108 protein-coding genes and 1 pseudogene (2 of these 109 only partly in view) are annotated in these 111,604 nt (G+C 70.5%); 58 read left to right on the top strand and 51 right to left on the bottom strand.

Annotation, left to right across the window (positions count from 1 at the left end):
- The 4 genes from WCE37_RS07715 to WCE37_RS07700 all read right to left on the bottom strand — a co-directional run.
- Positions 1-575, bottom strand: the 5' portion of a protein-coding gene (locus tag WCE37_RS07715; RefSeq protein WP_343278832.1) for an ankyrin repeat domain-containing protein. It extends 2,695 nt beyond the left edge of the window; only the first 575 of its 3,270 coding nucleotides appear in the window; its start codon is at positions 573-575; its stop codon lies beyond the left edge, outside the window.
- Positions 568-840 (bottom strand): YcgL domain-containing protein, encoded by a 273-nt coding sequence (locus WCE37_RS07710; protein ID WP_343278831.1) that lies wholly within the window; start codon positions 838-840, stop codon positions 568-570. The genes WCE37_RS07715 and WCE37_RS07710 overlap by 8 nt, the downstream gene beginning before the upstream one ends.
- A 99-nt stretch (positions 841-939) precedes the next feature.
- Positions 940-1,953: a cytochrome d ubiquinol oxidase subunit II gene (gene cydB / locus WCE37_RS07705; RefSeq protein WP_343278830.1), complete on the bottom strand. Its 1,014-nt coding sequence runs from the start codon at positions 1,951-1,953 to the stop codon at positions 940-942.
- Positions 1,953-3,362, bottom strand: a complete 1,410-nt coding sequence (locus WCE37_RS07700; protein WP_343278829.1) for a cytochrome ubiquinol oxidase subunit I — start codon at positions 3,360-3,362, stop codon at positions 1,953-1,955. Before WCE37_RS07700 ends, cydB begins: the two co-directional genes overlap by 1 nt.
- Positions 3,363-3,591: 229 nt before the next feature.
- Between WCE37_RS07700 and WCE37_RS07695 the strand changes: the two genes are divergently transcribed.
- Both WCE37_RS07695 and hemF read left to right on the top strand, forming a co-directional pair.
- The gene (locus WCE37_RS07695; protein WP_343278828.1) at positions 3,592-5,985 is read left to right on the top strand and encodes a S9 family peptidase; all 2,394 of its coding nucleotides are present in this window, start codon (positions 3,592-3,594) and stop codon (positions 5,983-5,985) included.
- Between the two features lie 108 nt (positions 5,986-6,093).
- Entirely contained in the window at positions 6,094-7,026 is a 933-nt protein-coding gene (gene hemF, locus WCE37_RS07690) for an oxygen-dependent coproporphyrinogen oxidase (protein ID WP_343278827.1), read from the top strand.
- 4 nt (positions 7,027-7,030) lie between these two features.
- On the opposite strand, the gene WCE37_RS07685 is transcribed toward hemF, so the two are convergent.
- The 4 genes from WCE37_RS07685 to polA form a co-directional block, all read right to left on the bottom strand.
- Positions 7,031-7,516 (bottom strand): YetF domain-containing protein, encoded by a 486-nt coding sequence (locus tag WCE37_RS07685; protein WP_343278826.1) that lies wholly within the window; start codon positions 7,514-7,516, stop codon positions 7,031-7,033.
- 78 nt (positions 7,517-7,594) lie between these two features.
- The gene (locus WCE37_RS07680) at positions 7,595-8,548 is read right to left on the bottom strand and encodes a cation diffusion facilitator family transporter (protein ID WP_343278825.1); all 954 of its coding nucleotides are present in this window, start codon (positions 8,546-8,548) and stop codon (positions 7,595-7,597) included.
- A 63-nt stretch (positions 8,549-8,611) separates the two neighbouring features.
- A complete protein-coding gene (gene glk, locus WCE37_RS07675) occupies positions 8,612-9,613 on the bottom strand; it encodes a glucokinase (protein WP_343278824.1) in 1,002 nt (333 codons plus the stop codon).
- Positions 9,614-9,982: 369 nt separating this feature from the next.
- Positions 9,983-12,748: a DNA polymerase I gene (gene polA / locus WCE37_RS07670; RefSeq protein ID WP_343278823.1), complete on the bottom strand. Its 2,766-nt coding sequence runs from the start codon at positions 12,746-12,748 to the stop codon at positions 9,983-9,985.
- 74 nt (positions 12,749-12,822) lie between these two features.
- On the opposite strand from polA, the gene WCE37_RS07665 reads away from it, so the two are divergent.
- The 3 genes from WCE37_RS07665 to WCE37_RS07655 all read left to right on the top strand — a co-directional run bounded on the left by WCE37_RS07665 (position 12,823) and on the right by WCE37_RS07655 (position 14,217).
- Positions 12,823-13,122: a DUF2782 domain-containing protein gene (locus WCE37_RS07665; RefSeq protein ID WP_343278822.1), complete on the top strand. Its 300-nt coding sequence runs from the start codon at positions 12,823-12,825 to the stop codon at positions 13,120-13,122.
- Positions 13,113-13,823: a DUF502 domain-containing protein gene (locus WCE37_RS07660; RefSeq protein ID WP_343278821.1), complete on the top strand. Its 711-nt coding sequence runs from the start codon at positions 13,113-13,115 to the stop codon at positions 13,821-13,823. Before WCE37_RS07665 ends, WCE37_RS07660 begins: the two co-directional genes overlap by 10 nt.
- Before the next feature lie 148 nt (positions 13,824-13,971).
- Entirely contained in the window at positions 13,972-14,217 is a 246-nt protein-coding gene (locus tag WCE37_RS07655; RefSeq protein ID WP_343278820.1) for a hypothetical protein, read from the top strand.
- 26 nt (positions 14,218-14,243) lie between these two features.
- On the opposite strand, the gene uvrD is transcribed toward WCE37_RS07655, so the two are convergent.
- Both uvrD and WCE37_RS07645 read right to left on the bottom strand, forming a co-directional pair.
- Positions 14,244-16,424, bottom strand: a complete 2,181-nt coding sequence (gene uvrD, locus WCE37_RS07650) for a DNA helicase II (protein WP_343278819.1) — start codon at positions 16,422-16,424, stop codon at positions 14,244-14,246.
- A gap of 39 nt (positions 16,425-16,463) precedes the next feature.
- Positions 16,464-19,124, bottom strand: a complete 2,661-nt coding sequence (locus tag WCE37_RS07645; RefSeq protein WP_343278818.1) for an EAL domain-containing protein — start codon at positions 19,122-19,124, stop codon at positions 16,464-16,466.
- A 173-nt stretch (positions 19,125-19,297) separates the two neighbouring features.
- Between WCE37_RS07645 and WCE37_RS07640 the strand changes: the two genes are divergently transcribed.
- The 7 genes from WCE37_RS07640 to WCE37_RS07610 all read left to right on the top strand — a co-directional run bounded on the left by WCE37_RS07640 (position 19,298) and on the right by WCE37_RS07610 (position 28,186).
- A complete protein-coding gene (locus WCE37_RS07640; protein WP_343278817.1) occupies positions 19,298-19,999 on the top strand; it encodes a glutathione S-transferase N-terminal domain-containing protein in 702 nt (233 codons plus the stop codon).
- A 53-nt stretch (positions 20,000-20,052) separates the two neighbouring features.
- Positions 20,053-22,308 carry a S9 family peptidase gene (locus WCE37_RS07635; protein ID WP_343278816.1) on the top strand — a complete coding sequence of 752 codons (2,256 nt, stop codon included), beginning with the start codon at positions 20,053-20,055 and terminating at the stop codon, positions 22,306-22,308.
- Between the two features lie 101 nt (positions 22,309-22,409).
- A complete protein-coding gene (locus WCE37_RS07630; RefSeq protein WP_343279172.1) occupies positions 22,410-23,606 on the top strand; it encodes a beta-ketoacyl-[acyl-carrier-protein] synthase family protein in 1,197 nt (398 codons plus the stop codon).
- A complete protein-coding gene (locus tag WCE37_RS07625) occupies positions 23,603-24,412 on the top strand; it encodes a beta-ketoacyl synthase chain length factor (RefSeq protein WP_343278815.1) in 810 nt (269 codons plus the stop codon). The genes WCE37_RS07630 and WCE37_RS07625 overlap by 4 nt, the downstream gene beginning before the upstream one ends.
- A complete protein-coding gene (locus tag WCE37_RS07620; protein WP_343278814.1) occupies positions 24,405-25,244 on the top strand; it encodes a glycosyltransferase family 2 protein in 840 nt (279 codons plus the stop codon). Before WCE37_RS07625 ends, WCE37_RS07620 begins: the two co-directional genes overlap by 8 nt.
- Positions 25,244-26,863 carry a tryptophan 7-halogenase gene (locus tag WCE37_RS07615; RefSeq protein WP_343278813.1) on the top strand — a complete coding sequence of 540 codons (1,620 nt, stop codon included), beginning with the start codon at positions 25,244-25,246 and terminating at the stop codon, positions 26,861-26,863. Before WCE37_RS07620 ends, WCE37_RS07615 begins: the two co-directional genes overlap by 1 nt.
- 18 nt (positions 26,864-26,881) lie before the next feature.
- Positions 26,882-28,186 carry a cation:proton antiporter gene (locus tag WCE37_RS07610; protein WP_343278812.1) on the top strand — a complete coding sequence of 435 codons (1,305 nt, stop codon included), beginning with the start codon at positions 26,882-26,884 and terminating at the stop codon, positions 28,184-28,186.
- Between the two features lie 9 nt (positions 28,187-28,195).
- Here WCE37_RS07610 and WCE37_RS07605 read toward each other — a convergent pair whose 3' ends face one another.
- The 10 genes and pseudogenes from WCE37_RS07605 to WCE37_RS07560 all read right to left on the bottom strand — a co-directional run bounded on the left by WCE37_RS07605 (position 28,196) and on the right by WCE37_RS07560 (position 36,108).
- Entirely contained in the window at positions 28,196-28,681 is a 486-nt protein-coding gene (locus tag WCE37_RS07605) for a hypothetical protein (protein WP_343278811.1), read from the bottom strand.
- Positions 28,682-28,769: 88 nt separating this feature from the next.
- Positions 28,770-29,540: a 3-oxoacyl-ACP reductase FabG gene (gene fabG, locus WCE37_RS07600; RefSeq protein ID WP_343278810.1), complete on the bottom strand. Its 771-nt coding sequence runs from the start codon at positions 29,538-29,540 to the stop codon at positions 28,770-28,772.
- Positions 29,541-29,547: 7 nt separating this feature from the next.
- On the bottom strand, positions 29,548-29,994 hold the full coding sequence (locus tag WCE37_RS07595; RefSeq protein ID WP_343278809.1) for a phosphotransferase: 447 nt from the start codon (positions 29,992-29,994) through the stop codon (positions 29,548-29,550).
- Positions 29,991-32,351 (bottom strand): MMPL family transporter, encoded by a 2,361-nt coding sequence (locus WCE37_RS07590; protein WP_343278808.1) that lies wholly within the window; start codon positions 32,349-32,351, stop codon positions 29,991-29,993. The genes WCE37_RS07595 and WCE37_RS07590 overlap by 4 nt, the downstream gene beginning before the upstream one ends.
- Positions 32,352-32,394: 43 nt before the next feature.
- Positions 32,395-33,015, bottom strand: a complete 621-nt coding sequence (locus tag WCE37_RS07585; protein ID WP_343279171.1) for a LolA-related protein — start codon at positions 33,013-33,015, stop codon at positions 32,395-32,397.
- Between the two features lie 127 nt (positions 33,016-33,142).
- Positions 33,143-34,027: pseudogene (locus tag WCE37_RS07580) on the bottom strand (acyltransferase); the annotation flags it as partial.
- Positions 34,024-34,302 carry a hypothetical protein gene (locus tag WCE37_RS07575; RefSeq protein ID WP_343278807.1) on the bottom strand — a complete coding sequence of 93 codons (279 nt, stop codon included), beginning with the start codon at positions 34,300-34,302 and terminating at the stop codon, positions 34,024-34,026. The gene WCE37_RS07575 and the pseudogene WCE37_RS07580, both read right to left, overlap by 4 nt.
- Before the next feature lie 17 nt (positions 34,303-34,319).
- Entirely contained in the window at positions 34,320-35,096 is a 777-nt protein-coding gene (locus WCE37_RS07570) for a lysophospholipid acyltransferase family protein (protein ID WP_343278806.1), read from the bottom strand.
- Between the two features lie 38 nt (positions 35,097-35,134).
- Positions 35,135-35,818 (bottom strand): ketosynthase, encoded by a 684-nt coding sequence (locus WCE37_RS07565; RefSeq protein ID WP_343278805.1) that lies wholly within the window; start codon positions 35,816-35,818, stop codon positions 35,135-35,137.
- Positions 35,819-35,841: 23 nt separating this feature from the next.
- Complete coding sequence (locus WCE37_RS07560) at positions 35,842-36,108, bottom strand: phosphopantetheine-binding protein (protein ID WP_343255523.1); 267 nt, start codon at positions 36,106-36,108, stop codon at positions 35,842-35,844.
- A 44-nt stretch (positions 36,109-36,152) separates the two neighbouring features.
- Between WCE37_RS07560 and WCE37_RS07555 the strand changes: the two genes are divergently transcribed.
- The 6 genes from WCE37_RS07555 (at position 36,153) to WCE37_RS07530 (ending at position 42,534) form a co-directional block, all read left to right on the top strand.
- Positions 36,153-37,229 (top strand): pteridine-dependent deoxygenase, encoded by a 1,077-nt coding sequence (locus tag WCE37_RS07555; protein WP_343278804.1) that lies wholly within the window; start codon positions 36,153-36,155, stop codon positions 37,227-37,229.
- 194 nt (positions 37,230-37,423) lie between these two features.
- On the top strand, positions 37,424-37,858 hold the full coding sequence (locus WCE37_RS07550; protein WP_343278803.1) for a hypothetical protein: 435 nt from the start codon (positions 37,424-37,426) through the stop codon (positions 37,856-37,858).
- Positions 37,851-39,455 carry a PA domain-containing protein gene (locus WCE37_RS07545; RefSeq protein ID WP_343278802.1) on the top strand — a complete coding sequence of 535 codons (1,605 nt, stop codon included), beginning with the start codon at positions 37,851-37,853 and terminating at the stop codon, positions 39,453-39,455. The genes WCE37_RS07550 and WCE37_RS07545 overlap by 8 nt, the downstream gene beginning before the upstream one ends.
- Positions 39,456-39,603: 148 nt before the next feature.
- Positions 39,604-40,593 (top strand): porphobilinogen synthase, encoded by a 990-nt coding sequence (gene hemB, locus WCE37_RS07540; protein ID WP_343278801.1) that lies wholly within the window; start codon positions 39,604-39,606, stop codon positions 40,591-40,593.
- A 67-nt stretch (positions 40,594-40,660) separates the two neighbouring features.
- The gene (aroE, locus tag WCE37_RS07535; RefSeq protein ID WP_343278800.1) at positions 40,661-41,500 is read left to right on the top strand and encodes a shikimate dehydrogenase; all 840 of its coding nucleotides are present in this window, start codon (positions 40,661-40,663) and stop codon (positions 41,498-41,500) included.
- 83 nt (positions 41,501-41,583) lie between these two features.
- On the top strand, positions 41,584-42,534 hold the full coding sequence (locus tag WCE37_RS07530; protein ID WP_343278799.1) for an IS481 family transposase: 951 nt from the start codon (positions 41,584-41,586) through the stop codon (positions 42,532-42,534).
- On the opposite strand, the gene WCE37_RS07525 is transcribed toward WCE37_RS07530, so the two are convergent.
- Positions 42,531-43,073 carry a gamma carbonic anhydrase family protein gene (locus tag WCE37_RS07525; protein WP_343278798.1) on the bottom strand — a complete coding sequence of 181 codons (543 nt, stop codon included), beginning with the start codon at positions 43,071-43,073 and terminating at the stop codon, positions 42,531-42,533. The genes WCE37_RS07530 and WCE37_RS07525 overlap by 4 nt on opposite strands.
- Before the next feature lie 84 nt (positions 43,074-43,157).
- Between WCE37_RS07525 and xth the strand changes: the two genes are divergently transcribed.
- Positions 43,158-43,937 (top strand): exodeoxyribonuclease III, encoded by a 780-nt coding sequence (gene xth / locus WCE37_RS07520; protein ID WP_343278797.1) that lies wholly within the window; start codon positions 43,158-43,160, stop codon positions 43,935-43,937.
- A gap of 82 nt (positions 43,938-44,019) precedes the next feature.
- On the opposite strand, the gene WCE37_RS07515 is transcribed toward xth, so the two are convergent.
- Positions 44,020-44,277 carry a GlsB/YeaQ/YmgE family stress response membrane protein gene (locus WCE37_RS07515; protein ID WP_343278796.1) on the bottom strand — a complete coding sequence of 86 codons (258 nt, stop codon included), beginning with the start codon at positions 44,275-44,277 and terminating at the stop codon, positions 44,020-44,022.
- A gap of 88 nt (positions 44,278-44,365) precedes the next feature.
- Positions 44,366-45,745: an AMP-binding protein gene (locus WCE37_RS07510; protein WP_343278795.1), complete on the bottom strand. Its 1,380-nt coding sequence runs from the start codon at positions 45,743-45,745 to the stop codon at positions 44,366-44,368.
- Positions 45,746-45,860: 115 nt separating this feature from the next.
- On the opposite strand from WCE37_RS07510, the gene WCE37_RS07505 reads away from it, so the two are divergent.
- The 7 genes from WCE37_RS07505 (at position 45,861) to WCE37_RS07475 (ending at position 53,294) form a co-directional block, all read left to right on the top strand.
- The gene (locus WCE37_RS07505) at positions 45,861-46,454 is read left to right on the top strand and encodes a 4'-phosphopantetheinyl transferase superfamily protein (RefSeq protein ID WP_343278794.1); all 594 of its coding nucleotides are present in this window, start codon (positions 45,861-45,863) and stop codon (positions 46,452-46,454) included.
- 25 nt (positions 46,455-46,479) lie between these two features.
- A complete protein-coding gene (rsmG, locus tag WCE37_RS07500; RefSeq protein ID WP_343278793.1) occupies positions 46,480-47,121 on the top strand; it encodes a 16S rRNA (guanine(527)-N(7))-methyltransferase RsmG in 642 nt (213 codons plus the stop codon).
- Between the two features lie 67 nt (positions 47,122-47,188).
- Positions 47,189-47,977: an AAA family ATPase gene (locus tag WCE37_RS07495; RefSeq protein WP_343255535.1), complete on the top strand. Its 789-nt coding sequence runs from the start codon at positions 47,189-47,191 to the stop codon at positions 47,975-47,977.
- Entirely contained in the window at positions 47,974-48,906 is a 933-nt protein-coding gene (locus WCE37_RS07490) for a ParB/RepB/Spo0J family partition protein (RefSeq protein WP_343255536.1), read from the top strand. The genes WCE37_RS07495 and WCE37_RS07490 overlap by 4 nt, the downstream gene beginning before the upstream one ends.
- 226 nt (positions 48,907-49,132) lie before the next feature.
- Positions 49,133-49,369 carry a 50S ribosomal protein L28 gene (gene rpmB, locus WCE37_RS07485; protein ID WP_343255537.1) on the top strand — a complete coding sequence of 79 codons (237 nt, stop codon included), beginning with the start codon at positions 49,133-49,135 and terminating at the stop codon, positions 49,367-49,369.
- A 10-nt stretch (positions 49,370-49,379) separates the two neighbouring features.
- A complete protein-coding gene (rpmG, locus tag WCE37_RS07480) occupies positions 49,380-49,544 on the top strand; it encodes a 50S ribosomal protein L33 (RefSeq protein ID WP_199362505.1) in 165 nt (54 codons plus the stop codon).
- A gap of 291 nt (positions 49,545-49,835) precedes the next feature.
- Entirely contained in the window at positions 49,836-53,294 is a 3,459-nt protein-coding gene (locus WCE37_RS07475) for a PAS domain-containing hybrid sensor histidine kinase/response regulator (protein ID WP_343278792.1), read from the top strand.
- A 58-nt stretch (positions 53,295-53,352) separates the two neighbouring features.
- On the opposite strand, the gene WCE37_RS07470 is transcribed toward WCE37_RS07475, so the two are convergent.
- Together WCE37_RS07470 and acs are read right to left on the bottom strand one after the other, a co-directional pair.
- A complete protein-coding gene (locus WCE37_RS07470; RefSeq protein WP_343255539.1) occupies positions 53,353-54,021 on the bottom strand; it encodes a response regulator transcription factor in 669 nt (222 codons plus the stop codon).
- 7 nt (positions 54,022-54,028) lie between these two features.
- Positions 54,029-55,975, bottom strand: coding sequence for an acetate--CoA ligase (gene acs / locus WCE37_RS07465; protein ID WP_343278791.1), 1,947 nt, complete (start codon positions 55,973-55,975; stop codon positions 54,029-54,031).
- Between the two features lie 111 nt (positions 55,976-56,086).
- Between acs and WCE37_RS07460 the strand changes: the two genes are divergently transcribed.
- From WCE37_RS07460 to WCE37_RS07435, 6 genes are all read left to right on the top strand, one after another.
- Positions 56,087-57,904 carry a DUF294 nucleotidyltransferase-like domain-containing protein gene (locus WCE37_RS07460; RefSeq protein WP_343278790.1) on the top strand — a complete coding sequence of 606 codons (1,818 nt, stop codon included), beginning with the start codon at positions 56,087-56,089 and terminating at the stop codon, positions 57,902-57,904.
- Positions 57,905-57,929: 25 nt separating this feature from the next.
- Positions 57,930-58,538, top strand: coding sequence for an exonuclease domain-containing protein (locus WCE37_RS07455; protein WP_343278789.1), 609 nt, complete (start codon positions 57,930-57,932; stop codon positions 58,536-58,538).
- 110 nt (positions 58,539-58,648) lie between these two features.
- A complete protein-coding gene (locus tag WCE37_RS07450; RefSeq protein WP_343255543.1) occupies positions 58,649-60,043 on the top strand; it encodes a DcaP family trimeric outer membrane transporter in 1,395 nt (464 codons plus the stop codon).
- A 29-nt stretch (positions 60,044-60,072) separates the two neighbouring features.
- Positions 60,073-60,330: a DUF4212 domain-containing protein gene (locus WCE37_RS07445; RefSeq protein WP_132985879.1), complete on the top strand. Its 258-nt coding sequence runs from the start codon at positions 60,073-60,075 to the stop codon at positions 60,328-60,330.
- 10 nt (positions 60,331-60,340) lie between these two features.
- Positions 60,341-62,119 carry a sodium:solute symporter family protein gene (locus WCE37_RS07440; protein ID WP_343276397.1) on the top strand — a complete coding sequence of 593 codons (1,779 nt, stop codon included), beginning with the start codon at positions 60,341-60,343 and terminating at the stop codon, positions 62,117-62,119.
- 137 nt (positions 62,120-62,256) lie between these two features.
- Entirely contained in the window at positions 62,257-62,775 is a 519-nt protein-coding gene (locus WCE37_RS07435; RefSeq protein WP_343278788.1) for a hypothetical protein, read from the top strand.
- Between the two features lie 21 nt (positions 62,776-62,796).
- Here WCE37_RS07435 and WCE37_RS07430 read toward each other — a convergent pair whose 3' ends face one another.
- The 3 genes from WCE37_RS07430 to WCE37_RS07420 form a co-directional block, all read right to left on the bottom strand.
- Positions 62,797-64,053: a putative Na+/H+ antiporter gene (locus WCE37_RS07430; protein WP_343278787.1), complete on the bottom strand. Its 1,257-nt coding sequence runs from the start codon at positions 64,051-64,053 to the stop codon at positions 62,797-62,799.
- 75 nt (positions 64,054-64,128) lie between these two features.
- Positions 64,129-64,428, bottom strand: a complete 300-nt coding sequence (locus WCE37_RS07425) for a hypothetical protein (protein WP_343279170.1) — start codon at positions 64,426-64,428, stop codon at positions 64,129-64,131.
- 116 nt (positions 64,429-64,544) lie between these two features.
- On the bottom strand, positions 64,545-65,753 hold the full coding sequence (locus WCE37_RS07420; protein WP_343276394.1) for a fatty acid desaturase: 1,209 nt from the start codon (positions 65,751-65,753) through the stop codon (positions 64,545-64,547).
- Between the two features lie 154 nt (positions 65,754-65,907).
- On the opposite strand from WCE37_RS07420, the gene mutM reads away from it, so the two are divergent.
- Genes mutM through WCE37_RS07405 form a run of 3 tightly spaced genes read left to right on the top strand, consistent with a single transcriptional unit; the run spans position 65,908 to position 70,201 of the window.
- A complete protein-coding gene (gene mutM / locus WCE37_RS07415) occupies positions 65,908-66,732 on the top strand; it encodes a bifunctional DNA-formamidopyrimidine glycosylase/DNA-(apurinic or apyrimidinic site) lyase (RefSeq protein ID WP_343278786.1) in 825 nt (274 codons plus the stop codon).
- 37 nt (positions 66,733-66,769) lie between these two features.
- Positions 66,770-67,333, top strand: coding sequence for an ECF-type sigma factor (locus WCE37_RS07410; RefSeq protein ID WP_343255549.1), 564 nt, complete (start codon positions 66,770-66,772; stop codon positions 67,331-67,333).
- A 30-nt stretch (positions 67,334-67,363) separates the two neighbouring features.
- On the top strand, positions 67,364-70,201 hold the full coding sequence (locus WCE37_RS07405; RefSeq protein WP_343278785.1) for a protein kinase: 2,838 nt from the start codon (positions 67,364-67,366) through the stop codon (positions 70,199-70,201).
- Position 70,202: 1 nt separating this feature from the next.
- Here WCE37_RS07405 and WCE37_RS07400 read toward each other — a convergent pair whose 3' ends face one another.
- The gene (locus tag WCE37_RS07400; RefSeq protein ID WP_343278784.1) at positions 70,203-70,826 is read right to left on the bottom strand and encodes a thymidine kinase; all 624 of its coding nucleotides are present in this window, start codon (positions 70,824-70,826) and stop codon (positions 70,203-70,205) included.
- 110 nt (positions 70,827-70,936) lie between these two features.
- Between WCE37_RS07400 and WCE37_RS07395 the strand changes: the two genes are divergently transcribed.
- The 4 genes from WCE37_RS07395 to WCE37_RS07380 all read left to right on the top strand — a co-directional run bounded on the left by WCE37_RS07395 (position 70,937) and on the right by WCE37_RS07380 (position 76,868).
- Entirely contained in the window at positions 70,937-72,916 is a 1,980-nt protein-coding gene (locus WCE37_RS07395) for a UvrD-helicase domain-containing protein (RefSeq protein ID WP_343278783.1), read from the top strand.
- Positions 72,917-73,550: 634 nt separating this feature from the next.
- Positions 73,551-74,495, top strand: a complete 945-nt coding sequence (locus WCE37_RS07390; RefSeq protein ID WP_343278782.1) for an HAD family acid phosphatase — start codon at positions 73,551-73,553, stop codon at positions 74,493-74,495.
- Between the two features lie 275 nt (positions 74,496-74,770).
- Positions 74,771-76,159, top strand: coding sequence for a hypothetical protein (locus tag WCE37_RS07385; protein WP_343278781.1), 1,389 nt, complete (start codon positions 74,771-74,773; stop codon positions 76,157-76,159).
- Between the two features lie 61 nt (positions 76,160-76,220).
- Complete coding sequence (locus WCE37_RS07380; RefSeq protein WP_343278780.1) at positions 76,221-76,868, top strand: hypothetical protein; 648 nt, start codon at positions 76,221-76,223, stop codon at positions 76,866-76,868.
- Positions 76,869-77,538: 670 nt separating this feature from the next.
- On the opposite strand, the gene WCE37_RS07375 is transcribed toward WCE37_RS07380, so the two are convergent.
- From WCE37_RS07375 to WCE37_RS07360, 4 genes are read right to left on the bottom strand one after another with little or no spacing between them, the layout of a single operon-like run.
- Positions 77,539-77,859 carry a hypothetical protein gene (locus tag WCE37_RS07375; protein ID WP_343276383.1) on the bottom strand — a complete coding sequence of 107 codons (321 nt, stop codon included), beginning with the start codon at positions 77,857-77,859 and terminating at the stop codon, positions 77,539-77,541.
- 49 nt (positions 77,860-77,908) lie between these two features.
- Positions 77,909-78,625 carry a hypothetical protein gene (locus tag WCE37_RS07370; RefSeq protein WP_343278779.1) on the bottom strand — a complete coding sequence of 239 codons (717 nt, stop codon included), beginning with the start codon at positions 78,623-78,625 and terminating at the stop codon, positions 77,909-77,911.
- A gap of 49 nt (positions 78,626-78,674) precedes the next feature.
- Positions 78,675-78,977, bottom strand: a complete 303-nt coding sequence (locus tag WCE37_RS07365) for a hypothetical protein (protein WP_343278778.1) — start codon at positions 78,975-78,977, stop codon at positions 78,675-78,677.
- Positions 78,978-78,980: 3 nt separating this feature from the next.
- Positions 78,981-79,187, bottom strand: a complete 207-nt coding sequence (locus WCE37_RS07360) for a glycine zipper domain-containing protein (protein WP_343278776.1) — start codon at positions 79,185-79,187, stop codon at positions 78,981-78,983.
- A 153-nt stretch (positions 79,188-79,340) separates the two neighbouring features.
- Here WCE37_RS07360 and WCE37_RS07355 point away from each other — a divergent pair, with 153 nt between their 5' ends.
- Entirely contained in the window at positions 79,341-79,922 is a 582-nt protein-coding gene (locus tag WCE37_RS07355; RefSeq protein WP_343278774.1) for a GNAT family N-acetyltransferase, read from the top strand.
- Here the strand turns inward: WCE37_RS07355 and WCE37_RS07350 are convergent.
- From WCE37_RS07350 to WCE37_RS07290, 13 genes are all read right to left on the bottom strand, one after another.
- The gene (locus tag WCE37_RS07350; protein ID WP_343278773.1) at positions 79,886-80,392 is read right to left on the bottom strand and encodes a hypothetical protein; all 507 of its coding nucleotides are present in this window, start codon (positions 80,390-80,392) and stop codon (positions 79,886-79,888) included. The two genes, WCE37_RS07355 and WCE37_RS07350, sit on opposite strands and share 37 nt — an antisense overlap.
- 17 nt (positions 80,393-80,409) lie before the next feature.
- On the bottom strand, positions 80,410-82,059 hold the full coding sequence (locus WCE37_RS07345; protein WP_343278772.1) for a LysM peptidoglycan-binding domain-containing protein: 1,650 nt from the start codon (positions 82,057-82,059) through the stop codon (positions 80,410-80,412).
- 132 nt (positions 82,060-82,191) lie between these two features.
- Positions 82,192-82,881 (bottom strand): hypothetical protein, encoded by a 690-nt coding sequence (locus WCE37_RS07340; protein WP_343278771.1) that lies wholly within the window; start codon positions 82,879-82,881, stop codon positions 82,192-82,194.
- Between the two features lie 17 nt (positions 82,882-82,898).
- Positions 82,899-83,381, bottom strand: a complete 483-nt coding sequence (locus WCE37_RS07335; protein ID WP_343278770.1) for a hypothetical protein — start codon at positions 83,379-83,381, stop codon at positions 82,899-82,901.
- Positions 83,378-84,733, bottom strand: coding sequence for a FliI/YscN family ATPase (locus tag WCE37_RS07330; RefSeq protein WP_343278769.1), 1,356 nt, complete (start codon positions 84,731-84,733; stop codon positions 83,378-83,380). Before WCE37_RS07330 ends, WCE37_RS07335 begins: the two co-directional genes overlap by 4 nt.
- Positions 84,730-85,428, bottom strand: coding sequence for a FliH/SctL family protein (locus WCE37_RS07325; protein WP_343278768.1), 699 nt, complete (start codon positions 85,426-85,428; stop codon positions 84,730-84,732). Before WCE37_RS07325 ends, WCE37_RS07330 begins: the two co-directional genes overlap by 4 nt.
- Positions 85,429-85,446: 18 nt before the next feature.
- Positions 85,447-86,073: a hypothetical protein gene (locus WCE37_RS07320; RefSeq protein ID WP_343278767.1), complete on the bottom strand. Its 627-nt coding sequence runs from the start codon at positions 86,071-86,073 to the stop codon at positions 85,447-85,449.
- A gap of 3 nt (positions 86,074-86,076) precedes the next feature.
- The gene (locus WCE37_RS07315; protein WP_343254464.1) at positions 86,077-86,847 is read right to left on the bottom strand and encodes a hypothetical protein; all 771 of its coding nucleotides are present in this window, start codon (positions 86,845-86,847) and stop codon (positions 86,077-86,079) included.
- Positions 86,848-86,863: 16 nt separating this feature from the next.
- A complete protein-coding gene (locus tag WCE37_RS07310) occupies positions 86,864-87,289 on the bottom strand; it encodes a hypothetical protein (protein WP_343254465.1) in 426 nt (141 codons plus the stop codon).
- 23 nt (positions 87,290-87,312) lie between these two features.
- Positions 87,313-87,642, bottom strand: a complete 330-nt coding sequence (locus tag WCE37_RS07305) for a hypothetical protein (RefSeq protein ID WP_343254466.1) — start codon at positions 87,640-87,642, stop codon at positions 87,313-87,315.
- Positions 87,643-87,708: 66 nt separating this feature from the next.
- A complete protein-coding gene (locus tag WCE37_RS07300) occupies positions 87,709-88,893 on the bottom strand; it encodes an FHA domain-containing protein (RefSeq protein ID WP_343278766.1) in 1,185 nt (394 codons plus the stop codon).
- Positions 88,894-88,957: 64 nt separating this feature from the next.
- On the bottom strand, positions 88,958-90,997 hold the full coding sequence (sctV, locus tag WCE37_RS07295) for a type III secretion system export apparatus subunit SctV (protein ID WP_343278765.1): 2,040 nt from the start codon (positions 90,995-90,997) through the stop codon (positions 88,958-88,960).
- Between the two features lie 269 nt (positions 90,998-91,266).
- On the bottom strand, positions 91,267-91,656 hold the full coding sequence (locus WCE37_RS07290; protein WP_343278764.1) for a flagellar biosynthetic protein FliO: 390 nt from the start codon (positions 91,654-91,656) through the stop codon (positions 91,267-91,269).
- Positions 91,657-91,746: 90 nt separating this feature from the next.
- Here WCE37_RS07290 and WCE37_RS07285 point away from each other — a divergent pair, with 90 nt between their 5' ends.
- Genes WCE37_RS07285 through sctT form a run of 6 tightly spaced genes read left to right on the top strand, consistent with a single transcriptional unit; the run spans position 91,747 to position 96,749 of the window.
- A complete protein-coding gene (locus tag WCE37_RS07285; RefSeq protein WP_343278763.1) occupies positions 91,747-92,850 on the top strand; it encodes an ATP-binding protein in 1,104 nt (367 codons plus the stop codon).
- Between the two features lie 3 nt (positions 92,851-92,853).
- Entirely contained in the window at positions 92,854-93,459 is a 606-nt protein-coding gene (locus WCE37_RS07280; RefSeq protein ID WP_343278762.1) for a response regulator, read from the top strand.
- On the top strand, positions 93,446-94,648 hold the full coding sequence (gene sctQ, locus WCE37_RS07275) for a type III secretion system cytoplasmic ring protein SctQ (RefSeq protein WP_343278761.1): 1,203 nt from the start codon (positions 93,446-93,448) through the stop codon (positions 94,646-94,648). The genes WCE37_RS07280 and sctQ overlap by 14 nt, the downstream gene beginning before the upstream one ends.
- A 3-nt stretch (positions 94,649-94,651) precedes the next feature.
- Positions 94,652-95,698 (top strand): EscR/YscR/HrcR family type III secretion system export apparatus protein, encoded by a 1,047-nt coding sequence (locus WCE37_RS07270; protein ID WP_343278760.1) that lies wholly within the window; start codon positions 94,652-94,654, stop codon positions 95,696-95,698.
- A 1-nt stretch (position 95,699) separates the two neighbouring features.
- Positions 95,700-95,966, top strand: coding sequence for a type III secretion system export apparatus subunit SctS (sctS, locus tag WCE37_RS07265; protein ID WP_343254474.1), 267 nt, complete (start codon positions 95,700-95,702; stop codon positions 95,964-95,966).
- A 3-nt stretch (positions 95,967-95,969) separates the two neighbouring features.
- The gene (gene sctT, locus WCE37_RS07260; RefSeq protein ID WP_343254475.1) at positions 95,970-96,749 is read left to right on the top strand and encodes a type III secretion system export apparatus subunit SctT; all 780 of its coding nucleotides are present in this window, start codon (positions 95,970-95,972) and stop codon (positions 96,747-96,749) included.
- Between the two features lie 3 nt (positions 96,750-96,752).
- Here sctT and sctU read toward each other — a convergent pair whose 3' ends face one another.
- A complete protein-coding gene (sctU, locus tag WCE37_RS07255; protein ID WP_343278759.1) occupies positions 96,753-97,811 on the bottom strand; it encodes a type III secretion system export apparatus subunit SctU in 1,059 nt (352 codons plus the stop codon).
- 222 nt (positions 97,812-98,033) lie between these two features.
- Here sctU and WCE37_RS07250 point away from each other — a divergent pair, with 222 nt between their 5' ends.
- The 4 genes from WCE37_RS07250 (at position 98,034) to plsB (ending at position 102,663) form a co-directional block, all read left to right on the top strand.
- Positions 98,034-98,351 carry a hypothetical protein gene (locus WCE37_RS07250; protein ID WP_343278758.1) on the top strand — a complete coding sequence of 106 codons (318 nt, stop codon included), beginning with the start codon at positions 98,034-98,036 and terminating at the stop codon, positions 98,349-98,351.
- 45 nt (positions 98,352-98,396) lie between these two features.
- Positions 98,397-99,074, top strand: coding sequence for a hypothetical protein (locus WCE37_RS07245; RefSeq protein ID WP_343278757.1), 678 nt, complete (start codon positions 98,397-98,399; stop codon positions 99,072-99,074).
- Positions 99,075-99,143: 69 nt separating this feature from the next.
- Positions 99,144-100,085, top strand: a complete 942-nt coding sequence (locus WCE37_RS07240; protein WP_343278756.1) for a hypothetical protein — start codon at positions 99,144-99,146, stop codon at positions 100,083-100,085.
- A complete protein-coding gene (plsB, locus tag WCE37_RS07235) occupies positions 100,060-102,663 on the top strand; it encodes a glycerol-3-phosphate 1-O-acyltransferase PlsB (RefSeq protein ID WP_343279169.1) in 2,604 nt (867 codons plus the stop codon). The genes WCE37_RS07240 and plsB overlap by 26 nt, the downstream gene beginning before the upstream one ends.
- Before the next feature lie 79 nt (positions 102,664-102,742).
- Here the strand turns inward: plsB and WCE37_RS07230 are convergent, their stop codons facing one another.
- Positions 102,743-102,958, bottom strand: a complete 216-nt coding sequence (locus WCE37_RS07230; RefSeq protein WP_343254481.1) for a YdcH family protein — start codon at positions 102,956-102,958, stop codon at positions 102,743-102,745.
- Between the two features lie 262 nt (positions 102,959-103,220).
- Between WCE37_RS07230 and WCE37_RS07225 the strand changes: the two genes are divergently transcribed.
- The 3 genes from WCE37_RS07225 (at position 103,221) to WCE37_RS07215 (ending at position 105,558) form a co-directional block, all read left to right on the top strand.
- Positions 103,221-104,126: a recombination-associated protein RdgC gene (locus tag WCE37_RS07225; RefSeq protein WP_343254482.1), complete on the top strand. Its 906-nt coding sequence runs from the start codon at positions 103,221-103,223 to the stop codon at positions 104,124-104,126.
- Between the two features lie 71 nt (positions 104,127-104,197).
- Positions 104,198-105,001, top strand: a complete 804-nt coding sequence (locus WCE37_RS07220) for a SprT family zinc-dependent metalloprotease (RefSeq protein WP_343278755.1) — start codon at positions 104,198-104,200, stop codon at positions 104,999-105,001.
- A gap of 50 nt (positions 105,002-105,051) precedes the next feature.
- Positions 105,052-105,558 (top strand): hypothetical protein, encoded by a 507-nt coding sequence (locus WCE37_RS07215; protein ID WP_343278754.1) that lies wholly within the window; start codon positions 105,052-105,054, stop codon positions 105,556-105,558.
- Between the two features lie 7 nt (positions 105,559-105,565).
- Here the strand turns inward: WCE37_RS07215 and WCE37_RS07210 are convergent, their stop codons facing one another.
- Complete coding sequence (locus WCE37_RS07210; RefSeq protein WP_343279168.1) at positions 105,566-106,408, bottom strand: alpha/beta hydrolase; 843 nt, start codon at positions 106,406-106,408, stop codon at positions 105,566-105,568.
- Positions 106,408-107,373, bottom strand: a complete 966-nt coding sequence (hemH, locus tag WCE37_RS07205) for a ferrochelatase (RefSeq protein ID WP_343278753.1) — start codon at positions 107,371-107,373, stop codon at positions 106,408-106,410. The genes WCE37_RS07210 and hemH overlap by 1 nt, the downstream gene beginning before the upstream one ends.
- Positions 107,374-107,569: 196 nt before the next feature.
- Here hemH and WCE37_RS07200 point away from each other — a divergent pair, with 196 nt between their 5' ends.
- The 5 genes from WCE37_RS07200 to WCE37_RS07180 all read left to right on the top strand — a co-directional run bounded on the left by WCE37_RS07200 (position 107,570) and on the right by WCE37_RS07180 (position 110,698).
- Complete coding sequence (locus tag WCE37_RS07200) at positions 107,570-108,493, top strand: lipid-binding SYLF domain-containing protein (protein WP_343278752.1); 924 nt, start codon at positions 107,570-107,572, stop codon at positions 108,491-108,493.
- Between the two features lie 78 nt (positions 108,494-108,571).
- Positions 108,572-108,796 (top strand): Sec-independent protein translocase subunit TatA, encoded by a 225-nt coding sequence (gene tatA, locus WCE37_RS07195; RefSeq protein WP_343254487.1) that lies wholly within the window; start codon positions 108,572-108,574, stop codon positions 108,794-108,796.
- A gap of 24 nt (positions 108,797-108,820) precedes the next feature.
- Positions 108,821-109,237, top strand: a complete 417-nt coding sequence (gene tatB, locus WCE37_RS07190; protein WP_343254488.1) for a Sec-independent protein translocase protein TatB — start codon at positions 108,821-108,823, stop codon at positions 109,235-109,237.
- Complete coding sequence (gene tatC / locus WCE37_RS07185; RefSeq protein WP_343254489.1) at positions 109,224-109,976, top strand: twin-arginine translocase subunit TatC; 753 nt, start codon at positions 109,224-109,226, stop codon at positions 109,974-109,976. The genes tatB and tatC overlap by 14 nt, the downstream gene beginning before the upstream one ends.
- Entirely contained in the window at positions 109,976-110,698 is a 723-nt protein-coding gene (locus tag WCE37_RS07180; protein ID WP_343278751.1) for an RDD family protein, read from the top strand. Before tatC ends, WCE37_RS07180 begins: the two co-directional genes overlap by 1 nt.
- 6 nt (positions 110,699-110,704) lie before the next feature.
- On the opposite strand, the gene WCE37_RS07175 is transcribed toward WCE37_RS07180, so the two are convergent.
- Positions 110,705-111,604, bottom strand: the 3' portion of a protein-coding gene (locus WCE37_RS07175; protein WP_343254491.1) for a hypothetical protein. 9 nt of this gene lie beyond the right edge of the window; 900 of the gene's 909 nt are visible here — the last part of the coding sequence; its start codon lies beyond the right edge, outside the window — the gene reads right to left on this strand; the stop codon is at positions 110,705-110,707.

Here is a 111,604-nt window from a genome sequence, read left to right as displayed (position 1 = left end):
TGCAGCAGCGGCCAGGCCAATGCGGCCAGGCCAGCCAGCGCCCAGCGCAGGCCACCGGCCACCAGCCCCGGCCAGGCGAGGGCCAGCGCCAGCGCCAGCACCGCCGCGATCGCCAGCGCGGCGCCGAGCCCGCGCCAGCTGGAACCATCGTGTCCATCCAGGGCATGCCAGTGGCCCGCAAGCCCGCGGCCCCCTTCGCACTCGGCCAGGTGCCACAGCGGCCACAGCCGCCACAGCGCGATCACGCCCAGGCCCGCGGTCGCGCTGAGGGCAACCGCGGCTCCCAGCGATGCGCCGCCGCTTGCAAGCAGGGCCGAGAGCGGCCAGCCCACGAGCAGCGCCGTGCTTGCCATGGCCAGCGCCCAAAGCAGGGCCAGCGCCAGCAGGTCGCGGCGAAGCCCGGCACCGGCCGGCAGGCCGCCACCACGAAAGCCGCGCAGGCCCAGCGCCAGAACGGGCTGCGCCAGCCACGCGGCGGCGGCGGCAACGGAGGCTTCCGGCACGCCGGCGAGCAGCGCGAACCCCGCTCCGGCGGCCAGCAGCAGCCCGTGCTTCAGGGGCGCAGGCTCAGGCATCGGTGCCCCAGTCGTCGGTCAGCGGATCGACGTCGGCGCGCGGCGGCATCTGCAGGTGGAAGCCGCGGGCCACCAGGTTGGCGCGCACCACGTCGGCATCTTCCCGCGCCAGCCGGCGGCCGGGATCGAGCGCGACTTCGAGCACGAAACGCAGCTCGCCGAGCTCGCTGCGGAGCGGAGCGGCGATGCGGCCGAAGTCGTCGCGGCCGGCGACGTAAACGTAGGTATCGGCCTTTTTCAGGCTCTTGTAGACGAAGGCTTGCATCTGCTGGTCCGGCGTGTGGGCGCACGCGTGCACAGGGAAGCATAAAGCAAGCGCGCCACGCCGCCCTGCACCGGCGTGCGCGGGGCGGCGCGGGAAGCTTCAGTGGTAGCCCGCGTCCGCCTGGACCTTGCCGCGAAACACCGAATACGACCACGCCGTGTAGCCGAGGATGATCGGCAGCAGCACGACCAGCCCGACCAGGGTGAAGGTCTGCGAAGACGGCGGCGAGGACGCCTCCCAGATGCTCAGCGAAGGCGGGATGATGTTCGGCCAGATGCCGATCACCAGGCCGATGAAGCCGAGCACGAAGAACGTCAGCGTAAGCAGGAACGGCGCCACGTCGCGTCCCTCCCGCATCACCGCGCGCCACAGCAGGAACGCGTTCACCAGCGCCAGCAGCGGCACCGGCGCAAGCCACCAGAAGTTCCCGCCCTCGAACCAGCGCGCCATGATCTGCGAATCCAGGAAGGGCAGCCAGGCGCTGACCAGACCCATGAACACCACCACCACCAGCACCAGCGGCCGGGTGAGGCTGCGCGCCACCCGCTGCAGCGGGCCTCCGGTCTTCAGGATCAGCCAGCAGGCGCCAAGCAGCGCGTAGCCGAACAGCACCGCTGCGCCGGTCAGCATCGAGAACGGGCTGAACCAGTCGAATGCGCCGCCGAGGTACTTGCCCTCTTCCAGCGGCATGCCCTCGACCAGCGCGCCGAGGATCAGCCCCTGCGCGAACGCCGCCACCATCGAACCCATCGCGAACGCACCGCCCCAGAAGCGCCTGGCGCGCCGCGCCTTGAAGCGGAATTCAAAGGCCACGCCGCGGAAGATCAGCGCGATCAGCATCATCAGCACCGGCAGGTAGAGCGCCGACAGCAGGATCGCGTAGGCCTTCGGGAACGCGGCCAGCAGCCCCGTGCCGCCGAGCACCAGCCAGGTCTCGTTGCCGTCCCAGATCGGCGCGGCGGTGTTCATCATGTTGTCGAGCTGGTCGCCGTCCTCGGCGAATGGCGCGAGGATGCCCAGGCCCAGCACGAAGCCGTCCAGCAGCACGTACATCAGCACGCCGAAGCCGATCACGAAGTACCAGGCCACCGGCAGCCAGGTCGCGGTGTCCATCACATGCCCTCCGTGCGTGCGTCGTCGCGGTCGCCCACCGACAGCGGGCGTGCGGGGGTCCTGTCGCCGCCCTCGGTGTCGGGCGCGTCCTCGAACGGCTGCGGGCCCTTGCGCACCAGGCCCAGCAGGTACCAGATGCCGGCCCCGAAAATCACCGCGTAGGCCACGGCATAGGTGATCAGCGATGACAACACCGCGGCCGCGGTGATGTTGGGGCTCAGCGCCTCGCTGGTGCGCAGCAGGCCGTAGACCACCCAGGGCTGGCGCCCGATCTCGACCACATACCAGCCCGCCAGCAGGGCAATGAAGCCCGCCGGACTCAGCAGCCGCCAGCCGTTGAGCAGCCAGCGCGATTCGAACAGCCATCCGCGCCACCAGGCCCAGGCCGACGAGAGCGCCAGCAGCAGCATCGCGACCCCCAGTCCGACCATGATCCGGAAGCCCCAGAACACCGGCGCCACCGGCGGGCGCTCGCTGGCCGGGACCGCGGCCAGGGGCTCGATCTCGCCGTCCCAGCTGTGGGTCAGGAGCAGGCTGCCCAGGCGCGGGACCGCGACTTCGTAGCGATTGCGCTCGGCGGCGGCGTCCGGCCACGCGAACAGCACCAGCGGCACGCCGGCCCCGGGTTCGCCATGTTCCCAGTGGCCTTCCAGCGCCGCCAGCTTCACCGGCTGGTGTTCGCCGACGTTGAGCCCGTGCAGGTCACCGACCAGCACCTGCAGCGGCAGCGCGATCGCGGCGAATGCGACCGCGAGCTTCAGCGACCTGCGCCCGGCTTCGACATGGACGCCGCGGCGCAGGTGCCAGGCGCTCACCCCGCCGATCACCATGCAGGTGGTAATGAACGCGGCCAGCACCATGTGCGCCAGCCGGTAGGGGAACGAGGGATTGAAAATGATCGCCCACCAGTCCACCGGGTGGAACATGCCGTCGACGATCTCGTGCCCCTGCGGCGTCTGCATCCAGCTGTTGGCGGCGAGGATCCAGAACGTCGAGAACAGCGTGCCCAGCGCAACCATGCAGGTCGAGAAGAAGTGCAGCTTCGGCGACACCCGCTTCCAGCCGAACAACATCACGCCGAGGAAGCTGGCCTCGAGGAAGAACGCGGTCAGCACTTCGTAGGCGAGCAGCGGGCCGAGGATGGCGCCGGCGCGCTCGCTCAGCATTGCCCAGTTGGTGCCGAACTGGAAGCTCATCACGATCCCCGACACCACGCCCATGCCGAAGGAAATCGCGAAGATCCTGAGCCAGAAGAAATAGAGGTCGCGCCACATCGCGTCGCGGGTGCGCAGCCAGCGCCACTCCAGGAACGCAAGCCAGTGCGCCAGGCCGATGGTGAAGGCCGGAAACAGGATGTGGAAAGTGATCACGAAGCCGAACTGGATCCGCGACAGCAGCAGTGCGTCCACGCCGTTCTCCGCGGCGTGACCGGGCGCCGCGCCCCTGCATTCTGCGCTCAGGCGTTGCCCGCCGTGTCCAGAGGGCGTGAATTCGCCTGCGCAAGATGGCCTTGGAAGCACCGTTTTTACCGACGCGCGCGCGATGGCGCGGCGCAGCCAGCCATGACCACCGGCCCAGAGCCGCGGCGCGCGCGGCTGATACGCTGGCGCGTCGACTGTTCCCGGGGATTACCGCACCATGCGCCACCGCTTCGCTCTTGCACTCCTGCCGCTTTCGCTGCTGCTGGTCACCGCGCCGGCATCCACGGTCTCGGCCCAGCCCGCGCAGGCGCTCGACCTGCACCAGGTCATGGCCGACCCCGACTGGATTGGTCCGCCGGTGGAGCGGGCGTGGTGGTCCTGGGATGGCGAGACCGTCTATTACGTGGCCAAGCGCAGCGGCAGCAGCGTGCGCGACACCTTTGCGCAGCCGGTCACCGGCGGCGCGGCGAACCTGGTCGACGGGGCCGCCCGCGCCGGCATCGACGCCGCCGACCCGATCTATGACTCCACCCGCGCACGCATGGCCTTCCTGCGCAACGGCGACGTCTTCGTGCGCGACCTGCGCGGCGGCGCGCTGACCCAGCTGACCCGCACCGAAAGCGGCGAATCCCAGCTGCAGTGGGGTCGCGACGGCTCCCTGTCCTGGCGCAGCGGCAACGACTGGTTCCGCTGGACCACCACCACCGGCGTCGGCCAGGCGGCGAGCCTGAAGGCGGAGGACGCGCCCGGCACTGCGCCCAGGCCCGACGCGCTGCGCGAACGCCAGCTGCGCTACATCGAGACCCTGCGCATCGAGCGCGAGCGCCGCGAAGAAATGCGCACCCAGGCCGAGGCCTGGCGCAGCGCCGACCCGTCCCGCACGCCGGCCGCCGCCTACCTGGGCAAGGACGTCGAGATCCAGGGCAGCGCGCTGTCGCCCGACGGCCGCTGGCTGTTCGCCGTCACCCAGGGCAAGGGCGCCGAGGCCGGCCAGGACGGCAAGATGCCGAAGTACGTCACCGAATCCGGCTACGAAGAGTTCGAAGACGTGCGCACCCGCGTGGGCCGCAACGACCCGGCGCCGCAGTCGTTCTGGCTGGTGTCGGTGGCCGACGGCGAGGTGCGCGAGCTGAAGACCGACGCGCTGCCGGGCATCACCACCGACCCGCTGGCGAGCCTGCGCAAGGCCGCCGGCAAGGACGCGCTGCAGGGCAACCGCGCCGTGCGCATCGAAGGCTGGGGCGGCGACGTCTCCGGCGGTGCGCGCTGGAGCGACGACGGCCGCGGCCTGGCGCTGATGCTGCATTCGGTCGACAACAAGGACCGCTGGCTGGCGACCGTCGATCTGTCTGCGGCGACGCTGCAGCCCGTGCACCGCCTCACCGACGAGGCCTGGATCAACTGGGGCTTCAACGAATTCGGCTGGATGCCCGATGCCCGCACGCTGTGGTTCCTGTCCGAGGAGTCGGGCTGGTCGCACCTGTACCTGTCATCCGGCGGCCGCGCGCGCGCCCTGACGTCCGGCCGCTGGGAGGCCTCGATGCCGGTGCTTGCCGCCGATGGCCAGGGCTTCCTGTTCCTGTGCAACCGCGCGCGTCCGGGCGACTACGAGGTCTGCCACGTCGGGACCGGCGGCGGCGAGGTCCGCGAGCTGACCGCGCTCGACGGCGTCGAGGACTTCGTGCCCTCGCACGACGGCAGCCGCGTGCTGGTGCGCCATTCCACCAGCTACCTGCCGCCGCAGCTGTCGGTGGTCGACGCCGCCGGTGGCAGCGCGCGCCAGCTCACCGACACCCGCACCGCGGAGTTCAAGGCCCGCGAGTGGATCCAGCCCGAAACCGTGCAGGTGCCCTCCAAGCACGGCGCCGGCACCATCTGGGGCAAATATTACGGCCCGGCCACCATGGAACCCGGCCGCGAATACCCGATCGTCCTGTTCGTGCACGGCGCCGGCTACCTGCAGAACGTCAGCGACCGCTACCCGAACTATTTCCGCGAGCAGATGTTCCACAACCTGCTGGTGCAGCAGGGCTACATCGTGCTGGACCTCGACTTCCGCGCCTCCGAAGGCTACGGCCGCGACTGGCGGACCGCGATCTACCGGCAGATGGGGCAGCCGGAGCTCGAGGACTACCTCGACGGCATCGACTGGATTGTCCAGAACCGCCAGGGCGACCGCGACCGCGTCGGCATCTACGGCGGCAGCTACGGCGGCTTCATGACGTTCATGGCCATGTTCCGCGAGCCGGAGACGTTCCACGCCGGCGCCGCCCTGCGCCCGGTGACCGACTGGTCGCAGTACAACCACGGCTATACCGCCAACATCCTCAACACGCCCGAGCTCGATCCCGAGGCGTATGCGAAATCCTCGCCAATGGAATACGCCGAGGGCCTGCAGGGGCACCTGCTGATCGCGCACGGCATGATCGACGACAACGTGTTCTACAGGGACTCGGTGATGCTGGCGCAGCGCCTGATCGAGCTGCGCAAGGACAAGTGGGAGCTGGCGAGCTATCCGATGGAACGCCACGGATTCGTGCATCCGGACTCCTGGTACGACGAGTACCGGCGGATCCTTGAACTGTTCGAGCGCGCACTGAAGGCGCCCTGAGAACAGCAGGTGGAACTGCGGGAGCGGCTACAGCCGCTCCCGCAGGGTGAAGGCGGGCGGCGGTGACGCCAGACCGGCATCGCTGCCCCGGCCATTACAATGTCCGGCATGAACGACTTCAATTCGGTCCGCGATTACCTGACCGGCCTGCAGGACCGCATCTGCGCGGCCATGGAGGGCGCCGACGGCGCCGCGCGCTTCCACGAGGACGCCTGGACTCGGCCCGACGACAGCGCCGACGGCGGCCTGTCGGGCGGCGGCCGCACCCGCGTGATGCGCGACGGCGCCGTATTCGAGCAGGCCGGCATCGGCTTCTCCGATGTCTCCGGCACCCGCCTGCCGCCTTCGGCCACCGCCAACCGGCCCGAGCTCGCCGGCGCCTCCTGGCGCGCGGTGGGCGTGTCGCTGGTGTTCCATCCGCGCAATCCCTACCTGCCCACCACCCACGCCAACGTCCGCCATTTCCGCGCCGAGCGCGACGGCGAGACCGTGGCCTCGTGGTTCGGCGGCGGCTTCGACCTCACGCCCTTCTATCCTTTCGACGAGGACGTGCTGCACTGGCACCGCACCGCGCGCGCGCTGTGCGAGCCATTCGGCGGCCAGGCGCGCTACGACGCGCACAAGAAATGGTGCGACGACTACTTCTTCCTCAGGCACCGCGATGAGACGCGCGGCGTCGGCGGCCTGTTCTTCGACGACCTCGCCGACGACTTCGAACGCGACTTCGCCTATATGCGCGCGGTCGGCGACGGCTTCCTCGACGCCTGGCTGCCCATCGTCGAGCGTCGCCGCGCCATGCAGTACGACGAGCGCGAGCGCGAGTTCCAGCTCTACCGCCGCGGCCGCTACGTCGAGTTCAACCTGGTCTGGGACCGCGGCACCCACTTCGGCCTGCAGTCGGGCGGCCGCAGCGAATCGATCCTGATGAGCCTTCCGCCGCTGGCCCGCTGGGAATACGGCTACCAGCCGGAACCCGGCGGCCCCGAAGCGCGGCTTGACGACTACCTTCGACCGCGCGACTGGCTGGCGGAGCTCGGCTGAGCCATCAGTCCCCGGCTCCCTTGCGCGGGACCACGGTAATGGTGCCGTCGATCTCGAGCATGATCTGCTCCGCCTGGGAAGGTTCCGTCAGGCCGTTGTCGCGCAGGGCTTCATCGATGTCGGACCGGCTCAGGTTCTGCTTGCGCAACACGGCCGGGAGCAACTCGCCGTCGCGGCACAGCGACACCGGGCTGCCCTCGATCAGGCGCGCCAACCCGGGGACGCGCGCGGTAGCGAATCCGACCAGCCAGTTGCAGGCGATCAGGGTCGCGGCCAGGATCAGGCCGCCCGCCAGCGACACGTCCTCCCCGATCAGCGAGCCCTCCACCGCGGATCCGAGGACCACCAGCACCATGAGGTCGAAGGGCGTGAACTGGCCGACGGTGCGCTTGCCCGACATGCGCAACAACACCAGCAGCGCGGCGTAGATCACGACCGCACGGAGCACGAATTCCCACCACGGCATCGCGAGTTCGAACAGGCTTGACATGGCTGCACCCGGGTTTGGATCGCAGCGAGTTTGCCGTCGCGCGGCGTGAAGACCCCGCATCCGCACCGGCCTCCGGGTTCACCGGTGCAGGCGATCAAGCCGTCCGGGCGGGTCCACCTGCACCGTGACATGGTCGATCGCATAGCGCTGGTGCAACCAGCCGGCCACCAGCGCCGGCAGTGACAGCGGATCGACCCCTTGCGCCGGGCTGACGTGCACGGTCGCCACGCTGGATTCGTCGGTCAGCGTCCAGGCATGGAAGTGCCCGGCCTCGGCGATCTGCGGCAGCGCGGCGAGCCCGCGCTCCGCCTCGCGCGCATCCACGCCCTGCGGCACGGCCTGGATCAGGACCCGCACTGAATCCGACACCAGCCGCCACGCCGAGCGTACGACCAGCAGTGCCACCAGCACCGACAGGATCGGGTCGAGCACGGACCAGCCGGTCAACATAATGCCCACCGCTGCCGCGATCGCACCCACCGAACCCAGCAGGTCGCCGATGACGTGCAGCAGGGCACCACGCAGGTTGCTGTCGCCGCGATTGCCGGACCAGAGGATCCAGGCCCCGGCGATGTTGACGAACAGGCCGACAACCGCCACGACCAGCATCGGCAGCGCCATCACCACGGTGGGCGACTGGAATCGCTGGATCGCCTCCCAGGTGATCCAGGCCACGAGCAGCAGCAGGGCGGCGCCGTTGGCCAGCGCCGCCAGCACGCGCACACGGTGAAAGCCATAGGTCCGGGTGCCGTCCGCCGGGCGCCGCGCAAGCCGATAGGCGACCAGCGCCAGCAGCAGCGCCGCGGCGTCGGAGACCATGTGGCCGGAATCGGCGATCAGCGCCAGCGAACCCGACAGCCACCCGCCCACGGCCTGGATGATCGCGTAGCCAAAGGTGAGGACCAGGACGAAGCCGATGCGACGCTCGTTGCCCTGCGTTACCGCATGGACGTGATCATGAGCGTGACCGTGGCTGTGGCCGTGGCCGTGGCCGTGGAGATGGCGATGGGAGCGAGCGTTTGACTGGGCCATCGATGGCTGTCCTGACGGGTTTGCCGGAAGCATGCAGCTTGCCATCGCTGCAAGGTCAAGCGCTCACGTGCTGCGCGGCTCGGCACGCGCCGGCACCGGCTCACGCAGAGCCATGGCCGCACCAAGCAGGCCGGGGTCGGGGTGGATGACGGCCTGGATGACCACCGGCTCGAGCCAGGCGGCAAAGCGGCCCTTGGCCAGGAAGCGCTCGCGGAACGCGCTGGCGCGCAGGAACGGCAGGAACCGCGGCACGATGCCACCGGCGATCACCACCGTGCGCGCGCCGTGCACCAGGGCGATGTCACCGGCGACGCTGCCGAGGATCGCGCAGAAGCGCGCCAGTGCGCGCCGCGCCACGACGTCATGACCGTCCAGTGCGGCGGCCAGCACCTCGGCAGGCTCCCGCGGCGGCCAGGCCGCACCACCCGCGCGTTCGCGCAGCACGGCATCGATTGCGGCCAGGCCGCTGCCGGACAGCAGCCGCTCCCATGACGCGCGGCCGTGGCTCGCAGTCGCCCAGTCGGCAAGCGCGCGCTCCTCCTCGCCCAGCGGCGCGAAGCCCACGTGTCCGCCCTCGGTCTCCACCACCTGCCAGCCCTCGCCGGCGCTGCCCACCAGCAGGCCGACGCCGAAACCGGTGCCCGGGCCGATCACGCTGACCGGGCCTCGCAGGGGCAGGTCGGGCTGACCGTGCAGCGACATACGCTGTTCCGGCGCCAGCACAGGAACGGCGCGCGCGATGGCGCCGAAATCGTTGACCAGACGCAGCTCCTCCAGCCCAAGCGACTCGCGCAGTTCGTGCCGGTTGAACGACCAGGCGCGGTTGGTCAGGCGCATCTCATCGCCGTCGACCGGACAGGCGAGCGCGATCGCCGCGCGCCGGGGTCGTGCGCCCACCTGCGCCAGGTACTGCTCGGCGGCGTGCTGCAGGCTGGCGAACTCCGCGTTGCGCAGCCGCAGCCGATGCAGCAGCTGCGGCACCGGTGCCGCCGGGTCGCACAGGGCGAAACGCGCGTTGGTGCCGCCGATGTCGGCGATCAGGGCCAGATGCTCGTTCGCGCTCATGTCCGCCCTTCCGGCATGCAATGGATCGGAACAGGCTAACCCAGGCAATCGCGGCCATGGCCGCTCCCACAGACAGTTCCCGCAGACAATAAAAAGCCCCGCAGGCAGGGGGGGCCGGCGGGGCTGGAGAACGGGGCTTGGGGAGAAGCCGTCGTTCCGGTCGATCAACTCCAGGGGAGGGGAGGTGATCTGCGACAGACCTTGCATCTGTCACGGGCTATATGACCATCCCGCACATGGATGGTTCGTGAAGATAAGGGTTAAGTTTTTGTTGGATTCAGCGGGCGTTTACCGGAGTCCTGCGCGCGCGCAATTCGGGCTTCCGCGGCTACGCCGACAAGGGCCGGCCCGGCGAGTTCCTGAATGCGGTCAATGCGCCTGTTCCCAGTTGTCGCCCACCCCGCTGTCGACCACCAGCGGCACCCTCAGGCTGGCCGCTCCGGTCATGCGCGCCACCACTTCTGAAAGCAGGGTGTCGACGAAGTCCGCGTCGGATTCGAACACCAGTTCGTCGTGCACCTGCAGGATCATCCGCGCGCGGTCGCCGTGTGGTGCGAGCCAGGCGTCCACCGACACCATCGCGCGCTTGATGATGTCCGCCGCGGTGCCCTGCATCGGCGCGTTGATCGCGGCACGCTCGGCGCCGGCGCGCTGCGGCTGGGTGCCGCGGCTGATGTATTCCAGGTAGAGGCGGCGGCCGAAGACGGTCTCGACATAGCCCTGTTCGCGTGCCTGCACGCGGGTACGTTCCATGAAGTCGCGCACGCCGGGATAGCGCGAGAAGTACAGCGCGATGTAATCCTGCGCGTCGGCGCGGCCGATGCCGAGATTTCGCGCCAGGCCGAACGCGCCCATGCCGTACATCAGGCCGAAGTTGATCGCCTTGGCGGCGCGGCGCTCGTCGCCGCTGACCTCATCGATCCTGCGGCCGAAGACCTCGGCCCCGGTGGCGCGGTGGATGTCGGCGCCGGCCTCGAACGCGGCCACCAGCCCCGCGTCGCCGGACAGGTGCGCCATGATCCGCAGCTCGATCTGCGAGTAGTCGCAGGCCACGATCTTGCGCCCCGGCGGCGCCACGAACGCGGTGCGGATGCGGCGGCCGTCCTCGGTGCGGATCGGGATGTTCTGCAGGTTGGGATCGCTCGACGCCAGCCGCCCGGTGGCGGCGCCCGCCTGCTGGTAGCTGGTGTGCAGGCGGCCGGTATCCGGGTTGACCATCTCCGGCAGCTTGTCGGTGTAGGTGCCGCGCAGCTTGGCCAGGCTGCGGTAGTCCAGGATCACCCGCGGCAGCTCGTGCAGGTCGGCGATGGCCTCCAGCGCCTCCTCGTTGGCCGAGGGCTGGCCTTTCGGCGTCTTCACCAAGGTCGGCAGCTTCAGCTCGTCGTACAGCAGGGCGCAGACCTGCTTGGGCGAATCCAGGTTGAACGTGCGCCCGGCAAGCCCGGTGGCGCGCTGCTGGAGGTCCAGCATGCGCCGGCCCAGCCCCGCGCCCTGGGCGCGCAGCCCGTCGGCGTCGAGCAGCACGCCGTTGGCCTCGATGCGCGCCAGCACCGGGACCAGCGGCATCTCGATGTCGCGGTACACGGCGGCCAGCGAGGGTTCGGAAGCCAGCCGCGCCGACAGCACGCGGTGCAGGCGCAGGGTGATGTCGGCGTCCTCGGCGGCATAGGCGGTGGCGTCGTCGAGCGCGACCTGCGAGAACGGGATCTGCTTGGCGCCCTTTCCGGCCACGTCGGCGTAGGCGATGGTCTGGTAGCCGAGTTCGCGGCGGGCCATCGAATCCATGTCATGGCGCGCGCGGCCGGCGTCGAGCACGAAGCTCTCCAGCAGCGTGTCTTCGGCGTAGCCGGCCACGTCGATGCCGTGGCGGCGCAGCACGTGCAGGTCGTATTTGCCGTTCTGCCCGACCTTGCGCACCGCGGCGTCTTCCAACAGCGGCCTGAGCATGTCCAGCGCCTGGCCACGGTCGAGCTGCGCCGGCACGCCGGGATAGTCGTGCGCCAGCGGCAGGTAGGCAGCCTGGCCGGGCTCGCAGCTGAAGCTCATGCCCACCAGGTTGGCACGCAGCGCGTCGAGCGAATCGGTCTCGGTGTCGAGCGCGAACAGGCCCGCGTCGCGCAGGCGCGTGATCCAGGCCTCGAGCGATTCGACGTCCAGGATCAGGTCATGGCTTCCAGGCGCGGCCAGCGCCGGGTCCAGCACGGCATCGCCCACCGTCGGCGCGGGGGCGACGAAGCCGCTGCCCGCGCGCGGCATCGCGGCGCGCGCCGGGACCACGCCGCTGGCACTTCCGCCATCGAGGTCCTTCAGGGCCTGCACGAAGCCGTAGCGCTGGTACAGCGTGCGCAGGGTCTCGGTTTCTGGCGTGCGCAGGGCCAGGTCCGCCGGTCCGACCTCGAGCTCGACATCGGTGCGGATGGTCGCGAGCGTGCGGCTCAGCGGCAGCCGGTCGAGCGCGGCGCGCAGGTTGTCGCCGACCTTGCCCTTGATCTCCCCGGCCGAGGCGATCACGCCGTCGAGGCTGTCGTAGGCCGCCAGCCACTTCGCCGCGGTCTTCGGACCGCACTTCTCGACCCCGGGGATGTTGTCGACGCTGTCGCCCATCAGCGCCAGCAGGTCGATGATCTGGTCCGGCCGCACGCCGAACTTCGCGAATACCGCTTCCTCGGAGTCGGTGCGGGTGCCGCTCATGGTGTTCACCAGCGCCACGCCCGGGCGCACCAGCTGGGCGAAGTCCTTGTCGCCGGTGGAGATGGTGACGTCCATGCCCTGGCCTACCGCCGCCAGTGCCAGGGTGCCGATGACGTCGTCGGCCTCGACCCCGCCCACGCGCAGGATCGGGATGCCCAGCGCCTCGACCACGTCGCACATCGGCTGCACCTGCGTGCGCAGGTCGTCGGGCATCGGCGGCCGGTTGGCCTTGTACTGCGGGTAGATGTCGTCGCGGAAGGTCTTGCCGGGCGCGTCGACCACGAAGGCGAGGTAGTCGGGCTGCTCTTTCAGCGTCGCCCGCAGCATGTTGACCACGCCGAACAGCGCGCCGGTGGGCTCGCCATCGGCATTGGTCAGCGGCGGCAGCGCGTGGAAGGCGCGATACAGGTAGGAGGAACCATCGATCAGCACGAGTCGCGTCATGCCGCGGATTCTACGTGTCCACGGCTTCGCCCGCGCCGCTGGCGCATAATCGTGGCTAGCCCCGGGAGATCGCCATGAACCGTTCCGCCGCCGCATTTGCCACCGTGCTCGCCGCAGGCCTCCTGCTCGGCGCCTGCGCCACGAACGGCATGCCCGCCGATGAAATCCCGGCCGACGCGGTGGAAGCCACCCGCATCGAGGCCAACGGCGACACGGTCACCGAGTACCGCGTCGACGGCCGCCTGCGCGCGCTCAAGGTCGTGCCCTCGCGCGGCGCGCCGTACTACCTTTTCGACCGCAATGGCGACGGCGTCGTCGACAGCGAGCGCGACGGCGTGTCGCCGGTGTACTTCAAGCTGTTCGAGTGGAACTGATCACCCCGCCACACCACGGCCAGGGGCAGGAACCGGGCCCGGCCGACGCCGCCAGGCGCCTGCCGCCGATGGTCGCCACCTGGCTGACCGGCCTGTTGGCGGTGCTGCCGCTGGTGCTCACCCTGGTGCTGCTGGGCTGGGCGGTGGGAATCGTCAACGGCGTTCTTGGCCCGAGCAGCCTGTTCGGACGCTCGTTCACGGTGTTCGGCGCCTGGTTTGCCGCCCATCCGGTGTTCGCCTGGCTGCTCGGCACGCTGCTGACCATCGCCCTGATCTACCTGCTGGGCCTGCTGGTGCAGTCGCGGCTCAAGGCGCCGATCAAGGCCATGCTCGACAACACCATGCGCCGGATCCCGCTGGTCGGCAGCGTGTACGCGCTGGCCGAACGCTTCGTCTCGGTGATCGGCGACCGCCAGCAGGCCGACATCGCGGCGATGAGCCCGGTGTGGTGCTTCTTCGGCGGCGACGGCGTGGCCGTGCTCGGCCTGCTGCCGAATCCGGAGCCGATCGAACTCAACGGCCGCACGTACCTCACGGTGCTGGTGCCGACCGCGCCGATCCCGGTCGGCGGCGGCCTGCTGTACATGCCCGCGGAGTGGGTCAAGCCGGCCGATTTCGGCATCGACACCCTGACCAGCGTCTACCTGTCGATGGGCATCACCCTGCCGCGCGGCAAAATTCCAGGTTCGGTCGCGGAGTAGCCCGCTTCCGTCCCGGGAAGCGTCTGCATCGACATGCCAGGCACCGATGCCGTGGCTTGGTCGGCGCGTGCACGCGCGCGGTGTCTTTTCACGCCTTGTCCAAAGGGCGCGCGGCACCATGGCCCGTGTCTGCAACACAGGAACGCACATGTACGGTCGCGAGCGCCGAAGCCCGCCAGCATTGGATCCCGCCGAGCTGCGCAAGGGCCTGACGCCGGCCCAGCTGAAGGCGCTGGAAACGCTGGAGCACTTCCAGTGGACGCTTCGTTTCGTGCGCCGGCCGCTGTTCCGCGACCCGATCCCGGTGGTCTTCGACCGCGACGGCCAGCGCTGGGCGGTGCTCGAGGCCGACGGCGGGATCAACGAGTCGCCGGGCTTCCAGCTGCGCGACTAGCCCGGCCGCGGCCCCGCGGCGATCCCTCAGGCCGCCTGCAGCTTGGCATAGGCCAGCACCAGCCACTTGCTGCCGACACCGTCGAAATTGACCTGCACCCGCGCATGGGCGCCGGCACCCTCGATGTCGGTGACCACGCCGTTTCCGAAGCTCGCATGCACCACTTCCTGGCCCACCGCGATGCCCGGCGTGTCCTCCATCGCCGCGTGCCCGTAGTCGCGTCGCGGCGTGGGCGCATAGCGCGGCCGCGAGACCTGCACCTTGGGGCGCACCTCGTTGAGCAGCGCCGGCGGGATCTCGCGCAGGAAGCGCGAGGGCATGCCGTACATGTCCTGGCCGTGCAGGCGCCGGGTCTCGGCGTGGCTGAGCACCAGCTTCTGCCGGGCCCGGGTGATGCCGACGTAGGCCAGCCGGCGTTCCTCCTCCAGGCGCCCGCTTTCCTCGATCGAGCGCGCGTTCGGGAACAGGCCTTCCTCCAGCCCGGCCAGGAACACCAGCGGGAACTCCAGGCCCTTGGCGCTGTGCAGGGTCATCAGCTGTACGCCGTCCTCACCGGCCTGGGCCTGGCCCTCGCCGCCCTCCAGCGCGGCGTAGGCGAGGAAGGCGACCAGCTCGGACAGCGCGGCCGACTCGTCATCCTCCCCGCGCACGAAGCGCGAAGCGACCGAGACCAGTTCGTCAAGGTTGTCGACGCGCGAGTCCAGGCTGCCCTTCGATTCGCGCGCATAGTGCTCACGCAGCCCGGACCGCAGCAGAACGTGGTCGATCTTGTCCTTCAGCGGCAGGTCGCCCAGCTCGCTTTCGATCGCGTCGACCAGCGCGTGGAAGGCCGCCAGGGCATTGCGCGCGCGCCCCGCCAGGCCACCACCCTGTGCGCAGCGCAACGACGCCTCCCACAGCGAGACGCCGTCGGCGCGGGCGCGCATGCGCACTTCGTCCAAGGTGCGTCCACCGATGCCGCGGGTGGGCGTGTTGACCGCGCGCTCGAAGGCCGCGTCGTCGGCGCGGTTGGCGACCAGGCGCAGGTAGGCCAGGGTGTCCTTGACCTCGGCGCGCTCGAAGAATCGCACGCCGCCATACACGCGGTACGGCAGCTGTGCGGCCAGCAGCTTTTCCTCGATGATCCGCGACTGCGCGTTGCTGCGGTAAAGCACCGCGCAATCGCCGTGGCTGCCGCCGTCGCGCACCCATTCGTTGACACGGCCGACGATGTACTCGGCCTCGTCGATCTCGTTGTAGGCGGCGAACAGGTCGATCGGGTCGCCCTGCCCGCTGTCGGTCCAGAGCTTCTTGCCCATTCGCCCCGGGTTGTGCGCGATCACCGCGTTGGCGGCGTCGAGGATGGCTGCGGTGGAGCGGTAGTTCTGCTCCAGGCGGATGGTCCGCGCGCCGGGGTAGTCCTGCAGGAAGCGCTGCACGTTTTCGACCTTGGCACCGCGCCAGCCATAAATGGCCTGGTCGTCATCGCCGACCACGAACACCTGGCCGCTGTCACCCGCGAGCAGGCGGATGAAGCCGTACTGGATGGCGTTGGTGTCCTGGAATTCGTCCACCAGCAGGTGCGCGAAGCGCTGGCGATAGTGCGCCAGCAGCGCCGGGGTGTCGCGCAGCAGCTCGTGCGCGCGCAGCAGGATCTCGGCGAAGTCGACCAGGCCGGCGCGGTCGCAGCGCTCCTGGTAGAGCGCGTAGGCCTTGAGCATCACCGAGCCCCACTCGTCCTGGCCGTCCTGGATGTGCGGCGGGCGTCGGCCTTCGTCCTTCTGGGCGTTGATCCACCACGCGATCTGCCGCGGCGGGAAGCGCGCTTCGTCGAGTTCAAGCTGCTGCACCACGCGCTTGACCAGCCGCAGCTGGTCGTCTGAATCCAGGATCTGGAAGGCCTCCGGCAGCTTCGCGTCCTGCCAGTGCAGGCGCAGCAGGCGGTGGGCCAGGCCGTGGAAGGTGCCGATCCACAGTCCGCGCGCGCCGTTGCGCAGCAGCGCGTCGGCGCGATGGCGCATTTCCGCCGCCGCCTTGTTGGTGAAGGTGACCGCGAAGATGCCGTGCACCGGCACCCCGAACACCTCGTTCATCCAGGCGATGCGGTGGGTGAGCACGCGGGTCTTGCCGGAGCCGGCGCCGGCCAGCACCAGGTAGTGGCCGGGAGGCGCGGACACGGCTTCGCGCTGGGCGTCGTTCAGCCCATCGAGCAGGTGGGAAACATCCATGCCGGCATGTTACGCCAGGCCCGGCACCCACCCCAGGCGTCAGCGCGCGGCGATCTGCCGCAGGCGTTCGAGCACGGCGTCGAAGTCCTGGGGGCGCGCGAGCAGGTAGCCCTGGAAGGCGTCGCAGCCGCGCTTGCGCAGCCATTCATGCTGGTGCCGGGCTTCCACGCCTTCGGCGACGACGCCCAGGCCCAGGCCCTTGGCCATGCGCAGGATGGCCTCGCAGATGGCTTCGCTTTCCGGATCGCGCCCCAGGTCGCGGACGAAGGACTGGTCCAGTTTCAGCCGCTGGACCGGCAGGTCCTTGAGGTAGGCCATGCTCGAGTAGCCGGTGCCGAAGTCGTCGATGGCAAGCGACACGCCCAGATCGCCAAGCGCCTTCATGGCCATGCGGGCGTCCGCCGGGCTCTCCAGCAGCACGCTCTCGGTCAGTTCCAGTTCCAGCCTGTCGCGCGGCAGTCCGAACTCCGCGAGCAGCTGGCCGACCTCCTGCACCAGTCCCTCCTGGAACTGCAGCGCCGACACGTTCACCCCGATCCGCAGTGCTCCCCAACTGCACGCGTCCAGCAGGCACCACCGGCTCATCGCCTCGCGCAGCACCCAGCGACCCAGCGGGAGCACCAGCCCGGACTCTTCGCAGACGTCCATGAAGGCCCCCGGCGCAAGCAGGCCGCGGTCCGGATGCCGCCAGCGCACCAGGGCTTCGAGCCCGCAGGGGTGGTCCTGGCAATCGAACTGGAGCTGGAAGGCCAGCTCGAACTCTTCGCGCTCGAGCGCGTCATGCAGCTGCTTGACCAGCAGCAGCCGGTCGCCTGCGCGGGAGTCGAACTCGCTCCTGTAGCCCACGCTGCGGTTGCGCCCCAGGCGCTTGGCCCGGGCGCCGGCCTGGCTGGCCGCGCGCAGCAGGGTGGTGCCGTCCATGCCGTCGCCCGGGAAACAGCTGTAGCCGAGGCTAGGCGTCACGTGCAGTGCGGCGCCGCGCACTTCAACCGTGCCCGCCAACGCCAGGCGCAGCGCTTCCACGCGCGCCGGCACCTCCGCGTCCGGCCCGAGGGGAAGCAGGATGCCGAACTCGTCGCCGCCCAGCCGCGACAGCGTGGCCCCGGCGCCCGCCGCGGTCTCCAGCCGGCGTGCGACCGAGATCAGCAGTTCGTCGCCGACGCCATGGCCAAGACTGTCGTTGACCAGCTGGAAGCGGTCCAGGTCAAGGTGGCAGACCGCGAACCGGCCGTCGGCATCGGCCAACGCGCGGTCGATGCAGCCGATCAGCAGGTCGCGGTTGGCCAGGCCGGTCAGCAGGTCGTGGCTGGCACGGAACGCCATTTCCTCGGCAGCGCGCTTGCGCAGGGTGACGTCCTCGACGACCCCGACGAGGCTCGCCGCGGGGCTGTCGACATCCAGCACTGCAGCCAACCGGACCTCGAGGTCGCGGATGTCCCGGGGGGCGCGTCGGTCGCTGACCTCGATGCGGACGTCGCGACGACGCTTCATGGCCGCACGCAGCAGGCGGACGTCCACGGGATCAAGCAGCGCCCTGAGTGCCGCGCGCACGGCGGACGGCGGAGCACCGGGATCGACGCCGGTCAGGCGGGTGAATGCGGCGTTCGCGTAGACCAGCCGGTCGCGCGGCGCCTGCAGGATGAACGTGCCCTGGTCCGAGGTTTCGATCGCGCGCCGCAAGACCCGCATGTGCTCGCGCAGGTGGCCCACCGCGTCCCGGCTGGCGGCCACGCTCCGTCGCATCCTTCTCTCGCGCAGGGCCGCCCGGTGCAGAAACCACATGCCGACAAGCCACGCGGCGGTCAGCAGCAGCATGCCGCAGGCGAGGGTGGCCACGAACGCCCGCCAGCCACCGTACAGTGCATCGGGTGTCATGCCGACGGTCGCGATCAGGGGCCGGTCGCCAATGTGCCGGTACCCGACCATGCGCTCCAATCCGTCCAGGCGGCTTCGTGATCTCAGGAGCCCGCGGTCCTGGCCGGCGCCCACGCTGAACACCGGAGACACTCCGGCATCCAGACCCGCATGCAGCGTGCCGGTGTCGGAGCGCGCGATGAGCACGCCGTCCCGATCGAGCAGCGAGGACACGCCATCGGGTCCGACCTCATGCTCCTGCAGCACTTCGATGAAGGCCTCGGCGTCGAGGTCGGCGCGCAGCCACTGCGTTGGCTGGCCGTCGTCCACGGCCAGGTGGAAGGGCATGGCCAGCGGCAGGACCCAGCGCCCCCCGGCATCCTGTCCTGCCGGCCCGAATTGCAGGTGGTAGGGTTCGAGCGCGGTGGTCGCGGCGAAGGCCGGGGCCTCGGCCTCCACGCGAAGGTCGAGCAGGTGGCGATGGCCAAGGGCGATTCGGCCGATCGCACCCTGCGTGAACGCAGCCCTCGTTTCCGGTACGGCGCCATCCACTGTTTCGAGGCCGACGGCCAGCCCGTGCATGGCGCGCTCGATGCTGCGGATCTGCTGCCCGGTCTGGCGGACATGACTGTCCACCAGTGCCCGCAGGTAGCGCGCGCCCGCGTCGCGGCGCACGCGGAGGTCGTTCCAGGCGACGGCCACGGCGGCCAGGAGCACGCACAGCACCAGCGTCCCGCCGAACCACCAGGCGCGACGGAAGCGCGCGGCTCCCGCATCCGCGCCGTCGGCGCTGCGGCCGCCAGTCCCGGGCGTCCCTTGCGCATTGTCCTGGGGTTCCACGTCCATCGGTCGATATTCCCCGCGGGGTCGGCTGCAGCCTAACCCGCGTCGGAACCGCTGCGCCAACGTGCTGCACCGTGCGCCCGGGCGTCCTGCCCGGACGCTGCGTTGCGCGCCGCAGCCCATCGCCGGCGCGGCGCCGGCCTAGACTTGGAGGCCCACCTTCGCGGAGTCCCCGGATGATCGACCTCCACTACTGGCCCACCCCCAACGGCCACAAGGTCACGTTGTTGCTGGAGGAAGCGGGCCTCGACTACCGCATCCATCCGGTCGACATCGGCAAGGGCGCGCAATTCGAGCCGGACTTCCTGGCGATCTCGCCCAACAACAAGATGCCCGCGATCGTCGACCATGCCCCCGCCGACGGCGGCGCGCCGCAGAGCGTGTTCGAATCCGGCGCGATCCTGCTCTACCTGGCGGAAAAGACCGGCCGCTTCCTGCCCACCGACCCGCGCGGACGCATCGAGGCGCTGGAGTGGCTGTTCTGGCAGATGGCCGGCCTGGGGCCGATGACCGGCCAGTACGGCCACTTCAACGTCTACGCGCCCGAGAAGATCCCCTACGCCATCGATCGCTACAGGAAGGAGGCCGAGCGCCTGCTGGGCGTGCTCGACCAGCGCCTGGCCGGCCGCGCCTTCATCACCGGCGACGACTACGGCATCGCCGACATGGCGGCCTATCCCTGGATCAATGTCTACGCCAGCGCGCCGCTGGACATGCAGCCCTTCCCCGACGTGTTGCGCTGGCAGGCCGCGATCGCCGCCCGCCCCGCCACGCAGCGCGCCTATGCGCTGTCGACACAGGTGAATCCCGACGCCGGCAAGCCGATGAGCGACGCGCAGAAGGCCGTGCTGTTCGGACAGGGCACCCGCCCGGCCTGAACCGGCAGTGGCTGCGGCATCATGGGGCATTCGACCGCCTCCCGGACCGCCACATGCGCCTGTTCCTGGCCACCGCACTCATGACCCTTGCCCTCCCCACGGCCCACGCCGCCACTCCCGACGCCCCGCCCGCGAAGCCGCTCACCCTCGAGGCGATCACCGGCGACGCGGCGCTGTCGGGGCCGACGCTGCTGCGGCCCAAGGTGGCGCCCGACGGATCGAAGGTCAGCTTCCTGCGCGGCCGCGAGGACGACCGCAACCGCCTCGACCTCTGGGCCTACGACGTCGCCAGCGGCAGCACTGCGATGCTGGTGGATTCGGCCGTGGTGCTGCCCGGCGACGAGGTGCTGAGCGACGAGGAGAAGGCGCGCCGCGAGCGCCAGCGCATCGCCGCGCTGTCGGGCATCGTGGACTACCACTGGGCCCCGGATTCGCGGCGCCTGCTGTTCCCGCTGGGCGGCGAGCTTTACCTGTACGACCTGTCGCAGGCGGATGGCGACGCGGTGCGCAAGCTGACCTCCGGCGGCGGCTTCGCCACCGATCCCAAGGTCTCGCCCAAGGGCGGCTACGTCAGCTTCATCCGCGGCCGCAACCTGTGGGTGGTCGACCTGGCCGGCGGCGACGAGGTGCAGCTCACCCGCGACGGCGGCGGTGCGATCGGCAACGGTGTGGCCGAGTTCGTCGCCGACGAGGAAATGGCGCGCCACACCGGCTACTGGTGGGCCCCGGACGATTCCGCCATCGCCTACGCCCGCATCGACGAGTCTCCGGTGCCGATGCAGAAGCGCTACGAGGTCTATCCCGACCGCACCGAGGTGGTCGAGCAGCGCTATCCCTCGGCCGGAGACGACAACGTCCGCGTCGAACTGCTCGTCGCCCGCCCCGGCCGACCGGACCAAGCCCCGGTGCGCATCGACCTCGGTCCGGAGCAGGACATCTACCTGGCCCGCGTCGACTGGCGCGACCCGCAGCGGCTGACGTTCCAGCGCCAGTCGCGCGAGCAGCAGCGCCTGGACCTCATCGAGGTCGAACTGGCCGGTGGCCGCCAGCGCACCCTCATGACCGAGACCTCGGACACCTGGGTCCCGCTGCACGACAACCTGCGCTTCCTTGCCGACGGCCGCTTCCTGTGGTCGTCCGAGCGTGACGGTTTCGAGCACCTGTACATCGCCGGCGCCGACGGCACGGACCTGCGCCAGCTGACGCGCGGCGACTGGCCGGTGGACGCGCTCGAGGCGGTGGACGAGGCGAAGGGCCTGGCCTACTTCACCGCCGGCCGCGGCTCGCCGACGCAGCGCGTGCTGTATTCGGTCCCGCTGGAGGGCGGCGACATCGTCGAACTCACGTCCACGCCCGGCATGCACGCGATCACCTTCGCCGGCAACGCCAGCGTCTACGTCGACAGCTGGTCGAACACGCGCACGCCGCCGCAGCTCGAGCTGTACCGCGCCGATGGCAGCCGCATCGCCGCGCTGGTGGAGAACGATCCCCGCGACCCGGGCCATCCCTACGCCGGCCACCTGGGCGCGCACCTGCCAACGGAGTTCGGCACGCTCACCGCGGCCGACGGCACCACGCCCCTGCACTACAGCGTGATCAGGCCCGCCGGCTTCGATCCCGCGCGGTCCTACCCGGTCGTGGCCTACGTCTACGGCGGCCCGGCCGCGCAGACCGTGCTCGACGCCTGGCCCGGCCGCGCCGACGCCTTCTTCAACCAGTTCCTGGCGCAGCAGGGCTACGTGGTGTTCTCGCTCGACAACCGCGGCACGCCGCGGCGCGGGCGGGCGTTCGGCGGCTCGCTTTACGGCCGGCAGGGCACGGTGGAAGTCGAGGACCAGCGCGCGGGCGTGGACTGGCTGCGGGCGCAGCCCTGGGTCGATGGCGAGCGCATCGGCGTGCACGGCTGGTCGAACGGCGGCTACATGACCCTGATGCTGCTGGGCCAGGCGCCCGGGCACTACGCCTGCGGCATCGCCGGCGCGCCGGTCGCCGACTGGGCGCTGTACGACACGCACTACACCGAGCGCTACATGGGCCTGCCCAAGGCCAACGTCGACGGCTACCGCACGGCCAGCGTGTTCACCCACCTCGGCGGCATCCGCGACGACGCCCTGCTGCTCATCCACGGCATGGCCGACGACAACGTGCTCTTCAGCAACGCCACCGCGCTGATGTCGCGGCTGCAGGCGGCGGGCACGCGCTTCGAGCTGATGACCTACCCCGGTGCCAAGCACGGGCTGCGCGGCGCCGATGCGCTGCACCGGTATCGCCTGTCAGAGCGATTCTTCGCCGGCTGCCTGGGCGACTGAGCCCGTGTGCCCTTTCCACGGCACTCCCGCGGCCATGGCTATACTCGGCGCCTTTCTTGCACCGGGTGCACGCCTTGCCGTCATCGCAGTCGCCTTCCCCCATCCCGGCCCTGGCGATCACCGCCTATACCGCAACCACCGCGCTCGGTCGCGGCCGCCAGGCCCAGTTCGACGCGCTGCGCGCGCGCCGCGGCGGCCTGCGGCGGAACGACTTCGGGCCTGATCCACTGCCGGCGTGGATCGGTCGCGTGGACGGCCTCGAAGACGAGGCGCTGCCGGCGTCGCTGGCCCAGTGGGAATGCCGCAACAACCGCCTGGCGTGGATGGCGCTGCAGTCCGACGGACTGATGTCCGCCATCGACGACGCACGCACGCGCCACGGCGCCGAGCGCATCGCGGTGGTCATCGGCACCTCGACCTCCAGCATCGGCGCCAGCGAGGAGGCCTACACCCGGCTCGAGCCGGATGCCGACGGCATGCCCTCCTTTCCTGCCGACCTCGCTCGCCCGGTCGTGCATACGCCGCATTCGCTGGGTGACTTCGTCCAGGCCGCCACCGGCCTGCGCGGCCCCTGCGTCACCGTGGCCACGGCCTGTTCCTCGAGCGCCAAGGTGTTCGCGCAGTCGGCGCGCCTGGTCCAGGCCGGCCTGGTCGACGCGGCCCTGGTCGGCGGCGTCGACACCCTGTGCGGCAGCGTGCTGTCCGGCTTCAACTCGCTGGGCCTGGTCTCGGCCAATCCCTGCCGGCCCTTCGACCGCGACCGCGACGGCCTGTCGCTGGGCGAGGCCGGCGGCTTCGCGCTGCTCGAACGCCCGGTGCCGGGCAGCACCGGCCTGCGCCTGTGCGGCTATGGCGAATCCAGCGATGCCCACCATATGTCGGCGCCGCACCCCGAAGGCCTCGGTGCGCGCCTGGCCATGCGCGACGCCCTCGCACGCGCCGGGATCGATGCAGGGGACGTCGGCTACCTCAACCTGCACGGCACCTCGACGCCGGCCAACGACACGGTCGAGGCCGCGGCGGTGGCCGCGATGTTCCCGGCCACGCTGCACGCCAGTTCGACCAAGGGCTGGACCGGGCACACCCTCGGCGCGGCCGGGATCGTGGAGTCGGTGTTCGCACTGCTCGCGCTCGAACATGGCCTGCTGCCAGGCATCCTGCACAGCGAGACGCCCGATCCGGCCTGCGGCCCGCAGATCCGGTTCGACAACGTGGAGGGCAGCGTCATCCGCTACGCCATGAACAACTCCTTCGGCTTTGGCGGCAACAACGCCGCACTGGTGTTCGGACGCGCATGACGAAGCTCAATACCCTTGCCGCGCGCATCGAAGGCATCGGCTTCTGGGCCGACGGCCTGCCCACCTGGAAGGCCGCGGTGGACCACGTGCTCAATGGCACGCCGCCGGGCGACGGCGGCAAGCCCTCGCCGATGATGCTGGCGCCGAATGAACGCCGCCGCGCACCGCCCTCGGTGGCGGTTGCGCTGGACGTCGCACTGGCCGCCTGCGAGGCGGCCGGCCGCGAGCCGGCGTCGCTGCCATCGGTGTTCGCCTCCACCCATGGCGATCTCGCGATCACCGACTACATGTGCGCGACCCTCGCCGACGACCCGCGCGCGATCTCGCCGACAAAGTTCCACAACTCGGTCCACAACGCCGCCGCCGGCTACTGGACCATCGGTGCCGGCTGCCTGCGCCCGGCAACGGCGCTGAGCGCGCACCGCGCGAGCTTTGCCCAAGGGCTCCTGGAAGCGCTCGCCCAGCTCGCGTGCGGCGACACCGCCGTGCTGCTGGCGGCATACGACACGCCCGGCAGCGGGCCGCTGGGGGCGGTTTCGCAAAGCACCGGCCTGCTTGGTGGCGCGCTGGTGCTGGCCACCGGCCCGGGCGCGGACCAGCAGCGCGACAGTGGCGGCATCAACCTGCGCGCGACCCTGGTCGATGGCGATGCCCCCCGCGGCAACGGCGTGCTGTCGCGCCACGCCGGCGCCAATGCGATGGCGCCGATGCTGCCGCTGTTCGACGCGCTGGCCACCGGCAGCGACCTCGTGCTGCTGCACGCCGGCCACGGCCGCACGCTGCGGGTGGAGCTGGCCCATGGCTGAGCCCATCCCGCTGCGCGGCGAAGACACTGCGGTGGTCATTCCCGCGCTCAACGAGGCGTTGCGCATCCGCGACGTGGTCGAGGGCGCGCTGGCGCAGGCGCCGCTGGTGATCGTGGTCGACGACGGCTCTGACGACGACACCGCCGCGCGCATCGCCGACCTGCCCGTCCGCGTGGTCCAGCACCCGGCGCGCATGGGCAAGGGGGCAGCCCTGCGCAGCGGCTTTGCCGAGGCCGCGCGCCTGGGCGCCCGCGCGGTGGTCACCATGGATGGCGACGGCCAGCACGACGCCGCGGACATCCCGCGGCTGATTGCCGCCGCGAACCGTCACCCGGGCTGCGTGATCGTCGGCGCGCGCCTGCGCAAGCGGGCCTCGCAGCCGCCGCACCGGCGCGTGGGCAACGACTTCGGCGACTGGGGCATCAGCTGGGCCTGCGGCTTTCGCGTGGTCGACAGCCAGAGCGGCCAGCGCCTGTACCCGCGGGAGGTCTTCACGCTCGAAGGCGTGCCGGGCGAAGGCTTCGTGTTCGAGGCACAGATGCTGATCTCGGCCGCGCGCGATGCCGGCGCTGGCGTGGTCGCCGTGCCGATCGAGACCCGCTATGCCGGCTGCGAACCCGGCGTCGAGTTCCGCAAGAGCCACTTCCGCCTGGGCCGCGACCTGTGGGCGATCACCTCGCACGTGGTGGGCCAGGTCCTGCGGCATGGCGATGTCCTGGGCGGGTATGCGCGCACGCGCAGCCGTCCGCCCGTCATTGACGACGGCAACGGGACATCCACGCCCAGCCACGCCGAAGACGGCAGCGCACGGACCGGCGAGGGCCAGTGCTGATGGACGAAAACAATCGCTTCGACGTCGCGATCCTCGGCGGCGGCTTGGCCGGCCTGACCCTGGCGCTGCAGCTGCGCCAGGCCGACCCCTCGCTCTCTATCACCGTGCTTGAACGGCGCGTGCACCCGGCGCCGGAGGCCGCGTTCAAGGTCGGCGAATCCACGGTCGAGATCGGCGCCCACTACTTTTCCCACGTGCTGGGGCTGCGCGAGCACCTCGACCGGGAGCAGATCCGCAAGTTCGGCTTCCGCTTCTTCTTTTCCGACGGCCGAAGCGACATCGACCGCTGCACCGAGATCGGCGTCAGCCAGCTGCTGCCGACGCCGTCCTGGCAGGTCGATCGCGGCCGCTTCGAGAACATGCTCGGCGAACGCGCGCGGGCGATGGGCATCGGGTTCCGCGACGGCGTGGTGGTGCGCGGGGTCGAATTCGGCGAGGGCGACGAGGACCATCGCATCGCCTGGTCGGGTGACGGCGGCGAAGGCAGCCTGGCCGCGCGCTGGGTTGTCGACGCGAGCGGCCGCGCCGGCCTGCTCAAGCGCCAGCTGGGCCTGGCCGAGGCCAACGGCCACGATGCCAATGCCGCCTGGTGGCGGGTCGACGGCATCCTCGACCCCAACGACTGGTCCGACGACGAGGCCTGGCGCACCCGCTGCACGCCACCGGACCGCTGGCGCTCGACCAACCACATGTGCGGCACCGGCTACTGGTTCTGGATGATCCCGCTGGCCTCGGGCGCGCACTCGCTCGGCATCGTCTGCGACGCCGCGATGCATCCGCTGGAGGGCATGAACAGCCACGACAAGGCCACGGAGTGGCTGCGCAGGCACCAGCCGCGCGTGGCCGCAGCGCTCGAAGGGCACGCGGTCAAGGACTTCCGCTTCCTGCGCGGGTTCTCGCACGGCTGCAGCCGCCTGTACGGCGAGCGCTGGGCGCTGACCGGCGAGGCGGGCCTGTTCCTGGATCCTTTCTATTCGCCGGGCAGTGACTTCATCGCGATCGCCAACACCCAGATCGCCGACCTGATCGCGCGCGACCGCGCAGGCGGGCCGTTCGCCCCTTACGCGTCGATGTACGAGCGCCTGTTCTTCTCGTTCTACGAGAACACCATGACGCTCTACCAGGGCCAGTACGCACTGTTCGGCGACGAGCAGGTGCTGCCGGTGAAGGTGATCTGGGACTACACCTTCTACTGGGCGCTGCTGGCGCCCGCGTTCTTCACCGGGCGCATCACCGACATCGGCATGTTCGGGCGGCTGCAGCCGCTGTTCGAACGTGCCAGCGCGCTCAACGCCGCCATGCAGCCGCTGCTGCGCGAATGGGGTGAACGCAACGCCGCCGCGGGGTCAACGCCCGCGGGGACCGGGCGCTCGCTCGACCAGCACGGGATCCAGTGGTTCCACGAGCTCAACCGCGCGCTGCGCGACACGCTCGACGACGACGCCTTCGACGCGCGCATCGCCGACAACGTCGGGCGCATGGAGGCGCTGGCGGCGGAGATCCTGGCGCGCGTGCGCGACCTGCACCCGTCGATCGGCGAGCACGGTCTCGACGGACTGCTGGCCGGTACCGACGTGCAGCCGGCCTCGCTTGGCGACGCCTGGTACAGCGCGGCCTGAACCGCGCCCGAGGATCGCATGCATCACAGCCCCCTCCTGCTGCAACTGGTCATCATCCTGCTTACCGCGCGCGCCTGCGGCCTGCTGCTGCGCCATGTCGGGCAGCCGCCGGTCATCGGCGAGATGGCCGCCGGCCTGCTGCTGGGGCCGATCGTGTTCGGAGCCTGGTTCCCCGGGCTCCATGCCACGGTGTTCGCGCCGGAGTCGCTGCCGGGCCTGGCCTCGCTGGCCGAACTCGGCCTCGTGCTCTTCATGTTCATCGTTGGCGTCGAGCTGCGCGCGCCCGACGGCGTGCGCGCGCAGCTGAAGTCCGCCGGCCTGGTCGGCGTGGCCAGCGTACTGGTTCCGATGGCGCTCGGATTCGCGGTATCGCCACTGCTGCATCCCTACGCACCCGCGGGCGTGGGCCTGGTGCCGTTCGGGCTGTTCATGGCCGCGGCGATGTCGATCACCGCCTTCCCGATCCTGGCGCGCATCCTGAAGGAACGCGGCATGACCCACACGCCGCTGGGGCGGCTGGCCCTGGGCGGCGCCGCGATCGCCGACGTGCTCGCCTGGATCATGCTGGCGCTGGTGGTGGCCCTGGTCGGCGCTGGCGACGGCTACGGCGGCTTCATTCGCGCCACCGCGGGCCTGGCGATCATCGCCGTGGTCGTGTTCACGCTGCTGCGGCCGCTCTATGCCTGGCTGCTGCGCGCGCACGCGGCCGACGGCGTCCCCTCGCTGATGGTGCTGGCGGCGCTGCTGATCGGCGCGTTCGCCTGCGGTGCGGCCACCGACCGGCTGGGCGTGCACGCCGTCTTCGGCGCCTTCCTGTTCGGTGCCTGCCTGCCGCGGGACGAGCGCTTGCTGAAGTCGCTGATCGAGCGCGTCGAGTACCTCGCGATCGTGGTGCTGATGCCGATCTTCTTCGCCCTGGCCGGACTCGGCACCACGTCCGATGCATTCACCGGCGCAGCCTTCGGCGCGATGCTGCTGATCCTGGCGGTGGCGGTGATCGGCAAGGTGGCCGGCGGCGCGATCGGCGCGCGGCTGTCCGGCCATGGCTGGCGCGAGAGCTTCGCGGTGGGCTCGCTGATGAACGCGCGCGCCCTGATGGAGCTGATCGTGATCAAGGTCGGCCTGGACGCGGGGATCATCGGGCCCGACCTGTTCACCATGCTGCTGGTGATGGCGATCCTGACCACGGTGATGACCGGGCCGCTGGTCACCCTGTCACTGGGGCGGCGCGCGACGCAGGCCGCGTCGGCCCCGGGCGCGACGGTGGCCGCCGGGACCCCGGAAGGCGCGGCGGCCGAGGCGCCCGCGCGGCAGCGCGGCTGACGCTGCGGTTCAGTCGACCGGCTGCGGCACCGGCTGCGGCGGCAGCACCTGCTCCGGCGGCGGGTTTGGCAGGTAGATGGCCACGCCGCGGGCGTGCTTCTGACGCGGACTGATGTTCACGCCAACGCCGCCGCTGCTGAAGCTGCGGCTGCCGACGCGTCCCGTGCCCGCGCCCACGCTGACCCCGCCGCCGCCGTAGCCCTCGGCCGTGCCCTGGAACAGGATGCCGTTGGCGCCCAGCGACGCGGCTTCTTCGCGCAGCTTGCGCAACACCGAATCGGTCTTGTTCTGCTCGCCGTAGGTGAAGGCGCCGCTGGAGGTCTCGAGCAGGGCCACTTCTTCATATGGGACACCAGGCGCGCCGTGGTAGACGCGCACCAGCGCCGGATCGATCGGCGCACGCGGCGTGCCGGTGAGGATGTGGGACGAGGCGCAGCCGGCCAGGAGCAACACGGCGCTGGCGGCGGCGATGCGGAACAAGCGGGCGGTGGTCATGGCGTCACCTGGCAGGGATGGGATCGATCATCTTCCCACCCGGGTGAATCCGGTGTCACCGCCGCCGGGAATCCAGGTCCGCCCGCCTTCAGCCCATGCCGCCGTTGACGCCGATCACCTGGCCGGTGACGTAGGCGGAGGCGTCGGAGCACAGGAAGCGCACTACGGCGGCGATTTCGTCCGGGGTCCCGGCGCGCCCGGCGGGCACCATCTGCTTCACCGCCTCGGGCGGGAAGGCGGCTTCGGCCATGCGCCCGGCGACCACGCCCGGCGCCACCACGTTCACGGTGATGCCGCGGCTTGCCATCTCCCGGGCCAGCGATTTCGAGGCGCCATGCAGCCCCGCCTTGGCCGCCGCGTAGTTCGCCTGGCCGCGGTTGCCGAGCACCGCCGCCACGCTGGACACGCTGACGATGCGCCCCCAGCGCGTGCGCGCCATCGGCAGCAGCAGCGGCTGGGTGACGTTGAAGAACCCGTGCAGCGACACGTCGATCACGCGCCGCCACTGCTCGGCGGACATGCCGGCCATGGGCGCGTCGTCGTGGATGCCGGCGTTGTTGACCACGATCTGCACCGGGCCGGATTCGAGCAGGGCGCCCATCGCCGCGGCCGTGGCCTCGCCGTCGGCGACGTCGAAGGCCACCGCCTCCGCGCTCCCGCCGGCGGCGATGATTCCGGCCACCACCGCTTCCGCGCGCGCGCGGTTGCCATTGGCATGGACGATGACGTGGACGCCGTCGGCGGCCAGCTGGCGGCAGATCGCGCCGCCAAGATCGCCGCTGCCGCCGGTGACGAGCGCGCGGCGCGGAGTGGCCTGCGACGGCCGGCTGGTTTTCGCGGGAGTGGCGTTCTGGCTCATGCGGCGATTATCCCGGCATCGATGCCGCATCGGCGAGCACCACCGCCGCGCGGCCCTCGGCGAGCAGCACGCCGGCATGATGGATTCGGAACGCGTACTGCTGGCTGGCCCCGCCCTCCATCAGCAGCTCGGCTTCGCCTTCCAGGTCGCCCGCCAGGTCGTCGATCCTCGCGACATGCAGGTCCACGCCGCGCAGCGCGACCAGCATGCCCGGGCGCACCGCAGCGCCGGAATCGCGCCCGCGCAGGCCGCCGTGCACGGCCATCGCCTGGGCGCCGTATTCGCACAGGTGCACCGCGCGCAGCAGGCCTTGGCTGCGCAGCGGATGCGCCGGGTCGCGGTGGTTGCCGGCGCGCAGCACGATGCGCGTGGCGTCCCACGCGATGACCTGGTCCCACAGGCACATCGCGCCCTGGTGCGGCACCAGCGACAGGATCCCGGCGCGGGTGATCATGCGTGGCCCTCCACTGCGGGAGCGCCTTCCGCGGCAGGTCCGGGGCCGGCGTCGTGGCGGGAAACCAGCAGCGCCAGCACGAAGTTCGAGACCACGCCGATCGCGACCGTGCTGCCGATCGCACGCAGCACCGGAATCGACGACAGCGCAAGCAGGCTGAACACCAGCGCGGTCATCAGGCTGCAGACCAGCACGGCGTGCAGCGTGCGCAGCTGGTCTTCGCGGCGGTCGCCGGCGTGTTCGAAGAACAGCGCGTAGTCCAGGCCGAGGCCGGCAGCGAGGATCAGCGCCACCAGGTGGAACAGGTTGAGCTCGACGCCAAGGCCGCGCAGCACGGCCAGGATGACCAGCGTGGTCAGCGCCATCGGCAAGAGCACGCGCAGGACCCGCCCGGGCGTGCGCAGCGCGATCCACACCGTGCCTGCCAGCAGCAGCGCGGCCAGCGTCAGCGCGGCGAGCACGCGGCCGCGGTACTCGGCCACCAGCGATTCGGACGCGGCCTTCATGTCCAGCAGCTCGCCGCCGGCATCGGCCGCGGCCTGCGCCACGGCATCGACGTCCTTGAGTCCGCTGAGCGAGACCAGGGCCGTCGCGCCGCCGCCGCCCTCGAGCAGAAGTCCCTGCACGGTGCCGGCGAGCGGCGTGCCGGCAAGGTCGCCCGGGCGCAGCGGCGGGGCTTCGCGCGCAAGCTCGACGTCGGCCAGGAAGGGGGTGAACGCGTCCTCGCGGAAAGGCGTACCGGCCAGGGCATCGGCAAGCGATGCGCGCAGCGCCGCGGGCGTCGGCAGGGCCCGCTGGCGCGCGCGCTGGGTGGCCGCGGAGGGCAGGTAGCGCGCGGCGCTGTCATAGCCGTCCAGCGCGCCGGCGGCGACCAGCGCGTCCAGGCGCGGGTGGAGTGCTTCGGTCGCGGCCAGGGCAGCGTCGGCGTCGGCGCCGCGCAGCACCGCCACGTAACGGACGTCAGGCGCGCCCAGCTCCGCACGCAGGCGCGCGTCCAGCGCCATGCCTTCCTCCGGGACCGGAGTCAGCTTCGAAAGATCGTTCTCCCAGAACGGCCCGCGTGCGCTGGCAAGCACCGCGACGCAGGCCAGCGCCAGCGCCAGCAGCGACCAGCGCGGCCGCGGCAGGCGCCCGATGCCACGCCACAGCGCCTGCAGCACCGGCGAGTCGGCGAGGTCGCGCGGAGCGGGGTCGACCAGCGGCGGCAGGCCGAAGCGCGTCGCCAGCGCCGCCGCCGCCAGCGCGGAGATGGTGAACACCGCCAGCTGGCGCAGGCCATCGACGCCGGAGAACAGGAAGGTGAGGTAGGCGATGCAGGTCGCGACCACGCCGGTCACCAGCGCCGGCCACAGCGCGCGCACGTTGTCGCGGGGGCTGATGCCGGCGCGCTGCTGGCTGAGGAAATGGATCGGATAGTCCTGGACCACGCCGATCAGGGTGAAGCCGAAGGCGACGGTGATGCCGTGCACGGCCTCGAACAGCAGCGCCACCGCGCCCAGGCCGGCCAGCCCGGCGGTGGCCAGCGGCAGTACGCCCAGCAGCGGCGCGCGCCAGCTGCGGTAGGCGAGCAGCAGCAGCAGGACCAGGGCGATGCTGTCGATGGTGCCGATCCACTGCGCCTCGCGCGCGGTGCGGCCGCCGATCTCGACCGAGAACGCGCCCGGGCCGGTCATCCGCAGCCCGGCGCCGCTGTCGCCCGCCACCTCGGCAAAGCCGGCGTACACGGCGTCGTAGGCGCGCTGCTGCGCGCTGGGGTCGAAGCCCGCGGCGCCGGTCTGCGCGAGCAGCAGCGCCTCGCGCCCCGCGGCGTCGAACCAGACGCCGTGCAGGCGCTGCGGCGCGGCCTTGGGCTGCCAGGCTTCGGCCAGGACCAGCATCTCCAGGGTGGGGTCGGCGGGCAGCAGGGGCTCCACCAGCGCCGCCATCGGCGAGCCCAGGTCCTGCAGGCGCTCGGCGAGCTGTTCGCCGAGATATGCGGCGTCCAGCGGCCGGTCGTCGAAGCTGGGCGAGAGCAGGTAGCGGTACGGCCGTAGCGATTCCGGCACGGCGTCGAGGCCGGCGTCGGCGCCGTTGGTGACGAATTCGAAATCGGGGTTGGCGGCCAGGGCCGCGGCCAGCGCTCGGGATTGCGCGGCCAGGACCTCGGGCGCGGCGCCGGACAGCGACACCAGCAGCAGCCGCGTACCCGGCCCGTCGCCGAGCTCATCGACCAGCAGGGCCTGGGCGGGCGTGCGCGGCTCGGGCATGAAGCGGCGCAGGTCGCCGCTGAGTTCGAGCCGCTGGCCAATCGCCCAGCCCGCGACCAGCAGCGCCGCAAGCCACAGCAGCGCCAGCGCGGTTCGACGCCGCGGACTCATTGCGCCACCGCGGCGCGGTCCACCGGACCCGGATCCGCGGGACTCATTGCGCCGCTGCAGCCGGGTCGCGGCACAGGACCTCGTAGGCGGCGCCGTCGCCGGCGGCGATCGCGGCGCGCGCCGCGCCCGCGAGCAGGCTGCGCTGCAGCTCGCCATCGGCCGGCCGGGTCTCGATGCAGCGCAGCTCGGCGCCGCGCCCATGCAGGGTGATGTCGCGGACGTTCGCGGCCAGCGTCGCGTCGCGTGGCACCAGCACCAGGGTCCAGTCCTCGCGGCTGCCGCCGGCGCTGATGCGGTAGTCGCGCTGCAGCGCGGCCGCATCGCCGGCCAGCAGCGCGCCGAAGCTGGCCTGCAGGCCGGCAAGCTCGGGCGCCCGCGACAGCGCGAAGGTGCGCGGCCTGCGGTCACCGCGGGCGATGGTCGCCTCGCCGCCGCGGATGGTGGTGGTCTCGGCGTAGGGCACGCGGACCTCGCGCACCAGGGTTGTGGCGTCGGGGCGCGCGTATTCGCCCTCGATGCGCAGCGGCGCCTTCAGCATGGCCGAGCCGCGCAGTTCGACGAAGGGCGTGCGCACCGGCGCCGGCCGCGCCAGGCGCTGCAGGATCCAGGCGCTATCGACCGCCGGCTGCGCCGCCGACGGCAGCGCGGTCGCCGCCAGCAGCAGGGCCGCCAGCGCCCAGGCCGGCGTCCCGGGCCTGCGGTTCCGGGTCGGCGGATGCCGGCGCCCCGGACCCGCGTCCATGTTCGTGCGGCAGGCGCTGTTGCTGCCCTCGGCTGTGTTCAAGGTCACCCCAGAAGTCGTAGAAATTGAACCAGTTGAACGGTGCATCGCGGAGATGATGTTCAAGCCGGGCAGCGTAACGCTGGATAAGCGCGGGCAGCGCCGCCGCGCGCTCGCGCCGCGGGATCGCGACGCCGTCGCTGAAGTGTTCGAACACGAGATCGTAGCGCCTGCCGCCGCGATAGATGCCGAAGGCCAGCTGCACCGGCACCTGCAGCACCGAGGCCAGCAGCCATGGCGCCATCGGGAACTGCGCCTGGTCGCCGAGGAAGGAGGCGCCGACCGAGGTCCCGCCCGGCTGCGTGCGGTCGACCAGCAGCGCCACCAGCGCGCCTTCGGCCGTGGCCTGCTGGATCGCGAACATGATCGCCGGGCCGTCCTGGCCGGCATCGATCACCGAGGCCGCGAGGTCCGGGTTCAGCGTGTCCAGCAGCTGGGTGACCGCCGGGCTGTGCGCCTTGTCCAGCACCACCCGGATCTTCTGCTCCGGTCGCTGCCGGCCGAGCACGCGCAGCACCTCGAAGCTGCCCAGGTGCGAGCCGAACACCAGCACGCCCCGGCCGCGGTCGAGCGCGGCGTGCAGCGAGTCCAGGCCGCTGACCCGGATGTCGAAGCGGCCCATGTCTCCACCCAGCAGGAACACGCGATCAAGGATCGTGGCGGCGAAGGTGTGGATATGGCGGGCGACGTCCGCGAGCCGGGCGGGTCGGCCGAGCACGCGACCGAGGTAGGCGCGCGAATCGCGCCGCTCTTCGCCGCGGCGGAACAGGAAGTACGCCGTGATCGGGTACAGCAGCAGCCGCGCCAGCCCGCGGCCGGCGCACAGGCTGACCCTGCTCAGCAGCCACACCGCGAACCGGCCGCCCCCCTCGCGGCGCTGCTTCCAGCCGTTCATGGCAGTGCCACCTCGCCCGACGCGACCAGCGTCGCCTCCCGCAGCACGCGGAAGCGACAGCGGAGCGCCTCACCGGTGAGCTCCACGCGCGCGACCTCGCCTGGCAGCAGCGGGCTGGCGAACTTCACTTGCGGCATGCGCAACGGGCCCAGCGGCCCGTGCACGGCTTCGATCGCCGCCAGCACGTGGTCGAGGATCACCACGCCCGGCACCAGCGGACGTCCGGGAAAGTGACCCGGCAGGCAGGGATGATCGTGTTCGACGACAAACTCCATCGGGCCGCGCACGCGCCTCAGGATGCCTGGCGCAGCAGTGCGACCACCGAGGCGTGGGCCGCGTCGGCCAGCGCCTGGCGGGCGGTCGCGCTGGAGCCACTGCCGGCGGTCGGCAGCGGCGTGCCGAAGCGGACGCGGATCACGCCGGGCCGGGCGCGGAAGCCGTCCGGCGGCAGCACCGCGCCGGCACCTTCGATCGCCACCGGCAGCACTTCAACGCCGGCGTCGATGGCAGACTGGAAGGCACCGCCCTTGAACGCCGCCACCGCGCCGCAGCGGCTGCGCGTGCCCTCGGGGAACAGGCACAGCGTGTGGCCATCGCCCAGCAGCGCCGCGGCCTCGCGGCGCAGGCGCGGGCCGGCGCGCGGGTTGTCGCGCTCGATGAACAGCATGCCGCAGGCGCGCGCGTACCAGCCCACGAACGGCACCCGGGCCATCTCCTGCTTGAGCAGGAAGCGCAGAGGCACCGGCACCGCGCGGAACAGCGCGCAGACGTCGATGATCGACTGGTGGTTGGACACCAGCAGGCGCGGCTGCGACCAGTCGATGTGCTCGGCGCCTTCCACCTCCAGGCGCGCGGCGGTCCCGGCAAGGAGCGCGGGCGCCCAGCAGCGCGCGGCCATGCGCAGCGGCCAGTCGCGGCGACGGCTGACGAGCAGCACCAGCAGCGACAGGCTGATCAGGCCCGCGGTCCAGGTCAGCATGAAGACGAAGCCCGCTGCGTTGTGGACGCTCCAGGCCAATCGTTGCAGGGCCGGTTCGGCCACTTCCATGTTGTCGACGCGCTGCTGCATCGGCAAAGCATACCCAAAGGCCACGCCCGAACCCCTGTTCAGCGCAGGAAATCACGCCAGAACGCCGGCCCCAGCCCCGCCATCTGCCGGAGGAAGTCGACGAAGCTGCCGTGGTGCCCGGGGAGGCGATGCCTGCGCCAGGCGAACTCGATGGCGGAGAACCCGCCAAGCAGCCCGTAGTTCAGGATGTTTGCGAACAGCGACCACTGCTCGCGGGTGATGCTGACCGGCGACGGCAGGCCGAGGCTGGACAGCAGGCCACCGGGCTCGGCGACCATCGCCAGCGCCAGGTTGGCCGTGCCCAGCAGCAGCAGGACGCCCGCCCAGGCCGCGGTCAGGCGGCGGCTGTAGACGAGCAGTTCGGGTGCCAGCGTGTCGACGGTGCTGCCATCGATGGCGGCGACGATGCGCGTGATCAGCGCACCGCGCGGCGACCAGAGGCTGCGGCCGAACAGCCACGCGATCACGCCGACGAAGATCACCGGCGCCACCAGCAGCGGCAGCCCGGCATGCCCCGAGCGGTACAGCAGGTGGCAGGCGGCGACCGCCAGCGGCAGCGCGGCCCAGGCCTTGGCGCGGCGCGCGGCCAGGCCCGCGGCAAGCATCATCACCGCCAGCGAGAGCAGGGCGGCATAGGCGTAGCGGTCATCGAGGGTGGCGCTGGCCAGGTGCGCAAGCACCGCGTAGGCCACCGCCATCGCGACCGTGAGCGCCAGGCCCATGGCCGGCACCGGGCGCGCCGGCGTCAGGCGCGGTTGGCTTCGACGTGCGCCGACAGCGCGCGCAGCGAGGCGAAGATCCGGAGATTCTCTTCGCTGTCCGAACGCAGCTGGAAGCCGTAGCGCTTGCCCACCGCCAGCGCCAGCTCCAGCGCGTCGATCGAGTCCAGCCCAAGGCCGGCGTTGAACAGCGGCGCTTCGGGATCGATCGAACCGGGCTCGACGTCATCCAGGCTCAATGCCTCGACCAGGAGTTCGGCAAGTTCGCGTTCGGCTGGGGACTGTGTGGACATGCTGCGGCTTCCGTTGCGGCTATCATCTTGCCCCCGATGATCGCATGGCCACCGCGCGTCGCGAAATGCACAACCCCGCAGAAGACACACACGCCGGCCCCCGCGCCACGGTTCGTGGCGCCCCCGCGGCCGCGGGCTTGCCCCGGCTCTCGATAGAGTACGTCGATGCACCGGGCCCGTCGGCCCTGCTGGGCTGCGATGACGTGCTGGCGGTGTTCGGTTTCGGCGGCGCGGTGCCGGCCACGCACGACGATCCGCGCTACCTGCGGGTGCCGCTGGAGCCCCACGACAGCACCGGCTTCGAGGTCTGGCGCGGCAGCGCGCCGGTGATCCGCGGCTGCGACGATGGCCTGCGCTGGGCCTGCGACGGCCAGCTGCTGTTCGGCGTGGTCGAGGTTGCCGAGCGCGAGGGCGACATCCAGGAAGCCGCACGGCACGCCTATTCGCGGCTGGCGGCCTTCACCACCGGCAGCCGCACCCCGCACCTGCTGCGGGTGTGGAACTACGTCGACGCGATCACGCTCGGCAGCGGCGACGACGAACGCTACCGCGCCTTCTGCGTCGGTCGCGCCCGCGGGCTGGGCGATTTCGACGTGCGCACGCTGCCGGCGGCCACCGCCATCGGCCGATGCGACGGCGAGCGCGTGGTGCAGGTGTACTGGCTGGCCTCGGCGGCGCCGGGCACGCCGGTGGAGAACCCGCGCCAGGTCAGCGCCTACCGCTATCCGCGCCAGTACGGCCCGCAGGCGCCAAGCTTCGCGCGCGCGATGCTGCCGCCGGCCGGCAGCGCCATGCCGTTGCTGCTCTCGGGCACCGCGGCGGTGGTCGGCCATGCGTCGATGCACGACGGCGAGCTGCTCGCCCAGCTCGAGGAGACCTTCGCCAACTTCGACGCGCTGGTCGGCGCGGCGCGGCGCCACGACCCATCGCTGCCAACGCGCTTCGGCGCCGGCACGCGGCTCAAGGTCTACGTCCGCGACGCCCACGACCTGCCGCTGGTGGCCGACGCGCTGGACCAGCGTTTCGGCGACGCCGTGCCTCGACTGCTGCTGCACGCGGCGATCTGCCGCCACGAACTGGCGGTGGAGATCGACGGCGTGCATGGCGCCCCCCTGGTCTGAGCAGCGGCGCGACCATCCGCACCCGTCTTGTTGCAGCGCACGATTGAGTGATATCCGGACACGGCGCATATTCGGGCTGGGCCAGGACGACACGGCCTGCACACCTTCGCATTGACCACGAAGGCACCGTTCGGGGGGAACGGTGGCTCACGCCACGGTTTTCCCGGGTGCCTCGACTCCGAGGATTGACTCCGATGAAACGCACCACCTTGCTGTTGCTGGCCGGCCTGTCCGCCGGCTTCGCTGCTCACGCGGCCGAGCCCGCCACTGCCGACGCACCCGCCACCGGTTCCTATGCAGGCGTCACCGTCGCCATCGATCCCGCCACCGGCCGCCTGCGCGCGCCCACGGCCGCTGAACAGGCCGAGCTGCGCAAGGCCGCCGCTGCAAACTCGCGCCTGCGCACCGCCGACCGCATGTCGATCGCGAAGCCGGGCCCGAAGACCCGCGCCGAAGCCGAGCGCACCACCAAGCGTCACCGCGACGGCCGCGTCAGCATGCAGGTCTCCGAAGACATGATGTCCTACGTGACCGCCACCCAGCTCGAAGACGGTTCGATCGTCATCGGCCACGGCGATGCCCACGGCCATGCCGCACCCGCGACCACCGTGGAGTCCGCCCGTGAATAAGACGATCCTTGCCTGCGCACTCGCAGCCGCCTCGACCTTCGCCATCGGCGCAGCCAGCGCCGCGACCATCATCCCGGTCAACATGAACGCGCCGGGCGTCGGCCTCAATGACCCCACCCCGGCCGTGCCGGTGGGCGGCAATCCCGGCAAGACCGTGGGCGAGCAGCGCCAGATCGCCTACCAGTTCGCCGCCGACCTCTGGGGCGCCGTGCTGGAAAGCGAGGAGCCGATCCGCGTCCAGGCCCAGTTCACGTCGCTGACCTGCACCGCCACCGGCGGCGTGCTCGGCTCGGCCGGCGCGCGCTACATCCAGCGCGACTTCGATGGCGCCGTCCCCGGAACCTGGTATGGCGAAGCACTGGCCAACTCGATCACCGGCATGGACCTGACGGAGGGCCAGGACGAGATCAGCAGCAACTTCAACGCCGACCTGGGCTCGCCCGGCTGCATGGAGACCTCGGGCTGGTACTACGGCCTGGACGGCAACACCCCCACGGGGCTGATCAACTTCCTCGACGTGGTGATGCACGAAATCGGCCACGGCCTGAACTTCCAGGGCTTCTACAGCCTGGCCAGCGGCGCCCCGCAAAGCGGCTACCCGGACATCTATTCCAGCTTCGTGTTCGACAACGTGTCGGGCCTGAACTGGATCGACATGACCAACGCACAGCGCGTGGTGGCGGCGACCGGCGGCGGCCTGGCCTGGACCGGCGCGAACGTCATCGCGCAGGTGCCGATGGCGCTGGCACCGAAGATGACGCTCAGCGGCGGCGGCACCGTCAGCGGCGAGTTCGAGTTCGGCACGGCGGCGTTCGGCGCAGAGCCCACGCCGGCCAACTTCAGCGGCGAGCTGGTGCTGGTCGACGACGGCAGCGCGAACCCGGGCCAAGGCTGCGTGGCCTCGCCCGCCGGTGCCTATGCCGGCAAGATCGCCATCGTTGACCGTGGCACCTGCGCCTTCGAAATCAAGGCGAAGATGGCCGAGGATGCCGGTGCGATCGCGGTCGTGGTCGCCAACAACGTCGCCGGCGTGATCCAGATGGCCGAAGACGCCGCCGTGGCCGCGACCGTGCCCACGATCAGCGTCTCGCTGGCCGACGGCACCCTGCTCAAGGACGGCATCCCGGGTGCGACCCTGGCCCTGGAGGAGGACGAGAGCGCCTTCGCCGGCACCGACGATTCCGGTCGCGCGCTGATGTACGCCCCGGCCGTCCTGGCCCAGGGTTCCACGTTCTCGCACTTCGACGTCAGCCATTCGCCGAACGCGCTGATGGAACCGTCGATCAACCAGGACCTGGATGGCTCGCTGCGCGTGGACCTGTCGCCTGCGCTGTATGCGGACCTCGGCTGGGGCCTGAACGACAGCACCGCCAAGACCCGCGGCGGTCGTTGCGATACCGGCGTGCCGGTGCTCGACGCCGACGTCCCGGGCCTGATCGGTGGTGCCAAGCTGCAGGCCGCCGACGCCCTGTGCCGCTCGACGGTGAAGGCCAAGACCGGCGTGGCGGCGTGCCTCGCGCCGTTCATCGCCTCGCTGCGTGCTGTTGACGCGATCCCGGCCAGCGCGGAGTCCGCGCTGCGCAGGTGCTCGCTCTGACTGCAAGGCTGTGATGTGAACCATGGCCGGCGCCCCCCAGCGGGGCGCCGGCTTTTTCAATGCTGTCAGGCCCGGCCTGGCATCCGGCGGGGGCCCGCCGACGCTCCGGCGGGCTGCCGAGCGCACACCCGCGACGTAGAATGGCCGCATGGCCTACCCAGACACCCGCTTCCGGCGCATGCGCCGCGACGCATTCTCGCGCCGCCTGATGCGCGAACACACGCTCACCGTCGACGACCTCATCTATCCCGTGTTCGTGCACGAGCCCGACGGTCGCACCGTCGTGCCTTCGATGCCCGGCATTGAACGCATGTCGATCGATGAGTTGCTGCGCGATGCCGAGCAGGCCTGCGAACTCGGCATCCCGGCGCTGGCGCTGTTCCCCGTGACCGCGCCCGAAGCCAAGTCACTCGACGCCGCCGCGGCCTGGGCCGACGACGGCCTCTGCCAGCGCGCGGTGCGCGCGCTGAAGGCGCGCTTCCCCGAACTCGGCGTGATCACCGACGTCGCGCTCGACCCCTACACCAGCCACGGCCAGGACGGCATTGTCGACGACGCCGGCTACGTGCAGAACGACATCACCGTCGAGGCGCTGGTGAAGCAGGCGCTGTCTCATGCCCGCGCCGGTGCCGACGTGGTCGCACCCAGCGACATGATGGATGGCCGCATTGGCGCCATCCGCATGGCGCTTGAAGAAGACGGCCACGTGCACGCGCGCATCCTGGCCTACGCCGCCAAATACGCCTCGGCGTTCTACGGCCCGTTCCGCGATGCCGTCGGTTCCGCGTCGGCGCTGGGCAAGGCCGACAAGCGCACCTACCAGATGGATCCCGGCAACATCGACGAGGCGCTGCGCGAAGTCGCCGCCGACCTCGACGAGGGTGCCGACATGGTGATGGTGAAGCCCGGCATGCCCTACCTGGACGTCGTGCGCCGGGTAAAGGACGCCTTTGGCGTGCCGACCTTCGCCTACCAGGTCAGCGGCGAGTACGCGATGCTGAAGGCGGCCGCCGCAAATGGTTGGCTGGACGAGCGCGACTGCGTGCTCGAGTCGCTGCTCGGCTTCAAGCGCGCCGGTGCCGACGGCGTGCTGACCTACTTCGCGCTCGACGCCGCGCGCTGGCTGCGCGAGCGCTGAGCCGAGGCGTAGACTCGAACCCATCGGCGGTGCGCCGCGTACCGCTACGGCCTCCCGGGAGACAGTCATGAAGCACTACGCAGTGTTCGGGCATCCGGTCGCGCATTCGCTGTCGCCGCGCATCCACGCCGCCTTCGGCCGCGACGCCGGCATCGCCATCGACTACGCCGCCATCGACGCCGACATCGGCGACTTCCGCACCCGCCTGGCGGAATTCGCCGAGCGCGGCGGCGCCGGCGCCAACGTCACCCTGCCGCTGAAGCAGGAGGCGCTTGCGCTCTGCGCCGACACCACCGAGCGCGCGCGCCGCGCCGGCGCGGTCAACACCCTGGTGCGCAACGGCGACGACTGGCACGGCGACAACACCGACGGCGAAGGCCTGGTGCGCGACCTCACCGGCCGCCACGCCCTCGACCTGCGCGCGCGCCGCACGCTCCTGATCGGCGCCGGCGGCGCCGCGCGGGGCGTCGCCCCGGCGCTGCTGGACGCCGGCATCGGCGACCTCTACATCATCAACCGCACGTCGGCCCGCACCGACGCGCTGGCCGACCTGCTCGGGCAGCCCGGCCGCGTGCATCCGCGGCACATGGCCGACATCGGCACGCTGGGCGAGTTCGAGCTGGTGGTCAACGCCACTTCGGCAGCGCGCAGCGGCGGACTGCCGACACTGCCGCGCTCGCTGATCGGCCGGCGCATGGCCGCGGTCGACCTCAACTACGGCGAGGCCGCCATTCCCTTCCTCGCCTGGGGCCGTGCCAGCGGCGCGTACGCCGTGGTCGACGGCCTGGGCATGCTGGTGGAACAGGCGGCGCTGTCGTTCGCACGCTGGCACGGCGTGCGGCCGGAGACCGACGAGATCTACGGCGAGCTGCGCGCCGAGCACGCGCATCTGGTCACTGCCGACTAGCTGTGATCTCTCAGTAGGTTGTTCATCCGGGGTGATCCCGGAAGACTGGAGGTGCGAATCAGCCACCCCTCCAGGAGCCCCGGATGAACCTGCATAAACATGCCCGTCTTACGCCTCGCGGTCGAGCCTTGCTTGTGGAGCGAGTGATCAACCATGGCCTGCGGGTCGAGGAGGCAGCGCATGCCGCGGGCGTGAGCGTCAGAATCGCTTACAAGTGGCTGCGCCGCTTTCGCGAAGAAGGCTGGGCAGGCCTGGATGACCGGTCATCGCGCCCGCACCGCTGTCCGCATGCCACCCCACCATCGGTGGCCGCCGAGGTGACCGCGCTGCGCCGTCAACGCCAGACCTACCGCCAGATCGCATTGGCCTTGCCGGTCGGCCTGAGCACCATTGCCCGGCTGATGCGCCGCGCCGGGCTGCACCGGCTGGCCGAGCTTGAGCCGGCTCGCCCGGACAATCGCTACGAGTATCACCAGGCCGGGGACCTGCTGCATCTGGACATCAAGAAGCTGGGCCGCTTCTGGCGCCCAGGGCATCGGGTCACTGGCGATCGCCAGGGCGCCTCCGATGGCGCCGGCTGGGAGTTCGTCCACCTCGCCATCGACGATCACTCACGAGTCGCCTTCGGCACCATTGAAGGTGATGAGCGCGGATCCAGCGCCTGCCGCGCACTGCTTCAAGCCCTGCGCTACTACCGCGGCCTGGGAGTCACCTTCACCCGGGTGATGACCGACAACGGTGCCTGCTACAAGTCCCGGCGCTTCCGCCAGCTCCTGCGCCGCTTGGGCCTGCGCCATCTGCGCACCCGGCCCTACACGCCACGCACCAACGGCAAGGCCGAACGCTTGGTGCAGACCGCACTGCGCGAATGGGCCTATGCCCGCTCCTACGACAGCTCGGAGCAGCGTCGGCACGCTCTTCCTCGCTGGCTGCACCAGTACAACTGGTACCGGCCGCACGCCAGCCTTGGCTACCAACCCCCGATCAGCCGCATCCAGCTTCCACTGAACAACGTCCTGGGTTTACACAACTAGCCGACCAGGTATTCGTCCTTCAGCCGCACGTAGTGCGCGGCGCTGTACAGCAGGCCCTCCACCGCCGCGTCGTCGATCACGCGCACCATCTTCGCGGGGTTGCCAAGCCACAGCTCGCGGCTGCGCACCACCTTGCCCGGCGCCACCAGCGCACCGGCGCCGACGTAGCCGTGGTCTTCCACCACCACCCCGTCCATCACCGTCGCACCCATGCCGATCAGCGCGCCGTTGCCGATCGTGCAGGCGTGGACGATGGCGCCGTGGCCGATGGTGACGTCGTCGCCGATGATCGTGGGATAGCCGTCCATGCGCGAATGCGGGCCGGCATGGCTGACGTGGACGATGGTTCCGTCCTGCAGGTTGCAGCGCGCGCCGATGCGCACGAAGTTGACGTCGCCGCGCACCACGGTGCCCGGCCAGATCGAACTGTCGTTGCCGATCCCGACGTCGCCGATGAGGACGGCGGCGGGGTCGACGTAGACGCGTTCGCCGAGCCTCGGCAGCGTGCCGCGGTAAGGTCTGATGTTGTTGTTGGCCATGGGCGGATTCTAGCCCGGGCGTGAGTGCAGCCATGAGCCGGGGCGTGTTTGCCCTGGACGCCGCGGACCGACGATCATTGGCGGATGAAGATCGCCAGCTGGAACGTCAACTCCCTCAACGTCCGCCTTCCCCATCTCACGCAGTGGCTGCAGTCTTTCGCGCCCGACATCGTCGGCCTGCAGGAAACCAAGCTCGACGACGAGCGCTTCCCCGATGACGCCCTTGCCGCGCTCGGCTACCGCAGCGTGTTCCTCGGCCAGAAGACCTACAACGGCGTGGCCATCCTTGCCCGCGAGCGCGCCATCAGCGACGTGCAGTACGGCATTCCCGGCTTCGAGGACGAGCAGAAGCGGGTGATCGCGGCCACCGTCGACGGCTTGCGCATCGTCAACCTCTACGTGGTCAACGGCCAGGACGTGGGCACCGACAAGTACGCCTACAAGCTGCGCTGGCTGGCGGCGGTGCACGCCTGGCTGGCCGACGAGCTGCAGCGGCACCCCAGGATGGTGGTGCTGGGCGACTTCAACATCGCGCCCGACGCGCGCGACGTGCACGACCCGGAGGTGTGGAACGAGACCCACATCCTCACCTCCACCGCCGAGCGCGCCGCGCTGCAGGCGCTGCTCGACCTGGGCCTGCACGACGCCTTTCGCCTGCACAGCGACGAGGCAGGAGTGTTCAGCTGGTGGGACTACCGCCAGGCCGCGTTCCGCCGCGACCTCGGCCTGCGCATCGACTTCACGTTGGTGTCGGATGCGCTGCGGGAGGCCGCGGTCGGCGCAGGCATCGACCGCGAACCGCGGACCTGGGAACGCCCCAGCGACCACGCCCCGGCCTGGGTGGAGCTCGACATCCCCCGGTAGGAGCGGCCCTGCCCGTGCCTGCCGGAAACGAAGAAGGCCCGGGAATCCCGGGCCTCCTGTGAATCACGTCTGGAGCGCTGCGTCAGCGCACGCTGCCGCGTCGGAACAGGTTGACGATCGCCAGCAGCACGATCGCGCCGATCAGCGCGGTGATCAGGAAGCCGAGCCAGCCGCCACCCAGGCCGAGGCCGAGCATGGGCAGCAGCCACCCACCCAGGAAGCCGCCGATGATGCCGACGATGATGTTCAGCAGGAGTCCCTGCTGGCCGTCGGTGCGCATGATGATGCTGGCAAGCCAGCCGGCGATGCCGCCGACGATGAGATAGACGATGAAATTCATGGATCCTCCGGATTGGTCCTCGCCGGTACGGCGCAACGCCAGTCTGGGGATTCCCCCGTGATGGCGACGTGGGCGTTTGCACGGGGGGTCAAGCCCCCGAAAGCAGGTCCAGCAACGCCTGTCGCGGGAGCTTGCCGGTGTCGTTGCGCGGCAGCGCATCCACCAGGCGCAGCGGCCGCGGCAGGAACACCGGGTCCACCACTTGGCGCAGCGCGTCCCTGATCGCGGCTTCGTCCAGGCCCGGAGCCACCACCGCGGCGGCAAGGCGGCAGACGCCGCAGGCATCTGGCGCAAGCTGCACCAGCGCCGCGTCGCGGACGCCGTCGATCGCCAGCAGGCGATGGGTGAGGTCGCCCAGCGAGGCGCGCTTGCCGGCGATCTCCAGCAGGTCCGACTGCCGCCCGCACAGCCGGAAGCGGCCGCCGGGCTGGAGTTCGACGATGTCGGCCAGGGCCACCGCGGCGTCCAGATGCGCGGCATGCACCAGGGTGCCATCGGGCTGCGGCTGCAGTTCGACCCCGGGCAAGAGCGTCCAGGCCTGCTCGATGGCGGTGCGCCGGCGCGCGAGGATGCAGGTTTCGGTCGAGCCGAACAGTTCCCGCACCTCGCAGCCGAAGGCGGCTTCGGCGGCCGCGGCCAGCGACGGCGGCAGCGGCGCGGTGGAGGCGATGACGCCGGCCAGCGGCGGCAGCTTGACGCCCGATTCGACCAGCGCGCGCAGGTGCACCGGCGTGGTTACCAGCAGCGGCGGCAGCGGGGCGGCGGCCAGCGCGGCGGCGATGTCGACCGGGAAGAACGGACGCGCCTGGTGCACCGCCACGCCGCCGACCAGCGGCAGCAGCACCGACATCTCCATGCCGTACATGTGCTGCGGCGGCACGGTCGCCACCACGTGCGCGGTGGCGCCGGCGGGCAGCAGGCCTTCGAGCGCGGCCATGTTCTGCGCGGTGCTGGTGGCAAAGCTGCCCCACGTCTTGGGATTGGCCGTGGGCGCGCCGGTGCTGCCCGACGTGTAGCCGATGGCGACGGTGGCTGCGTCGGACAGCTGCGGCATGCCGCCGGCCAGGCGCGGCAGGGCGTCGGGCAGGCGGAGGTAGTGCGGCAGCGGCACCATGTCGGCGCAGCCGCAGGCGTCGGCATCGCCCAGGCAGTAGCTGTCGGGGTGCCGGGCGCGGACCTCGTCGATCGCGGCGCGCGTGCGCGAGGGCGGCAGCAGGGTGACCTGGCCGCGCACGGCGGCGGCGGCGAAGGCGACCAGGAAGCGGTAGCGGTCCTCGCACAGGTTCACCGCGAACGGCCGCTCGGGCAGCAGCGCGGCCACGCCGCGCACTTCGGCCAGGAAATCCGCCAGCGCCACGCTGCCGCCCTGGCCGTAGGCGACCGCGCGGCCCGGCGCACCGGCCGCCAGCGGCGACCTTGGGCCGGTTGCGGCGTCCGGCCGCTCCTGGATGGTGATGACTGCCGACATGCGCTGCATTCTCCCGGACGCGCCCGCGTCCCCCTGTGTACGGACTGCCGACTCCCTCCGGCAGAGGCGGTACTTTACGCTGGCAATCCGCCCCATCCAAAGGAATCCCGCGCCGATGCCGCTGTCCGCAGGCCAACTCCAGCTCGGCCCCGTCCGCTGCGCATGGCGACCCTATCGCCACGGCCAGCAGGCGGAACCGCTGGTACGGGAATGGCTGTCCAGCGAGCTTGCCTCACCCGCCGGCAGCCTGGCGATCAGCCGCAGCGGGCATGGCCGGCCGCAGCTGGGTCCGCCGCACCAGGACTGGGACGCCAGCTGGAGCCACAGCGGCGAAGGACTGCTGATGGCGCTGGCGCGTGGCCTGCGCGTGGGCATCGACATCGAAGCGAAGCGGCCGCGGCCCAAGGCTCAGGTACTGGCCGACCGCTTCTTCGCGCCCACCGAAGCCGCGGCGCTGGCGGCGATGCCCGACGCGACCCGCGAGGCCGCCTTCGTCCGCCTCTGGTGCGCCAAGGAAGCGGTGCTCAAGGCGCACGGCCAGGGGCTGTCCTTCGGACTGCACCGGCTGGTGTTCGCATGCGTGGACGAGGCCTGGCAGCTGGCGGACTGCGATCCGGCGCTCGGCATTCCCGCGGACTGGACCCTGCAGACGTTCCGGCCGGCGCCCGACTACCTGGCCACCGTGGCCTGGCGCGCGCGCTGGACCTGACGCGCAGCCGCCTACAATGGCCGCCATGCACACCGATCCCCATCCGGCGCTGGACACCGGCCTTGCCGAACTCGGCCTGGACCCGGCGCTGGCCGCGCCGCTGCGCCGCTACCTCGACCTGCTGGCGCGCTGGAACCGCACCTACAACCTGACCGCCATCCGCGACCCGCGCGAAATGGTGACCCTGCACCTGCTCGACTCGCTGTCGATGCACGCGCATGTGCGCGGCATCGCCCGCCTGGCCGACCTCGGCACCGGCGCCGGCCTGCCCGGCATCCCGCTGGCGATCGCGCTGCCGGCGCTGCAGGTCACCCTGGTCGAATCCAACGGCAAGAAGGCGCGCTTCCTGCGCGAGGCCGTGCGCACATTGGGGCTCGCCAACGCGCAGGTGGCCGAGTCGCGGGCCGAAGCCGTGGACATGCCCGGCGCCTTCGACGCGATCACTGCGCGCGCGATGGCCACCCTCGCCGACATCCTCGCCGTCGGCGGCCATCTGCTCGCGCCGGGCGGCCGGTTGCTGGCAATGAAGGGTGCGCGCCCGGAGGCCGAACTCGCCGCGCTGCCCGCGGGTTGGCAGGTCGAAGCCGTGCATCCGCTGGCCGTGCCAGGGCTTGCCGCCGAACGCCACCTGATCGTGGTGGGCCGCGCGGCGCCCGCCGGGGCATAATCACCGACCCGGTCACGATTCCGTGCCGGGTTCCCGCCGCAGCCCTGCATCGAGGCAGACCGAGCCCATGGCCCGCATCATCGCCATCGCCAACCAGAAAGGCGGCGTCGGAAAGACGACCACGGCGGTGAACCTTGCCTCCGCGCTCGCGCAGACGCCCAAGCGCGTGCTGCTGGTCGATCTCGACTCGCAGGGCAACGCGACCATGGGCAGCGGCGTGGACAAGCGCGAGCTGGCCGCTTCCACCTGCGACGTGCTGCTGGGAGAAGCAAGCGCCGCCGATGCCCTGGTGCGCACCCCCGAAGGCTTCGACCTGCTGCCCGGCAACACCGACCTGACCGCGGCCGAGATCGAGCTGATGGACGCCGAGGGCCGCGAGCAGCGACTCAAGCGCGCACTCGACCCGCTGCGCCCGACGTACGACTACATCATCATCGACTGCCCGCCGGCGCTGTCGCTGCTCACGCTCAACGCGCTCACCGCCGCCGACAGCGTGCTGGTGCCGATGCAGTGCGAGTACTACGCGCTGGAAGGCCTCAGCTCGCTGCTGCAGACCATCGAGGCCTTGAAGCAGAAGCTCAATCCGGCGCTCGAGATCGAAGGCGTGCTGCGGACCATGTTCGACGTTCGCAACAATCTCACCAATGCGGTTTCGGCCGAGCTCGTCAGCCACTTCGGCGACAGGGTCTTCCGCACCATCGTGCCGCGCAACGTGCGCCTGGCCGAAGCGCCCAGCCATGGCCAGAGCATCGTCGGCTACGACCGCGCCTCGCGCGGCGCCATCGCCTACCTGGGCCTGGCCGGGGAAGTGATCCGCCGCCAGCGCGAGCGCGAACAGAAGGAGAAGGCGGCATGACCGCAGCCAGGAAGCCGCCGGCCAAGGCCGGCACTGCGAAGAAGCGCGGCCTCGGCAGGGGGCTCGAGGCCCTGCTCGGCCCCAAGGCCGCCGAAGAGGCGCCGGCGCTCGAGGCGCGCCCCGGCGACGCCCTGCGCACCCTGCCCGTGGACGCGCTGGCGCCGGGCAAATACCAGCCGCGGCGGCACATGGACCCGGCGAAACTGACCGAGCTTGCGGAATCGATCCGCGCCCAGGGCGTGATCCAGCCGATCGTGGTCCGTCGCCTGCCCGACCGCACCTACGAAATCATCGCCGGCGAGCGCCGCTGGCGCGCCTCGCGCGAAGCCGGCCTGGCCGAGATTCCGGTGGTGGTGCGCGAAGTCGACGACCGCACCGTTGTAGCGATGGCGCTGATCGAGAACATCCAGCGCGAGGATCTCAATCCGCTGGAAGAAGCCCAGGCCCTGCAGCGCCTGATCGACGAGTTCGACCTGACCCATGCCGCCGCGGCCGAAGCCGTGGGCCGCTCGCGCGCAGCGGTGTCCAACCTGCTGCGCCTGCTCGAGCTGCCGCCGGCGATCCGCGCACTGGTCGAGGCCCGGCGACTGGAAATGGGCCACGCCCGCGCCCTGCTCACGCTGTCGCCCGACCTGGCCAGCAAGCTGGCCGCCGACGCCGCCGAGCACGGCTGGTCGGTGCGCGAGGTCGAACATCGCGCCCAGCAGTTCGCCGCCGGCCGGGTGCCGACGACCGCGAAGAAGAAGGGCAGCGGCAGCACCGCGCGTCCGCAGGCCGACATCGTGGCGCTGGAGAACGAGCTGTCCGGGGTCCTGGCGGCCAGGGTCAGCATCGCCCACGGGCGCGGCAACAAGGGCAAGCTGGTGATCCACTACAGCGACCTGGACACCCTGGACGGGGTGCTGGAGAGGCTGCGCGGACAGCGCTGAGCGGGCGCCAGGCCCCCGGGCTTGCCTTGGGGAGGTGCGAGCCCGCATAATGCTTGGCTCGCTGCGTCCGGCCGCCCAGATCGGGTGGTCCAGGCGGCCCGGAATGCGATCCGGCGCCTGCCCGGCAGCAATCAATGACCCGTATCGCATGGCGCATCCCGCACGGGACGCCGGGGCCGCCGTCCCCCAGGCCATGGGGAACACCCAATCACCATCGAGGTGCGTTATGTCCCGAGTTTGCCAGGTGACCGGCAAGCGCGTGCAGACCGGCAACAATGTCTCGCACGCCAACAACAAGACCCGTCGCCGTTTCCTTCCCAACCTGCACGAGCGCCGGTTCTGGGTTGCCAGCGAGAACCGCTGGGTGAAGCTGCGCGTTTCCGCGGCTGCCATGCGCACCATCGACAAGAATGGCATCGACTCGGTCCTGACCGAGCTGCGTGCCCGCGGCGAAAAGGTCTGAGGAGGACACCATGCCCAGCAAGCGCGACAAAATCCGCCTGATCTCCTCGGCCAACACCGGCCACTTCTACACCACCGACAAGAACAAGAAGAACACGCCCGCGAAGATGGAGATCAAGAAGTACGATCCCGTCGTCCGCAAGCACGTGATCTACAAGGAAGGCAAGATCAAGTAAGGCCCCGGCCTCACGCGATCTGCGAAAAAGCCCGCCGCAAGGCGGGCTTTTTCGTTGTGGGAGCAGCCATTCCCGGCCGTGGGAGCGGCTACAGCCGCGATGGCACGCGTGGCACTCCCCCGCAGGAGCAGCTACGGCTGCGACCGAACCATCCGGGATATATATGCCCGGAATCGCCGCCACTGGAAGCCGCTGCAGGTCGACCGGCGCTATCCTGTGGCGCAGCTGTGCTGCGGGTGACGGGGCCGGTCGCAGCCGTAGCTGCTCCTACAGTGTCGAAGGGGAACGCGGATGCTGCCAGGCTGGATCCTGCTGCTGGTGTCGCTGGGCTACGCGGCGCTGCTGTTCGCGGTCGCCTGGTGGGGCGACCGCAATCCGGTGCACATGCGCGCCGGCGGCACGTGGATGCGGCCGCTGGTCTACAGCCTGTCACTGGCGGTGTACTGCTCGTCGTGGACCTTCTACGGCGCGGTCGGCACCGCGGCGCGCAACGGCATCGGTTATTTCGCGATCTACCTCGGCCCGCTGCTGATGCTGCTGTTCGGCTGGCGCATCCTCGAGCGCCTGGCGCTGGTGGCGCAAAGCCAGAGCACGGTCTCGATCGCCGACTTCATCGCCGCCCGCTACGGTCGCGCGCAGCGGCTGGCGGCCCTGGTCACCCTGATCGCGCTGATCGCCGCGGTGCCCTACCTCGCGCTGCAGTACAAGGCGGTCACCCTGAGCCTGCAGGTGCTCGGTGGCGGCGACGAATTGCTGGACAGCATCGGCGATCCCGCTCTGTACGTGGCCGTGCTGATGGCGCTGTTCGCGATCCTCTACGGCACCCGCCGGGTGGATGCCACCGAGCATCGCCCGGGCATGATGCTGGCCATCGCGCTGGAGTCGATGGTCAAGCTGGTGGCGCTGCTGTTCGTGGGCGCTTTCGCCGTGTTCTGGTTCTCCGGCCGCGAGCTCCAGCTGGCGGAGGCCACCCGCGCGCTGCTGGCCGAGGCGCCGCCGGTGGGATTCATCGGCCAGACCCTGCTCGCCTTCACCGCGATCATCTGCCTGCCGCGGCAGTTCCACGTCGCGGTGGTGGAGTGCATGGACGTGGCCGACATCCGCCGCGCGCGCTGGATGTTCGGCGCCTACCTGGCGCTGGTGTCGCTGGCAGTGCTGCCGATCACCGCGGCGGGCCTGGCCATGTACGGCAGCGGGTCGGTCGCGTCGGCGGACACCTTCGTGCTCGGGCTGCCGCTGGGCGCGGGCAGCGACCTGCTGGCGCTGTTCGCCTACGTCGGCGGCTTCTCCGCGGCCACCGGCATGGTGATCGTGTCCAGCGTGGCGCTGGCGACCATGGTCTCCAACGACCTCATCATGCCGCCGCTGCTGGCGCGCGGCTGGGCGCAGCGCCACGACGGCAACGTGGCCTCGACCGTGCTGTGGATCCGGCGCGCGACCATCATCTGCCTGGCCGCGCTGGCCTGGGGCTACTACCGGGTCAGCGGCAGCGACACCACGCTGGCGTCCTACGGGCTGATGTCGTTCGCGGCGGTGGCGCAGTTCGCGCCGGCGCTGATCGGCGGACTGTACTGGCGCGGCGCCAGCCGCCAGGGCGTGGAGGCCGGCCTGCTGCTCGGCTTCGGGATGTGGCTGTACACGTTGCTGCTGCCCACGCTGACCGATGCGGGCTGGTTCAATAGCGCTTGGCTGCACGACGGCCCCTTCGGCTTCGGCTGGCTGCGGCCGCGTCAGCTGTTCGGACTCGAAGGCTGGGACACGCTCACCCACGGCACCTTCTGGTCGCTGCTGGCCAATGTCGGCGCGCTGTTCCTGGTGTCCGCGCGCTGGCGCCCGAGCTTCGAGGAGCGGCTGCGGATCGCACCTTTCCTTGATCCGTACGCTGCCGCGCAGCTTCCGCTGGGCACCGGCGTGCCCTACAGCTCGATGCAGGTCGGCGACCTGATGGTCCTGGCCGGCCGCATCGTCGGCGTCGCCACCGCGCGTCGCGCCTTTGCCGACCACGCCGCCGCCAGTGGCCGCGAGCTGGAGCCGGATACGCCCACCGACCGCAGCTGGGCGCAGTTCACCGAGCGCCTGCTGGCGGCTGCGATCGGCGCGTCTTCCGCGCGCCTGGTGATGACCAGCGCGCTGAAGGGCTCCGGCATGGACGTGGCCGAGGTGGTCGCGGTGCTCGACGAGGCCGGCCAGGACCTGCGCTTCGACCGCGCCATCCTGTCGGCCACGCTCGACAACCTCGACCAGGGCGTGAGCGTGGTCGACCGCGGGATGCGCCTGGTGTCCTGGAACCTGCGCTATGCGGAGCTGTACGACTATCCCGAGGGCATGCTCTACGTCGGTCGCCAGGTGGCCGACCTGATCCGTTACAACGCCATGCGCGGCGAGCTCGGCGGCGGCAACCCCGACGTCGAGGCCGAAGTCGAGAAGCGCATGGACTACATGCGCGCGGGCTCGCCCTACGTGTTCGAACGCGTGCGCAGCACCGGACAGGTGGTGGAGATGCGCGGCCAGCCGCTGCCCGGCGGCGGCTACGTCACCAGCTACAGCGACGTCACCGAGTACAAGCGCGTCGAGCGCGAGCTGCGCGAGGTGAACGAGACGCTGGAGCAGCGCGTGGCCACCCGGACCCGCGAGGCCGAGGCCGCGCAGGCCTCGCGCACGCGCTTCCTGGCGGCGGTCAGCCACGACGTGCTGCAGCCGCTCAACGCCGCGCGCCTGTTCGCATCGGCGCTGCGCGAGAGCGACACCGCGGCCGAACAGCACCACCTGGCCGAGCGCGTGGACACCTCGCTGCGCGCCGCCGAAGAGCTGCTTGAAGGCCTGCTGGACGTCTCGCGACTGGACACCGGCGCGCTGGAACCGCAGCTGTCCGACTTCGACGCCGCCGAACTCCTGGCCGACCTTGCCGCGCAGTACGCGCCCCTGGCGGGGGCCCGCGGCATCGACCTGCGGGTGCACGCCCGCCACCTGCCCGTGCGCAGCGACCGCCGCCTGCTGCGCCGGGTGCTGCAGAACTTCCTGGCCAACGCCCTGCGCTACACCCGCGAGGGGCGCATCGTGCTCGCCGCCCGGCCGCGCGGCGGCGCGGTGGAACTGCAGGTCTGGGACACCGGCCCGGGCATCCCGGAGTACCACCTGCGACAGATCTTCGAGGAGTTCTTCCGCATCGACCAGCCGGGCAGCTGGGACGCCCAGGGCCTGGGCCTGGGCCTGTCGATCTGCCAGCGCATCTCCAACGTGCTGTCGCATCCGCTCGACGTGCGCTCGCGCCCGGGCCGCGGCAGCATGTTCTCCATACGCGTGCCGCGCTCCGCACACGCCGTGCTGCCGCCCGTCCCGGTGCCCGCCACCAGCCTGCCGGATTCGCTCGAGGGCATGCGCGTGCTGTGCGTGGACAACGACGTCGACATCCTTGCCGGCATGGTGCTGCTGCTGGGGCGCTGGAAAATCGAAGTCCTGCGCGCAACCACGGTGGACGAGGCGCTGCAGAAGATGGCGCAGGCGCCCGACGTGCTGCTGGTCGACTACCACCTGCATGACCGCATGGACGGGCTGGACACGCTGGACGCCCTGCGTGAGCACGGACCGCGCGTGCCGGGCGCGCTGGTGACCGCCGACGGCAGCGACCAGGTCAAGCGCGATGCGCGCGCGCGCGGCTACCGGGTGCTGACCAAGCCGATCAAGCCGGCGTCGCTGCGGGCCTTCCTGGCGGCGCAGCGGAGCCCGCACATGGCCGGGCATACGCCGTAGCCAGCGGCACCGACACCTGCAGGAGAGGGTCGGGCACGGGCGACGAGCCGACGGCCCCTCAGTCGCCTTCGTCGGGCTGCGGCGCCATCACGCCGGGCTCCAGCGCCAGCCTGCCGGCGATCAGCACCGCCTGGGTGCGGTTGCTGGCGCCGAGCTTGCGCAGGATGGCGGTCATGTGCGCCTTGATGGTGGCCTCGGACACGCCCAGGTCATAGGCGATCTGCTTGTTGAGCAGGCCCATGCCCAGCATCTGCAGCACCCGGAACTGCTGCGGGGTGAGGTCGGCCACGCGCTGCGCGGCGTCGTGCTCTTCAGCGCCCGCGGCCGGGGCGACAAGCGCGGCCGGCGGCGCCCAGCGGTCGCCTTCGAGCACCTGCGCCAGCGCCTGGCCCAGCGTGGCCGAGTCCACCGACTTGGGGATGAAGCCCATGGCGCCGTGGTCCAGCGCGCGGCGCATCACGGCCGGCTCTTCACGCGCGGAGACCACGACCACCGGCAGCTCAGGATGCTGCGCGCGCAGGTGGACCAGGGCGCTGAAGCCGTGCGCACCCGGCATGTTGAGGTCGAGCAGCAGCAGGTCGGCGTCGGGCTCGGACTCAACCAGGGCGTAGAGCTTGTCGACGTTGTCGGCTTCGCGCAGGGTGGCCCCGGGCATCACGCGTGCGACGACCCCCCGCAGCGCTTCGCGGAACAGCGGGTGGTCGTCGGCGATCAGCAGGGTGGCCACGTGCGTGTCAGGCGCCCCGCCGGTTGCCAAGCAGCGCATCGACCACGGACGGGTCGGCGAGCGTGCTGGTGTCGCCGAGCTGGTCGGGCGCGTTCTCGGCGATCTTGCGCAGGATGCGGCGCATGATCTTTCCCGAGCGGGTCTTGGGCAGCGCCGGCGCCCACTGCAGGAAGTCGGGGGAGGCGATCGGGCCGATCTCCTTGCGCACGTGCGCCACCAGCTCCTTCAGCAGTTCGTCGCTTTCGACCTCGCCCGCGATCAGGGTCACGTAGGCGTAGATGCCCTGGCCCTTGATGTCGTGCGGGAAGCCGACCACGGCGGCCTCGGCCACCTTCGGGTGCAGCACCAGCGCGCTTTCCACTTCCGCGGTGCCGATGCGGTGGCCGGACACGTTGATGACGTCATCGACGCGACCGGTGATCCAGTAGTAGCCGTCGGCATCGCGGCGCACGCCGTCGCCGGTGAAGTACATGCCCGGGTAGGCGGCGAAATAGGTATCGAAGAAGCGCTGGTCATCGCCGTAGACGGTGCGCATCTGGCCCGGCCACGAGTCCATGATCACGAGGTTGCCCTCGCATTCGCCCTCCAGGATGTTGCCGGCGGCATCCACGATCGCAGGCTGCACGCCGAAGAACGGCCTGGTGGCCGAGCCCGGCTTGGTCGGCCAGGCGCCGGGCAGCGGCGAGATCAGGATGCCGCCGTTCTCGGTCTGCCACCAGGTGTCGACGATCGGGCAGCGGCTGTCGCCCACCGTCTCGTAGTACCAGCGCCAGGCCTCCGGGTTGATCGGCTCGCCGACGCTGCCCAGCAGGCGCAGCGACTTGCGCGAAGTGCGCTTCACCGGCTCGTCGCCCTCGCGCATCAGCGCGCGGATGGCGGTGGGCGCGGTGTAGAAGATGGTGACCTGGTGCTTGTCGATCACCTGCCAGAAGCGCGAGGCGTCCGGATAGCTCGGCACGCCCTCGAAAATCAGCGACGTGGCGCCGTTGGCCAGCGGCCCATAGACGATATAGCTGTGGCCGGTGACCCAGCCGACGTCGGCGGTGCACCAGTAGACGTCGTTTTCCTTGAGGTCGAACACGCACTCGTGGGTGTAGGACGCGAACAGCAGGTAGCCGCCGGTGGTGTGCAGCACGCCCTTGGGCTTGCCGGTGGAACCCGAGGTGTACAGGATGAACAGCGGGTCCTCGGCGTTCATGCGCTCGGGCTCGCAGGTGTCCGGCTGGCCGTCGACCACGGCGTCGTACCAGCGGTCGCGCGGCATCTGCATGTCGACCGCGCCGCCGGTGTGGCGGACCACGAGCACGGTCTCGACGGTGGTGGTGCCCGGCAGCTTGAGCGCGGCGTCGACGTTCGCCTTCAGCGGCACCTTCTTGCTGCCGCGCAGGCCTTCGTCGGCGGTGATGATGAGTTTGGCGCCGCTGTCGCCGACGCGATCGGCGATCGAGTTGGCGGAGAAGCCGCCGAAGACCACGTTGTGCACGGCGCCGATACGCGCGCAGGCAAGCATGGCGACGGCCGCCTCGACGATCATCGGCAGGTAGATGGTCACGCGGTCGCCCTTGGCGATGCCGAGGCTGCGCAGCGCGTTGGCCAGGCGGCAGACGCGGGCGTGCAGCTCGCGGTAGCTGACGCGCTTCGCCTCGTCGCCCGGGTTGTCGGGCTCGAAAATCAGCGCGGTCTTGTCGCCGCGGGTGGCGAGGTGGCGGTCGAGGCAGTTCACGCTGAGGTTGAGCTCGCCGTCGGCGAACCAGCGGATCCGGAAGTCCTCGCGGTCGAAGCTGACGTCGCGGATGCGGGTCGGCGGCTTCATCCACTCCAGGCGCTGGGCGATGCGGCCCCAGAACGCGTCGGGATCGCGGATGGACTCGGCGTAGTCGCGCTCGTAGTCGGCTGCGGTGACGTTGGCCTGCGCGGCGAAGTCCTCGGGGACGGGATAGATATCTTCGGACATGGCGGCTCACCCTCTGGAACGTGTACAGGTCAGTTTGCCGCATTGCCGGGTGGCGAGGTTTTTAGACCTTGGTCTATTCACGGGCCCGCGCGCGCGACGCACAATGCGGCCATGGATCCCGTGCCCGGCCTGGACCTCAGCCTGCCGCCCTTCGACCTGCTCGACGACGCCGGCCGCCGGCGCCTGCAGGCCGGCGTCGACATCGGCTTCCATCCCGGCGGCAGCACCCTGATCGAGGCCGGCAGGGACTCGCCGCACGTCTTCGTCATCCTCAAGGGCCTCGTGCACGCCTTCCAGGTGGACGATCGTGGCCGCGAGGAGCGCTTCGCCGACTACGGACCGGGCGACGTCATCGGCGCCTGGGCGGTCATGGCCGGGCGCGCGCGCCTCAGCTACCGCAGCGATGGCGACTGCCTGAGCCACCTGATCCCGGCCGCCACCTTCCGCCAGCTGCTGGCCGACAACCCGCGCGTGGCGGCGTACTTCAACGAGGGGCTGGCCACCAAGGGCCGGCTGTCCAGCGGCAGCGAGCGGGGCGAGGCCGCGGAATTGATGGTGATCCGGGTCGGCGAAGCCGACCTCGCGCCCCCGGAGCGCGTCGACGCGACGACCAGCATCGCCGACGCCAGCACGCGCCTGCGCGAGCGGCGCGTGGACTGCCTGCTGGTCTACGACCGGGCCCACGACGCGCCGGGCATCGTCACCCGCACCGACCTGCTGGATGCGCTGACCCGGCTGGGCCTGCCGCTGGACGCGCCGATCGGCCCCCTGGCCAGCCGCCCGCTGGCCACCATCGGCACCGGCGAAGTGCTGTTCCAGGCGCTGATCGACATGACCGAGCGCCAGATCGAACGCGTGGTGGTGACCGAAGGCAGCAAGGTCGCGGGTACCCTGGGCATGGCCGAGGTGCTGGCGCACTTCGCCAGCCATTCGCACCTGATCAGCCTGCGCCTGGCCCGCGCCCGCGACATCGACGCCATCGCCGAGGCCGCCTCCGGCATGCCACGGCTGGTGCGCAGCCTGAACGTCAACGGCACGCGCATCCCCTACATGATGGAGCTGGTCAGCGCGCTCAACACCCGCATCATGGGCCGCATCTTCGAGCTGGTCGTGCCGGCGGAGCTGCGCGACCGCGTCTGCCTGCTGGTCATGGGCAGCGAAGGCCGCCGCGAACAGCTGCTCAAGACCGACCAGGACAACGCGCTGGTGCTCGCCGACGACCTTGAATGGCCGGGGCTTGAAGATGCGATGGGCCGCTTCAGCGCCGCGCTGGCGAAGGTCGGCTACCCGCCGTGCCCGGGCCGGGTGATGGTCGACAACCCGCGCTGGCGCATGAGCGCGACGCAGTGGCGCCACCGCATCGGCCAGTGGAAGCGCGTGCATGGCGGCCAGGGTGCGCTGGACCTGTCGATCGCGCTCGACGCGCGGCCGGTGGCCGGCAACGCGGCGCTGTTCGCGCCGGTCAAGGACGCGCTGATGGCGCTGGGCGACGACGGCATCCTGCTCCACCACCTGGCAGCGGCCACGCTCGAGTTCGACACCCCGCTGACCTTCTTCGGCCGGGTCCGCGGCGGCGGCGTCGGCACCGACATCAAGAAGGGCGGCATCTTCCCGGTGGTCCACGGCCTGCGTTGCCTGGCACTGCGCCACGGGATCACCGCCACCAGCAGCCGCGACCGCTGCGCCGCACTGGTCGAGTGCGGCGAGCTGTCGCCCGGCCTGGGCCGCGACCTGCCGCAGGCGCTCAACGTGTTCCAGCACATGCGGCTGGACGCACAGTTCGCCGCGCTGGCCGACGGCAGCGCCCCCGACAACCACATCGACACCTCGCGGCTGCGCCGCCTCGACCGCGAGCTGATGCGCGACGCGCTGCACGTGGTCAAGGACTTCCGCAGCCACATCCGCCAAAGCTTCCACCTGCGGGACTAGGATGCGGTCCTTCCGGCGCTGGTGGTTGAAGCGGAAGACCGGCGACGGCGAGTGGGCCGGCCTGCTGCGGCCCGCGCCGCCGGGCGAATGGGTCAGCCTGGACCTGGAAACCACCGGCCTGGATCCGAAGCAGGACCATATCCTCAGCCTGGCCGCGGTGCCCGTGCGCGACGGCCGCGTGTTGACGTCCGAGCGCTTCGAACGCCGCATCCGCGCCGACCGCGCCTTCGGCATCGAGTCCATCCGCCACCACCACATCACCCCGGACGAAGCCGCTGAAGGCGTGGCGGTGACGGCCGCGGTGCGCGACTTCCTGCACTGGCTCGAGGGGCGCACCCTGCTTGGCTACCACCTGTCCTTCGACCTGGCGATGCTGTCACCGCACGTGCGCGCGCTCACCGGCTTCGGCCTGCCCAACCCGCGCGTCGACCTCGCGGATGCATTCGCTGCCCGCGAACGCCGCGCCCAGCCCAATGCACCGCCCAACCTCGACTTCCAGCACATCGCCGGCGCCCTCGGCGTCCCCTTGCTGGCCCGCCACAGCGCGCTGGGCGACGCGGTCACCGTCGGCCTGTGCTGGCTGGCGCTGCAGGGCGCGCGGCGGCCCGCCGCGGGACCCCCGGGTCGGCGGTAGCGCAGGCGCGTCGTCCCGGCGTATTCGACCAATGGCGAATAGGCGGGCACCGCCCACGCAGTCAGGCTCGGGACACCGCGCGCTGCGTGGGCATCCTGTGGGAGGGAGTGATGACGACGAAACGACGCAATTCACGGCGGTTGCTGGCAACCGCGGTCCTGGTCGCGCTTGCGGCCCCCGGCATGGCGTTCGCGCAGAGCGCGAAGGAACAGGAACTGGAGGCACGCGTCGCGCAGCTTGAGGCGCAGATCCAGACCCTGCTGCAGGGGCAGCAACAGCAGCAGGAAAGCATCACCCGGGCGCAGACCCGGCTGGACGAGGTCCAGGTCGCGCAGCCGGCCGCCAAGCCGCTGCAGTCCAAGCCGATCCTGGCCAATCCGGAGGCGGTGTTCACCTACGGCGGCTTCATCAAGTTCGACGCGATGGTCACCGACACCAGCGACGGCGCCATCGCCGAGGGGTCGGCGGGACGCCTGTTCTACGTGCCCGGCACGATCCCGGTGGCCGCCAACGGCGCCGAGCCCGACAGCGATCCCTATACCGACATGCACGCCGCGTTCTCGCGCTTCTGGTTCGCCGCCGACCACACGACCGAGGGCGGCGACAAGTTCCGCGCCTACATCGAAGCCGACATGTACGGCGGCGGCAGCGCCAACCTCGGCAACGAGGTCAATACCAACACCCACGGCATCACCCTGCGCCAGGCCTTCGTGACCTGGAACAGCTGGCTGGCCGGCCAGACCTGGTCGAACTTCCAGGACGTGGCGGCGCTGCCGGAAGCCGTGGATTTCGTCGGCGTCACCGAAGGCACCACCTTCGTCCGCCAGGCGCAGATCCGCTATACCAGCGGCCCGTTTTCGGTGGCCCTGGAAAACCCGCACACCACGGTCGGCAACATCGCGACCGCCGCACGCAACAACGCCGGCGGCAGTGATTCGATGCCCGACGTGACTGCGCGCTATGTGATGAAGGGCGATTGGGGCCACTTCAGCGCCGCGGGCCTGCTGCGCCAGCTGAAGTCGGGCGACGAAAGCGAGACCGGGGCCGCGGTCAGCCTGTCGGGCCGCTTCAACATCGGCGCAAACGACGACATCCGCTGGATGGCCAACTACGGCAGCGGCATCGGCCGCTACCTGGGCTTCGGCGTTGGCGCGGATTCTGTGCTCGACGCCAACGGCAACCTGCACGCCCAGGACGGAGCCGGCGGCTTCGTCGCCTGGCGGCACGCCTTCAACGGCAAGCTGCGCAGCAACCTGATGTATTCGGTGGCCGAGTTCGACAACGACCGCGGACTTGCCGGCTGGGGAAGCGTGATCGATGCGAACGGGATCGTGCAGAGCTTCGGCGCGACCGAGCGCTCGCAGTCCTTCCACGCCAACCTGATCTATTCGCCGTTCCCGAAGCTCGACATCGGCGCCGAGATCGGCTGGGGCCAGCGTGAGCTGGAGGACAACCGCAAGGGCGACCTCAAGCGCATCCAGACCACCGTCAAGTACACCTTCTGATCCACCTGCCTGAGGGGGCAAAGACAGCCATGTCCGAGAAATCACCACAGAACTACTGGAAGGCCAATCTCCGGATCATCTTCATCTGCATGGGCATCTGGGCCCTGGTTTCTTACGGGTTCGGCATCATCCTGCGCCCGCTGCTGGCAGGCATCCGCATCGGCGGCACGGACCTGGGCTTCTGGTTCGCCCAGCAGGGGTCGATCCTGACCTTCATCGCGCTCATCGTTTTCTACACCTGGTACATGAACCGGCTCGATCGCGAGTACGACGTGGACGAGCAATAAGGGGCCGGCCATGGATCAATTCACTCTCAACCTCATCTTCGTCGGCGGCTCGTTCCTGGTCTATATCGTGATCGCGATCTGGGCGCGCGCCGGTTCGACCTCGGAGTTCTATGCCGCGGGCCGCAGCGTCCACCCGGCCATGAACGGCATGGCGATCGCGGCGGACTGGATGTCGGCGGCCTCGTTCATTTCGATGGCGGGCCTGATCGCCTTCGTCGGCTATGGCAACTCCGCCTACCTCATGGGCTGGACCGGCGGCTACGTGCTGCTGGCCATGCTGCTGGCGCCCTACCTGCGCAAGTTCGGCCGCTTCACCGTGCCCGAGTTCATCGGCGACCGGTACTACAGCCGCACCGCGCGCCTGGTGGCGGTGGCGTCGCTGTTGATGATCTCGATCACCTACGTGATCGGGCAGATGACCGGCGCCGGCGTGGCGTTCTCGCGCTTCCTCGAGGTCGATACCAATACCGGCCTGCTGATCGCCTCGACGGTAGTGTTCGTGTACGCGGTACTGGGCGGCATGAAGGGCATCACCTACACCCAGGTGGCGCAGTACATCGTGCTGATCATCGCCTACACCATCCCGGCGGTGTTCATCTCGCTGCAGCTGACCGGCAACCCGATCCCGCAGCTGGGCCTGTTCTCCACCCATGTCGACAGCGGCATGCCGCTGCTGGCGCGCCTCGACCAGATCCTGGTGGACCTGGGCTTCAACGACTACACCGGGCTGCATGATTCCACGCTCAACATGACGCTGTTCACGCTGTCGCTGATGGTCGGTACCGCCGGCCTGCCGCACGTGATCGTCCGCTTCTTCACCGTGCCCAAGGTGTCCGACGCCCGCAGGTCGGCGGGCTGGGCGCTGGTGTTCATCGCACTGCTCTACACCGTGGCCCCGGCCGTTGGCGCGATGGCGCGACTGAACATCCTCACCACGATCTATCCCGAGGGCACCCGCGCCGCCGAATCGCTGACGTACGAGGCGCGCCCGGACTGGATGCACAACTGGGAGCAGACCGGCCTGCTGGCGTTCGAGGACAAGAACGGCGACGGCATGATCCAGTCCTACAACGAGGCCAGCACCGAGTTCGCGGCCATCGCGGCCGAGCGCGGCTGGCAGGGCAACGAGATGATCACCTTCAACCAAGACATCCTGGTGCTGGCGAACCCGGAGATCGCGCGCCTGCCCGGCTGGGTGATCGCCCTGATCGCGGCCGGTGGCCTGGCGGCGGCGCTGTCGACGGCGGCGGGCCTGCTGCTGGCGATCTCCTCGGCGGTGAGCCATGACCTGATCAAGCGGACGTTCAAACCGGACATCAGTGAGAAGGGGGAGCTGCTGGCCGCGCGCGTGTCGATGGCGGCAGCGATCGTCCTCGCCACCTGGCTGGGCATGAATCCACCCGGGTTCGCGGCGCAGACGGTGGCGTTCGCCTTCGGACTGGCGGCAAGCTCGCTGTTCCCGGCGATCATGATGGGCATCTTCTCCACGAAGATGAACTCCACCGGCGCGATCGTCGGCATGCTGACCGGCCTGATCGCCACCAGCGTGTACCTGTTCACCTACAAGGGCTGGTTCTTCATCCCGGGCACGAACATGCTGGCCGACACTCCGGAGAACTGGCTGTTCGGCATCTCGCCGCTGGGCTTCGGCGCGATCGGCGCGCTCCTCAACTTCATCGCCGCTTACATCACGATGAAGCTGACCAAGCCGGTGCCGGAGCACATCCAGCACCTGGTCGAGGACATCCGCGTCCCGCGCGGCGCGGCTGCGGCCACCGGCCACCACTGATCCACGCAAGGTGCTGAAACGGCGGCCCGCTCCCGGCGACGGGGGCGGGCCGCACTGCTTGCGGGACGCGCGATCCTGCGCTGTCGGCCGCGACTACAATCTCCCTTCATCTACCCGCCACCGCATCGGGAGCATCCATGCTGCTGGAGTTCATCGCCATCATCGCCGCCGGCTTCGGCCTGGCCGGCATCGCGCTCTCGATCAACTTCGCCCTGCGCCGGCGCCTGCCGCAGTGGATCGTGCCGGCCGCGGCCGGTGCCGGGATGCTGCTGATGGCGATCTGGTTCGAGTATTCCTGGCTCGACCGCACCACCGGCACCTTCCCGGACGGGGTCGAGATCGCCTCCAGCAACGAGGTCCGCTCCTGGTACCGGCCGTGGACCTACGTCGTCCCGCTCAGCACCCGGCTGATCGCCGTGGACCACCGCTTCGACCGCCGCCATGCCGATATGCCGGGCCAGGTGCTCACCCGCATCATCCTCGCCGGCCGCTGGGAGCCGACGCGGCAGTACGGCGCGGTGTTCGATTGCAGCGCGCAGCGCCGTGCCGACCTGCTCGACCAGGTCGAACTGGAGCACGGCGGGCAGCTGAAGAACGCGAACTGGGTGCAGCTGCCCGCGGATGATCCGGTGCTGCGCAAGGCCTGCGGCGACTGAGCCCGGGCGCGCGACGCCGGCTCAGAGCCAGCGCAGTGCCGCCATCGCCACCACGGTCGGTGGCAGGGCCGCGAGCAACAGGCCCAGCGGATGCACGGACTGGTTGTGGAAGTGCCGGCGCACGATCGACATGCCGGCCGGGTTGGGCGCGTTCGCGATCACCGTCAGGCCGCCGCCGGCCACCGCGCCGGCCACCAGCATGTACTTGAACTGGTCGCTGAGACCCTCGACCAGCGAACCGAGATAGGTCAGCGCGGCGTTGTCGGTGATCGCGGTCAGGCCCGCCGCGCCGAAGAACACGGCATTACTGCTCATGTTCATCAGCAGCGGCTCCAGCCACCACTGCTGCATGCCGCCAAGGACCACCAGGCCCGCGAGGAAGAAGGCCACCAGCAGGCCCTCGCGCAGGATCAGGCGGTCCTGGTACTGGCGATAGGCGTTGGCGACGCCGAGGAACAGCAGGAAGATCGCCATGAACACCGCCGGGTGGTGCGCGAACACCACCAGTCCGACCAGGAACAGCAGGTGCACGATGACCAGCGGGATCGACATCGGCGCGCTGGTGCCCGCCTCGACCGACGGCAGCCTGCCCAGCTCCTTGCGGAACACGAAGACCACGGCGGCGGCGTTGAACATGACCGCGAGCGCGGCCTTCCAGCCGAAGTTCGCCATCATGAAGGCGATGTCCCAGTTCCACTTGCCCGCGACCATCAGCACCGGCGGCGCGGCGAACGGCGTCAGCACGCCGCCGATCGAGATGTTGACGAACAGGGTGCCGAGCAGCGCGTACTTGACCCTGTTCGACACGTTCACCGCGTAGACGCGCCGCGCCAGCATCATCGCCGCCAGCGTCATCGCCGCCGGCTCGGTGATGAACGAACCCAGCAACGGTACCAGGGCCAGCACGCTGAAGCAGAATTCCAGGCCGTTGCGCCAGGGCAGCAGCCGCGCCAGGCCGTCCACCAGGTGGGTGGCCGCCCAGAGGATCGGCCTCGTGCCGGCGATCACCATGATCGCGAACACGAACATCGGCTCGGTGTAGTTGCGCGAGTCGACGTAGGCGGTGGCGTCGGGTACGCCCTCGAGCAGGGCGAACGCCACCACCAGCAGCATCGCCCAGAAGCCGAACACCACTTCCACTTCGCCAAGCAGGTGCCAGGTGCCGGCATGCGCCGGCTGCCGCTGCGCCAGGCGCAGGAAGAACGTGGTGCTGAAGGTATGCACGATCGCCAGCGCGAACAGCACGGTGGCGACGATTTCGATCGTCGCAGGACTCATGCGCGCATCGCAAGGTATCCCCACATGCGGCGGATACTAACAAGCCCTCCGCCTGCCGGCAGGCGCAAGACCGGCTCAGCGCTGCGGCGGCGCGGCCAGCTCTCTTGCGTCGAGGAAGCCGTCGCCGTCCGCATCCTGCTTCGCGAACCGCGCCGCCAGCCGGGTGCGGTGCTGTTGCAGCGTGATCGGCCCGCCCTTGCCGCCGGGCAGTTCGGCGGGGGCGAGCACGTCGTTGCCGTCGCGGTCCATTTCCCGGAACGCGTAGCCCATCCAGTCGAGGTACTCGGCCAGCGACACCCGGCCATCACCGTCAGCGTCCATGCGTTCGAGGTAGTCGCGGGTTGCGGTGACCTGCGCCGGTGCGGCCATGGACATCGCGGCAAGCAGTGCGCCAAGCACCAGCGCCGGACCGGACGCGCGACGGCCCGGCTGTCTCCAGCCGGGCCGTCGCGTATCCAGGCCGATCACGGCGGGCACGAAGGCGCCCTGCCTCAGGCGCGCGCGGGCTGCAGCGAGTAGCCCTTCAGCCGCGCGGCATAGTCCTGCAGCGCGCGGATACCACTGGCCTCGGCCTCGTGGCACCAGGCCTGCAGGTGGGCCAGCGACTCGGCGGCGTTCTGGCTGCGCGCTTCAAGCACGGCCGCCAGACGGGCGCGGTAGTCGACCAGGGTGCGGATGCGCGGGCGCTGTTCAACCCAGTCATTGAGCTCCGCGCGGGCCTCGGGCTGCAGCCAGCGGCCGTCGTCCACCAGCCCGCGGCGCAGCTTGCGCGGCAGCAGCGCGCGCAGCTTCGCCCCGGCCGCGGCGGCTTCCTCGCGCAGCGCGGGCTTGAGCACGCGCCGCTGGTAGTCGGTCATGGCCTGGAAGCGCAGCGCCAGCAGCGCCTTGAGGGTGTCGGAATCGGGCACGTTGATGTTCGGGCGCACGTCGAGCGAAGGCGCCACGCGCAGCACCTTGGCCAGGCCCAGCGCCTGCAGGCCCTTGATCACGGCCCAGCCGATGTCGAACTCCCAGCGGCGCAGGGCGAACTTGGCCGAGCTCGGGAAGGCATGGTGGTTGTTGTGCAGCTCCTCACCGCCGATCCATACCGCCCAGGGGCTGAGGTTGGTGGCCGTATCGGTGGTCTCGAAGTTGCGGTAGCCCCACCAGTGGCCGAGGCCGTTGACCACGCCGGCGGCCCAGAACGGGATCCACAGCATCTGGATCGCCCAGATCGCGACGCCGGCGGCACCGAACAGGGTGGCGTTGACGGCCAGCATCAACACCGGGCCCATGGTGGCGTGCGGGGTGTAGAGCTTGCGCTCGATCCAGTCGTCCGGCGTGCCGCGGCCGTACTGCTCCATGTCGGCGCGATGCGTCCGCGCCTCGCGGTAGAGCTCGGCGCCCTTCCAGAACACTTCCTTGATGCCCTTGTGCATGGGGCTGTGCGGGTCTTCCTCGGTCTCGCAGCGCGCATGGTGCTTGCGATGGATGGCCACCCATTCCTTGGTGATCATCGAGGTGGTCAGCCAGCCCCAGAACCTGAAGAAATGCGCCAGCACCGGATGGAAGTCGACGCCGCGGTGGGTCTGGCTGCGATGCAGGTACAGCGTGACCGTGAAGATGGTCAGCTGGGTGACGACGAGGAAGAACGCGAAGAGGCCCCAGAAACCGGACTGGACGAGGCCACCGGCAAGGAAGTCGAGCAGGGAAGCAGGCATGGCGTGGGAGTATTCGGGAGGAGGAGTTCGCCTCCAATCATGGGAGCTGCGCGGGTCGATTGCCACCCTGCGATGGCGTATGGCCCATCTCCGCTTCACGTTCGCCAGCGGGGTCCGTCTTGCGCGGGAACCCGGGCGCCCCCACGCTGCCGCCATGCCCGAACTGCCCGAAGTCGAGACCACCCGCCGCGGCCTGGCGCCGCACCTGGAGGGCGCGCGCGTGCAGCGCGTGCTGCTGCGCCGACCCGACCTGCGCTGGCCGATTCCACCCGAGGTCGGCGAGCGGCTCCCCGGCCAGCGCATCGACGCCGTGCGCCGGCGCGCCAAGTACCTGCTGCTCGACACCGCCGCCGGCAGCGCCCTGCTTCACCTCGGGATGTCGGGCAGCCTGCGGGTGCTGCCTGCCGACACGCCGGCCGCGCTGCACGACCACGTCGACATCGCCCTGGCCGACCCCCAGGGCGCCGCCCGCGTGCTGCGCCTCACCGATCCGCGCCGCTTCGGCTGCCTGCTCTGGCAGCCGCCCGGGGAAGTGCACCCGCTGCTTGCCGCGCTCGGACCCGAGCCGCTGGGCGAGGGCTTCGATGGCGACTACCTGTTCGCCCGCAGCCGCGGCCGCCGGGCGCCGGTGAAGGCATTCCTGATGGACCAGCGCGTGGTGGTGGGCGTGGGCAACATCTATGTCGCCGAGGCGCTGTTCGCCGCCGGGGTGTCGCCGCTGCGCGCGGCCGGCCGCATATCGCGGGAGCGCTATGCCGGCATCGCCACTGAAATCCGCGCGGTGCTGTCGCGCGCCATTGTCCGTGGCGGCACCACCCTGCGCGATTTCATCTCGCCCGACGGCGCCCCCGGCTACTTCGAGCAGGAGCTGTCGGTCTACGGCCGCGGAGGCCAACCCTGCCCACGCTGCGGTCTCCGGCTGAGGCAGGCGATGCTGGCGCAGCGCGCCACGGTCTGGTGCGGAACCTGCCAGCGCTGAGCGCAGGCGCTATGATCGGGTGTCCCGGGGAGGTGCCATGGTCGACTCTGCAGACATCACGCTGTTGCTCGATGCCGCCCGCGGCGGCGACCGCGCTGCCCTCGACAACGTGCTGGCCACGCTCTACCAGGAGCTGCACAGCATGGCGCGGCGCCAGCTGGCCGGGCAGTACGGGCAGACGCTCGACGCCACCGCTCTGGTGCACGAGGCCTATCTCAAGCTGATCGGGCGCCGCGAGGCGCAGTTCGACGACCGCGCGCATTTCTTCGCCTACGCCGCCTCGGCGATGCGCAGCGTGGTGGTCGACTACGCCCGCCAGCGCATGGCGCAGAAGCGCGGCGGCGACCTGCACCGGGTCACCGATCTTCCGGAAGACCTCGAAGGCGGCCTGCGCCTGGACGAGGACATGCTCGCCCTGGACACCGCGCTCACCCGCCTGGCCGCGGTCGACCAGCGGCTCGCCCACGTGGTCGAACTGCGCTACTTCGCCGGGCTCTCGGAAGTCGAGATCGCCGAGCTGCTGGAGCGCTCCGAGCGCAGCATCCGCCGCGACTGGCAGAAGGCGAGGCTGTACCTGCTGGCTTCGCTGAAAGCCGACTGACGGGGCGCCCGGCGGGCACGCGCGCGGCTGATGGATCCCGACCGCTGGCAACGCCTGTCCCCGCTGCTCGACGCCCTGCTCGAGCTCGAGCCCGGGGCGCGCGCGCAGAGCCTGGCTTCGCTTCGCGAGGATGATCCGGCGCTGGCGGACGACCTGGAAGGCCTGCTGGCACTTGAAGAGGGCCAGGACGATTTCCTGTCCGAACCCGTGGTTTCGCAGCTGCCGCTGGCGCGTACCGGCGCGGTCATCGGCCCCTATCGGCTGGAGCGCATGCTCGGCGAAGGCGGCATGGGCCAGGTCTGGCTGGCCAGCCGCGCCGACGGCCTCTACCAGCGGCGGGTGGCGCTGAAGCTGCTGCGGCCGGGGCTGGCCGACCCGAACCTGCGCCTGCGCTTCACCCGCGAGCGGCAGATCCTGGCCCGCCTGGGACACGCGCACATCGCGCGCCTGCTGGACGCCGGCATCAGCGCCGACCAGCAGCCCTATCTTGCGCTGGACTACGTCGACGGCGAGCCGATCACCGACTGGTGCCGCCTGCGCGCGCCGACCGTGGAGGCCCGCCTGCGCCTGTTCCTGCAGGTCTGCGAGGCGGTCAGCCATGCGCACGCCAACCTGATCGTCCACCGCGACCTGAAGCCCTCGAACATCCTGGTGACGCCGCTCGACGAGGTGCGCCTGCTCGACTTCGGCATCGCCAAGCTGCTCGACACCCCCGACGTCGGGGCCGAGGGCACGCGCACCGGTGTGCGCGCCTTCACCCTGCACTACGCGGCCCCGGAGCAGATACGCGGCGAGCCGGTCACCACCATGACCGACGTCTACTCGATGGGCGTGGTGCTGTACGAAATGCTGTCGGGCTGCAAGCCCTACCGGCTCAAGCGCAAGAGCGACGCGGAATGGGAGGAGGCGATCCTCAGCGCCGATCCGCCGCGGCCTTCGCTCGCGCTGCAGCAGGGTGCCGGCGGCGAATCCGCCACACCGCAGTCCCGTGCGCAGGCGCGCCGCGACGCCCGCCGCATCGCCGGCGACCTCGACAACATCGTGCTGAAGGCGCTGTCCAAGCAGCCCGAGCACCGCTATCCCTCGGTCGAGGCCCTTGCCCAGGACATCCGCCGCCACCTCGACGGCAAGCCGGTGCGCGCACGCCCGCAGAGCGTGGCTTACCGGGCGCGCAAATACCTCGGCCGCCACCGCTGGGCGCTGGTGACCGGGGCTGCGACCGCGGCGGTGCTGGTGGCGGCGCTGGCGATGGTGGCCTGGCAGGCACAGCAGGCGGTGCAGCAGGCCGCGCGCGCGCGCGCGCTGCAGAGCTTCATGGTCGGGCTGTTCGAGAACGCCGGCAGCACCCGCGGCGGCGCCCATATCGACGTGCAGCGACTGCTGGAAGACGGCGTGCGCCGCGGCGAGCTCGAACTCGCACAGCAGCCGCTGGCCCTGGCCGAACTGCTGGGCGTGATCGCCCGGCTGCGCTCGGGCCTGGGCGACTACACCCAGGCCCTCGAACTCCAGCAGCGCCAGGCGGCGATCATCGCCGGCATCGAACACCCGCCGCCCGGCCTGACCCTGCAGGCCGCCACCGACATGGGCCGCATCCGCCGCCTGCTTGGCGACCCGGGGGCCTGCCGCTCGGTGATGCAGCCGCTGCAGGCCCTCGCCCTGCGCGAACAGGAACGACTGCCGCAGCTGGCCGCCGACTTCCATGCCCAGAAGGCACGCTGCCAGCGCGACAGCGGCGACCTGGTCGCGGCGCGCGCCGGCTTCCAGCGCGCACTCGCGATCCGCCGGGGTGATCCGCTGCAGGATGCCGGCGTGGTCGAGAGTCTCCACGAGCTCGCGATCCTGCGCGCGGCCGCGGGCGACAGTGCGCTGGCCCTGCGCGAACAGCGCGCTGCGCTGGGCCTGCTGCACGACCGCCTCGGCACCCGGCATCCCCTCGCGATCGGCATCCTGCGTTCGACCTGCTCCCTGCAGCGCGAGCTGGGCGATCTGCATGCGGCCGAAGCCGACTGCCGCGAGGCCCTGAAACTTGCGCTGGATATCCGGGGGCCGCAGCACCGCGAGACCGTCGATGCACGCCGCCAGCTGGCCGCGCTGCTGGTCGACAAGGGCCGCCTGGGAGAGGCCGAGGCGATCTTCCTCGATGCGCACGCCTGGCTGGTCTCCCGACTGGGCCCGGGGCATGGCGACGTGGCCCGCAACCAGAACAGCTTGGCGATCGTGGCCTGGGAGCGCGGCGATTTCGACCAGGCGCTCGCCGGCCTGGAGCGGGCGAATGCGACCTGGCGTCAGCTCGGCAACGACGCGATGCTGGCCAGCGGCCTGTTCAACCAGGCGCTGGTACTGCACGAAACCGGCGACCAGGCGCGCGCGGCCGAACTGCTGGAAGAGTCGCTGCGCCTGCGTCGCGAACGCTTCGGCAGCGACCACGGCCTGGTGGGCACCACCCTGCAGCTGGCCGGCGAAGTCGACGCCGCGCGGGGCCTGACGCGCGATGGGCTCGCGGCGCTGCGCCGCGCCGTGGCCCTGACCAGCGCGGCCTACGGCGCTGCTCGCCCCGTGGCCCGGCGCGCCGAGCTGGCCTTGGCGCAGCTGGAAGCCGAGCTGGGCACCGAGGGCGCCCTGGCCCGGCTCGACCATCTCGCCACCCTGCCGGAGAGCGATACCGAGCTGCGCAAGATCGCCTGGCGCGCGCGGGCCACGGCGGCGGCACTGCGCTGCCACGGGCCGCGTCGCGAGGAGTCGCTGGCGGTATTCACCGCACTCGAACAGATGGTGGCGATGGCGCGCCCGGAAGGCGGCGCCGTGACGCGGGAGCTGCTTTACTGGCGGCAGCGGTGCGACACGCCACCGTCTCTCCCGCCGGCCTGAATCAGGCCAGGGGCAGCGACGGCTGCGAGGGTTCGATGCGCCCCTCGCCGCGCACGATGCGCTTGAATTCGGCGCGGCTGACCGAGACGTAGCGCTCGTTGCCGCCGATCTCGACCTGCGGTCCGTCCTGGACTGCGCGCCCCTGGCCGTCGACGCGCACGGTCATCGTCGCCTTGCTGCCGCTGTGGCAGATGGTCTTGATCTCCTGGATCTCGTCGGCCCAGGCCAGCAGGTGCTGGCTGCCTTCGAACAGCTCGCCGCGGAAGTCCGTGCGCAGGCCATAGCACAGCACCGGCACGCCCAGCGCATCGACCACCTCGGAGAGCTGCCAGGCCTGCGGACGGGTCAGGAACTGCGCCTCGTCCACCAGCACGCAGTGCAGCCGGCCGTGCGCGGTGATATCGGCCTGCACCAGCGCCTGGAGGTCGTCGCCGCGGCCGAAGGCCCGGGCCTCGGCCTGCAGCCCGATCCGCGAGGCCACCGTGCCGCTGCCGGCGCGATCGTCCAGCCCCGGGGCGAGGATCAGCACCCGCATCCCGCGCTCGCGGTAGTTGTGCGCGGACTGCAGCAGGGTGGTGGTCTTCCCGGCGTTCATCGCCGAATAGTAGAAATAGAGCTTGGCCATCGGGGAAGTCTAGCGGCAGCGCGAGGCGCAGCGCGACGGGGGCGCGCGGCCCGCGCGTTCGGCCCGGACCGCCGCCGTTGATACAATCCGCGGCCGTCCCCGGAGTCCCCATGCACGGCCTCAACCCCCAGCAATCCGCGGCCGTCGCACACGTCGAAGGCCCGCTGCTCGTGCTTGCCGGCGCCGGCAGCGGCAAGACCCGGGTGATCGTGGAGAAGATCGCGCACCTGATCGATTCCGGGCGCTATCCCGCCAAGCGCATCGCCGCGATCACCTTCACCAACAAGTCGGCGAAGGAGATGCGCGAGCGCGTGGCGCGGCGCATCCGCGGTGACGCCAGCGAAGGCCTGACCATCTGCACCTTCCATGCGCTCGGACTGCGCATGCTGCAGGTCGAGCACGAGCGCGCCGGCCTGCGCCGCGGCTTCTCGATCTTCGATTCCGACGACTCACTGGCCCAGTTCAAGGACCTGATGCCGGGGGCCAAGCCCGATGCCATCCAGGCGATGCAGGGCCTGGTGTCGCGTGCCAAGAACGGCGGCCACTCGCCCGAGCAGGCGCGTGCGCTTGCGCGCTCCACGCCCGAGCACGACGCGGCGATGATCTACGAGCTCTACCAGGCGCGCCTTGCGGCCTTCAACGCGGTCGATTTCGACGACCTCATCCGGCTGCCGGTGCAGCTGCTTGAAAACGACGCCGACTGCGCGCTGGGCTGGCGCGAGCGCATCGGCTACCTGCTGGTGGACGAATGCCAGGACACCAACGACGCCCAGTACCGGCTGCTCAAGGCGCTGGCGGGCGACAAGGGCAACTTCACCTGCGTGGGTGACGACGACCAGTCGATCTATGCATGGCGCGGGGCGAACCCGGAGAATCTTTCGCAGATGGCGCGCGACTATCCGGCGCTGAAGGTCATCAAGCTGGAGCAGAACTACCGCTGCTCCAACCGCGTGCTGCGCGCGGCCAACGCGCTGATCGCCAACAATCCGCACGAACACCTGAAGACGCTGTGGAGCGCGCAGGCCGACGGCGAACGCATCCGGATCCTGGAGTGCCGCGACGCCGCGCACGAAGCCGAGCGCGTGGCCGCGGAAATCCAGTTCATCCAGGCCGCGCGCCAGGTCGAGTGGAGCGAGTTCTGCATCCTGTTCCGCGGCAAATTCCAGTCGCGCGCGCTGGAAAAGGCGCTGCAGATGCTGCGCGTGCCCTACCACCTGACCGGCGGCACGGCGTTCCTGGACCGGGGCGAGGTCAAGGACGCGCTGGCCTGGCTGCGCATGCTGGCCAACCCGGACGACGATTCCGCCTTCCTGCGGTCGGTGCAGTCGCCCGGGCGCGGCGTTGGCGCGACCACGCTGGCGAAGCTTGCCGAGCTGTCGCGCAACGCCGGCATGCCGATGTCGCGCGCGATCGAATCGGTCGGCATGCTCAAGCAGCTGGCGCCGCGTGCGGCAAGCGCGCTGTCGGGCTTCGCCGACGTGGTCCGCGGCCTGCGTGCCGACGCCGCGCGGCTGACGCCGGCGGAGCTGGTGCGTGCGCTCAACGAACGCTCGGGCCTGCTGGCCGCCCTGCGCGCGCAGTGCAAGACCGAGGAGATGTTCCGTATCCGCCGGGGCAACCTCGATGAACTTGCCGATTGGTTCGACGGCGCCCGCGGCGGCGCCGGGCCGGGCGAGCTGGCGGCGTCGCTGGCGCTGCTCAGCCATGCCGACAAGGGCGACGCCGGCAACCAGGTGCGGCTGATGAGCCTGCACGCGGCCAAGGGCCTCGAGTTCCGCTATGTCTTCATCGTCGGTGTCGACGACGACACCCTGCCGCACGAAGCCAGCGTCGACGAGGGCCGTATCGACGAAGAGCGCCGGCTGCTGTACGTGGGCATCACGCGTGCCAAGGAACAGCTGTGGCTGTCGTATGCGCGCGAGGCGCAGCGCTGGGGCGAGCGCCTGCGCCTGGTGCCCAGCCGCTTCCTCGACGAACTGCCGGCCGCCGAGCTGCAGCGCGACGGCGCCGACCCGGTGGTCGACGCGGCAAGGAAGAAGGAGCGCGCCGACGTCGGCTTCGCTGCGATCAAGGCGCTGCTGGAAGGCTGAGCCTCCCCTCTACCCCCCTTTTATCTGGTTCTTCTGCCGATTGAGGCAGAGACGTACGGCCGGCCCGGCGGAGTGGCTGGTTCTTGTCGAGGCTCTGCGGTGATGACGTGCAAGTTGGAGCGTTGTTGCGTCGGGAGCTGCTCCGTCCTGGTCCGCGCTGCCCGTCCCGCACACAGGGGGTGTGCTCCCCCGGCCTGTCCGCGTCCTGCTCCCAAGGCCGGCCGCCGGCCATCCATGGCCGGCTGTACGCACACCCCCTGTGCACGGGACGGGCCGTGGCGTTTTTCTGCTTCGGGACGAAGATCAAGAGCGTCGCGCTCGCGCTCCTGGACGTGGTGTGGCGTGGCTGTGCCGCTTGATCCGGCGACGATCCGCCCGGTTGCGACATCTGCGTCGACGTTGCCTGCGTCCACCACCGCGCAAAAGGTCCGGGCCCGCCGTGGAGGCAGGGGGGGCAGCGCGCACCCCTCCCGGAGCATCACCCGCCCCCCCTCAATCGGGAGATGAACCTTTTATCTGCGACCCGCTGTCCCGCTTCCTGTAGAAGCAGCTATAGCTGCTCCTGCAGGTGGGCGGGCGTCGAGGGTGGGGGGCTCGGATAAACTCCGGGGCTGTCCCGCATCCGGAGTCATCCATGCGTCTCCAGCCGCGCTTGAACGTCTCACGCACCGTCGTCGTGCTTGCCATCGCCCTGGCGCTGGGCGCATGCCGGCACGTCCCGCTGCCCGAGGACGCCGGCGTGCCACCCGCGGCATCCGGCCCCTCTGCTGCCTCGGCCATGCCTGCGCCCGACGCGGCGCCGGCCGATGACAACCTCAACGCGGTGCTGTGGCTGCAGCGCTCGATGGAGTACCGCGCGATCTCGGAAACCATGTTCCGAATCGCCACCGAACGCCTGGACGCCGCACTCGCGGATCCATCCTGGGACGCGCTGGTCCCCGCCGAACGCGCCGCGGCCGGGAATGCCGCTGCGCTGGCGCCCGCGGTGATCCTCGACATCGACGAGACCGTGCTCGACAACTCCGCCTACCAGGCGCGCCTGGTGGTCGACGGCACCGAGTTCGCCGATCCCGCCTGGGACGCATGGGTGGAGGAACGCCGGGCGATCGCAGTGCCCGGCGCGGTCGCATTCACCCGCGCTGCGGCAGCGAAGGGCATCACCGTGTTCTACATCTCCAACCGCAGCGCCACGCTCACGGAAGCCACCTTGGCCAATCTGCGCAGCGAAGGCCTGCCGGTACAGCGCGAAGACGTATTCCTCGGCCTTGGCATGCAGGTCCCGGGCTGCGAGCAGGCCGGCTCCGGCAAGACCTGCCGCCGCCAGGCGGTGGGGCGCAACCATCGGGTCCTGATGCAGTTCGGCGACCAGATCGGTGACTTCGTGCAGCCGGCCGCCAACACGCCGCAGCAGCACGCCGCGCTGCACGACGAACATAGCGACTGGTTCGGCGACCGCTGGTGGGTGCTGCCCAATCCGACCTACGGTGCTTGGGAGCCGGCCTCGTTCGGCAACGACTGGACGCAGTCGCGGACCGAACGGCGCGCCCGTAAGCGCGAAGCACTCCGGATCGACCGGTAACAGTTTCAATGACTTAGAAGCTTATACCTCAGGCATTGCATCAGGAAGTTGCTGGGAGTAGGCTGTCCTCGCCACAACATAGTCCTCCGGCCCAGGCCGGCTTCACGGGAGACCCCTCGGGTCTCCCGTTTTTTTGCCTGCGATGCGGCCAATCCCGACATGGACACCCTCGGGTCCACCCGAGGGTGTCGGCACGCGCGCACGGGACTAAGGTGACCTGGGGCGGATCCATCCGCGGCACCTGATGCCGTCTTCTGCCCAGTATGAGGCGCGCGATGCCCATCTTTCCCGTCAACCCGCTCCACAACGCGCTGGCCAAGGGTCCCGGACTCCTCCCCGGCGCCCACAACCTGAGCTGGTTGACCAGCCATACCGGACTCCACGGCGGCAATGGCGGCGGCGGCTTCCCGCTGGGACTCGGCGGCGGTCCAGGAGGCGGTGCTGGCCGGGCCCTTCCCGGCTGGAATGGAGGCGGCCACCCCGGACAGGGCATTCCCGGTCATGTAAGCCATGGCCACCCCGGACAGGGCATTCCCGGCTTTGGCCACCAGGGCAATCCCGGCCAAGGCATCCCCGGCCAGGGCCTGATCAGGGAAGTCCTTGGACTTCCGCGCCCGATGCCGGGCCAGGCCCCCCTTCAAGCCGGTCATCCACCTGGCCACGTGCCGGGCCAGGCCAGTTCCCAGGCAGCACAGCTGGCGGTGCCCACCCTCCCCCTCGGACAATCCATGAGCGCCGCGCACCCGGAGCACGCGGGACGCACCCAGATGGCATCCGGAGCGACGCACATCGCGCCCCTGGTCGCATTGATGCAAGCCCCTGCCTCGACCCATACCGGCCCCGGCCTGATGCAGGCTGCGCAGACCCAGCTACCGGCGCCGCAGCACGCACAGGTCCCCATGGGGCCAGTACGCGCGGAGCTTGCGCACCAGGCCGTGCCGCTGGCGGCTGCAGGTGCGGCAGCCACGCGCGCGGAGCCGGCAGCGCCGGCACCGCCCCGCGCCGATGTCGCGCCACCGCGTGCCGACGCGGCCATGGGTGAGCGGGCAGCAATGCTGCCGCGCGCTGCCGCCGCACCAGTGACGCTCGCCGCCAGCACCCTGACCGCGGCGGCATCCGCCAGCACCGCGACGACCGCAGCACCTGCCAGCACGGCCGCGCTGGCGGCCGGCAGCACCGTGGCCACCGTGCCCGCGGCACCGGCTGCCACCCAGGTGCTGGCTGCCGAAGCGCGAAGCGGGAACCCGCTGGTAGTGGCCGATCGCGGGCAGGTCATCGCCCGCCCCGACATTGCGGGGACCTATACCGGTGAAGGCCCCCATCGCCGGGCCCTGCGCCGCGCGGTGAACGCGCTGCCCGGGGGGCTGTCCACGCTGCTCATGGCCTTCAGCGCACAGGGCAATACAGCTGCTGCCAACCGTGATCCGGCTGCCGTGGAGCGCGAGCTGCGTGACGCGATGATGCAGTGGCTGTTCTGGCTGCTGGCGATCATCGCCTATGGCTGCGTCGCGTTCGCGATCATCGCGTTGCTGCCAGTGGGCACAGGAGCGGTGGGCGATACTACGGCGCGGGCATCCACAGGCGGATTCGCGCTGTTCGGCCTGTTGATCGCCGCGGCGGCGTGGCTGATCGCGAGAAGGCTGGGTTCGCGTCGCCAGGATTGACCCGGGGCCGCTGCCGACACGGCGGCCGCACCCCTTGGCCCGCATCTTCCGACGAGACGCAATGCGCCCTGTGACCAACTGCCTGCCGTTCGCCTTCGCTCTCGCCGCTGGCGCGTGCCACGGTGGTGGCGATCCCGGGTTGCCGTTTCCGGCGACGCCGTACGAAGGCCGGGTCGAAGTCCTGGTGTCGCCGCCCGGCGGCACCGCCTACGACGAACACGGCAAGGGCACCGCTCGGTTCACTCCGGACGGCAGCGGAGGCACGCAGCTCAGCGTCATCGGCGCGATCGTGGATCCACGCGGCGACGCCGGACTTGAAGTCGACGGCAAGGCGACCGGGAACGGCGGCTGGAGCGGTGGCATGGGTGACCTCCGTGTCGACATCGATCCACACGGGCGCATCACCGGCGGCGGCGTTGCGCCTCCGCAGGCATTCACGATCACCGGCGACGTGTCGCCCTCGTCGTTCGACCTGGTCGTCGTCATCGAACTGCTGGAAGCGAATGCGGGAGGCTTGCCGCGCGGAACGCAGATGCGTTTCACCTACGATCTCGCGCAGCCCGGCGCGGCACCGGCACTCGCGTCACCCACCCGCGGGCGCCGCGCCGACATGAAGGACTGCAGGAAGGTGGAGTACGAGGTGCGGCCGGTTCCCGATCCTGGCGGCGGCACCCTCGTGATGCGCAGGATGCCTGTCTGCAGGGACTGAAGCGGGCGCGTGCCTGGGCACCACCTGCTCCTGCAACGGATCGCCGGTACAAAAAGGTTCTTCTCCCGACTGAGGGGGCGGGTGATTGCTTCGGGAGGGTGCGCGCTGCCCGCCGTGGACGCAGGGGGGATGCCCAGCCGGATTATTCGCGTCCTGCTCCCAGATCCGGCCGCCGGCCATCCATGGCCGGCTCTGGGCATCCCCCCTGCATCCACGGCGGGCCCGGACCTTTGTCGCGGTCGGGTGAGGAAGGCGGCGACGCCGACGTTGAAACCCGGCGGATCGTCCCGGATCAAGCGGCACAGCACGCCACGGCTACGCCATGAGCGCGAGCGCGCCCGCTCCTGATCTTCGTCCCGAAGCAGAAAAGCTCCACGGCCCGTCCCGTGCACAGGGGGTGTGCGTACAGCCGGCCTTGGATGGCCGGCGGCCGGCCTTGGGAGCAGGACGCGGACAGGACGGGGGAGCACACCCCCTGTGTGCGGGACGGGCAGCGCGCATCCCAACGGAGCTGCTCCCGGCCCCAACTGTCACGTCATCACCCGGAGCCTCGAGAAGAACCAGCCAGCCATTCTGCCGGGGCCGGCCGTACGCCTCTCCCTCAATCGGGAGAAGAACAAAAAAAAACGCCCTGCCGAAGCAGGGCGTCCTTTTTGCCGATGGCTTCCGCTTACTGCTTGCGGGCCAGCGAGGCGTTGCCTTCACCGATGGTCTTGATCACGGTGCTCACGGCTTCCATGAACATCTTGAAGACCTGGCTCATGGCCGTCAGCTCGGCGTTGAGCTCGTTGATGTTGTCGGCGTCGGGGCCGGCGGTATCGATTTCCTTGGCCTTGGCGACGATCGCCTCGCCCATGTTGTCGGCGATTTTGCCCAGCACCTGGGCGAGGGCGATGAGCCAGCCGCCACCGCGGGCGGAAGCGAGCTTGGCCTCGGCCTCGCGCATGGTGGTGGCATTGGCAACAAAGGAATTGAGGTCGACTGCGGTCATGGTTGTTCTCCGTTGGAATTTTGTTTGGTTGGGCTAATGCAGGGGTGGATCAGGTCCAGCCCTGCTTCGGCGGTCCACGGAGACGCCTCGACCTTGAATTCACGGTGTCGCCACGAAGTGGCGACGCTATCGTCCGATCCGGCGCGGCAGCGCCGGGGCTTTGGCCCACGGCGGGTTCCTGGTCGGCCGTGCTGGCTTCACGAAACCACTCGAGCGCCTTTTCCTGGCCCTCGGCCTCGACGCGCCGGCTGAACTCCATCGCCAGCCGGGATTCCCGCCGCTGCAGTGGTGCCAGCGCATCGTTGAGCGAGCGGACCAGATGGTCGGCTTCATCCTGTTCGACAAGTCCGCCCTGCAGGAGCATATCGACGGTGTCGCGCCAGGTCGCCGAGTCGAACGCATCCAGAGTCGACGCGGACGACGAGGCGGAATCCTGCAGCGCCTGCTCGAAGACGCGGGCCAGCTCATCCCGATCGTCGTAACCCAGGCTGCCTTCCTGCTGCAGCATGTCCTTGAACTGGTCCAGCAGCCCCTGCTGGCCTGCCATGGACCCGGCGTCCGCACCTTCTGCATCGACAACCGCGGTCCGCTCGCTGCCCGCCTGGCCTTCGTTCCGGGCCAACAGCTCAGCCGGCGTCAACGCTCGGCGGGACAGCTTTCTCGGGGGCGGTTGGCCATGCATGGTCGTGGTCGGATCCTGCGTTGGTTCGAAGAGTCGGTTGAAGCGTGATGACTGCAGCTTCGCGCGGACCGGCGGCGTGGACAACTGGGGGCGACCCTAGGAATCGCCATCCCCGGTCGTTCCTGCGCAACGCTCAGCCGGTCACTACCCGAAGCTGGTCGGTGATGGCACGGGTGGCTTCGCCGTGACGACGCCCGAGCTCCGTGGCCACTTCGCGCAGCCACTCGTTCGCGGAGTCGAGTCCGTCGGCATCAACCCGGCGCTGGTACTCCGGCTTGAGCTGCGCCTTCTCCTCGTTCACATCGCGCAGCATTTCGTCGAACTGCTGGAGCAGGCGTGACTCCTCGCTGGTGTCGAGCATGCCCTGCCCGCGCAGGTCGGCGAGGCGTTCGACCAGCTCCTCGCGGGTCTTCGGGGGTGCGCTGTCCATGGACATGCGTCAACTGTTCCCGAGGCCGAGGTCGAAGCCGTTCGAGTAGGCCGCGTTGAACACGGTATCCAGGTTGAAGCCCACCGCGTCGCTCATCTCGCTGCCGAGCACGCCGCCGAGCCACGACCCGAGCTGCTGGCCGATGGCCGCACCGAGCGGACCGCCGAAGTACGTACCGACCAGGCTGCCGACGACTGATCCAATTTGACTGCCCATATCCATGTCCTCGTTATCAGGGAGTGTTGGCGGCCCGGGTGACCGGGCACGGCCTACAGTTTCCGCGCCCCCGCCGCCACGCCTAGCTGGTGCGTACCCCACCTAGGGCTGGCCCCGGTCCGGCATCGATGGTGCCTGTCACATACTCCAGCCATGGCAGACGCACCAGACGATGAATTCCTGCGTACCCGGCGCATGGTGCTGCGCGGCCTGCGCCACGGCGACGTCTTCGACCTGCAGCGCCTGGGGCGCGATCCCCGCGTATCGCGCGCGCTGCTCGACGCACCGGTGGACGACATCGCCTCGGCCTGCGCGCTGGTCGAGACCGCACACCAGGTGTACCGGGAGAAGCCCGGACTCGGCCTGTGGCGCGCGGATGACGCCGCGGGTTTCGTCGGCTTTTTCTCGCTGATGGCCCGGTTCTCCGACTATGAGGTCGAGCTCGGTGCCCGGCTGCTGCCGCGCACCTGGGGGCGCGGGCACGTGCTGGAAGGCACCGCTTCGCTGTGCCAACACGCCTTTGCGACGCTCGGGCTGCCGGCGCTGCTCGGGCTGTACGACCCCGCCAACCGGTCGGTTCCGCCGGTGCTGTCACGCCTGGGATTCGAGCCCGACGGCAGCACCGTGCAGTTCGGCAGGACGGCGCTGCGAATGCGGCTGCGGCGGGAGGAGTGGCAGGGCGTACGACCCCGCCGGGCTCAGGGCAAGGGGGCGGACGGCGCGGCGGGCGCGTAGGCCTCGCCGTCGTAACGCATGCTGGTGGCACGGCCGCCCGCATCCAGCAGTCGCAGATCCCTGAAGCCGTGGCTGCGCGATGGCAGCACCTCCAGCGCGTGTTCGCTTCCGGCCGCGAGCAGCAGGCGGCGGCCGGCGTCGCCTTCGGCATACAGCCACCAGTCCGCGCCATCGGGGCCGGCCAGGCAGCGGTGGCGGCCCTCGACCACCCAGTCTTCGCGGCCGTCGTCGTCGAGATCCAGACGGTGCGCTCGCACCCAGTCCGGAGTGAACGCCGAGCGGCCGTTGACCAGGCCCTGTTCGCAGTCGAGCACGCGGGCATCGGTCGACAGGCCGCGTGCGATGTCGTCGGCCAGCGCCGCATCGGCCGGCCGCTCGCCGGCGGTGAAGCGGATGGCATCCGCCCCGGGCTGGTCACGGTCACAGCCCGCCAGCGCGAGGCCAGCGACAAGCAGCGCCGCCGCCAGCACGGCCCGCAGCCGCAGCGCTACTGGCGGCGACCGTCGAATTGGCCGTCGAGGAGGTCGTGGACCCATCGGTCGATGGTCGCGGTCGAAGCTTCGATGTGGATGTGCGGGCCGGTGGAGTTGCCGGTGGATCCCTGGTTGCCCAGGTCCTGGCCGTAGTCCACGCGCTGCCCCGCGCTCACGTCGATGCTCGACATGTGGAAGATGTAGACCAGCTGTCCCTGGTCGCCGCGCAGCACCACGGCATTGCCGGCGTTGCCCATCGGACCTGCGGACACGACGGTGCCCTCGATCGGCGCCGGGATCGCCTGGCTGGTCTGCGACTGGCCGTTCCGGTGCAGGACGATGTCGCGCACTTCCAGCGTCTGCCCGTCGCGCACCTGGGTCTGGTAATCGTGGTGTGGCTGCATCTGGTCGGGATGGTTCACCGCGATCGCCGGGGAATGACCGGTGCTGTAGACGGTGTACGGCGCATAGGTATGCGCGTCGCCACCGGGTGCAGGTGCCGGCACGGGACCTGGCCCCGGCGACGGAGCGGGAGTGCTGCCGCCACCGCCGCCCGGCACATGCACGGTCTGCCCCGGATGGATCAGGTTGGGGTTTCCGATCTGTGGATTGGCCGAGATCAGCGCACCCAGCGACACGCCGTTGCGGGACGCAATGCCCGACAGGGTGTCGCCACTGCGCACGGTGACGTCATGGGTCGCCGCGGTGCCGCCTGGCAGGCGCACGGTCTGGCCGGGGTGGATGAGATCGGGGTTGTCGATCTGCGGGTTGGCCGAAAGCAGTGCGCCCAGCGTCACGCTGTTGCGGGACGCGATGCCCGACAGGGTGTCGCCACTGCGCACCGTGACTTCTCCGCCGCCGCCGCCCCCACCCGGAAGGTGCACCGTCTGCCCCGGATAGATCAGATCCGGGTTGCGGATCTGCGGATTGGCGGAGAGCAGCGCAGCGAACCCGACGCCATTGCGTTGGGCGATACCGGAAAGCGTGTCGCCGCTTTGCACGGTGACGGTGACGGTGCCGGACGGCGAGGGCGAAGGCGACGGGGAGGGCGAGGGCGAGGGAGCCGGCGAGGGCGAGGTCGAAGGGGGCGGCACATCGCCGTCGATGCGCGCGCGTACGAACGATGTTGCTTCGCCTGCGGTGATGCGGCCATCGCCATTGGTGTCCAGCGGGGCATTCATGCGGTAGGCGGCCGTGCCCTGGCTGAACAGCGTCGAGTCCGGATCCGGACGCGGGCTGCCGTACAGCACCGTGGTGTAAACGCCTTCAAGCGTATTGAGATCGCCGGGATCGGAGCGGTTGTTGAAGTAGCGCTCGACGAACTGCAGCTGGTCGACCGAGCTCATCCTGGCCAGCGCATCGGTGGAGGTGCCGAGTTCGCTCGCCGTGTTCGGCATGAACTGGATCAGACCGGTGGCACCGCTGCCCGCGCCATTGCGCACATCGGGGCGGAAGCTGCCCCCGGTCTCGAAGCTCATCACCGCCATCAGGTATTCGGGCTGCGTGCCCAGGCGCTGTGCCATGGCTTCGACTTCGGCGATGAAGGCAGGGGTGACGTGGGCATTGCCCTGGACGCCCTGGATCCGGCTGTAGTCGAAGCCCGAAGGGCTGGTGTGGTCGCCAACGGTGTTGCCACCGCCGCCATTGCTGACCGGACCGACCATGGAGAACTCCTGCTGTCATGCGGCACGCACCGCGTTGGAGCCATTACGCGATCGGCAGGATGGCGTTACCAGCTAGGTTCGACCCTAAGGGGCGCAGCCAGGCATAGGCGAATTACGCGCCCTCCATCGCATTCAGCCGTGGAAATGGGAGTCCACGCGCAGCGTGCCGAGGTTGCGCTCGGCAAAGCGTCTCGTCAGCTCCGCCGCCGCGTCCTGGATCGCGTCGTAGCTGCCGCGCGAATGCACGTCGGCGCGAAGGACCCAGCCGTCGCCCTCGCGGCTCAGCAGCAGGTCGGTGCCGGGAAGCGTGGCGTCCGACATGCGCAGCAGCACCTGGCCCTCGCCGCGGGCGTCGTTGGCACCGCCGCCCACGGCAAGCTGGCGGACGTGGCGTTCGATCAGTTCGAGCACGGCATTGCTTGCGCCCACCGGTGCCGGCATGGCTGCCGGCGCATCGCCGCGAAGCGCGTGCTGCGCCTGCCACAGCATCGCCGGATCGAGTTGCTTCATCTCGGCCTCGGCGCCGCCTCCGTCGTGTCCTCCACCCTCGCCGCCCCGTCCGCGCTCGCCGGCGCGATGCACGGCGTCTTGGGTGGCCGACCGGTGCAGCTCCGCTCCTTCCGCGTCACCTGCTCCGTCCATCTGTGCTTCGCCCATGCGCTGCGACTGCTGCTGCACGCCTTGGCGGGCCTGGTCCAAGGCATCGCGGAAGCGGTCGCTCTGCTCGCGATTGGCCGGCGGCCGCTCGCGGGCCTCGGACGTGCCCTCGCGGGCACGCGCGGCGTCGGCGGCGGAACTCTGGCTGCTGCGTTCGATCGACATCATGGTTCTCCTTTCACTCAGGCGCCGGCCAGGTGGCGCGCCTGCAGCAGGTCTTCCGCTGCGTTTTCTTCCTCGCGCACTTCCAGCACCGATTGTTCGCCGCGCCAGACATCGCGGCGCTTCTGGAGCGCGTCCAGCCGCGCCTGGGCGCGAAAGAACGCAGTGCGCGCTTCCGCGACCGCGGCTTCGGCCGCGCGCAGGGTTTCCTGTGCCTTGAACAGGCGCTGGCGCGCGGCCTCGGCCTGTTCGCCCAGCAGGTCGATGTGCGCCTCGCGCTGGGCCAGGGCGCCCGGCCATGGCACGCCCGGAGGCGGCGGGTCGAGCATCCGCGCGCGATGCTGCTTCTGCTCGAAGTCCAGCGCGATGATCTCGCCCTCGACCTTCAGGCAGGCGTCGCGGCAGGCCTGTGCCTCGCGCTGGCGCTCGAGCACCTGCTGGCGCGCGGCCTCGGTGCGGTGTTCGCGCAGCCGGACCAGTGTCTGCAGCGGATAGCGCTTCACGGGAACATCGTCCGGATCGCCGCGGCCGACTGTTCGAACGGCACCAGCTCCTGCGACGCCTGCTGCAGCAGCTTGCGGATCGGCCCGATCTTCTCGATCGCAGCGTCCGCGTCGGGATCGGTGCCGCGCTTGTATTCGCCGAGCTGGATCAGCAGCTCGATGTCCTGGTACTTGGCCAGCAGCTTGCGCAGCTGGCCGGCGGCGCGCAGGTGGGGCTGGTCGACCACCCGCGGCATGGTACGGCTGAGGCTGACCAGCACGTCGATGGCGGGGTAGTGGTAGGCCGCGGCGAGCTTGCGCGACAGCACGATGTGGCCGTCGAGGATCGAGCGCACTTCTTCGACGATCGGATCGCCGCCGTCCTCGTCTTCGGCCAGCACGGTGTAGAACGCGGTGATCGAACCCTTGTCGTTGTTGCCGGCGCGCTCGAAAAGGCGCGGCAGGGCGCTGAACACCGATGGCGGGAAGCCGCGCCGCGCCGGCGGCTCGCCGACTGCGAGGCCAACGTCGCGCAGCGCGCGCGCGAAGCGGGTGACCGAATCGACCAGCAGCAGCACGCGCTTGCCCTGGTCGCGGAAGTGCTCGGCGATGGCGGTACCGACCCAGGCCGCGCGGCTGCGCTCGAGCGCCGGCCGGTCGGAGGTCGCGACCACGACCACCGACTTCGCCAGGCCCTCCGGGCCGAGGTTGTCGTGGATGAATTCGTTGACCTCGCGCCCGCGCTCGCCGACCAGGACGATGACGTTGACGTCGGCGTCGCCGCCGCGCGCGAGCATGCCCAGCAACGTGCTCTTGCCGCCGCCGGCCACGGCGAAGATGCCGATGCGCTGGCCTTCGCCCGCGGTCATGGTGGCGTCGATGGCGCGCACCCCGGTGGAGAAGGGGCGCTCGATCAGCTTGCGTGCCAACGGGTTCGGCGACGCGGCATAGATCGGCGCATCGACCGTGGGCCCAACCGGCCCGAGGTCGTCGATGGGCTCGCCGTGGGCATCGAGGACGCGACCGAGCAGCCCCGGGCCGACGCGAACCGCCGCCTGGCGACCGCTGGCGTAGACCTCGGTGGTGGCCGAAATGCCGTCGAGCGCACCCAGCGGCGTCAGCAGCGTGAGCTGCTTCGACACGCCCACCACCTCGGCAGCCAGGCGGAACGACGCGTCGCCCTCGCCACGCGGGTTGCGCAGTTCGCAGAGCTCGCCGATCGACGCCTTGAGTCCGGTGGCCCGGATCAGGGTGCCATAGGCCTCGGCAACGCGGCCCACGCGCTCGATCGACTGTACCCGCGCCAGCGCATGCAGCAGCGGATCCGGTTCCCCGGCAATGCCGGTGAACGGCGCAGGCGCGGTGGCGCTCATGCCGACCGACCCGGCTGCGCCGCGCTGCCGGCCAGCGCGGTGCGGATGGCTTCGATCTGCTGGGCGACGCCGGCGCGGACTTCGCCGGCCTCCGACACCACCACGCAGCTTGTCGGTTCCAGGCTGGGGTCGTCGACCAGCTCGATCACCCCGACCGCGGGGTGCGCCTGGCGCACCGCGCCCAGGCCCGCGGTCACTTCCTGCCGCACGCTTGGATGCACGCGGATGAGCAGGAACTGTTCGGCCTGCGCGGCTTCAACCGCCTGCATGACCAGCGGCGGCACCACCGTGCGCGCGTCGAAGCCGGGTGCGATCCGGTCGACGATTGCACAGGCCAGCTCGGTGATGCGCCCGCCCGCATCGCCGAGCACGCGCGCCCGGCGTTCGTTGAGCGATGCAAGCTGCTCGGTCATCTGCAGCTTGGCCTCGGCCAGGCCCTCGGCAAAGCCTTCGGCGTGGCCCTGCTCGCGGGCCCGCACGATGTCGTCGACACCCTCCTCGTACAGGCGATTGACGCGCTCAAGCAGCGCATCCAGCTCGGCCAGCGTGGACCAGGCGGTGGCCGGAACCACGCTGGCTCCGAGCGAACGCGTGAACGCGCGCTGCTCGAACACCGCCACGCCGCCGCTTGCGGACGCAGGCCCGGCGGGTCGCGTGCGTGGCGGGATGGCGTTGGAACTGGCTTCGGCGTTCATGGGACTCCGGCGCGCCCGTCAGGCAGCGCGTGATTCATGGTGGGTATAGACCCGCAGCACCGGCTTCTCGGGCAGGTGCGCGGGCAGGTCGTCATCGGGCGGATGCAGCAGGCGGCACCAGTCGGCCAGCGGCGGGTCGCGGCGGCGTGCCCAGGCGCGCAGTTCGGATCGACCCTGGCGGTCGAATATCGCGAACAGCGGCGCGGCGTCATCGCTGGCCATGGCAGCAGCCAGGGCCTGGTCAAAGTCGGCAATCAGCGCCCGCTGCCGGTCAGGCGGCAGCGCGCCGTCCCACACACTGCGGTCCAGCGCCAGCATGTAGCTGTTGCCCAGCGCCGCCCTCAGCCGTCGCACCGGCTCCCGACGGACCTCGGCGCGGATCGGGGGCGCATGGGCCAGGATGCCGATGTCGCGACACAGCGCGTCCAGTCGAGGACGCGCCCAGCGGCGGCGGATGGCGCCGGGATCGCGCACCGGATCGGGCGCCAGCAGCGAGGACGCCGGCCCTTCGGCCAGCCATGCGCCGATCAGGCGCCGGCCCAGCGCCGAGTTGCCTGCCCGCGCCGCCAACGCCGGGTCCAGCGGAGTGCCGGCATGCTCAAGCCACCCGGGATCGACCTCCGACAGCAGCGCGCGGAGCGACATGCCTCAGCCGTTCCAGACCTGGTCCGACGTCTTTTTCGGCTGTGCCACGGCACGCATCCGGCCCCGGAACGCAACCAGCAGGCCCAGCAGGAGCACCACGCCGGCGGCGATTGCCAGCGTAAGCGGGCTGATCGAGGACAGCGCCGGACCCTGCGGCCTGCTCGGCGGCAGCGGCGGTGCTTCGGCGAATTTCACCGTCACCTTGTTGATGTCGATCAGTCCGGGCACCGCATCCTTGATCAGCAGCTTGATGTCGGCTTCGCGGTCGCGGGCGCTGGTGCCGGCCTGTTCGAAGATCGCGACCGAGGCCGACGAATCCTGGCTGGACCCGCCCAGCGGATCACGCTCGGCCAGGGTCACGTGCACGCGCGCGTCGACCACGCCCGGGAAGCGGCTGAGGGTATCGGCCAGCTCCTGCTGCAGGCTGCACTGTTCGCGCCCACGCTCCTCCGTGGACGAAGACGCGAAGCCCTCCTTCTTGAACACGTCGCAGGTGTTGGCGAACTGCGCGCGCGGCAGGCCGTGCGCGCCAAGCAGCTGCATCGCGTACGGGAAGTCGGATGGCGCCACGCGCACTTCCCAGCCCACCTTCGATGGTGACGGGTTCTTGTCGGCATCGATGCCCGCCGCGATCAGCACGCCCATGATCTGGTTGGCCTGGCCCTCGTCGAGCTGGCTGTAAAGCGGCTTGCCGCCGCAGGCGGCGAGCAGTGCCGCCGCCGCCAGTGCGAACAGGAGCGCACGCAGCGGCCGCAGCCGTGGATGGAACCTCATGGACTGCTCCCCCCGGTCAGGACTGCTGCCGGAACAGCTGCGAGATGCCGTCCGAAGTGCGGTTCGCGACGTTCGAGGTCAGCTCGGCCTGGAACAGGAACTGGTGGCACTTCATGGTCATTTCCATCATTTGCCCCGGCGTGAGTTCGGCGATGTTGCCGCTCATGCTCTGCGACAGCGCATTGATGTTCTCGGCCCCTGCGTTGAGGTTGTTGATGGCCCCGATCAGCGCCCGCGTGCCCTCGGAAGGCGCCGCCGGCGTGAGATCCACCGGTGCCGCCTGCTGCTGCGGCGAAACGCCGCCGCTGCGTTCGAGCGATGCCGCGAAGTCGCGGATGTCGTATGGCGTGGCCTGCTGGCCGCCGGCCCCGCCGGCGCCCTGCATGCCGGCCTGGCCGGCCATGGCCGGGTCCATGGCCGCCACCTGGATGGCTTCGATCATGTCGTCCTCCCGCGCTTTCGCGCTTAGTTGCGCTTGCCGAGCGTCTCGAGCGCCTGGCCTACGCTGTTCTGCGAGGTCGCGGCGTTGTTCGACATGAACTGCATCTTCAGGCTCGCAGCCGTCAGCTGGACCATGTCCGACGGCTGGTCGCTGCCGCTGCTGATGTTGGCCGACATGTCGGTGATGACCGAGGCCTGCGAATCGAGCGTCTGTCCCCAGGCACGCGACATCGCCTCGTACCAGCTGCCGCGGTCACCGGCGGACGAACCGCCGCGGATGCCGGCACCGCCGTTCGCGGCTGCCCCGGCAATGAACTGGCCCAGACCGGGCGCACCTGCACTGATATTGGTCATGGTTCTCTCCTTTCCCTTTCGGTTGTATGACTGGTGACGCAGCGGGCTTCCGGCCCGCGACGGGCGTTACATCCGCAGTGGCGTGGCCTCGCTGCGGACATTTGAAAAATCCTCGGGCTCGCGCTCGTCCTCCTTTGGAGCCTCGACCTTGATCCGTTCGAGGTTGCCATCGGGGAGCAGCACATGCGCGCTGTTGTCGGTGATCGATACCAGGGTGCCGATGCCTGGCAGATCCGCGCCGACCAGATAGCGGTCGCCCTTGCCCGACACCACGTGCGGCTCGTCGCCGCGCACGATCGCCGCGACCCGGATCCGCGCCGGCTTGGCCGGCACCACCGGCTGGCGGCTGGCCGTGGCGCGCTCGGACACGTTGACCGGGATGACCCGGACCACGCCGCTTACCTCGCGCATCGCGCGCGAGAAGGACGCGGCCTGCAGGGCTGCTTCGTCTTCGAACGCGCCCCTGACTTCGACATCACCGTTGCCCAGGTAGCGGGTGTGCGCCGTGATGCCCTGGCCGCGCAGGATCTCGGCGACGTCGCCGGCGATGTCGTCGCCGGTGCGCAGCTCGAGCCTGGCCTCGATGCCGTCGTCGGCGATACGCCGGGCGATGCGCTCGCGGGTGGCGGTATCGGGAACCGTGCCGGTCAGCACCATCCGGCCCTGCAGGTCGGTTCTGGCCTGCCCGCCATCGATGCCGTACTCGGGCACCAGGCGCTGGAGCTGTTCGCGCGGGTCGGGCGCTTCCTGGCGCTGCGGCATCACCGTGGCGAAGATCGCCAGGGACGCCAGCGACAGCACCGCGACCGCCGCGACCGCCGGAAGCCGGCGCAGCCAGGGACGATCCGCGGGCTCCGGCGCCGCGCGCGGGCCCAGTCCACCGGGCACCAGCCGCTCCCAGCCACCATCGTCGGCTGCACCGAAGGCGATCGCGGCTTCACCGATGCCCACGCGCTGCACGCGGTCGAGTTCGACCGGATCACCGGGATGGACCATCGCCGCACCCACGTGCAGCGGCGCGTCCAGCGCGCGCAGCGAGAAGCGACCGTCGACGAAACTCAACAGCGCGTGGTGCGCGGCAACGCCGGCGTCGGCCAGGATCATGTCGCAGTCGTCGCCGCTGCCGATGAGGATCATCTCGCCGCCGGCAAGGTCGCGCTCGGCGCCGGCATGCAGGCCCGAGACGACGCGCAGCACGATGCCGCTGTCTTCCCGTGCCTCCACATCGATGTCCTTGCCAGTACCGCCCATGCCGTCCTCCGGATGTATTGAATCCTGCAGCAGCCTCGTTACCTTCGGGTGAAACCTTCGCGACTCATGCGTTGACCTGTCCCGCCTGCACGATGCGCAGGTCCGGCGCGAGCTCCTGGTACGACAGCACCGGGACCTCGAAGAAATCGACTTCCATCAGCTTGCGCAGGTGCCTGCGCACGTCCAGCGAACACAGCAGCGCCGGGCGCACGCCGGGCGCCTGCCGCGCCAGGTGCGCGCGCACCTCGCTGCCCAGCCGCGCGGCCAGCTCCGGCGAGATCGCAAGCTGGCTGGCACCGCCGGCCACGCGCACCGACTGGCGCAGCTTGTCCTCGAGCTCGGGATGGATCAGCAGCACGTGCAACGTGCGCTCGGCGTCGGCGTGGCGTTCGGCGATCTCGCGCTTGAGCGCGACCCGCACGTATTCGGTCAGCAGCACCACGTCCTTCTCGCGGCCACCGACGTCGGTGATCGCCTCGAAGACGTCGCGCAGGTTGCGGATCGGCACGCCTTCTTCGGCAAGCCGCCGCAATACGTCCGCCACCCGCTGCGGCGCGACCACGCGCAGCATTTCCTTCACCAGGTCCGGATAGTCGCGCTGCATGCGCGCGAACAGGTTGGCGGTTTCCTGGATGCCGATGAAGCCACCCAGCCTGCGCTGCAGCGCGCTGCGCGCATGCGCCGCCAGCAGGTCCTCCGCCCCGAGCGCATCTTCGGTGCCGGGCGCGACCCACTCGCCGGCCATCGCCGGGAAGAATCCCGCCCGGCGGCCGCCATCGCCGATGACGTCCGCGCGCCGGTATGCCGCGTCAGTCCGCAGCTGCCCGGACGCCAGTCGCGCGCCGAATGCGCTCAGCCTGTAGCCACCTTCGCCCAGGCCACCGACCAGGCGCAGCTTCGGCGCCGGCACGGGCACGCCGAACTCGTCGCGCATGCCCTGCGCCATCGCCGAGACCCGCGACAGCAGCGCGTCCTGCATCGGCGCCAGGTCCGGGGACAGTTCGAGCTGCAAGGGCGCGGGTGGGGCGAGGTCATCGACCTGGGTCGGCAGATCGGCCTCGGCGACTTCACCCTCGGGCACGCGGAACGCGCGACGAAGCAGCTGGAAGCCGTGGCGATAGCGCCACGCGCTCATTCCTATCAGGGTCAGGCCCAGTGCGAGGAACACCAGCTTCGGGAAGCCGGGCACGAGCATCATCAGCAGCGCCAGGATGCCGGTGATCAGCATGACCCGCGGCTGGCCGCTGACCTGGCGGCCAATGGCGGCGCCGAGGTGCTTGTCGTCGACCTCGCCGGTGGTGCGCGTGACCACCAGGCCCGCCGCGATGGTGGCGAGGATGGCCGGGATCTGCGAGACCAGGCCGTCGCCGATGGTCAGGATGCTGTAGGTGCGGGTGGCGTCGGCCAGCGCCATGTCGCGCTGCATGACGCCGATCGCCAGGCCGCCCAGCAGGTTGATGATGATGATGACGATGCCGGCGATGGCATCGCCCTTGACGAATTTCATCGCGCCGTCGAGCGCGCCGTGCAGCTGGCTTTCGCTCTCCAGCAGGCGCCGCTTGCTGCGGGCCTCGTCCTTGTCGATCAGACCCGAGCGCAGGTCGGAATCGATCGACAGCTGCTTGCCGGGCATGGCGTCGAGTGTGAAGCGCGCCGAGACCTCGGCCACGCGCTCGGCGCCCTTGGCGATGACGATGAACTGGACCACGGTGATGATCAGGAACACGACCAGGCCGACCACCAGGTTGCCGCCGGCGACCAGGGCGCCGAAGGTCTCCACGATGTGGCCGCCTTCGGCATCGAGCAGGATCGAGCGGGTGATCGCGATCGACAGCGCCAGCCGGAACAGCGTGGTCAGCAGCAGCACGCTGGGAAAGCTGGAGAACGCCACCGGCGTGGGAATGTAGATCGCCAGCAGCAGCAGGCCGAAGCCGATCGAGATGTTGACCGCCACCAGGGCATCGATCACCACCAGCGGCAGCGGCAGGATCATCACGCTGATGATCAGCACCGCTGCGACGGCAAGGACGATGTCGCTGTACCCCAGCCGCGCGCGCTTGGTATTGGCAGGCGCCGCGAAGAGGTTCTGGATCAGCGCGCGCATGCCGTCCCGAGCCTCACGCCGTGCGCAGGAATGGTGGTGGTGCCACCTTCCTGCGACTTGCCTGCCACGTGATTTGCCTTGCGCATCAAGCACTGACCCCATGCGTCACTTTGTGGCAAATTACGATAGTCTCGGTGCAAGCGCAATCAAGGAAATTTTTGGTCCGCTCGCGCACGTCGCTCGTCGGCAAAGTTCACGGAGGTCGTTGCAGGCGCCTGTAATCAAACGGAAATTTTGCGGTAACGGTCATTGCGTGACCGTCGTCGCATTCATCGGGGACCGGTTCCGCTCTTTCCGGGAACAAGGACATCATCGGCCGTGAGTTCAGTGACAAAGTTCACGCTTTGCGCGCTGACGCCCACGGTAAACACTCGACCGGAGCGCGCCTTGACCAGCACCAGGCGTTCACGCGGTCCCAGCGGAACAATCTGCAGGATCGACAGCGGCGCATCGGGACCGGTCACGCCGTGGCGCCGCCGCACCAGGCGCAGCACCAGCAGCAGGCCGATGATGATGAAGGCCAGGGGCAACAGGATGGCGAGCAGCTCCGCGGCAAACGATGTCGGGGCCGGCGCTTCGGAGACGGCCTCGGCCGACATCACGGTGCCACTTGCGAGGGACAGGATGGTGGTAATGGCAATCAGGGATCGCTTGGACATGGGGAAACGCACTCGCCTTCGGGGTCGCGCGGACAGCGCGCCGGCAGCCTACCGCAGCGGGACTGCGGCGCGCACCGCGCAGGTTGCTGCGTGACGCCTGCGAAGGGGACCGCCAGCGGCGGTCGCGCGCGGACCCAAGCCGGGGACGAGGCCGCAGTGGCGGCGACGCTCGAGGCCATCCCTTTCCCCTGCGCCGCGTTCGCACGAGGCAGCGGCACGCTGGTGGCCGCGAACGCCGGCTATCGCCAGGCGTTCTCAGGCCTGGCCGGCCACGATGACCGCGCGCGCCTGCTGGCAGTGCTGGCGGATGGCGGCGACGACGATGCGGCAGGCTCTCCGCACGAGGTCAACGCGCCCCACAGCAACCGCTGGTACGCGCTGCACTGGGGCGCGGCCAGCATCGGCGGCACGGCAATCGACCTGCTCACCGCGGTCGACATCAGCGCACGCATCGAAGCGCTTGATTCGCACAAGAGCCAGCAGGAAAAGCTGCTGTTCACCTCGCGGCTGATGTCGGTCGGCGAGATGGCCGCCACCCTGGCGCACGAGCTCAACCAGCCGCTGGCGGCAATCGTGAACTACTTGAACGGCAGCCTGCGCCTGGTGGCCCAGGCCGGCGGCCCGGTGCAGGTCGAGCGCGCCCTGGTCGCGGCGCGCACCCAGGCCGAGCATGCCGCGGCGGTGATCTCCCGGGTCCGCGAATTCGTGCGCGCGCGTGAGCCGCGCCGCGACGCACACGACGTGGTCGAGATCACCCACACCGTGGTCGAGCTGCTGCGACTGGAGGCCGAACGCCTGCAGCTGCGCATCGAACTGGCGCTCGCGCCCGGCCTGCCCGCGGTCTACGCCGACCGGGTGATGGTGGAGCAGGTGCTGTTGAACCTGGTCAAGAACGCGATCGAAGCCATGCGCGAGGTGCCGGCGCAGAGCCGCGGCCTGCGCATCGAGGGCCGCGTGAACCTCGACGGCGAGGTCGAAGTCCGGGTCTGTGACCGCGGCGAAGGCCTGAGCGAAGAACAGGGCGCGCAGCTGTTCTCGCCCTTCTTCACCACCAAGAGCGACGGCCTCGGCATCGGCCTGGCGATCTGCCGCTCGATCATCGAATACCACGAAGGGCGGCTGTTCTTCGAGCCGCGCGAGGGCGGCGGCAGCATGTTCGGCTTCACCCTGCCGCCCGCGGAAGGAAGGGGATAGGCAATGACGGTGACACGGGTCTACCTGGTCGACGACAACGACGGCTTTCGCGATTCAACCGCCTGGCTGCTGGAAACCGCCGGCTTCGAGGTCGAGGCCTTCGCCTCCGGCCCGGCGTTCCTCGAAGCCTATGCCGGCGATCGCCATGGCGATGCCAGCGAATGCCTGGTATCGGACATGCGCATGCCGGAGATGAGCGGCCTGCAGCTGCAGGACGAACTGCTCCGCCGCGGCATCAAGCTGCCGCTGGTGTTCGTGACCGCGCACGGCGACGTGCCGCTCGCGGTCGAGGCGATGCGCAAGGGCGCGGCCAACTTCCTTGAAAAACCGTTCTCCGAGGAGGCCCTGGTCAACGCGCTGCGCACCGCCCTGGCCCACGCGCGCAATCGCGCGGCGGGCGGCGGCATGGCCAACGAACTGCTGGCCAGACTCAGCCCGCGCGAGCGCCAGGTGCTCGACCTGGTGGTGGCGAGCAAGCCGAACAAGATCATTGCCGACATCCTCGGCATCAGCATCAAGACCGTGGAACTGCACAGGGCCAACATGATGAGCAAATTGGGCGTCCGCTCCCTCCCGGAGCTGATGAAGGTGGCCCTTGGCCACGGCTGAGCGCGGCGCGCGCAAGGCGCGCAGCCGTCGCACCGCGCCCGCCGTGTCCGCCGCAGCCGTGGCCCGCCCGGTGCGCGGCGTGCTGCCGGCCGTGGACGCGGCGTCGTGCGAGGCCCTGCGTGGATTCTTCGCGGTGCCGCGCTGGTGGCTGCTGGGCGACGGCGCCGCGGTCCAGGCCGCGCCCGGGGCCGCGCCGCCGGCGAGCTTCCTCATCGATGCCGAAGGCACGCGCCTGGCGCTGCACGTGGATGGCCCGGCAAGCGCAGGCGATGACGACGCGCGGCTGCGCTGGAGCGACCACGCCGGGCGCGCGCGCATCCTCGCCTGGAGCCTGGCCCACGAAACCACGCTGCGCCGCCTGAGCGAATGGCTGGGCGTGTCCATGCTGCCTGCGCTCGACGGAAACGATGTCGGCCACCGCAGCGACAACGCGGGCGAAGGCGAAGGCGATGCCGGCGGCGCGCCCTCGCTGTGGTTGCGGGTGCATATCGACGACGAACCCGCCGATGGCGAGCACGGCAATGGCGAGCACGCCGGCGAAGACGACGACCAGGCGGCGGCGCCATCGCCGCCCGCGGCCGCCACCACCGCGTGGCTGCGCGTGCCGATCGTCTGGCTGCGGCCGCTTGCGGCCCGCGCCGAACCACCCTACGAGAACGACCCGCCGCCCGACGCCGGGCGCTGGCGCAGGCTGCCGGCACCGGTGTCCCTGCTGCTCCCGGTCACCATCCCGATGCGCGACTGGCGCGCGCTGCGTCCCGGCGACGTGCTCATCGCCGGCCATCGCGGCCGTCCTCCCGCCTGCGTCGCACGCGCCGCCGGCCGCGACTGGCCGCTGGCGCCCGCGCCCACCGGCTGGACCGTACACGGCCAGCCCGTCCCCACACCCACCTTCAGAGAGGACCGACCCATGGACGAGAACGAACAGGGCGCCGGCACGCCGCCCGGAACGCCCCCCCCCGCCGCAGACCCCGCGCGCAGCCTGCCGGTGCAGGTGGAATTCGAACTCGGACGCACCACGATGAGCGTGGGCGAGCTGGCCGACCTGCAGCCGGGCTACGTGTTCGCACTGGGCGCGGTGGTTGAAGGCAACAACGTCACCATCCGCGCCAACGGCCGCGAGGCCGGCCGCGGCGAACTGGTCGCCGTGGGCGACACCCTCGGCGTGCGCCTGCTGTCCTGGAGCTGAGGAATGGATTTCACCACCTTCTCGCCGGCGGTCGTCCTTGTCACCGTCGTCTTCATCGCGCTGGCGCCGTTCGTGGCGGTGATGGTGACCTCGTTCACCAAGATCGTGGTGGTCCTGAGCCTGCTGCGCAACGCGCTGGGCCTGCAGCAGGTGCCGCCCAACGTGGTGATCAACGGCCTGGCGATCGTGCTGTCAGCCTATGTGATGTCGCCGGTGATCTTCGATACCCAGGCCGCGGTCACCGCCTACCTGGCCGGCCAGCCGCCGCCGCCGCAGATCCAGGCCCGGATCGAGGAGCGCGCGGTCGCGCGCGCCGAGCGCATTGCCGCACGCCAGCCGAAGGCGCCGCTTGTCCCGGCCACGGCAGGCGGCGATGGCACCGCCAACCCGGCTGCCGATCCGCCGCCGGCAAGCCCTGCGGCGGCCGATGCCCTGCGCGCTGAAGCCGAGGCCAGGGCCGCGGGCGGCACCGCTGGGACGGACGCCGGCCAGGGTCCCGTGCGCGCCGCGCAGTTCGCGAACGTCGACAATGGCATCGATCCGCCACAGGAACCCGAAGGCGCGGGGCCAGCCGTCGACGACGAGGGCCCGGTGGTGATCACCGCCACCGGCGCACCGCGCCCGCCGTCGTCAGGCGGCGACGTCCCGATGGACGCCGCCCGCATGCTCGGCATCCTGGAGGCCGGCAAGGAGCCGCTGCGCAGCTTCCTGATCCACCACTCCAACGACGCCGAACGCGCCTTTTTCCTGCGCAGCGCGCAGCGCCTGCTGCCGGCCGACCGCCGCGACGACATCGACGTCGACGACTTCATGGTCGTGATCCCGGCGTTCACCGTGAGCGAGCTGACCACCGCCTTCCAGATCGGCTTCCTGATCTTCCTTCCGTTCCTGATCATCGACCTGGTGGTGGCCAACATCCTGCTGGCGCTGGGCATGATGATGCTGTCGCCGACCACCATCTCGCTGCCGTTCAAGCTGCTGCTGTTCGTGCTCGTGGACGGCTGGGCGAAGCTGGTCCACGGCCTGGTGCTGACCTACGGGGGCGGATGACGTGAACGAGGTCCTGGAACTCACCAAGGAGGCGCTGTTCCTGGTCATGCTGCTGTCAGGCCCTCCCATCGCCGCCGCCGCCCTGGTCGGACTGGTGATCGCGTTCCTGCAGGCAGCCACCCAGCTGCAGGAGCAGACCTTCGCCTACGCCTGCAAGTTCCTGGCGATCGTGCTGATGCTGTTCTTGACCGCGGCGCTGATCGGCGGCTCGCTGTTCAACTACACCGAACGCATCTTCCGCGACTTCCCGGGCCTGGTGCAGAAGTAAGCCGTGTTCGACTTCCTCGGCAATCCGCTGCTGGCGCTCGCGCTGGTCCTGCCGCGGGTCATCGGCGCGTTCCTGATGCTGCCGCTGATGACCAAGGAGACGGTGCCGGCGATGGTGCGCAACAGCTTCATGGTCAGCCTCGGCATCATCGTGTTGCCGATGGCGCTGGCCGGGCTGCCGATGGAGAGCCTGGGCGTGATCGAGTGGCCGCTGATCGTGCTCAAGGAGGTGTTCATCGGGGTCACGATCGGCTTCTGCTTCGGCATCGTGTTCTGGGCCGTGGCCGCGGTCGGCAGCGTGGTCGACACCCAGGTGGGCATGTCGATGGCGCAGGTCTTCGATCCCATCCAGGGCCACCAGGTCACCCTGCACGGCGAATTCCTGTCGCAGCTGGCGACCTGGCTGTTCATGGCCAGCGGCGCGTTCCTGGTGTTCCTGGACCTGCTGATGGGCAGCTACGTGCTCTGGCCGGTGACCTCGCACTTCCCCGACCTGCCCGCGGCCGGCATGAACCTGTTCGTGGGCCAGTTCAACTTCATGATGACCACCGTGCTGGTGATGGCCGCGCCGATCATGGTCATCCTGCTCATCATCGACCTGTCGTTCGGCCTGGTGAACCGGTATGCACCGCAGCTCAACGTGTTCGCGCTGACGCTGCCGATCAAGGCCTGGCTTGCGACCGCGCTGATCCTGCTGCTGCTGGGGGTGTACGTGGAGATCGTGCTGCAGAGACTGGGCAGCAACCGCCACCTGCTGCGCGTGCTGGAGCAGGCCCTGGGCTGAGCCTCATTCGCCGCGGCGGATGCCCTCGGCCCAGAACAGCACTTCAGCCACCGCGTCGAAGAACTCGGTGGCGATGTAGTCGTCGACCTCGACCTTCTCGTTGAGGCCGCGCGCCAGCGGCACGTTCTGCAGGATCGGCACCCCGGCCTCCTCGGCCGCGCGCTTGATCTCTTCGGCCTGGTGGCCCTCGCCCTTGGCCACGACCACCGGCAGGTCGGTGTCACCGGCTTCGAACCGCAACGCGACTGCGATATGGGTTGGATTGGTCACGACGACGTTCGACCCCCGGACGGCATTGAGCATGTTCTGCTGCGACCACTCCTGGTGCAACTGCTTGCGGCGCTGCTTCACGTAGGGGTCGCCCTCGTTCTCCTTGACCTCCTGCTTGATGTCGCGGCGGCTCATGCGCAGCTGCTTGAGGTAGGAGTATTTCTGGTACCAGGCGTCGAGCACCGAAACGAAGAAGAACACGCCGATGGTCCAGATGCCGATCCGGAGCAGGCCGTGCCAGATCGCGGTACCCATCGCCTCCGGCGGCGCGTACGGCAGCATCAGCAGGCTGTGGCGCATGCCGTAAAGCACCACGCCGCCGATGAACAGCAGCGCGATGCTCTTGAAGAAGGCTTTCACCAGTTCGACCAGGTTGTCCATCGAGAACATCTTCTTGATGCCCTCGACCGGGTTCAGCTTCGACATGTCCGGGGTGAGCTTCTTCATGCTCACCACCGGCCCGGCCTGCAGGAATTCGACCACCAGCCCCAGGAACAGGGCCAGCAGCAGCAACGGCACGCTCAGCGCCACCAGCACCCAGAACGCCTGGATGCCGAGCGCCGGCGCGGCCTCCGCGAACGGCGTGCCGATCGCGGCCAGGCTGGCATCGAACAGCGCGCGAAGCCGGTCCCACATGTAGCCGAGCATCATCCAGCCACCAAGCAGCCAGCCCAGTACGAGCACCGTGCTGGTCAACTCCTTGCTCTTGCTGACGTTCGCGTCCTTGCGCGCGTCGCGGAGTTTTTTCTGGGTCGGCGGCTCGGTTCTGTCGGCGCCCTCGTCCTTCGCCATCGTGTCCTCCGGAGTGCCCCGGAAAGCTAGCATGCCCGCCGTTGCACAAGCGCCGGCGCAGGCAGGCGAACGACGGGCCAGCCCGCGCCCGCACGGCTTCAACGTGGAAAGAGAGCTGAACGGAATTCCGGAACTAGGGTTCCCCCGAGGTGGCAAGCAGTCCCCGTGGCGATAGAGTCCTCCCATCGCCACCAATCCCCTCCGCAGGTCCTGCAGCGCCCCATGAGCACCATCGGTCCCGACTCCCATCTCAACCTCGCTTCCAGCCTGCACCGGATTGACGGGCAGCAGGACGACCTGCGTCGCCAGCAGGGTGGGGATGCGCATGAGGTCCAGGGCAGCAGTCCCGTCGCGGAAGCCGAAGCCGCACCGGCCGCACTGGCCGATGCCGGTGAGCGCGTGCTCACCGCTCCGGCCTGGGAGGCCGCCAGCGGCCGCATGCTGGCCGGCGACCTTGGCCTGGAAGCACGGCTGGGCGGCATGCCACTGGCCCAGGCGGCGGAAAGCGCCGTGGACTCGGTGCTCGACGCCTTCAACTGAGCCCGACAGGCACCGGCCTGCCGCAGCCGCGATAATGCCGCGGCCATGAACGAATCCCTGCCCACCCCGGACGCCCTGCGCACGGCCGCCGACCGCCTGGTTTCGGCGCTGGCCGCGCACTCCGATCCCGAATACCGCCTGGCCGTGCTCAAGCGCCTGGTGCGACGCCTGGGCGAGGAGCAATACCCGCTGTTCCTGCGCCTGGTCGGCGTGGTCGCCGAGAGCGACGACGAGCGCGCGCAGAGGCTGCTGGCCGAAACCTTCGGCGTGGCGCTGCGGCGGATGGACCTGCCGGGCGGCGCGCTCAGCTCCTGGGGAGCGACCGGTCTGCCAGACCATGGGGCACCGGTGGCAGCCAGCGCGCTGTCGGGGCATTTTTTCGGCGCCACGCCACGGCGCATGCTCGGGCCCGTGGAGTACCTGGTGGTCTGGCACCTGCAGCGCACCCAGCGCACCGCGCTCTCGGTCGATGGCTTCCGCAGCAGCCTTGCGCGGATGATCACCATGTTCAACCGCAGCGAGGAAGCGCGCACGCTGTATCCGCAGAAGCTCGCCGCCGACGCCCAGAACGAACTCGAGGGCGCGTACACGCGCGCCACGCGCGACCGGCTGTCGGCGATCGCGGCCGCCTGGGCGGCCGGTGAGACCCCGGAGCGGGTCGCGGAAGCAGCCGCCGACGCCCCGGCGGCGGCCGCGCATGGCTGGATCGTCCGCGACCTGTGACCGCGTAGCTTGCCGCCGGCGCCGGGCGGTGGCCAAGATGCGCCGTCCGGGGGAGGGGAAACTCCAGCCATGTCGATGCCATCGATCCTGAAGTCGCTGCTGGTCGCCACGGTCGTGGCCGGCCTGCTTGCGGCCTGTCGCCCGGTGCCGCCGGAGGCACAGGCCCCTGCCGGCAGCGACCTCAGTCGGCCCGCGCACGCGGTCGAAGTGCTGGCCGGCCACATGCGCACGGGCGATTTCGCAGCATTCTCCCGCGACGCGGTGCCGCCTGCGTTGCATGCCCGGCTGCAGACCGCCTGGCTCGCCGGCGACACGCGCTGGCCGCTGGACGAACTGCCGTTCGCCGAGCAACTGCCCGCCGTGCTGGCCGCGCTGGCCGCACCCGATGCCGAGGACAGGCTTGAAGCCGACTTCAGGCGCCAGTTCGCAGGCTCCGACCGCGAGCTGCGAGCCGCGGCCGCCACCATGGGCATGTTCGGGGTCCAGTACGTCGAGTACCAGGGCGATTTCAGCGATGCCGAGCGCGCGCACTACGTGCAGCTGGTGGCCGCGATGGCGCAGTGGGCGGCTGGCGCGCCGCTGGCCGACCGCGCGCTGGCCCGGGCAGCGATTCCGCGCCTGGTCGCCGCGGCACGCGCCGCGGGCCCGACCACCGCCGAAGGCATCGCAGCGGCCGGAATGGATGCATCGCTCGAGCGCCTGGGCGCCTTCGCCAACGAGGCCAAGCGCATATTCGCGGGACACGGCCTGGATCTCGACGCCAGCTTCGACAGTGTCCAGGCTTCGCTGCAGGTCCAACAGGGCGACCAGGCCACCGTGCGCCTGCGCTACACCCTCGCCGGCCATCCCATCGATACCCTGGTCCCCGTTGAACGCATCGACGGCCGCTGGTACCTCAGCGATTACCTGCGCCACGCTCGTGAAGCCGTCCGCTCCGCCGACCCGCCTGCGGGGCCGCAGCCCGCGCTTGGGCATAATGTCGACGATGCCAAGCCAGCCTTCCCTGTTTGAGCCCGGCCCGGCGCCTGCCGCCCCGGTGCGCGCGGCCCGCCGTCCACGACCGTGGTGGGCGCGCCTGCTCGGGCGCCTGCTGGCACCCTGGATCGGGCTGAGCATCGAGCCGCAGGGCCCGGGCGACAGCCTCGATGGCCGCCAGGTCTGCTATGTGCTCGAGGACTACGGCATGTCCAACGCCCTGATCCTCGACCGCGCCTGCCGGGAGGCCGGGCTGCCATCGCCCCTGGTGCCGCTGCCCGGCGACCTGCTGGGCCGCAAGCGCGCCTACGTCGCGCTGTCGCGGCGCAACGCCGGCAGCGCCCTGGACCTGGCCACCCGGATCGCCACCCAGCGCAAGCCCCAGAAGAAGAAAAGCCACTCCGACTCGCTGGCGCGCCTGCTCGAGGCCCACCACGAGGATCCGGCGCTGGACGTGCAGCTGGTGCCGGTGTCGATCTTCGTCGGCCGCGCGCCGGACAAGAACAGCGGCTGGTTTTCGGTGCTGTTTTCGGAGAACTGGGCGATCGTCGGCCGCTTCCGGCGCCTGCTTGCGATCCTGCTCAACGGCCGCGACACCCTGGTGCGCTTCGCGCCGCCGGTGGCCGTGCGCGACATCATCGCCGAAGGCCTCGAGCCGGAGCGCGAGGTGCGCAAGCTGTCGCGCCTGCTGCGCACCCACTTCAACCGCATCCGCGCCGCGGTCATCGGCCCCGACCTCTCGACCCGGCGCCTGCTGGTGGACAAGGTGCTGTCCTCGGGCCCCGTGCGCGAGGCCATCGCCGACCAGGCCCGGCGCGAGGGCGGCGATGCCGCCAAGGGCCAGGCCGAGGCCTGGAAGAAGGCCCACGGCTACGCCTACGAGATCGCCGCCGACTATTCGCATCCGGTCGTGCGCTCGGCCAGCTTCCTGCTGACCACGGTCTGGAACCGGATCTTCCGCGGCGTGCTGGTCCACCACCTCGACCAGCTCAAGGCGGTGGCTCCCGGCAACGAGATCGTCTACGTGCCCTGCCATCGCAGCCACATGGACTACCTGCTGCTGAGCTACCTGCTGTACACGCGCGGCATCGTGCCGCCGCACATCGCCGCCGGCATCAACCTCAACCTCCCGGTGATCGGCACCATCCTGCGCAAGGGCGGCGCGTTCTTCATCCGCCGCAGCTTCCGCGGCAACGCGCTGTATTCGGCGGTGTTCACCGAGTACGTGGCGCAGCTGGTGGCCGGCGGCTATTCGATCGAATACTTCATCGAAGGCGGGCGCTCGCGCACCGGCCGCCTGCTGCAGCCCAAGGGCGGCATGGTGGCGATGACCGTGCGTGCCTTCGTGCGCCAGCCGACGCGCCCGGTGCTGTTCCAGCCGGTGTACATCGGCTACGAGAAGCTGATGGAGGGCAACAGCTATTTCGACGAACTCTCCGGCAAACCCAAGGAGGGCGAGTCGATCTGGGCGCTGCTGTGGGGCATTCCGAAGGTGCTGCGGCAGAACTACGGCCAGGTGGTGGTGAACTTCGGCGAGCCGATCGCGCTGGCCGACGTGCTGGCCGAACACGCGGTCGACTGGGACGGCAAACCGCTGTCCGACGAGGACAAGCCGCAGTGGCTGGCGACCACCGTCGACGCCACCGCGCAGCGCATCCAGGAGCGCGTCAACAGCGCCGCCGACGTCAACCCGATCAACCTGCTGGCGCTGGCGCTGCTGTCCACGCCCAAGCACGCCATGGGCGAGGGCGACCTGACCGCGCAGATCGTGCTGTCGAAGAAGCTGTTGGCCGAAGTGCCCTACAGCGCGCTGGTGACGGTGACCCCGCATTCGCCGGAGCAGATCATCGCCCACGGCGAGGAGATCGGCGTGCTGCACCGCGTGGTCCACCCGCTGGGCGACGTGCTGCGCGTCGACGGCGAGACCGCGGTGCTGCTTTCGTACTTCCGCAACAACGTGGTCCACCTGTTCACCGCCTCGGCCTGGATCGCGTGCTGTTTCCTGCACAACCGGCGCATGGCGCGCGAAACCCTGCTGCGCATCGGCCGCGGGATGTATCCCTTCCTGCAGGGCGAGCTGTTCCTGCCCTGGGACGAAGAAGGCTTTTCCGCGCGCATCGATGCCACCATCGACCTGTTCGTCCGCGAAGGCCTGCTGGAGCGGGTCAGCGAGGACGACGGCGGCATCCTCGCCCGGCAGGCGGGACAGTCCGACGAGGTGTTCCGCCTGCGCGCGATCGGGCATCCGCTGCAGCAGGCCTTCGAGCGCTACTACATCGCGATCTCGGTGCTGGCAAAGAACGGCTCCGGCGCGCTCGGTGCCGGCGAACTCGAGAGCCTGTGCCAGCTCGCCGCGCAGCGCCTGAGCCTGCTGTACGCGCCCGCGGCACCCGAGTTCTTCGACAGGGCGCTGTTCCGCGGCTTCATCCAGAAGCTGCGTGAAATGGGGCTGGTCAGGCTGGACCAGAACAGCAAGCTCGCCTTCGACGAACGCCTGGCCTCGTTCGCGCGCGACGCCAAGTTGATCCTGGGCCGCGAGCTCCGGCACACGATCGAGAAGATCAGCCCCGAAGCGGCCCGGGGAGGAGAGGCGCCGGGCGCGCAAGGGGGCTGATGTAGCGGCAACAACGCGGCCCGCCGCCGGCGACCGGGACGCGTCCGCAGGCAAGCTTGCCGGCTTCCTGTCCGGTCATTCAGGCCGGCTCGTCGGGGATCAGCGCCGACTCCAGGCGCTCGATGCAATCCCTGAGCTGCAGCTTCTGCTTCTTCAAGCGCTTGACCAGCAGCTCGTCGGCGCCCGGGTCGAGCTGCAGGCGCGAGATCGCGACATCCAGGTCGCGGTGCTCCGTCTTCAACTCCAGCAGGCGCTGGGCGAGTCGGCTCTGCTCGGGCGTGTCCGGGGAATCCATGCCCCGCCGAGGTTACACGCTGTCCGCGAACGGCGCCGGTAGAATGCATGCTCCATGAGCACCGTCCCGTCCATCGCCGAACCCGCGCCCCGCGCCCGCAACCGGCTGGCCGACGAACCAGGCGTCGCGCCGCACGCCGGCAACGCGTCCTGATGCTCCGTCAACGCTCGTCCCGACCCGCATCCGCGGGCCGCCGCCGCGTCGCCTGAGACAGCGCGCGCACATCCTGACCCCCCCACATCGACCACGGCAGCCATTCCCCATGTTCTTCCGCAACCTGACCCTGTTCCGCTTTCCCAAATCGCTCGACCTGGATGGCCTTGAAGAGGCGCTTGCCACCCATCCGCTCAAGCCCGTCGGGCCGCTGGAGCTGTCGTCCAGCGGCTTCGTCGCCGCGCTCGGCCGCGAGTCGGAGGCCTACAGCCATCGCCTCAACGACGCCGCATGGGTCGCGGTCGGGGGTGAAGACCGGCTGCTGCCAGGCGCCGTGGTCAACGACATGCTCGCGCGCAAGCTCGACGAAGCCGAGGAGCGCGAAGGCCGCCGCCCCGGTGGCCGCGCGCGCAAGCGCATGAAGGACGAGTTGATCCACGAACTGCTGCCGCGCGCCTTCGTCCGGCCCTCGCGCACCGACGCGATGCTCGACCTCAAGCACGGCCTGTGCATCGTCGATACCTCCTCGCGCAAGAACGCCGAGGCGGTGGTCTCCGCTCTGCGCCAGGCGCTGGGCAGCTTCCCGGCGCTGCCGGCGAACGCCGAAGTCGCGCCGCGCAGCGTGCTGACCGGCTGGATCGCGGGCGAGCCGCTGCCCGAAGGCCTGTCGCTGGGCGAGGAGTGCGAGCTCAAGGACGGCAACGACACCGGCGCGATCGTGAAGTGCCAGCGCCAGGACCTGGGCAGCGACGAGATCAGCCACCACCTCGAGGCCGGCAAGCAGGTCACGAAGCTGGCGCTGGTGCTCGACGACCACGTCTCGTTCGTGCTGGGCGAGGACCTGGTGCTGCGCAAGCTCAAGTTCCTCGACGGCGCAGTGGACCAGCTCGAAGGCGGCGACCGCGATGACATGCGCGCCGAACTCGATGCGCGCTTCATGCTGATGTCGGCCGAAGTGCGGCGTCTGTTCGAGATCCTCGAGCCGGCGCTGAAGCTGTCGCGCGTCGACGCCTGAGCGCGCTCGCGCGGAACGCGACGTCGTGCATGCACGCACATCGCGTGCGTCCGCGCCGGTAGAATCCACGCATGTCGTCCCTGCTCCGCCTGCTGCTCACGAAGTCCCCGGCACCGGGCACCCGCAACATCCAGCGCGACACCATCGCGCTGGCGATGGACGACGGCAGCGAGGTCGCGGTGCTGCGCGTGCGCGACCCGCGCGCGCGCCGCCTGCGGCTGTCGGTCGACGAACGCGGTGCGCGCCTGACCCTGCCTCCGCGCGCCAGCGTGGTCTCGGGCGAACGCTTCCTCGAACTGCACCGCGACTGGCTGCTGGCCCAGCTGCGCGCGCACGCGATCGACGACATCGTCGCGCCGCTGGAACGCGGCACCACGCCGGCGCTGCCGCTGCGCGGGGCAATGGTCCCGCTCCGCTGGGAACCCGGTCGCTATGCATGCGTCGTCCGCGACGGCGACGGCCTGGTGTTCCGCCACACCGGTCGCGGCGGCGACGACGCGCTCCGCCGCGCCCTGCGCGATTTCTACGAAGGCGAGGCCCGCGCCGACATCGGCGCGTGGCTGCCGCGCTACCTGCCGGGGCTGCCGCGCGCGCCGGCGCGCGTGCGCCTGAGGGCGATGTCCTCGCAGTGGGGTTCACTGGCGCCCGACGGCACGCTCGCGCTCGACCTGGCCCTGGTGCTGGGCCGGCCGGCCGCGTTCGAATACGTGCTGGTGCATGAGCTCTGCCACTTGGTGCATGCCGACCATTCGCCGGCGTTCTGGGCTGAAGTCGAGGCCCGCTGCCCCGACTGGCGCATCGAGCGCGACTGGTTCCGCGAGCATGGCCGGCGACTCAAGGCGATGCTGAGGGTGCTGTCCGGTCCACCCGTCTGACATCGTTGTACGGATCAGGCCCCCACGTCGGCGAGTCCGGAGCGAGTCCAATGCACCCCCCACTGCTTCCCGTGCTCCTGGCCGGCCTGGTACTCCTGGGAAGCGGCTGCCAGAACGCCGCGGACGCCGCGGCCGAAGCCGCGATCGAGCGCGCCACGGGCAAGCAGATCAACGTGGCTCGCGACGGCGACCGGCTGGACATCCGCGGCGGCGATGGTGCAATGAGCATCGCCGCGGGCGATGGCGTCGCGCTGCCGACGGACTTCCCCGGCGATGTGTTCCTGCCGGCGAGCTACGGCATCGACAGCGTGATGGACGTCGGTGGCGCGCGACTGGTGAGCCTGGAGGCGGAGGGTTCGGTCACATCGATGTTCAAGGCCGCGCGTACCGACATGCAGCGCAAGGGCTGGTCGCAGACACTGGCGATGCAGCAGGCCGACAGCGCCATGCTCGGTTTCAGCCACGGCGAGCGGGAAGCCACCTACACCTTCACCGGCCGCAATGGCCAGCAGCTCATGGTCGGCATCCAGCTGCGCGACAGGTCCACGCGGCACTGAGCCGCGCTCAGCCGGCGAGAAAGCCACCGATCGCGGCGGCGACCGCCTGCGGATCCTCCATGTGCAGATGGTGCCCACCGGGCAGCACCTGCAGCTCGCCGGCGGGCAGCAGCGCGGCGCGCGCGCGGCGCACGGGATCAGGCAGGTAGGGCTGGGCGGGTTCGGCGAACAGCACCCGGGTCGGGCAGGCGATGCCGGCCACCAGGTCCTCGACCTGCGCCTCGGTCATGCGCACCATCGTCGGCAGGGTCAGGCGCGGATCGCTGCTCCAGCTCCAGCCGCCGTCCACCGCAAGCGTGCCGCGCTCGACCAGCAGCCGCGCGGCGGCATCACCCAGACCGTTGGCCTTCATCCGTGCGCGCACCGCGACATCAAGGTCCGGGAACACGCGCATGCGCTTGGCATCGAGCGCGCGCGTGGACGCCACCGCTTCGCGCAGCCGCTCGACGGTGCGGCCGGGCTCTTCGGGCAGCGCGCCCAGGGCTTCGATGGCCACCAGGCGCTCGATGCGGTCGGGGCAGGCCGCGGCCACCAGGCTGGCGATGCCCGCGCCCATCGAATGCCCGAGCAGCGCGAAGCGATCCCAGCCCAGCGCATCGGCGACGTCGAGCACGGTATGCACGGCACCGGCGAAGGAGTAGTCCATGCCGCGGGGCAGGTGGTCGCTCGCGCCGTGTCCGGGCAGGTCCGGCGCCACCAGGTCGACCGCGCCGAGCAGCGGCGCCAGCGGCACGAAGCTTGCGGCGTTGTCGAGCCAGCCATGCAGGGCCAGCACGCGCGGTGCGCCGGCTTCGCCCATGCGCAGGCCGCGCACGATGCCCATCGGCAGCGCGAGCGCGAAGTCGCGCATCAGCGCCATGCGTCGAACCCGCGGGTGGCGATCGCCGCGAGCGCAGCGGCGTGCGCCGGCGCATCGTTGAGGCAGGGGATATAGGAGAGCTCCGCGCCGCCGGCCTCGCGGAAGAACTCCGCGTTCTGCAGCGCGATCTCCTCCAGCGTTTCCAGGCAGTCGGCGGCGAAGCCCGGGCAGGCGACGTCGACGCGGCGGACGCCCTCGGCGGGCAGGCCGCGGACGGTGGCATCGGTGGCCGGCGACAGCCACTTGCCGCCGCCGAAGCGCGACTGGAACGTGGCCTGCCAGGCATCGTCGGACAGGTCGAGCGCGGCGGCGATCGCGCGCGCGCCGGCGAGACACTGCTGCTGGTAGGGATCGCCCTGGTCGACCAGGCGCTGCGGGATGCCGTGGAAGGAGAACAGCAGCCGGTCGCCGCGACCGCGGGCCGCCCAGTGCGCGCGGATCGAGTCGGCGACCGCGGCCACCCACGCGGGATCGACGTGGTAGTCCTCGACCATGCGCGCGGCCGGCATCTCGCGCGCGACAACGTCGGCCATCGAGGCGGTGGTGGTGGTCGAGTACTGCGGGTACAGGGGCAATACCAGCACGCGCGCGCCCTGGCCGCGCAGTTCGCGCAGCCGGCGGGTGAACGCGGGTTCGCCATAGCGCATCACGTGTTCGACATGCACGCCGGGCAGCAGCGCCTGCACCGCCTGCGCCAGCCGGCGGGTGTGCACTTCCAGGGGCGAGCCGCCATCCATCCACACCTCGGCGTATTTGTGCGCGACCTTGCGCGAGCGCAGCGGCAACACCACCAGCCGCAGCAGCGGCTGCCAGAACAGGCGCGGCAGCTGCACCACGCGGGGGTCGGACAGGAACTCGAGGAGGTAGCGCGACACGGCGCCCGCGGTCGGCGCGGAGGGCGTGCCAAGGTTGGCCAGCAACAGGACGTCGCGGGCTGGAGGCGTGGCTTCGATCATGATCGGCTGCTGGCGTCTTGCGTGCGGGCGTGGCCCACCAGTGTACGGTCCGGCAATGCGGTCCGGAGCGGCAGCACCCAGGCTCACCGCCGATTCATGGCTACGCGCATAGCCTGACGGCCCACGCGGCGCGGTCGACATCGCACGCCCCGGGTCGCATCCTCCCAATACCGCCGCATCCGCCACGGAGTCGTCCATGACCGCCAAGCGCCACCTGCTCCGCCTGCCCGTCCTCGCCGCCGCGCTGTGCCTTGCGCTGGTTGCCGCGCCTGCGTCCGCCGGCCCCGAAGAGGATGCGCGCGCGCTCAACGCGGTGCGCGTGCTCACCGACATCCAGGCCATCCCGGAGTCGGCGATTCCGGAGAAGCTGTTCGACGAAGGCCACGCGATCGTGGTCGTGCCCGACACCATCAAGGTGGGCCTGGTGATCGGCGGCCGCCGCGGCCACGGCCTGATGTCGGTGAAGAATCCCGACGGCACCTGGTCGAACCCGAGCTTCGTCAAGCTCACCGGCGGCAGCATCGGCTTCCAGGCCGGCGTGCAATCGGCCGACGTGGTGCTGGTATTCCGCAGCCAGCGCGGCCTGGAGTCGATCGTCAACGGCAAGTTCACCCTCGGCGCCGACGCCGGGGTTGCCGCCGGGCCGGTGGGCCGCAACGCGTCGACCGCCACCGACGGCGAGCTCAAGGCCGAGATCTGGTCGTGGTCGCGTGCGCGCGGACTGTTCGCCGGGGTGGCGCTTGATGGCGCCGTGCTCTCGATCGACGACGAGGCCAACGAGGCCGCCTATGGCCGCGACACCACGCCACGGATGATCTTCGAGGGCCGCGCCACCGGCCAGCCTTCGGCCGCGGTGGTCGACTTTCGCGACAGCCTGGAAGAGGCCACGGCATTGGCGCGTGCCAATCGCGGCACCGATGGAGCCTCGGGCGCCACCGCCGGAGCGGGCACCGCGCCGGCCGCAGCGCCCGCACCCGTCGTCGAGACCGCGCCAATCCGCTCCGACAGCGTGCCGCCGCAGGGCCCCAGCGCGTTCCAGCCGGTCGACGACGCCCCGGTGACCTCCGAGCCGCTTCCGGCCGACGGCCTGCCGGCGCCGCTTCCCGATCCCATCGACTGACGCGCCGGATGCAGCGCCCGCGGCCCATACCGCGGGCGACTTGGTATCCTGAGCGCCCGAATACACGCAGGTAGCGGCATGGGCAGTTTCAGCATCTGGCATTGGATCATCGTCTTGGTGGTCGTGCTGCTGATCTTCGGTACCAAGCGCCTCCGCGGTGCCGGCCGCGACCTGGGCGAAGCCGTCAAGGGCTTCAAAAAGGGCATCGCCGACGAAGACGACAAGCCGGCCGGCCAGCTCGGCGACCAGACCCGCGACGGTGAGCGCAAGACCGAGCGCGACGACGACACCGTGCAGCGCTGATCCCGGCGCGGCGGTCCGCACGGCATGTTCGACCTCGGCTTCACCGAACTGGTGCTGGTGGCGCTGGTGGCGCTGGTGGTGCTCGGCCCCGAGCGCCTGCCAAAGGCCGCGCGCTTTGCCGGCCTGTGGGTGCGGCGCGCGCGCGCGCAGTGGTATTCGGTGAAGTCCGAACTCGAGCGCGAACTGGCCGCCGACGAACTGAAGCAGAACCTCGACGCCGCGCGCACCGCGGCCACCGACCTCGAGCGCGAAGTGCGCACGGCGGTCACTGACGTCGACCGCGACGTGCGCCAGACCGGCGAAGACGCGCAGCGCGGACTCGTGGCGCTTCGCGACGAGCTTGCCGGCGGCGTGGAGCCCGGCGCCAGCGCCGACGCGGCTGACTCTGCAACCAGCGACGTGCCCCCGCCGGCCAACGGAGATACCGATGGCCGGCGCTGAGGGTGAAGGCCACATCTTCGACCACCTGCTCGAGCTGCGCAGCCGGATCATGCGCGGGCTGGCCGGCCTGGGCGTGGTGCTGCTGGTGCTGCTGCCGTTCGCCAACAGGCTCTATGCCTGGCTGTCGGCGCCGCTGGTGGCCAAGCTGCCCGAAGGTGCGCACCTGATCGCGGTCGAGGTCGCCTCGCCGTTCTTCGCGCCGCTGAAACTCGCGTTCTTCGCCGCCGTGGTGCTGAGCATGCCGTGGCTGCTCTACCAGGCCTGGTCGTTCGTGGCGCCGGGGCTGTACAAGCGCGAGAAGCACCTCGCGCTGCCGCTCCTGGCAAGCTCGCTGCTGCTGTTCTACGCCGGCTGCGCGTTCGCCTTCTACGTCGTGCTGCCCTCGGTGTTCGGCTTCCTCACCATGGTCACGCCCGAGGGCGTGGAAATGATGACCGACATCAACGCCTACCTCGACTTCGTGCTGGTGATCTTCCTCGCCTTCGGCATCAGCTTCGAGCTGCCGGTGGCGCTGGTGATCCTGGTGCTGATGGGCTGGGTGACGCCGGCGCAGCTGAAGGAATCGCGCGGCTACGCGATCGTCGGCATCTTCATCCTGGCCGCGGTCATCACCCCGCCGGACGTGATCTCGCAGCTGCTGCTGGCGATCCCGATGTGCCTGCTGTACGAAGCCGGGATCATCGCCGCGCGCATGGTCGCGCCGCGGCCCGACGCCGCCGGCGACAGCGGCACCGGCTGATGCGCCCCGCCGGCTTCTGGCGGCGCTGCGCGGCATGGACGCTGGATGCGGCGCTGGTGGCACTGCCGGTGCTGTTGCTGTGCCGGGATGCCATGCACAGGGCGGCGGCAACGTTCACGCAATCCTGGGGCGCGCTGGTCGATGCCGTGGCGCAGCGCATGGCGGCGATGATCCTGTCCCCCGCCACGTCCGCTTCGACAGCCCCGGGCCCGGGCGCCATGACCAGCCTGGCCCGCGACTCGCTGCGCGATCCAGCCCTGCTCGCGGCCGCGGCCGACCTCCAGGCGGCGCTGATCGGGCTGCTGTGGCTGCCGATGGCGGCCTTCGTGACCCTGTTCCTGGCATGGTGCGTCGGCTTCGAACGCTCACCGCTGCAGGCCACGCCAGGCAAGCGCGCGCTCGGCCTGCGCGCGGTCGACCTCGCCGGCGGCCGCATCGGGACAGGTGTAGCGCTCGCAAGGTTCCTGGCCGGCACCCTCTCCTGGCTGAGCCTCAACATCGGCCACCTGCTGGCCGGCCTTGCGCCCGATCATGCCGCCCTGCACGACCGGCTCAGCCGGACCCGCGTGGTGCTTGCACCCGGCGCACCGGAGCGGATGCCGCCATGGGCCACGGCCTGGCTGATCGTCCAGGCGGTGGCGTGGCTGATAGCCCTGGCCTGGGCCGCGCAGGCGATGGCCGTGCCGATGCAGGCGGCGCTGGACCGGGCGCTGTGGGGCTGAGCCCCGTCAGGCCACTACTTCGTGCTGGCTGCCACCCTCGGCCGGACCGTCGCAGACATCGCGCCACATGTAGTACATGACCCCGAACATCACCACGTACAGCGCAACCATCGCTGCAAGATAGGCCGGCGCGGCAAGCACCATGCCCAGCGCCGGATGCACCATGCTGCCCACGCCCATCAGCACCGCCACGACCAGGCCCAGCAGCAGCAGCGCCACCATCCCGGCCACCGTCACCACGATGCTCAGCACCAGCAGCGGCAGCAGGTTGCGCAGGGCGCCAAGCAGGCCGTCGCCCAGGGCTTCGCCGATGCGGCGACCACCCAGGGCGACCTGCCCCAGGGCGATCGCGTAGGCACCGTTGAAAAACATGCCGACGATGAACAGCAGGCCGAGGAAGGTGCCGAGGCCGCTCGGCAGCGGCGGCAGCACCGGCGTGGTGCCGGGCTCCGCGCCCTCGAGCGCCTCGAACACCGAACCGATCTGGGCGAAGAAGTCGCCGCCAAAGGCGAACGCCACGGCGCCGAACAGCACCATGCCGACCGCGATCAGCCCCAGCAGCACGCCAATCACGCGGCCGGCGCCCTGGCCGCCGCCGAAGACATCGAAGATCGCCGCCGCGCGGGTTGGCGCACCGGATTCGCTGGCGTGCAAGAGCCGCAGGTAGCCCGCGAACAGCGGCCCCATCACCAGCAGCGAAAACAGCACCGAGAAGCCCATCAGCGCGATCATCACCCCGGCGCTGGTGACGCCCAGGACGCTCTGCACCACGATCTGGATGAGGCTGGGCACCAGTGCAACCAGCATCATCAGCGCCGCGCCGCCAAGGACCGCGCGCGGGTTGCCGCCGCCCAGGTTCACGGCGTTCATCAGCCAGCGCCAGCCGGAAGCCGGGCCCATCGTGCG

This window comes from Luteimonas sp. MJ250, assembly GCF_039548455.1.
GTDB lineage: Bacteria > Pseudomonadota > Gammaproteobacteria > Xanthomonadales > Xanthomonadaceae > Luteimonas.
The sequence above is the reverse complement of the archived record's forward strand: the minus strand, read 5'-3'. Positions and strand labels throughout refer to the sequence as shown.

What these genes read in the sequence shown, in the direction of transcription:
- WCE37_RS07710 (WP_343278831.1), bottom strand. Translation starts at nt 840, where the DNA reads ATGCAAGCCTTCGTCTACAAGAGCCTGAAAAAGGCCGATACCTACGTT.
- cydB (WP_343278830.1), bottom strand. Translation starts at nt 1,953, where the DNA reads ATGGACACCGCGACCTGGCTGCCGGTGGCCTGGTACTTCGTGATCGGC.
- WCE37_RS07695 (WP_343278828.1), top strand. Translation starts at nt 3,592, where the DNA reads ATGCGCCACCGCTTCGCTCTTGCACTCCTGCCGCTTTCGCTGCTGCTG.
- hemF (WP_343278827.1), top strand. Translation starts at nt 6,094, where the DNA reads ATGAACGACTTCAATTCGGTCCGCGATTACCTGACCGGCCTGCAGGAC.
- WCE37_RS07685 (WP_343278826.1), bottom strand. Translation starts at nt 7,516, where the DNA reads ATGTCAAGCCTGTTCGAACTCGCGATGCCGTGGTGGGAATTCGTGCTC.
- WCE37_RS07680 (WP_343278825.1), bottom strand. Translation starts at nt 8,548, where the DNA reads ATGGCCCAGTCAAACGCTCGCTCCCATCGCCATCTCCACGGCCACGGC.
- glk (WP_343278824.1), bottom strand. Translation starts at nt 9,613, where the DNA reads ATGAGCGCGAACGAGCATCTGGCCCTGATCGCCGACATCGGCGGCACC.
- polA (WP_343278823.1), bottom strand. Translation starts at nt 12,748, where the DNA reads ATGACGCGACTCGTGCTGATCGATGGTTCCTCCTACCTGTATCGCGCC.
- WCE37_RS07665 (WP_343278822.1), top strand. Translation starts at nt 12,823, where the DNA reads ATGAACCGTTCCGCCGCCGCATTTGCCACCGTGCTCGCCGCAGGCCTC.
- WCE37_RS07655 (WP_343278820.1), top strand. Translation starts at nt 13,972, where the DNA reads ATGTACGGTCGCGAGCGCCGAAGCCCGCCAGCATTGGATCCCGCCGAG.
- uvrD (WP_343278819.1), bottom strand. Translation starts at nt 16,424, where the DNA reads ATGGATGTTTCCCACCTGCTCGATGGGCTGAACGACGCCCAGCGCGAA.
- WCE37_RS07645 (WP_343278818.1), bottom strand. Translation starts at nt 19,124, where the DNA reads ATGGACGTGGAACCCCAGGACAATGCGCAAGGGACGCCCGGGACTGGC.
- WCE37_RS07640 (WP_343278817.1), top strand. Translation starts at nt 19,298, where the DNA reads ATGATCGACCTCCACTACTGGCCCACCCCCAACGGCCACAAGGTCACG.
- WCE37_RS07635 (WP_343278816.1), top strand. Translation starts at nt 20,053, where the DNA reads ATGCGCCTGTTCCTGGCCACCGCACTCATGACCCTTGCCCTCCCCACG.
- WCE37_RS07625 (WP_343278815.1), top strand. Translation starts at nt 23,603, where the DNA reads ATGACGAAGCTCAATACCCTTGCCGCGCGCATCGAAGGCATCGGCTTC.
- WCE37_RS07620 (WP_343278814.1), top strand. Translation starts at nt 24,405, where the DNA reads ATGGCTGAGCCCATCCCGCTGCGCGGCGAAGACACTGCGGTGGTCATT.
- WCE37_RS07615 (WP_343278813.1), top strand. Translation starts at nt 25,244, where the DNA reads ATGGACGAAAACAATCGCTTCGACGTCGCGATCCTCGGCGGCGGCTTG.
- WCE37_RS07610 (WP_343278812.1), top strand. Translation starts at nt 26,882, where the DNA reads ATGCATCACAGCCCCCTCCTGCTGCAACTGGTCATCATCCTGCTTACC.
- WCE37_RS07605 (WP_343278811.1), bottom strand. Translation starts at nt 28,681, where the DNA reads ATGACCACCGCCCGCTTGTTCCGCATCGCCGCCGCCAGCGCCGTGTTG.
- fabG (WP_343278810.1), bottom strand. Translation starts at nt 29,540, where the DNA reads ATGAGCCAGAACGCCACTCCCGCGAAAACCAGCCGGCCGTCGCAGGCC.
- WCE37_RS07595 (WP_343278809.1), bottom strand. Translation starts at nt 29,994, where the DNA reads ATGATCACCCGCGCCGGGATCCTGTCGCTGGTGCCGCACCAGGGCGCG.
- WCE37_RS07590 (WP_343278808.1), bottom strand. Translation starts at nt 32,351, where the DNA reads ATGAGTCCGCGGCGTCGAACCGCGCTGGCGCTGCTGTGGCTTGCGGCG.
- WCE37_RS07575 (WP_343278807.1), bottom strand. Translation starts at nt 34,302, where the DNA reads ATGGAGTTTGTCGTCGAACACGATCATCCCTGCCTGCCGGGTCACTTT.
- WCE37_RS07570 (WP_343278806.1), bottom strand. Translation starts at nt 35,096, where the DNA reads ATGCAGCAGCGCGTCGACAACATGGAAGTGGCCGAACCGGCCCTGCAA.
- WCE37_RS07565 (WP_343278805.1), bottom strand. Translation starts at nt 35,818, where the DNA reads ATGGGCCTGGCGCTCACGGTCGCGATGGCGGTGGCCTACGCGGTGCTT.
- WCE37_RS07560 (WP_343255523.1), bottom strand. Translation starts at nt 36,108, where the DNA reads ATGTCCACACAGTCCCCAGCCGAACGCGAACTTGCCGAACTCCTGGTC.
- WCE37_RS07555 (WP_343278804.1), top strand. Translation starts at nt 36,153, where the DNA reads ATGGCCACCGCGCGTCGCGAAATGCACAACCCCGCAGAAGACACACAC.
- WCE37_RS07550 (WP_343278803.1), top strand. Translation starts at nt 37,424, where the DNA reads ATGAAACGCACCACCTTGCTGTTGCTGGCCGGCCTGTCCGCCGGCTTC.
- hemB (WP_343278801.1), top strand. Translation starts at nt 39,604, where the DNA reads ATGGCCTACCCAGACACCCGCTTCCGGCGCATGCGCCGCGACGCATTC.
- aroE (WP_343278800.1), top strand. Translation starts at nt 40,661, where the DNA reads ATGAAGCACTACGCAGTGTTCGGGCATCCGGTCGCGCATTCGCTGTCG.
- WCE37_RS07530 (WP_343278799.1), top strand. Translation starts at nt 41,584, where the DNA reads ATGAACCTGCATAAACATGCCCGTCTTACGCCTCGCGGTCGAGCCTTG.
- WCE37_RS07525 (WP_343278798.1), bottom strand. Translation starts at nt 43,073, where the DNA reads ATGGCCAACAACAACATCAGACCTTACCGCGGCACGCTGCCGAGGCTC.
- xth (WP_343278797.1), top strand. Translation starts at nt 43,158, where the DNA reads ATGAAGATCGCCAGCTGGAACGTCAACTCCCTCAACGTCCGCCTTCCC.
- WCE37_RS07515 (WP_343278796.1), bottom strand. Translation starts at nt 44,277, where the DNA reads ATGAATTTCATCGTCTATCTCATCGTCGGCGGCATCGCCGGCTGGCTT.
- WCE37_RS07510 (WP_343278795.1), bottom strand. Translation starts at nt 45,745, where the DNA reads ATGTCGGCAGTCATCACCATCCAGGAGCGGCCGGACGCCGCAACCGGC.
- WCE37_RS07505 (WP_343278794.1), top strand. Translation starts at nt 45,861, where the DNA reads ATGCCGCTGTCCGCAGGCCAACTCCAGCTCGGCCCCGTCCGCTGCGCA.
- rsmG (WP_343278793.1), top strand. Translation starts at nt 46,480, where the DNA reads ATGCACACCGATCCCCATCCGGCGCTGGACACCGGCCTTGCCGAACTC.
- WCE37_RS07495 (WP_343255535.1), top strand. Translation starts at nt 47,189, where the DNA reads ATGGCCCGCATCATCGCCATCGCCAACCAGAAAGGCGGCGTCGGAAAG.
- WCE37_RS07490 (WP_343255536.1), top strand. Translation starts at nt 47,974, where the DNA reads ATGACCGCAGCCAGGAAGCCGCCGGCCAAGGCCGGCACTGCGAAGAAG.
- rpmB (WP_343255537.1), top strand. Translation starts at nt 49,133, where the DNA reads ATGTCCCGAGTTTGCCAGGTGACCGGCAAGCGCGTGCAGACCGGCAAC.
- rpmG (WP_199362505.1), top strand. Translation starts at nt 49,380, where the DNA reads ATGCCCAGCAAGCGCGACAAAATCCGCCTGATCTCCTCGGCCAACACC.
- WCE37_RS07475 (WP_343278792.1), top strand. Translation starts at nt 49,836, where the DNA reads ATGCTGCCAGGCTGGATCCTGCTGCTGGTGTCGCTGGGCTACGCGGCG.
- acs (WP_343278791.1), bottom strand. Translation starts at nt 55,975, where the DNA reads ATGTCCGAAGATATCTATCCCGTCCCCGAGGACTTCGCCGCGCAGGCC.
- WCE37_RS07460 (WP_343278790.1), top strand. Translation starts at nt 56,087, where the DNA reads ATGGATCCCGTGCCCGGCCTGGACCTCAGCCTGCCGCCCTTCGACCTG.
- WCE37_RS07450 (WP_343255543.1), top strand. Translation starts at nt 58,649, where the DNA reads ATGACGACGAAACGACGCAATTCACGGCGGTTGCTGGCAACCGCGGTC.
- WCE37_RS07445 (WP_132985879.1), top strand. Translation starts at nt 60,073, where the DNA reads ATGTCCGAGAAATCACCACAGAACTACTGGAAGGCCAATCTCCGGATC.
- WCE37_RS07440 (WP_343276397.1), top strand. Translation starts at nt 60,341, where the DNA reads ATGGATCAATTCACTCTCAACCTCATCTTCGTCGGCGGCTCGTTCCTG.
- WCE37_RS07435 (WP_343278788.1), top strand. Translation starts at nt 62,257, where the DNA reads ATGCTGCTGGAGTTCATCGCCATCATCGCCGCCGGCTTCGGCCTGGCC.
- WCE37_RS07430 (WP_343278787.1), bottom strand. Translation starts at nt 64,053, where the DNA reads ATGAGTCCTGCGACGATCGAAATCGTCGCCACCGTGCTGTTCGCGCTG.
- WCE37_RS07425 (WP_343279170.1), bottom strand. Translation starts at nt 64,428, where the DNA reads ATGTCCATGGCCGCACCGGCGCAGGTCACCGCAACCCGCGACTACCTC.
- WCE37_RS07420 (WP_343276394.1), bottom strand. Translation starts at nt 65,753, where the DNA reads ATGCCTGCTTCCCTGCTCGACTTCCTTGCCGGTGGCCTCGTCCAGTCC.
- mutM (WP_343278786.1), top strand. Translation starts at nt 65,908, where the DNA reads ATGCCCGAACTGCCCGAAGTCGAGACCACCCGCCGCGGCCTGGCGCCG.
- WCE37_RS07410 (WP_343255549.1), top strand. Translation starts at nt 66,770, where the DNA reads ATGGTCGACTCTGCAGACATCACGCTGTTGCTCGATGCCGCCCGCGGC.
- WCE37_RS07405 (WP_343278785.1), top strand. Translation starts at nt 67,364, where the DNA reads ATGGATCCCGACCGCTGGCAACGCCTGTCCCCGCTGCTCGACGCCCTG.
- WCE37_RS07400 (WP_343278784.1), bottom strand. Translation starts at nt 70,826, where the DNA reads ATGGCCAAGCTCTATTTCTACTATTCGGCGATGAACGCCGGGAAGACC.
- WCE37_RS07395 (WP_343278783.1), top strand. Translation starts at nt 70,937, where the DNA reads ATGCACGGCCTCAACCCCCAGCAATCCGCGGCCGTCGCACACGTCGAA.
- WCE37_RS07390 (WP_343278782.1), top strand. Translation starts at nt 73,551, where the DNA reads ATGCGTCTCCAGCCGCGCTTGAACGTCTCACGCACCGTCGTCGTGCTT.
- WCE37_RS07385 (WP_343278781.1), top strand. Translation starts at nt 74,771, where the DNA reads ATGCCCATCTTTCCCGTCAACCCGCTCCACAACGCGCTGGCCAAGGGT.
- WCE37_RS07380 (WP_343278780.1), top strand. Translation starts at nt 76,221, where the DNA reads ATGCGCCCTGTGACCAACTGCCTGCCGTTCGCCTTCGCTCTCGCCGCT.
- WCE37_RS07375 (WP_343276383.1), bottom strand. Translation starts at nt 77,859, where the DNA reads ATGACCGCAGTCGACCTCAATTCCTTTGTTGCCAATGCCACCACCATG.
- WCE37_RS07365 (WP_343278778.1), bottom strand. Translation starts at nt 78,977, where the DNA reads ATGTCCATGGACAGCGCACCCCCGAAGACCCGCGAGGAGCTGGTCGAA.
- WCE37_RS07360 (WP_343278776.1), bottom strand. Translation starts at nt 79,187, where the DNA reads ATGGGCAGTCAAATTGGATCAGTCGTCGGCAGCCTGGTCGGTACGTAC.
- WCE37_RS07355 (WP_343278774.1), top strand. Translation starts at nt 79,341, where the DNA reads ATGGCAGACGCACCAGACGATGAATTCCTGCGTACCCGGCGCATGGTG.
- WCE37_RS07345 (WP_343278772.1), bottom strand. Translation starts at nt 82,059, where the DNA reads ATGGTCGGTCCGGTCAGCAATGGCGGCGGTGGCAACACCGTTGGCGAC.
- WCE37_RS07340 (WP_343278771.1), bottom strand. Translation starts at nt 82,881, where the DNA reads ATGTCGATCGAACGCAGCAGCCAGAGTTCCGCCGCCGACGCCGCGCGT.
- WCE37_RS07330 (WP_343278769.1), bottom strand. Translation starts at nt 84,733, where the DNA reads ATGAGCGCCACCGCGCCTGCGCCGTTCACCGGCATTGCCGGGGAACCG.
- WCE37_RS07325 (WP_343278768.1), bottom strand. Translation starts at nt 85,428, where the DNA reads ATGAACGCCGAAGCCAGTTCCAACGCCATCCCGCCACGCACGCGACCC.
- WCE37_RS07320 (WP_343278767.1), bottom strand. Translation starts at nt 86,073, where the DNA reads ATGTCGCTCCGCGCGCTGCTGTCGGAGGTCGATCCCGGGTGGCTTGAG.
- WCE37_RS07315 (WP_343254464.1), bottom strand. Translation starts at nt 86,847, where the DNA reads ATGAGGTTCCATCCACGGCTGCGGCCGCTGCGTGCGCTCCTGTTCGCA.
- WCE37_RS07310 (WP_343254465.1), bottom strand. Translation starts at nt 87,289, where the DNA reads ATGATCGAAGCCATCCAGGTGGCGGCCATGGACCCGGCCATGGCCGGC.
- WCE37_RS07305 (WP_343254466.1), bottom strand. Translation starts at nt 87,642, where the DNA reads ATGACCAATATCAGTGCAGGTGCGCCCGGTCTGGGCCAGTTCATTGCC.
- WCE37_RS07300 (WP_343278766.1), bottom strand. Translation starts at nt 88,893, where the DNA reads ATGGGCGGTACTGGCAAGGACATCGATGTGGAGGCACGGGAAGACAGC.
- sctV (WP_343278765.1), bottom strand. Translation starts at nt 90,997, where the DNA reads ATGCGCGCGCTGATCCAGAACCTCTTCGCGGCGCCTGCCAATACCAAG.
- WCE37_RS07290 (WP_343278764.1), bottom strand. Translation starts at nt 91,656, where the DNA reads ATGTCCAAGCGATCCCTGATTGCCATTACCACCATCCTGTCCCTCGCA.
- WCE37_RS07280 (WP_343278762.1), top strand. Translation starts at nt 92,854, where the DNA reads ATGACGGTGACACGGGTCTACCTGGTCGACGACAACGACGGCTTTCGC.
- WCE37_RS07270 (WP_343278760.1), top strand. Translation starts at nt 94,652, where the DNA reads ATGGATTTCACCACCTTCTCGCCGGCGGTCGTCCTTGTCACCGTCGTC.
- sctU (WP_343278759.1), bottom strand. Translation starts at nt 97,811, where the DNA reads ATGGCGAAGGACGAGGGCGCCGACAGAACCGAGCCGCCGACCCAGAAA.
- WCE37_RS07250 (WP_343278758.1), top strand. Translation starts at nt 98,034, where the DNA reads ATGAGCACCATCGGTCCCGACTCCCATCTCAACCTCGCTTCCAGCCTG.
- WCE37_RS07245 (WP_343278757.1), top strand. Translation starts at nt 98,397, where the DNA reads ATGAACGAATCCCTGCCCACCCCGGACGCCCTGCGCACGGCCGCCGAC.
- WCE37_RS07240 (WP_343278756.1), top strand. Translation starts at nt 99,144, where the DNA reads ATGTCGATGCCATCGATCCTGAAGTCGCTGCTGGTCGCCACGGTCGTG.
- plsB (WP_343279169.1), top strand. Translation starts at nt 100,060, where the DNA reads ATGCCAAGCCAGCCTTCCCTGTTTGAGCCCGGCCCGGCGCCTGCCGCC.
- WCE37_RS07230 (WP_343254481.1), bottom strand. Translation starts at nt 102,958, where the DNA reads ATGGATTCCCCGGACACGCCCGAGCAGAGCCGACTCGCCCAGCGCCTG.
- WCE37_RS07225 (WP_343254482.1), top strand. Translation starts at nt 103,221, where the DNA reads ATGTTCTTCCGCAACCTGACCCTGTTCCGCTTTCCCAAATCGCTCGAC.
- WCE37_RS07220 (WP_343278755.1), top strand. Translation starts at nt 104,198, where the DNA reads ATGTCGTCCCTGCTCCGCCTGCTGCTCACGAAGTCCCCGGCACCGGGC.
- WCE37_RS07215 (WP_343278754.1), top strand. Translation starts at nt 105,052, where the DNA reads ATGCACCCCCCACTGCTTCCCGTGCTCCTGGCCGGCCTGGTACTCCTG.
- WCE37_RS07210 (WP_343279168.1), bottom strand. Translation starts at nt 106,408, where the DNA reads ATGCGCGACTTCGCGCTCGCGCTGCCGATGGGCATCGTGCGCGGCCTG.
- hemH (WP_343278753.1), bottom strand. Translation starts at nt 107,373, where the DNA reads ATGATCGAAGCCACGCCTCCAGCCCGCGACGTCCTGTTGCTGGCCAAC.
- WCE37_RS07200 (WP_343278752.1), top strand. Translation starts at nt 107,570, where the DNA reads ATGACCGCCAAGCGCCACCTGCTCCGCCTGCCCGTCCTCGCCGCCGCG.
- tatA (WP_343254487.1), top strand. Translation starts at nt 108,572, where the DNA reads ATGGGCAGTTTCAGCATCTGGCATTGGATCATCGTCTTGGTGGTCGTG.
- tatB (WP_343254488.1), top strand. Translation starts at nt 108,821, where the DNA reads ATGTTCGACCTCGGCTTCACCGAACTGGTGCTGGTGGCGCTGGTGGCG.
- tatC (WP_343254489.1), top strand. Translation starts at nt 109,224, where the DNA reads ATGGCCGGCGCTGAGGGTGAAGGCCACATCTTCGACCACCTGCTCGAG.
- WCE37_RS07180 (WP_343278751.1), top strand. Translation starts at nt 109,976, where the DNA reads ATGCGCCCCGCCGGCTTCTGGCGGCGCTGCGCGGCATGGACGCTGGAT.